The organism is Pseudomonas sp. W2Jun17, from assembly GCF_023127795.1.
Taxonomy (GTDB): domain Bacteria; phylum Pseudomonadota; class Gammaproteobacteria; order Pseudomonadales; family Pseudomonadaceae; genus Aquipseudomonas; species Aquipseudomonas synxantha_A.
Map to the genome: position 1 here is coordinate 18,293 of NZ_SPKO01000040.1, position 113,080 is coordinate 131,372.

Genomic DNA, 113,080 nt, shown 5'->3' on the forward strand with positions numbered 1-113,080 from the left:
TGCGGATGCGGATGCCGACGCCGATGCTGACGCCGATGCCGATGCCGATGCCGATGCTGATGCTGATGCCGACGCTGATGCTGACGCCGATGCGGACGCCGACGCCGATGCGGATGCCGATGCTGATGCCGACGCCGACGCCGACGCCGACGCCGACGCTGATGCCGATGCCGATGCCGATGCCGATGCTGACGCTGACGCTGACGCTGACGCCGATGCCGACGCCGACCTAGAAGCCTTCGACGACCTCGCCACAAGCGAAGTGACCATCAAACCTGTTACATCCAACACCAACCTGGCGGATATGCGTGTCTTCACCCTGCTGGGTGTTGGCGGGATCATCCTGGGCGATCACACCAAGGCGCAGGAGTTCACGGTTGCCGAAGGTTCCAGCGGCACGCTGAACCTGCAGTTTGCCCAGGCGGATCTGGTTTCGCTGCTGGGAGGCGGTTTCACTGCGGTCCTGGAGGTGAGCGACGGCGCGGGTGGCTGGTTGCCGGTTCAACAGGGCAGTAACGGTTCGGGCTTGCTGGATCTGTTGGGCCTGTTCGGTCAAAGCACCACTGCCGAGATCGAAGGGCTGCAGGCCGGGCAATACCGCTTCACCCTCCAGCTGGACCCAAACCTGGTCAGCATCGGTGCGGGGGCGACGGCGGTATTGAGCGTCACCAACAACAGCCTGACTGATTTCACTGGCGAAGCCGGTCCCGAAGTCTCCGGCAACGTCATCACCGACCCGGGTGTGGGAGGCACTCCGGATGTGCCGGGCAACGGCGGGCCCGTCAAGGTGCAGGTCGAGGTCGGCGGTGAATTCGTCGATGCGGACGCCACTACCGGCACGGTGCTGCAAGGCCAATATGGTCAACTGACTATTTTTGCCAATGGTGACTACAAGTACACCCCGAACGGCGATGTCGCCAACATCGGCAAAGTGGATGCGTTCGAATACCACTTGGTCAATGGTGCGGGTGGTTCTGCCGCCGCCACCTTGTATGTGCGCATCGACAGCCCAAGTGTCGACGTGACCTGGAACGCAACAGACCCATCGGCTCCAGGCACGGTCAGCCCGGTAGCGAACGATGACCTGGGCTCGGCGCAGATAGCGATCGTCAACCTGGTGACAGAAGCCAACGCGCCGGCCTTGAGCTACAACCTGCCGGCGATCGGCACGGGCTCGGGTACGGGCGAAGTCATCGTCGTGGCTGCCGACTCTACGGCTGTATTGAAGGTCGATGTCAGCGCTTCCGGCTTGACCCTGTTGCCGTCCACCACCGTCAATCTGCAAAAACTGATTGCAGGCCAATGGGAAACGCAACAGACCACCACCCAGTCGTCGCATACGTTCACCGGGCTGGACGCCGGTTCGTATCGGGTCACCGCATCCACAGGCTCGGTGCTGTCATTGTCGACCATCACGGTGGCTCAGACCTTGACTACCACCTTCACCACGCAATTTGTGGCCGGTGAAATGACCAACGCCACCGGCGACTTGTTGGCTGGCAGCCTGGCCGGACCGGATGTGCTCGGTTCGCCATTGACGGTGTTGAGCGTGCTGGTAGCCGGGGCCTATGTGGTGCCTGGGCAGACGGGGGCGCAAGTCGTCGGTGAGCACGGCACGTTGACCGTCTTTGCCGATGGCAAATACGTCTACACGCCGAATGCCGGCCTGACGCTGGATGAGATTGGCCAGGTGGATAAATTCACCTACAAACTCACCACGCCGACGGGTCAGGAAGAGACCGCAGACGTGTACATCCGCATCGACTCGCCAGACCGTGACCTTGTCTGGGACGACGCCAACCCGGGCGCGCCTGCCACTGAGGGTGTCGGCTTTGCCGCAGCCCTGGGGGCGGTGGATCAGGCCGCGGATGACGCCGCCAGCGTTGATGCTCAGCACCACGATGCGGTGGTGGTTGATGACACCGACTTCACCCACGTCGATGCGGGCGCGGGTGCAAACGGGTTGCTGTGGGAAGGGGGGGATGCTGCCATCAACCTCACCGACCTGATCGGCAAAGTCAGCGATGTGCAGAGTATCGACCTGAACGATATCAGCGCAGTGGACCTGACGTTGAGCCTGGAAGACCTGGTGTCCATCACCGGGCCTGAGTCGGATCGCTTGATGATTCAGGGCGACGATCAGGACAGCGTGCACCTGACCGGCGACTGGACTGGCGGTGTGACGCAAGTAGAGAACGGTCTGGAGTACGTGGTCTACACCAGTGCGGAAGATCAGGCCCATCAGCTTTGGGTACAAAGCGGCATCAACGTGGTGTAACGCCACTTCCCGATAACCGGGCCGCAATGCCCGGTTTTCCTTACCAACAAGCTTGCAGCGATGGGCCGTGACTGATGCCAGTCACGGTTCGTTGTTGTCCCCCTCCGGTTTGACAACAGTCAGGTGACTTGCAGTGAGGCATAAGAGTTTGGCCAACCAACTGTCTGCCACGGTTCTGGCAGTCGCAATGATCGCGCCAGGGATTGAGCCGGTCATGGCCACGTCGCTTTTCGACGATGAAGAACCCGTCAACATCATCAGCCCCAGCAACCTGGGCACGAATTTACCGGGAGGGCCAGCGGGCGTCAGCGCACCGGTGGCACCCCAGCGCAACATACCGAGCAACCTCGACCTCATGCGCGCCATTCAGTTGGCCGTAGAGTGGCACCCGGCGATTGCCGAGGCGATCGGCCAGCTGTACCAACAAAACGAGAACGTGAACATCGCCCGGTCCGGGTATTACCCGCAAGTCAGCGGTGGCTTCAATTCGGGCTATGACAGCGGCTTGAGTGGCAATGGCCAAAGCCGAGCGTTTTCGTTGTCGGCGTCGCAGATGCTTTATGACTTCGGCAAGGTTTCCAGCTCAGTGGACAGCGCACTGGCGCGGGTCAGCGGCAGCCAGGCGGCGATCTTGTTGTCGATTGACCAAGTGGCCCGCGACACCTCGTTTGCAATGATCGAACTGCAACGCTCGCAACGTTTGGTGACTGTGGCCCGCGAGCAGATCGAGGGGATTTCGGCGATTGCCGAACTGGCCAAAAAACGCAGCGACATGGGCGCCAGCACCCGTTCCGATTTGATCCAGGCCCGTTCGCGGGTCGAGGCGTCAATGGCCACCCAAATGCAGTTCACCGCGCAATTCAACCGCTGGCGCAGCGCCTTGAGCAGTTTGCTGGGGGCCCAGTCGCCGGTGAACGTGGCCAGCGGCTTTCCTGCCAGCCTGGAACAGTCCTGCGTGGGCGTGGTGCCCGATGCCGCCGTCACCCCGACGTTGCTGATCGCCCAGGCCCAGCGGGTCGATGCCTTGGCACTGATTGCACAGGCGCGTGCCGAAGCCTTGCCCACGGTGTCGCTGGACCCGTCCATCACGCACTACCTGGACAACAACGATGAAAGCAACCTGCCCGGCGGCCGCGATCGCACCCGCTACGGCGTGTTTCTCAACGTGAAGATGCCGCTGTACCAGGGCGGCGCAATCACCGCGCGCAAAACCGCGGCGCAGCAGGCGCTGCGCTCGGCCGAGGCGGCCAACGACGCCGCACGGCTTGCGGTTCGCCAGGGTTTGCTCGAAGCCCGCGACCAGATATCAAGCTTGTCGCAACGTCTGTCGACCCTGGATTTTCGTGAGCGCAGCATCTCCGAAACCCGTGACCTTTATCGCCAGCAATACCTTGAGCTGGGCACGCGTCCGTTACTCGACTTGCTCAATGCCGAGCAGGAAATCCACCAGGCGCGCATGGATCGGGAAAACACGGCGGCAGACCTGCGTCGCCTGAATATCGATTGCCTCTACAACACGGGCGGGCTTCGCACGGCGTTCCATTTGGACAACAGCACCCTGCAGGGTGTGGAGATTCGGCCATGAATGAAGCCGTGAAACTGGATGACGACTTGAGTGCAGCGCCCCTACAGCACACACCGCCGCCGACCTTTGATTACGAGGTATGGCTGGAAGCAATTCTTGGGGTGGCCCGCCATTACCGCCTGGAGTGTTCAGCGCAAAGCGTGCGCCTGGCAGCCCAATGGACCGACAGCGCGTCGGTGGAAGACGTGGTGCGGCGTATGGCGCGTCAGGCCGGGTTGAATTGCGTGATCGGCGACTTTAGCGCCTCGACCCTGATGCAACGCCAGTTGCCGCTGGTGGTGCAGTTTGCGGATGGGCAGGTCGGTGTGCTGGAGCTCATCGGTGAGGATGACAGCATCGGCATCGCCTACAGCGGTGATGGCGGTTTGCAAAGCCGTCTGGGTCGCCGCGAATTGCTTGAGCAGGCACGCAAGACGGTGATTCTGCGGCCAATGCGCGCGGTGCGCGACACTCGCGTCGATGATTACATCAAGCCGTACCAAAAGAACTGGTTCAGTGCCATCGTGCTGCGCGACCTGCGGCCGTATGGCTACGTGATGCTGGCGTCCCTGGTCACCAGCGTACTCGGCCTCGCCGGGGTGCTCTTTTCGATGCAGGTGTACGACCGCGTTATTCCCGCCGAGTCCATGCCCACCCTGTATGTGCTGTTCGGCGGCGTGATGTTGGCGCTGGTCTTTGATTTCATCATGCGCATCACCCGCGTGCGCATCACTGACATGCTCGGCAAACGCGCCGACCTGCGCGTCTCGGACCTGGTGTTCGGGCACGCCATCCGCCTGCGCAACAGCGCCCGACCCAAGTCCACCGGTTCGTTCATTTCCCAACTCAAGGAATTGGAACAACTGCGTGAACTGATCACCTCAAGCACGGCGACCGCGCTGGCAGACCTGCCGTTTTTCCTGCTGTTTCTGGTGATCTATTGGTTGATCGCCGGTCCGTTGGTCGCTGTGCCCCTGGTGGCCGTGCTGTTTCTGGTGGTGCCGGGCCTGCTGGCGCAGAAAAAACTCGCGGCGTTGGCCACTGAGTCGATGCGCGAAGGCGCGTTGCGCAGCGCGATGCTGGTTGAAACCGTACAAGGCCTCGACGACATCAAGGCCCTGCAAGCCGAGCAGCGTTTTTCGCAGCAATGGAACCATTACAACGCCACTTGTGGCGATGCCAGCCTGCGCCTGCGCCTGCTCACCAATAAGTTGGTGGCATGGAGCAACAACGTCCAGGGCTCGGTGTTTGCCGTGGTCGTCGTATTCGGGGCGCCCATGGTCATGGCCAGCGATATGACCACCGGCAGCCTGGTGGCCGCCTCGATCCTGGCCTCGCGCATGATGGCGCCGATGTCGCAGATCACTCAGGTACTCACGCGCTGGCAGCAGGCCAAGGTGGCATTGCAGAGTTTGAACCGCATCATGGAATTGCCGGTGGACCACGCTGAAGGCAGCAAGCGCGTGCATTTACCGCTGGTGCGCGGTCACTATGTGCTCAAACAGGCGGCCTTCCAGTATTGCGACGAAGCGCCGGTGCCGGCGTTATTGGTGGCGGATCTGCAGATCCAGCCGGGCGAGCGCATCGCCATTCTCGGCCGTAACGGCGCGGGCAAATCGACCTTGCTGCAGGCCCTGGCCGGGATGCTCAACCTCAAGAGCGGCAACATCAGCCTCGACGGGGTTGCCCTGGGCCACCTCGACCCGGCAGACGTGCGCCGGGATGTGGGGTTGATGACGCAAAACTCGCGTCTGTTCCACGGCACCCTGCGTGACAACCTGATCATGGGGGCGCCGCATGCATCGGATGAGGAAATCCTCCAGGCCCTGGCGGTAACCGGCGCCGCCGACTTCATCGGCAAATTCGCCGACGGCATGGACCACCTGATCCTCGAAGGCGGGCTAGGCCTCTCTGGCGGCCAGCGCCAATCGTTGCTCTTGTCACGCTTGATCATTCGCCAACCGCATATTGTCTTGCTCGACGAGCCCACCGCGTCCCTGGATGAAGCTACCGAGCGCCAATTGATTCAGAACCTGGATCGCTGGGCGGCCCATCGCACGCTGATCATCGCCACCCACCGCATGAGTGTATTGAGCCTGGTCAACCGCATCATTGTGGTCGACAACGGCCAGGTCATCGTCGATGACAGCAAGGACAACGCCATTGCACGGCTATCCAGACCCAAGGGGAAAAACCAGTGAAAACCCATGCGCTGAAAACAATCCCCCTGCTTGCCAGTGAAGACGAACACATCGGCCGCCCCCACGCGGGCGTGGATGACAGTACGGTGCTGCGCGCTACACGGGTGGTGGCGTGGGTGGCCGTCATGCTTGTCGCGTTTGGCGCCTGGGCCTACGTGTTTGAAGTGGACGAGGTGTCCACCGGCAGCGGCAAGGTCATTCCCACCTCCCGCGAGCAGATCATTCAGTCCCTGGAAGGCGGGATCGTCACGGAGCTGAATGTGGGGGAGGGCGATATCGTCAAACAGGGGCAGGTCCTGGCCAGGCTTGATCCGACCAAGACCGAATCCAACTTCGATGAAAGCGCTTCCAAGTACCGTGCGTCCCTGGCCAGCGTGGCGCGGTTGCAGGCGGAAGTGAACGGCAAGCCGTTGGCATTCCCGGCGGAGCTGTCACGTTACCCGGCGCTGATCAGCGCTGAAACCGATCTGTTCAACACCCGACGCAAAGGTCTTGAGGAATCCCTGGCCGGTGTGCGCTCTTCCCTGGGGCTGGTGCGCAGTGAGCTGGAGATTACCGAGAACCTGGCCAAGGTCGGGGCCGCCAGCAATGTCGAGGTGTTGCGCCTCAAACGCCAGAAGGCCGAGCTGGAATTGAAACTCAGCCAGGCGCGCTCCGATTACCTGGTGCGCGCCGGTGAGGACCTGGCCAAGGTCAACGCGGATGTGCAGACGCTGTCGTCGGTGATGCGCGGGCGTTCGGATTCGGTAACCCGCCTGACCTTGCGCTCGCCGGTGCGCGGTATCGTCAAGGATATCGAGGTCACGACCATCGGCGGCGTCATCCCTCCCAATGGGCGGCTGATGCAGATTGTGCCGCTGGATGAACAGCTGCTGATCGAGGCGCGAGTCTCGCCCAGGGACATTGCCTTCATCCATCCCGACCAGATGGCCAAGGTCAAGATCACGGCCTATGACTATGCCATTTACGGCGGCATGGACGGTAAGGTAGTGACCATTTCGCCGGACACCATTCAGGACGAAGTCAAACCGGAAGTTTTTTACTATCGGGTGTTTATCCGCACCGATGCCGACACCTTGAAAAACAAGGCCGGCAAGACGTTCTCGATCGTGCCCGGCATGATCGCCTCGGTAGACATCAAGACCGGTCAGAAAACCGTGCTCGACTACCTGATCAAGCCGATGAACCGGGCACGCGAAGCGTTGCGAGAACGCTAAGGAGGCAGGATGGGTAGAACGTTCGGCATCGGTGTGCTGTTGGGCCTGACGATGGCCTGTACGTCCTGGGCGCAGGCGTTCGATGAGGCGACGACCCCGCTGCGCTGGAATGCGCCCGCCGACCGCGGCACCTGCACTGAGCCGGGTTCGGCGCTGTGGGTCGAAATTGCCCGAGGCGATGCGTGCATTCGTTACTTCGCTGGCGGCGCCCTGGAGCGTGCGCCCGTGGTGATTGTGATGTTCCACGGTGATCGCACGAGCGAGATGCATCGTGCGCCGCAGGCGATTGCCGGCAACACCCTGGCCGCCAAAGTCAGCCAGGCCACGATGCTGACCAAGCGCGCGGGTGTGCCCCTGGTGATTGTAGCGCGCCCCGGCACCTACGGTTCCAGCGGCAACCACGGGCAACGGCGTCAGGCGCAGGAGTTCATTGCGCTCAATGGGGCGCTGGATCAGTTGCGCGAGCGCTATGGCATTGGGCAGTTCGTGTTGCTCGGGCACAGTGGCGGCGCTACGGTTGCCGCTGCACTGTTGACGCTGGGCCGTACCGACGTGAAATGCGCGGTGATGACCTCCGGTGCTTTCTCGCTGGTGCAGCGGGCGCAGATGATCCGCCAGAGCAAGGGCCTGCCTTCAAGGCCTGGGCGTGACACCAATGGGTTGCTGCACCCTTATGATCCGGCCCGGCACATCGATGGCATTGCCGTCGCACCCGCACGGCAGTTGTATGTGATTGGCAGCCCGGACGATCAAGTCGCACCGTTCGCCCTGCAGGAAGCTTTCTTCCAGGCACTGATGCGGGCCGGGCACCAGGCGCATTTGATCAAGGCGCTGGGCGTGCCCACGGCCTTTCACCAGTTGCGCCATGACATCGGGCTGAAGACGGCGGTGCAGTGCGCGGGCTAGACCGGCACCGCCTGTTCGCGTGAGGTCAACCAATCACACAGCTGCGACAGCCCCGTCCCGCCCGAGCTCTTGACCATGACCCAATCGCCAGGCTGAAACCACGGTTGCGGGTCGTTCGCCAGTGCCTGGTTCAGCGCCTTGGCATTCTCAAACCATTGCACTGGCAGCTCGTCACGCAACGACAGGTACAGCGCGTGCATCAACGGGCCGCACAGCACCACATGCCGTGGCGCCACCGCCCGCAAAGGCTCGGCCATCTCCAGGTGATAACGTTGGGCGTCGGGCCCGAGTTCGAGCATATCCCCCAGCACCAGCACACGGTGCTGCGGTGGGGCAGGCAGATCGGTCATTGAGCGCAGCGCGGCACTCATCGAGCCAGGGTTGGCGTTGTAGGCATCGTTGATCAGTTGGAAATGGCCGCCTGTGCAGGTAATTGACAGGGTATTGCCGCGGCCTTCGACGGGCATGAACGCGCCCAGGGTTTCCAGCGCCTGCTCGACCGCAAGCCCGCGTGCAGACAGGGCCGCCAGTACTCCCAACGCGTTGATTACCATATGCCTGCCGCGCGCCTTCAGACTGAAATTCAAGGGTTGCCCGGCAAGGAGTGCGTTGACGTTTACTTGATGGACTTCACTGTTCCAATCCAGCAAGCGCAGGTCCGCTTCGGGGTGTTCGCCGAAGCTGATCACGTGCAACTGGGCCACCTCGGCGGCTTCGGCGAACAGCTCGTAGTAAGGCATGTCGCGACAGAGTACCGCGTGACCGCCCGGGGCCATGGAGGCGAATATTGCGCTTTTTTTGCGCGCCAGGTTTTCCAGGGTTCCGTGATACTCCAAGTGCGCCGGTGCGATGCCGGTGACGACGGCGATCTGCGGGCGAACCAGCGCCGAGTTGATCGGCATACGCCCAACGGCCATTTCCAGCACCCAGAATTCTGCCGGCTCAGTCATGCTCGCCAGGTTCCAGGCAATGCCATGGGGCAGGTTGGCGTTGGCTTCGGTCTGGCCCACGTTGCCCCAGGGTTTCAACGCCTGGGCAAGCATTGCCACCACAGTGGTCTTGCCGAAACTGCCGGTCACGCCAAACACTGTTCCACTGAAGTGCTGCCGGGCGTGACGGCCCATCTGCAACATGGCCTCGCTGGTGTCGGCAACCTGCAATACCGGCAGCCCACTGCTCAGGTAGGGGGTGGGGTCTACACACAGGAAGGCTGACGGTCGACGTTCGGGTTTGGCCTGGGCCCAGCGTTGCGCCGATTGCGCTTCATTGGGGCCGACCCGGCTGGGATGGCGACTGAGGATCCGCTGCGGCTTGAAGAACTGCATGGAGGGCGTCAGCCCCGTTGCGCGCCAGCCGGGCGGCGGTGGGGTTGCCCACGTGCCCTGGGTGACTTGCGCCAGGGTATCTGCGTTCCAGGCTCGATCCACGCCGGTTGCGGCCTGGACCCAACTGACCTGAGGGGCACCATCAAGCAGATAACGGTGGTAAGCGATCAGCCCGGAAAGATAGTGTTCTACATCGTCGATCCGTACCCGGAACGCGTGATGACGAATAAAGAAGGCCCCGGCGATGCGCGCCGGGTTGGCAAAATACATCGCCAGTTCCGGCCAGAAATAGCCATTGAGCAGGTAGCGCGCGCGATGATGCAGCGCGCGGTAGAACGCGTGCAGATCAATCTCTTCAAGCAGGTGGCGCAGTGATGGTTGCTGGGCGATGCGTGTCAGCATCTGCTGCGCTGCCATCATCAACTCCAGCAACGTCGGAAAGGTGGTGATGCGTTGCTGGACGAACCCCAGATAGCCGGCGACGTTGTTCAGGCCAAAGCGAAAATATTTTTCGTCAGGTCGGTAGCGGGTCAGTTCGTTCACGCAGTAGCTGAGCCAATGGTCATGCTCGCGCCAGTGCTCTTTCTCGATGAAATAGTCGAAGGCTTTTTCCACCACGGCCAGCCAGCGCTCGTTGCGGGTCAGCCCATAGAGACGGATCAACCCGAAAGCGGCCTCGCCATCGTAGTAGATAATCCTGAAGGGCTCTTTGACACTCAGGTCATGGGCATGCAAAACGTGCGCAAACGCCCCGCTGACAGGATCCTGCATCCAGGCCATGCCGTTGGCGAGGGCTTCAAGAAGCGGCAGGTAACGGCGAGTGCCGGTGACTTCGCTGTACTTGACCAGTGCCAGCAGGCACACCGCATTGCCGCCCAGCTTGATCTCGTTGTCGGTGTCGATGAGAAACGCCGCCACGCTGCCATTGGGCAGCAAGGAGGGCCTGATCAGTACCTCGGCGAGGTGAGTCAGCGAGCGCTCGATCGCTGCCTTGAGCTGTTCATCGCCGGTCAGTGCCCAGGCCTCGATCATCGAGTAAGTGGTGCTTGCGTGGCGTAGCGTGTTGTAGTTTTTGATGGTTCGGTCAAAGCAGGGGAAGTAGCCGTAGATAAACTGCCCGCTGTCTTGCACCTGCGTGCTCAGGTAGCTGGATGCGCTGTTTATACACGCCCGAACATCATCAGGTGCGAGCGCTCCCAGGGCACGCCAGCCGGTTTGCGGCCCGCTGCTGTTAAGGGGGTGGGCGACGCCATCTTCGGCGCAGAACACACCGGTGGTGTTGAAGGTGAACACGCGGGTTTCGGGGGCAAGCGCTGCCACGATGGCTGCGGCCTGTGAGCCGCTGAACCGCCGCTTGGCATAGGTGACGAAGTTATTGGTGTTGAAGGTCGCGTGGGCAATGTCGCTGCCGCCGTACAGGATGGCATTGGCATTCAATTCCTGTTCGGTGATTGCCAGCTGCATATCGGCATCGAATGCAAGGCCGTGCCTGAAGTAATTGCGCTTGTGGCGCCTGAGGCGTTCACTGAACTTTTCCCAGGTTATTGGCGTCACGTTGAACGCACGTTCGACGCGGATCCATGAACGATCGGTTTTATCAGTCCCTTGGCGTGCAGCGTGGGAGCAGAGACGTTCGAATTCAAGCTCACCCAATTGCCAGGCAGTTTCGAAGTTGTCAGCGGTAATATGAAAAACCACCGCACGGTAGGTACTATCACTTATTGAAAAAAATAAAGTGCAGGTGTGCGGGGCGTCTGTTGAGACAGTCAGCTCGTTAGCGTGTTTGCTCAAAAGAGTGTAGCAAGCGAGCAGTTGCTGTTTCACAGGCGAAACTCTCCATGCATCATAACTTGCCGACGGTTATTATTAATTGACGCTGGGTACGTCAAGAAATGCAAACTTTCTCGCAGCAGAAGTTATTGTCCGTACGTAGGCTGATGTTCGAATTTATATATCAGGAATACATCGAAGAGTCTTCCTTTGCAGGCTCTCGGACAGGTGAAGCCACGAGGTTTTCGTGCTGTTGGAGGTGATCGCGAATCAGTTTGCGAATGACCTGAGAGATAGTAAGGTCAACGTCGTTGGACAAGGACTCCAGCCGTTGTTTGGTCGGCGCGTCGATGAGGATGGTCAGGCGCGTAGTTTTATCAGGCATTTTTCTAGTCCTTTTACATACAAAAGCGCGGTCTCAACTGCCGCGGGCAGCACGTGATACGAGAAGTGTTGAAGGCTTAGAGCCGTGCAGTCAATACGCCGGGATTCTAATTCAACTCTCCTGGCATTTTCTACAGAAGGTGATTGAAAGTTCAGATAATGTGAGCTTCTGCACCTTTTACCTATATCCCTATTATCATGCGATTGTAATCCAATGAGCCTGAATACTAACAAGGCTGCAATGAAATTATACGAAGCAGGCGCAGCTGTCAAAATTAATACTATCTATAACTAAAGTAGTGTATGGGCGCGCTGATAATGTAGGCAGGCGACTTTTTTTCATTATGCCGGTTTTTTTTGGAGTGTTTCGCCGAAAAATACAACTCGAAAAAACGGCTGTTGTTTGTTTTTACTTTTTGTGGTTTGGGGGGGCAGCGGGGCAGTTGGCACGACGCCGGGGCGTTGAAGCAAAAAGGGCCAGGGTGACCCTTTTTCAGGTGGCGGGATCAAGCAAAAACGAAGTACTTGCGCACGGTCTCCACTACTTCCCAGGTACCTTTCATGCCTGGCTCCACCACGAAGATATCCCCAGCGCGCAGATGGATCGGCGCCATCCCTTCAGGCGTGATCACGCAGTAGCCTTCCTGGAAATGGCAGTATTCCCACTTCACGTATTCCACGTACCACTTGCCCGGTGTGCAGATCCAGGTGCCCATGATCTTGCTGCCGTCTTCGCTGGTGTAAGCGTTGAGGTTGACGGTGTGCGGGTCGCCTTCAAGCTTTTCCCATTTGCAGGCATCCAGGACCGGCAGTGGGTGGGTGTCGCGCAGTACGGTGATGGGCTTGGACATGATGACTCCGAGGCAGGGAAGGGAAAGCTCAACCCTAAGGCCTTGGGCGCTGCGCCAGTGGTCTGAACTCGACATCGGGATGTCCAGAAGCGCAGGCCATGTGATGAACTGGAAATCACCCCCATCCCTGTGGGAGCCGGGCTTGCCCGCGATAGCGGAGTGTCAGGCAATGAAGAGGCTGGCTGCGCCATCGTCATCGCGGGCAAGCCCGGCTCCCACAAGGGGCATGTCTAAACGAAAGATTTGTGCAGTAACTGACCATTTTCTCGCAGTAAGTGCGAAACATTTCCCATCTCACGCCAGAATTCGCAAGAAAATTCAGAGCTGGCCCTCGTATCATTCACCCCAGTACCCAGTGAGAGCCTTGCAATGAACCCAATAAAAACGTGGTGGGATATCAGCCCGCCCTTGAGCACGGCGACCCCGACCTGGCCGGGCGATACGCCGTTCCAGGAAGAGCGCGTGTGGCAGTTCGGCCCGGAGTGTCCGGTAAATGTGGGGCGCGTAACCCTGTCGCCGCACACCGGCGCCCATGTGGATGCACCGCTGCATTACAGCGCCGATGGCGCGCCGATTGGCGAGGTATCGCTGGATGTATATATGGGCCCGTGCCGGGTATTGCATTGCCTGGGCAGCGGCGCGTTGGTGCAGCCGCATCAGTTGCAAGGGCGTGTGGATAACCTGCCGGAGCGCGTGCTATTGCGTACTTATCCACAAGCGCCACTGACTGAATGGGATTCGAATTTCACTGCCATCGCCCCGCAAACCATTGAGCTGCTCGCCGGCCTGGGTGTGCGCCTGATCGGTATCGATACGCCGTCCCTGGACCCGCAACAATCCAAGACCATGGATTCCCACAACGCCGTGGCGCGCCATGGCATGGCGATCCTCGAAGGCATCGTGCTCGATGAAGTGCCGGAGGGCGACTATGAACTGATCGCGCTGCCGCTACGTTTTGCCCATCTCGATGCCAGCCCGGTCCGCGCCATTCTCCGCCCGCTCAAGGAGCCCACGCGATGAGCCAATGTCCTTTCTCAGCTGATTACCAACCGCCGGAAGAATGGCATAACGCCGAACTGAATTTTTCCGAGTCCATGAGCTATGGCGATTACCTGGACCTGGGCAAAGTCCTCAGCGCCCAGCACCCGCTGTCGCCAGACCACAACGAAATGCTCTTCATCATCCAGCACCAGACCTCGGAGCTGTGGATGAAGCTGATGCTTCACGAACTCAAGGCTGCCCGCGAACATGTGCGCCTGGGTGAGCTGCCACCGGCGTTCAAGATGCTGGCGCGGGTGTCGCGGATCTTCGATCAACTGGTGCACGCCTGGGCCGTGCTGGCGACCATGACGCCGTCGGAGTACAAGGCGATTCGCCCGTTCCTGGGGCAGTCGTCGGGGTTCCAGTCGTTCCAGTACCGCGAGATCGAATTCATCCTCGGTAACAAAAGCCCGGCGCTGCTGCGGCCCCATGCTCATCGCCCGCAATTGCTGCAGCAATTGCAGGTAGCGATTGCCACGCCGTCGCTGTATGACGAGGCGGTCAACCTGATGGTCAAGGCCGGACTGGCGATTGACCCTCAGCGCGCCGAGCGCGACCCGACGGCGGCCACAGTGCATGACGCCTCCGTGGAGGCGGCGTGGCGCGAGGTGTATCGCGACCCGAATCGGTATTGGGACTTGTATCAATTGGCCGAGAAGTTTATCGACCTGGAAGATTCGTTCCGCCAATGGCGCTTCCGACATGTCACCACGGTGGAGCGCATCATCGGCTTTCAGCCGGGTACCGGCGGCACCGAAGGCGTGGGTTACCTGCGCAAGATGCTCGACACGGTACTGTTTCCCGAACTCTGGCGAGTACGTTCCACGCTCTAAACAAAAAAGCCCCGCATCTGCGGGGCTTTTCATTTGGAATGCAGCTAAAAATTTGGGAGGGGGCTTGCTCCCACAGAGGTTACTGGGTTACTGCAACTTTCCCGTTTCTGATCCGAAACCGGTAGGCAACATAGATAATCCCCACCCACACCGGCATCGCATACACCGACTCGCGAATCCCCGGAATCGCCAGCATCACGCCAATGATCATCACCATGAACGCCAGGCACAGGTAGTTGCTGAACGGGAACCAGAAGGTCTTGAACGACGGTGTCACGCCTTGCTCGCCCATGGCCTTGCGGAACTTGATGTGGGTCAGGCTGATCAGCGCCCAGTTGATCATCAACGAAGCAACCACCAGCGCGAACAGCAACTCCAGCGCACTGTGCGGCGCGACGTAGTTGACCACCACGCACAGCATCGTCACCAACGCCGAAATCGCCAGGGCCCGCAGCGGAACGCCTTGTTTGTTGAGCTTCATCAGCGCCTTGGGCGCGTCACCCTGCTCGGCCAGGCCGAACAACATGCGGCTGTTGCAGTACACGCCGCTGTTGTACACCGACAACGCCGCGGTCAGCACCACGAAGTTGAGGATGTGGGCGGCGGTGTCGTTGCCGATCAACGAGAAGATCTGCACAAACGGGCTGCCGCTGTAGGCATCGCCCGACGCGCCGAGGGTTTGCAGCAATTGATCCCACGGGTACAGCGACAACAGCACGGTCAGCGCGCCGACGTAGAAAATCAGGATGCGGTACACCACCTGATTGATCGCTTTGGGGATGACCTTGCGCGGTTCGCTGGCTTCGGCGGCGGTGATGCCGACCAGTTCCAGGCCACCGAACGAGAACATGATGAAGGCCATGGACATCAGCAGCCCCATGCCGCCGTTGGGGAAGAAACCGCCGTGGCTCCACAGGTTGCTGACCGACGCTTGCGGGCCGCCAGTGCCGCTGAACAGCAGGTAGCAGCCGAGCACGATCATGCCGACAATCGCCACCACCTTGATGATCGCAAACCAGAACTCGGCTTCACCGAAGAACTTCACGTTCAGGGTGTTGATCAGGTTCACCGCAACAAAGAACACCAACGCGCTGACCCAGGTTGGAATCTCCGGCCACCAGAACTGGATGTACTTGCCCACCGCGGTTAACTCGGCCATGCCCACCAGCACGTAGAGCACCCAGTAGTTCCAGCCGGCCAGAAAACCCGCGTAGCCGCCCCAGTATTTGTGCGCAAAGTGGCTGAAGGAGCCGGCCACCGGCTCTTCGACGATCATCTCGCCGAGCTGGCGCATGATCAGGAACGCGATAAAGCCGGCCACCGCATAGCCCAGGATCATCGACGGCCCCGCCGACTTGAGTACCCCGGCCGAGCCGAGGAACAAGCCTGTACCAATCGCGCCTCCCAAGGCGATCAGCTGAATGTGCCGGTTCTTCAGGCCACGCTTGAGGCCCACCGGGTTAACCATGTCATCCGCCATTAACATTCCCTTCTACTTGTTTTTCTCAAGGGTGATTGCACGCCGCATCGGCCCCTCAGAACTGCTGAGGGTCAGATATTACTCTGCGTAAACTTTTCGTAATACAGCTGAACGCCATCAAGTGCCTGATCCACCAGCCATTGTTGAATGGATTCGACCATTGGAGGGGGGCCGCACACGTACATATCCGCCGATCTGTCCCGCAATTCGGCCAGGTCAAAATGTTCGGTGAGGTAGCCGCGCTTGCCGGGCCATTCGGATGAAGCATCGCTGAGTACTTCGGTGTAGCGAAAGCCCGGGATTTTCCTCGCGTAGTCCTGGATACGCGCCGCTTCGCATAAATCCTCGGCACCGCGCACGCCGTAGTAGAGGTGCACCGGTTGCGAGCAGCCGTTGGCCGCCAGTTCATCGAGCATACCCAGCAACGCCGACAACCCGGTACCACCCGCCACCAGCACCAGCGGCCGGGTGACATGCCGGAGGTAGAACGCCCCCAATGGCGCCTCCAGCAGCATCGCGTCGCCCGCCTGGCAGCGTTCGCGCAGGTAGTTGCTCATCACCCCATCCGGCAGCAGGCGCACCAGGAACTGCAGTTGGTTACCCGGCCGATTGGCGAAGGAGTAGGAGCGCCAACTGTCGGTGCCGGGCACCGCGACACGAGCGTACTGGCCGGGCAGGAAATCCAGTGGCTGGTCCAGTTGCACCTGCAAGATCGCCGTACTGGTGGAGACCTGCTGCACGTCGCTCACCGTACCGCGTACCTGCACTGGCCCGGATGCATTGCACAGGCTTGAATCGAAGTCGAAGTAGAAGGTGGCGTCGGACTGCACCCGAGTCTGGCAACTGAGCATCTTGCGTTGCTGCAGGTCGAGGCTGGAGAGCGCTTCTTCGTCGACATAGTCCTGGGTGTACTCGCCGGATTCGCAACGCCCCTGGCAAGTGCCGCACACGCCTTCGCGGCAATCGAGCGGGATCTTGATACCGTTGCGCAGGGCTGCATCCAACAGGATTTCATTGGCGCCCACCGGGAAGAACAAGGTCTTGCCATCGGCAAAGCTGAAGGCCACTTTGTGATTCATTGGAAAAACTCCCGGTGCCTATAGGTGATAGAAATCCAGCACCGAGTTGATGGTGTCGTTGAGCAGCAAGGCGTGCTTGCGCATGATCAGCCAGCTGTCGCCCGCAGGCTTCAGGTGGTACGTGGCATGCCCGTAGAACTGCTCGGACGTGGCCAGGCGATAGAACAACGTGTGCCAGTTCAAGCGCACCTCCAACGTGCCGTCAGCCTGCTCCGAAATGCGCAGGTTATTGATCAGGTGCAGGGTGCGCGGCATTGGCGTCGCCGAGGCTGCCTTGCCGGTGCGCAGGCGGAACACGCGGTCTTCCAGGCCCGAACGGTTGGCGTAGTAGATCAACGACATCTCACGTTTTGGGTCTTTGGTGTAGACGTGTTCCGAGTCCCATTGCGGCAAATGGAATTCGCTCTGGGGGTCGAACAACTGCACGTAGGCGTCCCAGTCCTGGGCGTCGCACAGTTCGGATTTACGGTAAAAAAACTGCTCGACCCGGTACTGCAATTGCGCATTCATCACTTCACCTCCCGCAGGCTCAGGGCCCGCTGGTCCAAACCCTTGAGCAGAAACTGTTGCCAATTGCGGTGCTGGTTGACGTACAAGCCTTCGTGGGTGAATTCAGTGCCGGTCATGGCCGGTTGAATGCCGATGGCTTCACTGTTAGGCGTGGGTCCGGTCTCCCAGCGGTGGCTGCCCCGTGATATATCGCTCCAGCGTTCCAGGCGGCCCTGGAAACCGCGCTGGGCTTCGCGAAACTCCACCAGGTCGTCCGGCGTGCCCATGCCCGAGACGTTGAAGAAATCTTCGAACTGGCGAATGCGGTTTTCGCGATCCGCGTCGGACTCACCCTTGACCCCCAGGCATTGGCTGATGATCTCGGTCTTGTTCCAGGCCACTGGGCGGATGATGCGCAGCTGCGAACTGATCTGGTCGAGAAAGAACAGGCTAGGGTAGATGTTCAGGTTGCGCAGGCGGTGCATCATCCATTCGGCCTTTTGCTGGCCATGTTCGGCCACCAGGCGCGGCATGATGGTGGCGTAGCCGGAACGTACGCTGGGGTTGGGCATGTCGCTGAACAACACACTGTGGCCGTTATTGAAGGCGAACCAGCCGTCATCGGTATTCGCGTCGCCGGCGCCGAGCTTGCTGTAGTCCAGCGTTGTGCTTGCGCCTGCGCCGTTCTCGGTATTGACCTGCTGGCGATGCTGCACCGTGGCCACGTAGTTGTAGTGCACGGTGCTGACGTGATAACCGTCCAGCCCGTTTTCGTTTTGCAGCTTCCAGTTGCCGTCGTAGGTGTAGGCCGACTTGCCCGGCAGCACTTCCAGCTCACCGGTCGCCGATTGCGCGACCATCATGTCGAAGAACACTTTGGCGTCGCCGAGGAAATCTTCCAGGCTGTTGGTGCCGTTTACGTCGAGGCTGATAAAGACAAAGCCTTTGTAGCTGTCGATGCGCGCCTTTTTCAGGCCGCGGGTGGCTTTATCAAACCCTTCCGGGTATTCCCCCGGCGCCTTGACCTTGACCAGCCGGCCATCGCTTTTGTAGCACCAGGCGTGGAACGGGCAGGTAAAGGTGGACTGGTTGCCCTTGCCCACCCGGGTGAGGGTGGTGCCGCGGTGCTGGCAGGCATTGATCAACGCGTTGAGCCGGCCTTCGCCGTCGCGGGTGATGATCATCGGCTGGCGCCCGGCGCGCATCGTCACGAAGTCGTGGTTATTGGCCAGTTCGCTTTCGTGACAGGCATAGATCCAGTTTTTCTCGAAGATCAGTTCCATCTCCAGGTCGAACAACTCGGGTTCGGTGAACATGTCGCGGGCGATGCGGAACACTTCATCTGCCGGGCGAAAGTCCAGGCAGCTTTCGATAAAGGTTTTCCACTGCTCGACGGTTCTTGCACCACTCATGGGAGGCACCTTTTGATAATGGCTAAAACGGGTGAGCCATTAAGGCGCTGCAGAAGGGCGGTGGGCTATCCGCTTAATGGGGGAAGATGGGCCGCAAAGTTGGGCAGCAAATACTCAACACGGTGCGGCGCGGTGACGCAATGGGCTACTGTCATTGCAGGTGACGGTCGCAGAAAACCTGAATTTATCCACATAGTCGACGGTTGCTATCCACGTGGTTGCAACGGCGCCGACGTGGCTTGGAACTTGCTGTCGATGTTCAACGATGCGCCGCCAGAGCGCGCAAACGCCTAACCGCCGTGGGTGCAGCCCGATGAGTAGCCAGACACACGATATTCATATTCAACGCTTTGACCTCGAAGGTGCCCGCAGCTGGATGTCCGGCATCTGCGGGCCCCATCGCCTGGCGACGGCTACCCCCGAGCGCCTGCGATTTCATCACAGCGCCAACGTGTTCAAGTCCCGCGCCACCACCCTGGGTGTGATTGAGTACGGCACCGACGTGACTATCGACATCGAAGACGCCGAGCATTTCAGCAGCTACAGCCTGAGCCTGCCGTTGGTGGGCGAACAGGAGCTGAGCAAGAACGGTGAACGCCTCAGTTCCAACCGCGACCAGGGCGTGATCATTTCACCCAACGAGCACCAGGTGCTGGCGATTTCCGGTGACTGTCGCAAGTTGCAGGTGGTGATCACCCGTACGGCGATGAGCGAGTCGCTGGAAGGTTTGCTGCAACGGCCCATTGATGCGCCGCTGCGCTTTGAACCGGTGATGGATGCCGTGGACGGCGCCCCGGCTTCGTGGTGGCGCATGGCGCGATACTTCATCGCCGAACTGGAATGCAGCAGCGAGTTGTACGAGCAGGCAGCATTTACCCGGGACCTGGAAAGCTCGCTGATCAAAGGGCTGATCCTGGCCCAGCCGAATAACTATTCTGAAGAATTGCGCGAGGTGTTGGGGGTAAAACTGCCGCACTACCTGATTCGTGCGCGCCAGTACATCCACGACAACGCCCGTGAAGCGCTGCACCTGGAAGACCTGGAAGCGGCGGCCGGGGTGTCGCGGTTCAAGCTGTTCGATGCGTTTCGCAAGTACTTCGCCTTGTCGCCCATGGCGTATCTGAAGAAGCATCGGTTGGGGGCGGTGCGTCAGGAGATTCTTGAACAGGGCTCGGTGCGTACTATCTCTGAAATTGCGTTGGGTTGGGGCTTTACTCACCTGGGGCGGTTTTCGGCGGAGTACCGCAAGTTGTTTGATGAGTCGCCCAGTCAGACACAGCAGCGCAAGCGCATGCGCATTACTTGAACCTGATGAAGATCAAAATGTGGGAGGGGGCTTGCTCCCGATAGCGGTGTGTCAGGCACTGGAAAAGTTGACTGAACCACAGCTATCGGGAGCACGCCCCCTCCCACATTGGATTTGTGGTGCATATGGAATCTCAGATCAACTCTTCCACCAGTTGCAGGCAATGAGTCAGCCCCGGCGACTGGTCATTCACCCGTCGGCTCAGAATGATCGGCGAGGTCGCAGTCGCCTCCACCACCGGCGTATAGCCAATATCCGCCCGATGCAGCACCTGCACCGACGCCGGTACCAGCGTTACACCCATACCGGCGCCTACCAGGCCGATGGCGGTCTGCAACTCGTTGGTCCACTGCGCCACCTTCAGGCTCAAACCGTGGGCGTCGAACAGCGCGATCACATGGTCGGCATAACTGGGGCGCGGGTTGCCTGGGTAGAGCACAAAGGGCTCGGTGGCCAACTGGGCGAGGGTGGCAGGGGCACCCAGCAAGGGGTGACCGCTGGGCAGCACGGCCACCAGGCGATCCTCCACCAATACGCGCTGGACGATGGCCGGGTCGTCGATGCGAATGCGCCCGAAACCCACATCGATGCGCCCGGCCTTGAGCGCTTCGACCTGTTGCAGCGTAGTCATCTCCGACAAGCCCAACTCCAGCTCCAGGGCCTCGTGATTGCGCAGCCTGCGAATCAGTTCCGGCAGCACGCCGTACAAGGTCGAGGGTGCAAAGCCGATGCCCAGCCACGTCTTTTCCCCCAGGCCAATGCGCCGTGTGTTGTCGCAAACCGTGCCCAACTGTTCGAGCAGCACATTGGCGTGTTCATAGAAAAACCGCCCGGCTTCGGTCAGGCGCAACGGTCGGCTACGCTCCAGCAGCAGCACCCCCAGTTCATCCTCCAGCTGCTGGATTTGCCGGCTCAAGGGCGGCTGGGCGATGTGCAGGCGTTCGGCAGCCCGGGTGAAATTGAGGGTCTCGCCCAGCACCTGGAAATAGCGCAAGTGACGCAGTTCCATATCGACTCCTTTCATACCTTGAGGGTATCGCATAAGACCAATTCTATATTGGAAGCCCGAAAAAATGCGGAACAGAATCGACGCAAATCTATAAAGAACCCAACGGGTATTGCCATGCCGATTTGCACCATCGAGTCGATCGACACCCTCATCGTCGATCTCCCCACCATTCGCCCGCACAAGCTGGCGATGCACACCATGCAAAACCAGACCCTGGTGATTATCCGTCTGCGGTGCACGGACGGCATTGAAGGCATCGGCGAAGCTACCACCATCGGTGGCCTCAGCTATGGCAATGAAAGCCCCGACAGCATCAAGGTCAACATCGACCGCCATTTCGCGCCGCTGTTGATCGGCCAGGATGCGAACAACATCAACGCCGCCATGTTGCGCCTGGAGCGCAGTATTCGCGGCAACACCTTTGCCAAATCCGGCATCGAAAGCGCCTTGCTCGACGCCCTCGGCAAACGCCTGGGCCTACCGGTCAGCGAACTGCTGGGCGGGCGCGTGCGTGACGCGTTGCCGGTGGCCTGGACCCTGGCCAGCGGCAATACCGAACAGGACATCAGCGAGGCCGAGAAAATGCTCGACCTGCGCCGTCACCGCATCTTCAAATTGAAGATCGGCGCCGGTGAAGTCAGCCGCGACCTGGCCCATGTGATCGCGATAAAAAAAGCCCTGGGCGAGCGCGCCAGTGTGCGTGTCGACGTCAACCAGGCCTGGGATGAGGCCGTGGCGCTGCGGGCGTGCAAGGTGCTCGGCGACAACGGTATCGACCTTATCGAGCAACCCATCTCACGCAACAACCGTGGCGGTATGGCCCGGCTCAACCTGTCGAGCCCGGTGCCGATCATGGCCGATGAGTCTATCGAGTGTGTCGAAGATGCGTTCAACCTGGCGCGTGAAGGCGCGGCCTCGGTGTTTGCCCTCAAGATCGCCAAGAACGGCGGCCCCCGCGCCGTGCTGCGTACGGCGGCGATCGGCGAGGCGGCAGGCATCGGCCTGTACGGCGGCACCATGCTCGAAGGCGGTATCGGCACCCTGGCGTCGGCCCATGCCTTCCTCACGCTGAACACACTGGCGTGGGGCACCGAGCTGTTCGGCCCGTTGTTGCTCACCGAAGACATCCTTGCCGAGCCACCGGTGTACCGCGATTTCCAGCTGCATGTTTCCACCGCACCGGGCCTGGGCCTGGCGCTCGATGAAGAGCGTCTGGCGTTCTTTAGCCGTGACAAATACTAAGAGGCGCCTGCCATGTTGTTCCACGTAAAAATGACTGTGAACCTGCCCCTCGACATGCCCCCTGAGCGTGCCGACAGCCTCAAGGCCGAAGAGAAAGCCCTGGCGCAACGCCTGCAACAAGAGGGCAAGTGGCGCCACCTGTGGCGCATCGCCGGGCACTACGCCAACTACAGCGTGTTCGATGTCGACAGCGTGCAGGACCTGCATGACCTGCTGATGCAACTGCCATTGTTTCCTTACATGGCTATCGAAGTGAATGCGCTGTGCCGGCACCCGTCGTCCATCCATGCGGACGACCGCTAAGCCGGTTTCAACCTGATAATTACAAGATGAGGAGTGCACCATGTCCATCCGCCTGTCCCAGACTGCCCACGCCCAACGCTTTCTCGAAGAAGCCAGCGGCAACCTCAATGACGCCGGCAACCCGCGCGCCAAGGCGCTGATCTACCGGATCCTGCGCGACACTGTGAACATCATCGAAGACCTGGAAGTGACCCCCGAGGAGTTCTGGAAGGCGGTCAACTACCTCAATGATCTGGGTAAAAACCAGGAAGCCGGCCTGCTCGCCGCTGGCCTGGGCCTGGAGCATTACCTGGACCTGTTGATGGACGCCGCCGATGAGCAGGCGGGCAAGTCCGGCGGTACACCGCGCACCATCGAAGGCCCGCTGTACGTGGCCGGCGCGCCGCTGTCCAAATACGAGGCACGGCTGGATGATGGCAAGGACGACGCGGTGCCGTTGTTCATGCGCGGGCAAGTGCGCGATACCGAGGGCAAGCCATTGGCGGGGGCGATTGTCGATGTGTGGCAGGCCAATACGGGCGGTACTTATTCGTGGTTCGACCCGAACCAGTCTGAATTCAACCTGCGCCGACGTATCGAGACGGATGCCCAGGGCCACTACCGTTTTCGCAGCATCGTACCCTCGGGCTACGGCTGCCCGCCGACCGGGCCGACGCAGCAGTTGCTCGATCAATTGGGGCGCCACGGGCAACGGCCAGCGCATATCCACTTTTTCATCTCGGCGCCCGGGCATCGGCACCTGACCACCCAGATCAACCTCTCGGATGACCCGTACCTGCATGATGACTTTGCCTATGCCACCCGCGATGAACTGATTGCCGAGATCCGCTTCAGCGACGATCCGCAACTGGCGCGGGAATTTGGCGTGGAAGGGCGGTTTGCGCAGATTGATTTTGACTTTGAGTTGCAGGTGGCTGATGCGCCGGTGGAGCAAAAGCGCATGCAACGCACACGGGCTCTCGAGGACTGAGCGCGGGCAGAATGTGGGAGGGGGCTTGCCCCCGATAGCAGTGTGTCAGTCACTTATTTACTAACTGATCCTCCGCTATCGGGAGCAAGCCCCCTCCCACATTTAGTTCACATTTGATCTGTAGTGATGGGTTACTTGCGCAGGACCAGATCCAGCACCTCATCCCGATCCTTGATCTTCTGCAGCACAATTTCAGAGCGAATATCCATCACCCCCGCCGTGCGGTTCAGGTGGTTCACGATAAAGTCCGAAAAGTGCTTGAGGTTGCGTGCCTGCACCCGCAGCACATAGTTGCTGGCACCGGTGATCACATAGGCGCTCGCCACCTCTGGCCAGCCTTGCACCTTCTTGATAAAGGTCTCATGCCAGTCCTCGATATCCTGGCGCAGCGACAGGTGCACGATGGCTTCGAGTTCGATCCCCAACTGTTCGGCATTCAATACCGCGCGATAGCCGCTGATGATTCCTTCGCTCTCCAACAAACGCAAACGGCGCAGGCAGGCAGAGGGTGACAGCGCGACTTTTTCCGCCAGTTCCTGGTTGCTGATACGGCCATCCTGTTGCAGAAAATGCAGGAGGCGCAGGTCGGTGGCGTCGAGAATCATGCTTGGAAGATATCCGCGTATTTTGAGATTAAATTCGAATTTCCTACAGCTTAAATAGCCGTTTGCCCACCACTTTGCACGAAAATTCTCTAAAAGTTCGTTCATTATTTGGTCCATCCTCACTTATAAAAACCAGGACGACCCATGACCACTCGAAGCCATTGCCAAGCCCTCGACACCCAGGACCCTTTGGCACCCCTGCGTGCCCAATTCGCCCTGCCCGAGGGCGTGATCTACCTCGACGGCAACTCCCTCGGCGCGCGCCCGGTGGCAGCGCTGGAGCGGGCACAGCAGGTGATCGCCCAAGAGTGGGGCAATGGCTTGATTCGCAGCTGGAACAGCGCAGGCTGGGCGGATTTGTCCCAGCGCCTGGGCAATCGCCTCGCACCGTTGATCGGTGCGCGTGAGGGCGAAGTGGTGGTCACCGATACCACTTCGATCAACCTGTTCAAGGTGCTGAGCGCGGCGTTGAGTGTGCAGCGTCAACGCTCCCCGGCGCGCAAGGTGATCGTCAGCGAAGCGAATAACTTTCCCACCGATTTGTATATCGCCGAGGGCCTGGCCGAACTGCTGCAACAAGGCTATTCCCTGCGCCTGGTCAACAGCCCGGCCGAACTGCCCCAGGCCATCGACGCAGACGTGGCGGTGGTGATGCTCACCCACGTCAACTACAAGACTGGCTACATGTACGACATGGCGGCGCTGACTGCGCTGAGCCACGAGTGTGGCGCGCTGAGCCTTTGGGACCTGGCGCACTCAGCGGGCGCGGTGCCTGTGGACCTGCACCAGGCCGGCGCTGATTATGCCATTGGCTGCACCTACAAATACCTCAATGGCGGCCCGGGCTCCCAGGCATTTGTGTGGGTCAACCCGGCGTTGGTGGATGTGGTGCGCCAGCCGTTGTCAGGCTGGTTCGGGCATACCCGCCAATTCGCCATGGAGTCGAGCTACGCCCCCAGCGCCGGCATCGCGCGCTACCTGTGCGGTACCCAACCGATCACTTCGTTGGCCATGGTGGAATGCGGCCTGGACATTTTCGCCCAGACCGACATGACCAGCCTGCGCAGCAAATCCCTGGCATTGACCGACCTGTTTATCGCGTTGGTCGAAAGCCGCTGCGCCGCCCATGGCCTGGAACTGATCACACCGCGTGAGCACGCCCGGCGCGGCAGCCATGTGAGCTTCGAACACCCCGAAGGTTACGCGGTGATCCAGGCCCTGATCGCCCGAGGCGTGATCGGCGATTACCGTGAGCCGCGGATCATGCGCTTTGGTTTCACGCCGCTGTACACAAGCTTTACCGAGGTGTGGGACGCGGTGGAAATCCTTGGTGAAATTCTCGACAACCGCACCTGGGACCAGCCGCAATTCAAAGTCCGAAACAGCGTTACTTAATAGCACCACACACCCAATGTGGGAGGGGGCTTGCTCCCGATAGCGGTGTGTCAGTTGACATATCAGTGACTGACACACTGCTATCGGGAGCAAGCCCCCTCCCACAGGATTCACCGCCAGCAGCAACCATCACAATAATAAAGGGGCACTCCAGTGACCACGCCAGACAACGGCTTTGCAGAAATCACCCACCGCGAACTGGGCCTCAGGCGCCAGCTCACTTCCGGCCAGATGAGCATGATCGCTATCGGTGGCGCCATCGGCACCGGGCTGTTCATGGGCAGCGCCTACGCCATCGGCTATGCCGGGCCCAGCGTGCTGGTGAGCTATGCCATCGGCGCCTTGATCACCTTGCTGCTGATGGGCTGCCTGGCGGAGATGACGGTGGCCCATTCCACCTCCGGCTCCTTTGGCGCCTATGCCGAGTTCTACATCAGCCCGCTGGCCGGGTTCCTGGTGCGGTATGCCTATTGGGCGGCGATTGTGCTGGCGGTGGGGGCCGAGGTCACAGCGGTGGCGATGTACATGAAGTACTGGTTCGCCAATGTGCCGGAATGGGTATGGATCGTATCGTTTTCCAGTGTATTGATTGTGCTCAATGCGATCAGCGTGAAGACCTTCGGCAACTTCGAATACTGGTTCTCGACCATCAAGATCAGCGCCATTGTCGGCTTCATCATCCTGGCGGTGTATGTGGTGTTCGGTTCCGGCAACCCGCAGTACGGTGTGCAGAACTACACGGCCCACGAGGGCTTTTTTCCCCATGGCTTGAGTGGCATGTGGATCGCGGTGATCGTGTCGATCTTCAGTTACTTAAGCGTCGAGATGATCGCCGTGGCCGCCGGTGAAGCCGCCGACCCGGAGCAGGCGGTGAAGAAAGCCTTCCGCGCTACCATCGTGCGGCTGGTGGTGTTCTACCTGCTGACCCTGGCGCTGATGCTCGCCATCGTGCCGTGGAACCAGGCCGGCCAGGCCCAGAGCCCGTTTGTCACGGTGATGCAGACCATCGGCATTCCCGGCGCCACCGGGGTGATGAATTTCGTGATCCTGATCGCGGCGCTGTCGGCCATGAACAGCCAGCTCTATATCACCACGCGCATGATGTTCAGCCTGTCTCGCGCAGGCTTTGCGCCCAAGTCCATGGGCGCCTTGAGCAAGAATGGCATCCCGCTGAACGCCCTGTTGCTGTCCAGCTCGGGCATTGCCCTGGCGACTCTTTTGAATGTGGTGTACCCGGAAAGCTCATTCACCCTGATGATGGCGATCTCGATGTTTGGCGCGATCTTCACCTGGTTCATGATCTTCCTTACGCACCTGTTCTTTCGCCGCTATCGCAAGCGCCATGGCGGGGCGAAGTTGTCGTTCCAGTTGCGCCTGTTTCCCTACAGTACGCTGCTGGGGTTGGTGCTGATGGGGGCGGTAATGATCACCACCTATTTCACCGAAGCGTTCAAGATGACCTTGGTATTCGGCGTGCCGTTCCTGTTGATTCTGTCGGCGGTGTATTACGGGTTCTTCCGCAAGGGCAGGGCCAAGGCGTCGAACAAAGCCCTGGCGTAACCCGGCAGTTGCTCGAACGAGCGTGCGCATAACAGCAACGAGCGACAGGCCCACTCCTCTTGCAGGGGGTGGGCCTTGAAACGGCGTTCTGACGGCCAGCGCTCCAAGGCTGCCTGCGGCACGATGCCCAGACCCGCGCCGCCGGCGACCATGCGAATCAACCCATTAAAACCGTCGGCGCGAATGCGTGTCTGCAAGCGAAAGCCTGTGTGCAGTGCCTGCTCTTCCAGATAAACCGCCAGCGCGCTGTTGGCCGCCAGGCCCACGTAGTCGTATTGCAAGCTGTCGATAAAACTCGGGCGGGTCAACGGGTGGTCCAGGGGCATGATCAGCACCAGCGGATCATCGCGAAACGCCAGGGTCTGCAAGCCGTGGGTGTCCACGGCATCGGAAATAATCCCCAGGTCGGCAGTGCCCTGGCGCAAGGCGTGGGTGATGCGCAGGCTGGGCAATTCTTGCAAGTCGATATCGAGGTTGGGGTGCTCGCGCAAAAAGTGTGCGAGCAATTCAGGCAGGTACTCGCTAAGGGCAGTGGTATTGCACAGCAAGCGTACCTGGCCTTTGACGCCATTGGCGTATTCGGCCAGGTCCTGTTGCAGGTGTTCGGCCTGTTGCAACAGCAGGCGAGCGTGCCGAGCCAGGGCTTTGCCCGCCGGCGTTGTGGTGACGCCACGGCGGCCACGCTCAAGAAACGCGATGCCCAGTGAAGACTCCATTGCCCGGATGCGTGCGCTGGCGGCCGCCAGGGATAAATGACTACGGGCTGCACCGGCAGTGATATTGCCGCTGTCGAGGATGTGCAGATAGAGGCGCAGGTCGATCAGGTCAAAGTGCATGGCTGCAGGTTTCCGGTGACTGGGCGGGCGTCATCGCAGGCAAGCCAGCTCCCACACTTGGATGTATTCACAGTTCAAAATGTGGGAGCTGGCTTGCCTGCGATGACGGCATCAGCCTCACAAAAAACAAGAGGCTGCCTCAGTATATGGCGAATTTTCAGCCTCTCTCCAGCCCTGCACAATCGGTGCATGAATACCTTCCTAGCGTTCTACCAAAACCTCGGTCCAGCCCTGACAGCGTTGGTCATCACTACCTTCCTGCTGGCCGGTACGGTCAAAGGCATCATCGGCCTTGGCCTGCCCACTGTAGCCATGGGCATGCTCGGCCTGGCTATGTTACCGGCGCAGGCTGCGGCGTTGCTGATCATTCCTTCGACTATCACCAACCTCTGGCAGCTAACGTTTGGCGGTCATTTGAGTGCCTTGCTCAAACGCCTGTGGCCGATGCTGTTGCTTATTTTCTGCGGCACCGGGCTAGGCTCCGTGTGGCTGGGCATGGACGGTGGGCCGTGGGTGGTCCGCGCGTTGGGTGCGGCGTTGCTGGTATATGCGTTGAGCGGCTTGTTCCTGCCGACCTTCAAGGTCGCGCCCCGGACCGAGCGCTGGCTGGGGCCCTTGTGTGGGCTGATCACCGGCATCATCACCTCGGCCACCGGTGTTTTCGTGATCCCTGCGGTGCCGTATCTGCAAGCGCTGGGCTTGAGCCGTGATCAGTTGGTGCAGGCGCTGGGGCTGTCGTTCACGGTGTCGACACTGGCGCTGGCCGCCGGGCTGGCCTGGCGCGGAGCGCTGGGCGGTGGTGAAATCGGTGCGTCAGTGTTGGCGCTGGTGCCGGCATTGCTGGGGATGTGGCTGGGCCAAGTGGTTCGCCGACGCATCAGTGCGCTGTGGTTCAAGCGTGGGTTTTTCACGGGCATGGCGTTGTTGGGAGGCCATTTGTTGCTGGCTGGTTAATAATGACCGTGCCTGTGTCAGCCGATAAATGAAGGACCGCCCGTGAAAGCCCGTTCCGATGAGCTACAGATCTTCGTCAGCGTGATTGAATGCGGCTCGATTTCTGCCGCCGCCGAAAAGGTCGGGCAAACGCCGTCTGCGGTCAGCCGCACGCTGTCGCGCCTGGAAGCCAAGCTCGACACCACGCTGATCAACCGCACCACGCGACGCATGGACCTGACTGAAGAGGGCAAGTACTTCTTCGAGCAGGCCAAGGTGATCCTGGCGCAGATGGACGAGCTGGAAGAGCGCCTGTCGTCGCGCCAGAAAAAACCGGCCGGCCGCCTGCGTATCAATGCCGCAGTACCGTTCATGCTGCACGGGATCGTGCCGTACATCGCCGAGTTTCGCCGCTTGTACCCGGATATCCAGTTGGAGCTCAACAGCGACGACTTGATCATCGACCTGCTTGAGCAAAGTACCGACATCGCCATTCGCATTGGCACCCTGGCCGACTCGACCCTTCATGCGCGCTCCCTGGGCAGCACGCCGCTGCATATCCTGGCCAGCCCCGACTACCTCAAGCAATACGGCACGCCGACGACCGTTGCCGAGTTGGCCGATCACACCTTGCTGGGCTTCACTCACACCGAGACCCTCAACCACTGGCCGCTGCGTCATGGCGAAGGTGACCGCTGGCTGATCCAGCCCAGTGTCAGCGCATCCAGTGGCGAAACTGTGCGCCAGTTGGCGCTGCAGGGGCAGGGTATTTGTTGCCTGTCGAATTTCATGACGGTCGACGATATCGATGCCGGCCGCCTGGTGCCCATGCTGGAGGCGTCCAACAGCGGTTATCGCCAGCCGATCCACGCGGTGTTCTATCGCAACTCGCAATTGGCGCTGCGCATTCAGTGCTTCCTGGACTTCATTCAGGCCAAGCTGGCGCGGTATGCGCGCTGATTCGTGACTTGCACGCAAGAGTGAATTGGGCCGTACGGGCTTATTCGACAGCAGTGGGGGCTGGATACTGGGTGCATCACTTACCCAGTCAGGAGCAACCTCCATGAATGTATTCGTTACCGGTGCAGCAGGGTTTATCGGCGGTTCCATCGCCACCGGCCTGGTCAACGCTGGCCATGACGTCACCGGCCTGGTGCGCAGCGCCGAACAAGCCGCCGAAATGACCGCCCTGGGCATTACGCCGGTGATCGGCACCCTCGACGACGCAGCCGTATTGACCGAGCAGGCACAGAAGGCCGATGCGGTGATCAACGCTGCCAGCAGCGACCATCGCGCCGCCGTGGAAACCTTGCTGGCCGCCTTGAAAGGCTCGAACAAGCCGTTCCTGCATACCAGCGGGTCGAGCATTGTCGGTGATGCGTCGGGCGGCAAGGCCAGTGAAGTCATCTACTTCGAAGGCAACCTGCCTGAGCCGACCGTCGACAAAGCCGCGCGGGTGGCGATCGACAACCTGATCCTCGCGGCGGCCAGTGACGGTGTGAATTCGGCGGTGATCTGCAACACCCTGATCTACGGCCACAGCCTGGGCGTGAAGCGTGACAGCGTGCAATTGCCACGCTTGCTCAAGCAGGCACGCAAGAGCGGTGTAGTGCGCCATGTGGGCAGCGGGCAGAACATCTGGTCCAACGTGCACATTGAGGATGTGGTCGCCCTGTATCTGCTGGCACTGACCAAAAACGTCCCGGGTACTTTCTACTTTGTGGAAAGCAGCGAAGCGGCGTTTATCGACATGACTACGGCGATTGCCCAGACGCTGAACCTGGGCGAACCGCAGGATTGGCCGTTGGCCGAGGCTGAAGCCGAGTGGGGCTATGAAATGGCCAACTACGGGTTGGGCTCCAACAGTCGCGTACGCGGCAAGCACGCTCGCGAACTGCTGGGCTGGGTGCCCAAGCGTACGTCGGTGGTGGAGTGGATTCGCAACGAGATGGTCTGATGTTGGCTTGAGACCTGGGTGTAGCTATCGGGAGCAAGCCCCCTCCCACATTTGACCGAATTCCAACTTTGGAATGCATTCAAGTGTGGGAGGGGGCTTGCTCCCGATTGGGGCCACTCAGTTCTGGAGGCTAGCCCCACTCGCCGCAATTCCGTACCATTCCTCGCCTCATCCCTCGCAATTCCCCGGTACTCCATGAACCTCACCCGTCTGCGCGCCGACGCCCTGGCCGGCCTCACCACGTCTTTTGCGCTGCTGCCCGAATGCATCGCCTTTGCCCTGGTGGCCCACCTCAACCCGCTGATGGGGCTCTACGGCGCCTTTATCATCTGCACCCTCACAGCCTTGTTCGGTGGCCGCCCGGGCATGGTCTCGGGCGCAGCCGGCTCGATGGCGGTGGTGATTGTTGCGCTGGTGGTGCAACACGGTGTGGAGTATTTGCTGGCGACAGTACTGTTGGGCGGGTTGATCATGGTCGCCTTCGGCCTGCTGCGCCTGGGCAAGCTGGTGCGCATGGTGCCGCACTCGGTGATGCTCGGTTTCGTCAACGGCCTGGCGATCATCATTGCGCTGGCGCAACTGGAACATTTCAAGAGCGGCCAACGCTGGCTAAGCGGCACGCCCTTATATGTGATGGCGGGCCTGGTTGTGGTGACCATGGCGATTGTCTACCTGCTGCCACGCCTGACCCGAGTTGTGCCGCCCGCGTTGGTGGCGATCCTTGGCGTTGGTCTGGCGGTGTACCTGCTTGGTCTGCCGACCCGTACGCTGGGCGATATGGCGCATATCGCCGGTGGCTTGCCGACCTTCGCCCTGCCGCAAATCCCCTGGACCTTCGACACTCTCGGCATCATCGCGCCCTACGCGTTCCTGATGGCGATGGTCGGCCTGCTGGAAACCCTGCTGACCCTCAACCTCACCGACGAAATCACCGAAACCCGAGGCTACCCCGACCGCGAAAGCGTGGCGCTGGGCGCAGCTAATATGGTCTCGGGCCTGTTTGGCGGCATGGGCGGTTGCGCGATGATCGGGCAAACCGTGATCAACCTCAGCTCCGGCGGGCGCGGGCGTTTCTCAGGGGTGTTTGCCGGTGTGATGATCCTGCTGTTCATTCTGTTTCTGTCACCGCTGATTGAGCGTATTCCGCTGGCGGCGCTGGTGGGCGTGATGTTTGTAGTGTCGCAGCAGACCTTCGCCTGGGCCTCGTTGCGGGTGATCAACAAGGTGCCGCTCAATGATGTGCTGGTGATCATGGCGGTGACGATCATCACCGTGTTCACGGATCTGGCCACCGCGGTGCTGTGCGGTATCGTCATCGCCGCGTTGAATTTTGCCTGGCAGCAGGCGCGAGAGCTGTACGCCGATGAACATCTGGAGGCCGACGGCAGCAAGCTTTACCGGGTGCATGGCACCTTGTTCTTCGCCTCGACCACGCCGTTCTTGAACCAATTCGACCCGGCCAATGACCCGGCCCAGGTGACGCTGGATTGCCGCCACCTGAGTGTTGTCGACTATTCGGCGATCGCTGCGCTGATGACGTTGCGCGAGCGCTATGCCAAGGCCGGTAAGCATCTGCGGGTGCTGCATTTATCCGAGCGCTGCAAGAAGCTGCTCAAGCGCGCCAGGGTTCACCATGACTGAGCAAGCTCCCTCGCCACAATAGACCGGCTCCAGCAGTCAGGGGCCTACCAGGTCTTCAAGCTCCTGGGCGCGGGTCTGGGTCATGTCCAGCACGCAGCCGGAGCCGTTGACCTGATCAATGGTGCCGCCAGTGGCGCTGCCGGCGAAGGCGCAGTTGGCATCGCGGTATTTGATCCACAGGCGCTGCACGTCTTGCAGTTGCTGCTTGTGCGCGCCGTCCTGGGCGGCGAGGGCGGTCTTGTAGGCGCGGTTCAAGCGCTCGTCCTGCACCTTGGCTTGTTTGGCGTTGCAATTGACCATGTCTGCCGTGGTATTGGCGCTGTCCATGCATTTTTTCAACGCGGCATTGTCGGCGGCATACGCTGTGCCGCCCAAGCAGAGAAGCAGGGCGCTGGCGGCGAGTGTGGTGCGAATCATGGGCGGTTTCCTGAGCATGAGTGGATGCGCATTCTATGACTCAAGGGCGGCGCTTGAGTTTCCGGCATTCCTGATCTTCATGTAAGAACATCCCCCGTATTTTCATGGGCTGGCGCTGGACATATCTCCATGCGACAACGCTTGTCCGTGGGCGAAAATTACTTTCATGAAAATTGAAAATACTCCTCGGTAATGATTTATGAGTTTCACAACCAATTCGACGTGACCCTTTCCGAGGAGTACCGCATGGCCGCATTACCGGGCTTCGGGCTACTGGCATACGCTGCCATTGCCATCATTGCATTGATCGTTCTGATTGCACGTTACCGACTCAACCCGTTTATCGTCATTACGCTGGTGTCCATCGGCCTCGCGCTGATGGCCGGAATGCCGGCGGACACGATCATGGGGTCGTATGAGGCGGGCGTCGGTAAAACCCTGGGGCATATCGCCCTGGTGGTGGCGCTGGGCACCATGCTCGGCAAGATGATGGCCGAGTCGGGTGGCGCCGAGCAGGTGGCGCGTACGCTGATCAACCGCTTCGGTGAACGCAACGCCCACTGGGCGATGGTGTGCATTGCGTTCCTGGTGGGGCTGCCGCTGTTTTTCGAGGTCGGCTTTGTGCTGCTGGTGCCGATTGCCTTTACCGTGGCGCGGCGCGTGGGCGTATCGATCCTGATGGTCGGCCTGCCGATGGTCGCCGGCTTGTCGGTGGTGCACGCGCTGGTGCCACCGCATCCGGCGGCGATGATGGCGGTGCTGGCCTACAACGCCTCGGTCGGACAGACGGTGCTGTATGCGATTTTGATCGGTATCCCCACGGCGATCATCGCCGGCCCCGTCTACGCCAAGTTCATCGTGCCGCATATTCACCTGCCGGCCGAGAACCCGCTGGAGCGCGAGTTTATCGAGCGCGAACCGCGTACTCGCCTGCCCAGTTTTGCACTGACCATGGGCACCATCCTGTTGCCGGTGGTACTGATGATGATCGGCGGCTGGGCCAATGTGATTTCCACCCCGGGCAGTGGTTTCAATCAGTTCCTGCTGTTTATCGGCAATTCGGTGATCGCCCTGCTGGTGGCGACCCTGGTGAGTTTCTGGACCCTGGGCCTGGCCCAGGGCTTCAACCGGGAGTCGATTCTCAAGTTCACCAACGAATGCCTGGCGCCGACCGCCAGTATCACCTTGCTGGTGGGCGCGGGCGGTGGTTTGAATCGCATTCTGGTGGACGCCGGTGTGACCAATGAAATCCTCGGCCTGGCCCACGCGTTCCACTTGTCGCCGCTGGTGATGGGCTGGCTGTTCGCTGCGTTGATGCGCATCGCCACGGGCTCGGCCACCGTTGCCATGACCACTGCATCCGGGGTGGTCGCGCCCGTTGCTTTGGGCCTGGGTTATCCACACCCCGAATTGCTGGTGCTGGCGACCGGCGCGGGCTCGGTGATTTTTTCTCACGTTAACGACGGCGGCTTCTGGCTGATCAAGGAATACTTCAATATGACGGTGATCCAGACCTTCAAGACCTGGACCGTACTGGAGACCCTGATTTCGCTGGTCGCCTTCGGTCTGACCTACGGCCTGTCACTGGTTTTATGAGCCTGACCCTCTAACCGGAGCCTCCATGGACATCCTCTACCAGATCCGCGCCCGCCAGGACTCGTTCAGCGCCGGCGAAGGGCGTATCGCCAAGTTGATGCTTGAGGATGTGGGCTTTGCCGCCTCGGCCAGCCTGGAGGCGTTGTCTCAGCGGGCCGAGGTCAGCACCGCGACCTTGTCGCGTTTTGCCCGCAGCGTCGGCTGCCGTGACTTGCGCGATTTGCGCCTGCAACTGGCCCAGGCCAGTGGCGTGGGCAGTCGCTTCCTGGACCCGGCGGGGCTGCCGGAACAGTCGGCCTTTCATCGGCAAATCCTGGGCGATATCGAAGCGACGTTGCGCCAGCATTTGTCAGGTTTCAACCAGCACAGCTTTGCCGACGCGGTCACTTTGCTGAGCAAGGCGCGGATGATTCACGCGTTCGGCATGGGCGGCCCCTCCAGCCTGTGCAGTGATGAACTGCAAGTGCGCCTGGTGCGTCTGGGCTACCCGATTGCCGCCTGCCATGACCCGGTGATGATGCGCGTCACGGCCGCGACCCTGGGCCCGCAACATGCCTTGCTTGTCTGTTCCCTCACCGGCCGTACGCCCGAATTACTGGATGTGGTGAAGCTGGCGCGCAACTACGACGCGCGGATTATTGCCCTCACCCTCGCGGACTCACCCCTGGCCGAACTGGCGGATGTGTTGCTGCCGCTGCAACCGGCGGAGACCAGCTTTATCTACAAACCCACCGCCGCCCGATACGGCATGTTACTGGCCATCGACCTGCTTGCCACCGAGCTGGCGCTGGCCTTGCCGGACGACAATCAGGAACGCCTGCGCCGGATCAAGCTGGCCCTGGATGATTACCGCGGCGGCCCTGACAGCCTGCCGCTTGGAGACTGATATGAAATACGACACGCTGATTCGCCAGGCGCTGGTCATTGATGGCAGCAACACCGAAGGGTTTGTCGCCGATGTGGGCGTGCGCGGTGGGCGCATCCAGGCGATGGGTGACCTGTCCGCCGACGAGGCCGCGCATGTCATCGATGCGCATGGCCGGGTATTGGCGCCGGGCTTTATCGATGTGCACACCCACGATGACACGGTGGTGATCCGCCAGCCGCAGATGCTGCCCAAGCTCAGCCAGGGCGTGACCACGGTGATTGTCGGCAACTGTGGCATCAGCGCTTCGCCGGTGAGTTTGCGCAGTGACCCGCCAGACCCAATGAACTTGTTGGGCAGCCGTGAGCAGTTCTGTTATCCGCGGTTCAGCGATTATCGCAACGCAGTGCAAGGCGCCCATCCGGCAGTGAACGTTGCGGCATTGATCGGCCACACCGCGCTGCGCAGCAACCATATGGATGACCTGCATCGCACCGCCACACCGTATGAAATCGCGGCCATGCGCGTGCAGTTGCAAGAGAGCCTGGAGGCCGGTGCCCTGGGGTTATCCACAGGCCTGGCCTACGCCAGCGCATTCAACGCCGAGACCGATGAAGTGTTGCAACTCGTTGAGGAACTGACGGCCTATGGTGCGGTGTACACCACGCATTTACGCAGCGAGTTCGAGCCGGTGCTGGAGGCAATGGATGAGGCGTTTCTGATCGGCCGACATGCCAGGGTGCCGGTGATTATTTCCCACCTTAAATGCGCTGGTGCCGGTAACTGGGGGCGTAGTCCGCAGTTGTTGGCGGCCCTGGAAGCTGCGGCAAAAAACCATCCGGTGGGCTGTGATTGCTATCCCTATGCCGCCAGCTCCTCGACCCTGGATCTCAAGCAGGTGACCGACGCGTTTCGCATCACCATCACCTGGTCGACGCCGCACCCCGAAATGGGTGGGCGGGATCTGCAGGCTATCGCTGCCGAGTGGGGCGTTTCGCTAATGGACGCTGCCCGTCGCCTGCAACCGGCGGGAGCGGTGTACTACGGGATGGACGAAGACGATGTGCGGCGCATCCTCGCCCATCCGTTGTCGATGGTGGGCTCCGATGGTTTGCCCGAAGATCCGTTTCCCCACCCGCGCTTGTGGGGGGCGTTCCCGCGGGTGCTGGGGCACTTCAGCCGCGATGTCGGCTTGTTCCCGTTGCACACGGCGGTGCACAAGATGACTGGTCTGTCGGCAGCGCGCTTTGGCTTATCCGAGCGTGGCGAAATCCGCGAAGGGTACTGGGCCGACCTGGTGTTGTTCGACCCGTTGCGGGTGCGTGATGTGGCAGATTTCAACACACCGCAACGTGCAGCGGAAGGGATCGACGGTGTGTGGGTTAACGGCGTACTGAGCTACAGCAATGGGCAGGCCAACGGCCAGCGGCCAGGGCGATTCCTGGCGCGCAGTGGGGATTTGCGTGGCGGCTTTTCGTCTTTATAGTGGGCGTTCTCATACACGGAGCGGTCGCCATGCACTTAGGAAAAGTCACCCCCATCCTGCGGATTTTCGACGAGACCAAAGCGTTGGAATTCTACGTCGACTTCCTGGGGTTCAAGGTCGATTGGCAGCATCGGTTCGAGGCGAATTTCCCGTTGTACCTGCAAGTGTCGCTGGGTGAGTGCGTGTTGCATTTGTCCGAGCACCATGGCGATGCTTCGCCGGGCGCGGCGGTGCGGATCCAGGCGCAAAGGGTGGATGCGTACCAGCAGCAATTGCTCGGCAAGGATTACCGCTATGCCAAGCCTGGGGTCGAGGAAACGCCTTGGGGATCGCGGGAAATGAGCATCCGGGATCCGTTCGGGAATCGCTTGGTGTTTGTCGAGGACAGCGAGGGCTAAGTGGCAAATGGCAGGCAATAAAAAACCGCCTTGATAGGGCGGTTTTTTTTGCAAACCCAGTTAGTGGCTGGGGTTGCGGCTTCACAGGAGCACTGGCGTGGTCACAATACTACTGCTGCTTTAGGGCGTTATGCAACACCAGACGAACAAGAGTTTTTCACGGCAGCATTGATCTTTTGTGTTGTTTAACTTTGCAAAAAACAGCAACAGATTTTAAGGCTAGCTGGCCGTTGTTCGTTACACCTTGGAGCAGAGTGCTGAGCTAGTATCGCCCTCGTTCTGTGTTCGTCGTGAAGTAGGTTGGCTGGGTTCGCGCGCAAATTTTGGACCGCCCGCCACGGGCTAGTAATCCGTGCCGGATTCACGCGGGAGGACCATAAACCCCGCCGCCTCACAGGAGCACTGGTGTGCATCCAAAGGCCCACATGTTCCGGTAAGTGCGCTGGAGGTAAGGCCCAACTCACGGAGGGCCGAGTATGTCTAAGTTTGCACGACGTACATGGAACCTCGTAGTGAACTGCCTGCGTGCGTATCACGTATGGAAGTTCCTGCGGGACAGCTTCGATGACCGTTAAGGTCTGAGAGGTGGAGCCGCCTCGGTCTAGATCGAGGCGGCTTTTTGGTGTCTACACCCGGAAATGACTGACCATCTGCTGCAACTGGCTACCCAATCGAGCCAGTTCCACACTCGACTTGGCCGTCTCATCACTGGCAGTCGCGGTCTGCTCGGACACGTCCCGCACATTCACGATACTGCGGCTGATCTCTTCCGCTACGGCGCTCTGCTGCTCGGCGGCCGCGGCAATCTGCTGGTTCATCGACTGGATATTCGACACCGTACGGGTGATGTTTTCCAGGGATACCCCGGCCTTGCGCGTCAGTTCGACGCTGCTGTCGGTGAGGCTGCGGCTGTTGTTCATCACGCTGGCGACTTGTTGGGTGCCGTTCTGCAAGCCGGCCACCAGGCCTTCGATTTCCTCGGTGGATTTCTGTGTACGCTGGGCCAGGCCGCGTACTTCGTCGGCGACCACGGCAAAGCCACGGCCGGCTTCACCGGCACGCGCGGCTTCAATGGCGGCGTTGAGGGCCAGCAGGTTGGTCTGTTCGGCCACGGCCTTGATCACGTCCATCACGCTGCCGATCTTGTTGCTCTCTTGTTGCAGGTGCGTCATGGCGTCGGTGGAGCGGGCGACTTCGGCCGCCAGGCGTTCGATCTGGGCGATAGCTTCGGCCACCACCTTGTCGCCTTCGCGGGCCTGGCCGTCGGCGTCGGAGGCGGCTTGGGACGCCTGCTCGGCATTGCGCGCAACTTCCTGCACGGTAGCGGTCATTTCATGCATGGCGGTGGCCACCTGATCGGTCTCGATCTTCTGGCTGTTCACACCGGCGCTGGTTTGCTCGGTCACGGCTGATAGCTCCTCAGCGGCGCTGGCGATCTGGGTCACGCCATCGCGGATGCCGCTGATCAACTCGCGCAGGGTCGTGCCCATGCGCTGGATGCCTTGTTGCAATACGCCCAGCTCATCACGACGGGTCACCTGGATGTTGTGGCTCAAGTCGCCTGAAGCGATGCGCTCCACCACCGCCAGGGTGTCCTGGATCGGGCGGGTGATCTGACGGGTGATGACCCAGGCGGCAATCACGCCGACCAGCAGTGCCAACAAGGTGCTGATCAATTGCAGGCTGCGGGCCTGGGTGCTTTCAGCGTCGCGACGTTCCAGTTGGATGTCGTACAGCTTGTCGCTGATCGTCACGATATCGGCGCCCTGGGTGGTCATTTCGGCGCGGGCGGTGACGATGTTGGCGTTGGCTGCCTTGTAGCTCTGCACGGCGCTGCGATAGGCACCGAGGGCGGCTTCCAGTGCGGACAATGCGTTTTGCTGGCCGGTACCGAACGCCGCGCTAAGGCCCTTCAAACCGCCGACGGCTTTTTCCAGTTGCGCAGCAGCGCGGGCTTCGGTTTCTGCGTTGGGGCTATTGGTATAGCCGCGCACTTCGTAGCGAGCTTGCTGGAACTCATTCTTGGCTTGGGTCACGGCCAGAAATTGCGTGAAGCGCTCCGGGCTATCGGGCGCCTGCTGCACACTGGTTTCCAGTGCATTGATTTGTGCGTTGGCGACATCGGCTTTGGCGCCCATGACGTCGCGCGCAGCGTTGCCATTGCGGTAGGCCTCGCGCATTTTGTTCAGGGACTGGCGGTAAGCAGTGATGACGGCTTTCTGGTCATTGAGCAGTTTGAGGTTTTCCGGGCTCTTGAAGCTGTCCAGCAATTTCTGTTGTTGAGCTGCGAAGGCATCCAGGCTGGTCTGCACATTCTGCGCCACGGCTTCGTCGCCATTGGCCAGCATGTATTGCAGGCGTACGATCCGCAGCTTGGTCAGCGAGGCGTTGAGCTGGGTGATGTCGCTCATCCAGTTGCTGCGGTCGATCAGGCCGCCCAGGCTGGTCCAGCCGGTGAGCGCCAGGATCGAGGTGAGGACCAGCACCAGGCCAAAGCCCAGGCCGAGTTTGAGATTGACGCTGATGTTACCGAACCAGCTGTTCATCGAAAGCTCCTTGAAGAGTGATGTCTGTCTGCTGGACGGTGTGTTGTTGTTTGAGCCAGCCAAGATGTGTAGGGCTGTATCGGCGGCAAAGGATGATTCTGAAGTACTTTTCTTGCGGGGTGACGAAGGGTCGCCATTACCGTGCAGCAATGGCGATCCGATGCGCTCAGGACTCCGCCGTGTTGGGCACCACGGTAAGCCTGAGGCAGGAGGCGGCGGCGTGGCTCAGGTGCACATTATTGTGGGCAACCCGAGGGTGGCTGGCCTGGCCTGAAGGCTCGCCGCTGTTGGGGTTGACGTCAAAGCGCGGGAAATTGCTGCTGGCGATGTCCAGGCGCAACCGATGGCCGCGCTTGAACAGGTTGCAGGTGGCGAAAGGCTCGATCAGCACTTTCACTCGCTCACCCGGCGTCAGGGCCGTCGGTTGTTCCCATGAGTCGCGATAACGGCAGCGACGGATGCCGTCGGTGATGTTCATCGCAAAGCCCTCGGGGTAGTCGGCGCTGGGCGGGTACACGTCCACCAGTTTGGCGGTGAAGTCGGTGTCGGGTGCATCGCTGTCGATCCACAGCTCGATCTGCACGTCACCGGCGACGATCAGGTCGTCGTCGAGCGGCTCGGTCTGGAACACCAGCACGTCATCGCGCTGGGCCAGGGGACGGTTGTCCCCTTGGGTGCCGAAAAAATCGAGGCGCTCCCGTTGATCGAAGGCTCCGCCGACAAACACGGGGGCACCGGAGGTTAGCGCGCCGCCGATGGTCGGGACCGGGTGGGCCGGGTCGGCGCGGTAACTCAAGTGGGCGTCAGCCTCGACAGGTGCCGTGTGGCTCAACTGCCTGTGTGCATTCAGATAGAGGGTCAGTGTTTGGCTGCCGGGCAGCGGCCATTGCGTGGTGTGCAGCCAGCGGCCGCCATGGTGCAGGCGTCCGTTTTCGTCGCGGTTACCGCTGCCGCCCCCCATCAGAAACACCTGTACGCTGGCCGTTGTGGTTCGCGGCGACGGCTTGAGGGATTGCTCGAACCAGGCCAGTCGGCAACTGAGCCAATCCTGATCGACCTGGCCGTCAAAGGCGGCTTGCGGGCCGAATTCCACATCGCCGCTGTGGCTGATATTACGGTCGCCGTGCAGCCACGGGCCCATCACCAGTCGTTGGCTGGCCGTACCTTGGAGTGTGAAGGCGCGGTAATTGGCCAGGGTCGAACTGACGTAGGCGTCGTACCAACTGGACATGAACAGCACCGGGATATCGGGCAGTTGTGCGTAGTGACCTTCGGCATAGAGGCCAGACTTTTGCCAATACTCACCGAAGGTGCCCTGAGCCCATTGCTCCAACACATAGGCTTCGTATTCCGGCACATGGCGCAGGGGCGATTGCCCGGGTTGCCATGGCATACGCGTGAACCACTGATAAATATCTTCCTGTTCCAGCGCTTCACGAACCAACGGGTCGGCCAGGGCAGCAGGGCTTTCCTTGGCCTGGCGAAAGGCCCAGGTGGCCTGCTTGAGTTCGAAGGCGCCGCCCTGGCGAATCCCGCAATGGTAGGCGTTGGCGAAGCCGCCGCTGTCGAGCACCATGCTGCTCAGGCCCGGCGGGGGCAGGCAAGCCATCGCCAGTTGTGTGTGGGCAGCATAAGACAAGCCCATACTGCCGATCTTGCCGTTGCACCAGGGCTGTTGGATGATCCAGGCCAGGGTGTCGAAACCGTCTTCGCCCTCGGCGGTGTATTTGGTGAATGTGCCTTCGGAGGCGTACCGTCCACGGCAGTCCTGGAAAATTGCGACAAAGCCTTGCTCGGTAAACCGTGCGGCCATTTGCTCACGGGAGATGTGTTGGCCGTCGAGCTGTTTTTCCGAGCGGGAAGGTTTGCTCTTGTCGTAGGGCGTGCGCTCGATCACCACCGGAAACGGCCCATTGCTGTCCTCCGGCACATAGATGTCAGTGGCCAGGTGGATGCCGTCACGCATCCGGATCATTTGGTTGTGCAGAATATGCATGGGGAGAACACTCATCGATTCAGTACCCGCTCGTTACCGCAATGGCCAGCAACACCATCGCCAGCACGGCGTAGATCAGGAACAGCGGCAGGATGTAGCGCGCCCATTGGCCCCAACCGACATTGGCGGTGGCCAACAGCACCAGCAGGCCGCTGGACGTGGGGGTGATCATGTTGGTCAGGCCATTGCCCATCAGAAATGCGAACACCGTGGTCTGCGGGCTGACGCCGGACAACTGACCCAAGGGCCCGAAGATCGGCATGGTTACCGCCGCCTGGCCGGAGGTGGATGGGATCAGCACATCCAGCCCCAGTTGTGCGAAGAACATGCCGTAGGCCGACACGATCGGACCATGGTCGCCCACCAGGTTGGCCAGGCTGTTGACGATGGTGTCCAGGACCTGGCCGGTACTGAGGATGATCTCCACGGCGGTAGCCAGACCGATCAGCACGCCGGCGATCAGCACCTTCTTCATTCCATCGACAAAGGCACTGGCGGCAACGCTGGCGCCGAGCCCGGCGATCACGCTGAAGGCCAGCGTCAGCAGCAGGTAGAACGCCGACAGCTCGTGGTATTTCCAGCCCCAGCGGTTGGAGGCGTAGACCAGGAAAGCGATGCCCGTCAGCAGTACGATCAGGTTGATCAGATGGCGCAGGGGCAACGGCGTACTTTCGAAAGTGATCTGCGCCGTGGCATCGTAACCGTGCTTGCGAATACTCCACAGCACGAAGGCAATGCCCACCAGCAGGAAGCTGCAGTAGGCGAGCACACGCATGCTCAGGCCACTGAAGATCGGCAGCCCGACCATCGGCTGGGCCACGGACAGCGCCACTGGATTGGATATCGAGGCCAGGTAGCCGATCTTGACTGAGATCGTGACGATGGCCAGCCCGATCAGGTTCGACAGCCCCAGCCGATTAGCCATGGCAACCATCAACGGCACGATGAGAATAAATTCCTTGGCCAGCCCCATGAAGGTACTGCCGGCGGAAAACACCAGCATCAGGCACGGCACCAGCACATAGATATTGCCCCGTGTCAGACCCAGCATGCGCTCCAGCCCGGCGTCGATCACCCCGGCCTTGTTCAGCACACCGAACATGCCACCGATGAACAGCACCATGAAAATCAGTGCCGCACGCTTCTCGATGCCCTGGGGAATCGCCATGAAGCCTTCCACCAGGGACACCGGGCGCGCCACGGTGTCGCCGGCTTTGCGTGGTTCCAGTGCGAACAGTTGGCTCAGGGAGTCGTGTTTTTCCAGCACCTGGTAAGAGCCCGGGATCACCAGGCCATTCTGGCGCTGGAACGTGCCCGAGTTCACGGCGTAGGTAAACGCCACTGCGAGCAGGACGATACTCAGCAGGATGATGGCGGGATTGATCTGCTTGCGTTGCGTGGTATTTCCCACCGCTGCTTGGGTGGGGATGCTCTGGGATTCGCTCATGCTAGTGGCCCCGGCTTGCGCCGTTATTGTTATAGGGGTGACACGTGTGGGGCGGACACTAGGGCAAAGTTTTCGCGGCGACAACGTTATGCGTGGGTTGGGTTGGGTTGGGCTATGCGTTTTGTGCGGCCAGACGCTGCTTGAGATGCTCGGCAAACGCGTTCACCAGCTGCGACCTGGGCTCATTGGCGCGAAACGCCAGGCCGAATGCGTAGGGCAGCGCCGGGCGAAACGGGCGGGTGACGATGGGCAAGTGCCGGAAGTGGCTGGCCAGCAGACCATTGACGATCGACACCCCCAGCCCCTCGGCAACGAAGCTGCACGCAGCCCCGACCGAGTGCACCTCGACCCGCACCTGCGGCGTGAGGTTGGCGGCACGAAACACCTGGTTCAGCTCGGCCCGCAATGCCCGTTGCCGGCCGAGCATCACCAACGGCACATCGCGCAGATGCTGCACTTCGATGCAGGCGTGACGGGTCAGCGGATGGTCGGCGGGCATCACGCAGACGCCTTCGGTTTGCAGCACCGGCTCGACATCGAAGTCAGGTATTTCCGTGGGCAGGCGTACAAAGCCCAGGTCGGCGGAACGGTCCAGCACCGCACGCTCGATCGTGTCGTAAGAACCGGTCAGCAGTTCCACGACAATGTCGTCATGCTCCTTGAGAAACTGCGCCACGATGCGCGGCAACAGCTCCTGGGTCATGCTGGTGGGCACCCCGACCTTGAGCAGGCTCTTGCGTGAGCGGCCCACGCGCATTTCGTCGGCCAGGCGCTGGATTCGTTGCATGCCATCCACCAGTCCGGCGACTTCGGCGAGCAGTTCCTCGGCTTCGGGCGTCGCCATCAGGCGGCCCTTCTTGCGCAGGAACAAGGCAAAACCCAAGTGCTCTTCCAACTGGCTCAGCAGGCGGCTGACCGCCGATTGCGACAGGCCCATGCGCGTTGCTGCGCCGATGGTCGAGCCGGTGGCCATGATCGCTTTGAAGGCTTCGAGTTGCTTGAGGTTCACCGTGTTTTTCCTGTCGGTTGGGAAGGGCGGCCGGTACTTCACGCATAGCCTGATGCGCTTCTCGCATAACGTTGTGGGGCTGTCGACGAGCCGTTAGTGTCCGCTCCAACGCGACATGCCGTCCAGCCTGCCGCGCGGTGCAACTGCCCATAAAAAACACAACACGGCATTGAGGAATGGTTTATGCGTGAGTTTTTCACGAAAGGGGGAATGGTCTCGGCGGGGCTGCTGGCGAGCCTGTCACCGACATTGATGGCCCAGGGTTTCTGGGAGGATTCCCACGGCCGATTGACCTTGCGCAACTTCTACTTCAACGACGGTTACCGCGACGGTGGTGAAGACCGCAAGGAATGGGCTCAGGGTTTTCTGCTTAATCTTCAGTCTGGTTATACCGAGGGCACCGTGGGTTTTGGCCTGGATGCCCTGGGGCTGGCGGGCCTGCGTCTCGACTCCAGCCCGACGCACGCCGGGACGGGCTTGTTACCTGTGCACGACGATGGTCATGCGGCCAGTGAGTTTTCCAGCCTGGGCGTCACGGCCAAGATGCGCTGGGGCGATGCAGTGGTGAAAACCGGCACGTTGCTGCCGAAAATCCCGGTGCTGGTGCACAACGATGGCCGCTTGTTACCGCAGACCTTCCAGGGCACACAAGTGGAATACAGTGGTATTCGTGACCTGTACCTGCACGCTGGGCACCTGGACAAATTCAAGTTGCGTAACTCCACTGACAGTGTGGATATTTATCCCCAGGGCTACAGCGGAAAAAAGGGTAGTGATTTCGATTTTGCCGGCGCTAGCTACGCGTTTACGCCGAAGCTCAGCGGCACCTGGTACTACGGTGAAATGCGCCAATTCTATCGCCAGCAATTCTTTGGCCTGGTGCATAAGCAGCCGTTGGGCAGCGGCACACTGACCAGCGACTTGCGCTACTTCATTAGTAACGAAGCGGGTGAGGCGCGTAACGGCGAGGTCGACAGTGACATGTTCAGCGGTCTGTTCACTTACCAGCTGGGCCCGCAGGCGCTGGGTGTTGGTTATCAGAAAGTCAGCGGCGACACAGCGTTGCCGTATGCCAGCGTGTCGACGGTGTATTCCTTCAGTAACGCCGGTGTTGGCAAGTTCATCCAGGCTGGTGAGCAGACATGGATGCTGCGCTACGACTATGACTTGACGGCGGTACTGCCGGGCTTGAGTTTCATGACCCGCTACTACAAAGGGCAAAACGGCGAGTTCAAAGGGCGCGAGGCGCGTGAGTGGGAGTCCGACACGAATCTGCGCTATGTGGTCCAGGACAGCACGTTCAAAGGACTGGGCGTGGAGTTGCGCAAGGCCACTTACCGCTCGACTTATGCCAGTGATCGGGACAACTACCGGGTGTACCTGACCTACGACCTGGCGCTCTGGTAGCCGGGGAGGGGGCTGATCATGGGCTGCTCTTGTGTGCTAGTCTGCGGGCCCTTTTAGTTCTGGGCAGCGCGGGAAACCCTGTTGTCCTACAGCGGAGCCTCTTCATGTCCGAAGTTAATCTGTCCACCGACGAAACCCGCGTCAGCTACGGTATCGGCCGTCAGTTGGGCGACCAACTGCGCGACAACCCGCCGCCGGGCGTGAGCCTGGACGCAATCCTGGCCGGCCTGACCGACGCATTTGCAGGCCAGCCGAGCCGTGTTGACCAGGAGCAAATGGCTGCCAGCTTCAAAGTGATCCGCGAGATCATGCAAGCCGAAGCCGCTGCCAAGGCTGAAGCCGCCGCGGGTGCCGGCCTGGCTTTCCTGGCTGAAAACGCCAAGCGTGATGGCATCACCACCCTGGCTTCCGGCCTGCAATTTGAAGTGCTGACTGCCGGCACCGGCGCCAAGCCGACCCGTGAAGATCAAGTGCGTACCCACTACCACGGCACCTTGATCGACGGCACTGTGTTCGACAGCTCCTACGAGCGCGGCCAGCCTGCAGAATTCCCGGTTGGCGGCGTGATCGCCGGCTGGACCGAGGCCCTGCAACTGATGAATGCCGGCAGCAAATGGCGTCTGTACGTGCCGAGCGAACTGGCTTACGGCGCTCAAGGCGTTGGCAGCATCCCGCCGCACAGCGTTCTGGTATTCGACGTCGAGCTGCTCGACGTTCTGTAAGACCTGCTGGTTACCTGTTGGGACGAACGCGTTCGCCCCAACAGGCATTTGCCAGTTTCTTCATGGATGGAACTTGCCATTCAAGTCGGTCGCCGGGCGCAATGCTCGGGCATAGCAGAACAGAAACAAATTCCTCACCACTTCTTTCAGTACTCCAGGCTCACTGGAACTCAGGCCATTGACGTCCAGGTCACCCTGGTCCTGTAGTTCGTTCAGCGCTTCTTCCTCAAGCACCGCACAGACTTCGCCGGTTTCCCGATGCAGGATTCGCAGGTAAGGGTGGGGGCGATCCAGCCAGGCATCTATCAAATAAGTCATGGTCGTTCTCCTTGATGAGTTTCAATGAGAATAATTCTTATTCGTAGAATAGCAAGTATCTATTGGCGGTTTCCGGGTTTTTTTGTGTGGATATTGTTTTCGATCAATCAGGAGGGCGAAACGCCATCCCGCGGCGGGCGCGGGATGGATGCAGCAGCTTCAGACCTTGCGCACGAACTCGGACTTGAGTTTCATCGGGCCGATACCGTCGATCTTGCAGTCGATATCGTGGTCTCCGTCGCACAGGCGGATGTTCTTGACCTTGGTGCCGACCTTGACCACCAGTGAGGTGCCCTTGACCTTGAGGTCCTTGATCACGGTGATGGTGTCGCCGTCCTGCAGGACGTTGCCCACAGAGTCTTTCTTCACGGTCTCATCGCCGGCCACTTCGGCCTCGCCATTGGCGGACCACTCATGGGCGCATTCCGGGCAGACCAGTTGGGTGCCGTCTTCGTAGGTGTATTCGGAATTGCATTTCGGGCAGGGTGGCAACGTGCTCACTAAAGCTCCTTGAGATTCAGGGATGACTAAAAGTCGCACATTATATAGGGTTTTGCGGCGGGAGCGGGGAGGTCAGTGGTGAATGCGATCTAAATGTGGGAGCTGGCTTGCCTGCGATAGCGATGGTGAGTTCACTACCGTCATCGCAGGCAAGCCAGCTCCCACATTAATCAACGCGGAATCAGTGAGTACGGGCCACAGCGAACTCACTCAGTTCCACCAATGCATCCCGGTATTCACTGGCCGGCAAGGCTTCCAGGCACTGGATCGCCCGCGCCACGTAGTCACGCGCCAGTTGCGCGGTGTACTCCAGGGAACCGGAGGCTTCGACGGCGGCACGGATGGCCTCCAGGTCTTCGATCCCGCCTTTCTGGATGGCCTTGCGCACCAGGGCGGCCTGTTCCGGCGTGCCTTCGCGCATGGTGTAGATCAGCGGCAAGGTTGGCTTGCCCTCGGCCAGGTCGTCACCGACGTTCTTGCCCAGGGTTTCGGCGTCGCCCTTGTAGTCGAGCAGGTCATCCACCAGTTGGAACGCCACGCCCAGGTGATCGCCAAAGGTACGCAGGGCTTCGGCCTGTTCGGCGGTGGCGCCACACAGCGCGGCAGCGCTGTGGGTGGACGCTTCGAAGAGCATCGCGGTTTTGCCGCGAATCACTTCCATATAGGTTTCTTCGGTGGTGCTGGCGTCGCGGACCTTGGACAGCTGCAACACTTCGCCTTCGGCGATGATGCGCGTGGCCTGTGAAAGAATCTTCATCACCGGCATCGAGCCCAGTTCGACCATCATTTCGAACGAGCGCGAGTACAGGAAGTCGCCCACCAACACGCTGGGTGCGTTGCCCCACATGGCATTGGCGGTCTCGCGGCCACGCCGCATACCGGACATGTCGACCACGTCGTCATGCAGCAGGGTGGCGGTGTGCAGGAACTCGATGGTCGCGGCCAGCAAGCGCAGGTCATCGCCTTCGCGGCCCAGCGCCTTGCCACACAGCAGTACTAATAAAGGACGCAGGCGTTTACCGCCCGCCGACGTAATATAGTCGCCAATTTTGGAGACCAGCGGCACTTTAGACGTCAGCTGCTGCTTGATGATGCCGTCGACGGCGCTAAAATCGTCCGCGACCGCGCGGTAGAAAGCTTGGGGTTGCATCAGCGACAGTCGCTCCAGAAGGGTTGCGCGGCATGCTAGGACCCTGACCCCGCAGTGTCAAGGCGCGATAGACGGCCCCTTGCAAGCCTCCCATAGCTTGCGTACAATCGCGCACCCTGAACTTCCTGGGCAGCACCTGCCTTACGCAATTGCATTCGGGACGTCCATCCCATGCAGCCATGCCAGCCAATACCTCTTCTTATAAAGCGCTGGGTGAGCAGGATTATCGGAGAAATACCATGTCGTACGCAGTAATTGTTACTGGTGGCAAGCAATACAAAGTCGCCCCAGGTGAATACCTGAAGATCGAAAAACTGGAAATCGCTACTGGCGAATCTGTTACTTTTGATCGCGTTCTGTTGGTCGCCAATGGCGATGACGTGAACATCGGCGCTCCAGTTGTTGCTGGCGCTACCGTTGTGGCTGAAGTGATCTCCCAAGGTCGTCACGATAAAGTCCGCATCATCAAGTTCCGTCGTCGTAAGCACCACATGAAGCGTATGGGCCACCGCCAGTGGTACACCGAGATCAAAATCACCGGTATTCAGGCTTAATTTCAGCCTAATTCCTCACTAGGAGAATTGACTCATGGCACACAAAAAAGCTGGTGGTAGTACCCGTAACGGTCGCGACTCAGAAGCCAAACGCCTTGGCGTGAAGATGTATGGCGGCCAGAAAATCATTCCGGGCAACATCATCGTGCGTCAGCGCGGCACCCAATTCCACGCCGGTTACGGTGTTGGCATGGGTAAAGATCACACCCTCTTCGCTAAAATCGAAGGCGTGATCAAGTTCGAAGTAAAGGGCGCGTTCAACCGCCGTTACGTGAGCGTTGTCGCAGCTTAATTGCGAGATCGCTGGAAAAGCCCTGTCTTGCGACGGGGCTTTTTCGTTTGTGGAGTGAGTCTCTTGCAAAGCTGTTTGTGATGAGCTCAGGCGCAAGTTTGCGGTCGCTGATTGAGGTCGCTGCGCTCATTTTTGCAAGAGTCTTATGTCTTGGTTTCTTAAGCTCGTCCATGCGGCGAGAGGCGTTTTGTTATGAAGTTCGTTGATGAAGTTTCCATCCGAGTAAAAGCAGGCGACGGCGGTAACGGTTGCATGAGTTTCCGTCGCGAAAAATTCATCGAAAACGGTGGTCCGAACGGCGGTGACGGCGGTGACGGTGGCTCCATCTACATGATGGCCGACGAAAACCTCAACACCCTGGTCGACTACCGTTACACCCGGCACTTCGATGCCGAGCGTGGCTCCAACGGCGGCAGCACCGACTGCACCGGCAAAAAAGGTGAAGACCTGATACTGCGCGTACCGGTCGGCACCACGATCATCGATTCCGCGACACAGGAAGTGATTGGCGACCTGACCAAGGCCGGCCAGAAACTGATGGTTGTGCAGGGCGGCTGGCACGGCCTGGGTAACACCCGATTCAAGTCCAGTACCAACCGTGCGCCGCGCCAGACCACGCCGGGCAAGCCGGGCGAACAGCGTGACCTGAAGCTGGAAATGAAAGTACTCGCCGACGTGGGCCTGTTGGGCCTGCCGAACGCCGGCAAAAGTACCTTCATCCGCTCGGTATCGGCCGCCAAGCCGAAGGTCGCCGACTACCCGTTCACCACCCTGGTGCCAAACCTGGGCGTGGTCAGCGTCGACCGCTGGAAGAGCTTCGTGGTTGCCGACATTCCTGGCCTGATCGAAGGGGCTTCCGACGGTGCTGGTCTGGGCATTCGCTTCCTCAAGCACTTGTCCCGCACCCGTTTGCTGCTGCACCTCGTCGACATGGCGCCGCTGGATGACACCAGCGCTGCGGATGCCGCCGAAGTGATCGTCAGCGAGCTGACCAAGTTCAGCCCGGCCCTGGCCGAGCGTGATCGCTGGCTGGTCCTGAACAAGTGCGACCAGATCCTTGAGGAAGAGCACGAAGAGCGCGTCAAGGAAATCGTCGATCGCCTGGAATGGGAAGGCCCGGTCTATGTGATCTCGGCCATTGCCAAAGAAGGCACCGAACGCCTGACCCGCGACATCATGCGTTACCTGGAAGACCGAGCCGACCGCCTGGCGGCCGACCCGGTATTCAAGGCCGAGCTTGCCGAGCTTGACCAGCAGATCGAAGACGAAGCCCGTGCCCAGTTGCAGGCCCTGGACGACCAGCGTGCCCTGCGCCGCAGCGGCGTGAAGTCGGTCCATGACATCGGCGACGATGATTGGGACGAAGAAGACGTGGATGATGAAGACGGTCCGGAAATCATTTACGTGCGCGATTGATTCGTTGCGATAAACTTGAACGCCGCTCCCTGGAGCGGCGTTTTGGTATCCGGGTATAACGTTATGGGCGGCGCTGGGTCGCGCGGCCCTCACTCTAAGGTTGAAGATGATGCGGAGCAAAGTGACAGGTGCGCAGCGCTGGGTCGTGAAGATCGGCAGTGCGTTGCTGACGGCCGATGGCAAGGGGCTGGATCGCGCAGCCATGAGCGTCTGGGTCGAGCAGATGGTGGCCTTGCATGAGGCCGGTGTCGAGTTGGTGCTGGTGTCGTCCGGGGCGGTTGCCGCCGGGATGAGCCGCCTCGGCTGGACCGCGCGACCCAGCGCGATGCACGAACTGCAAGCCGCCGCGGCCATCGGCCAGATGGGCCTGGTGCAAGCCTGGGAGTCCAGCTTTGCCGAGCACGGCCGCCACACGGCGCAGATCCTGCTGACCCACGACGACCTGTCCGACCGCAAGCGCTACCTCAATGCCCGCAGCACCTTGCGCGCCTTGGTGGAGCTCAAGGTCATCCCGGTCATCAATGAAAACGACACCGTGGTCACAGACGAAATCCGTTTCGGCGACAACGACACCCTGGCTGCGCTGGTGGCCAACCTGGTGGAAGCCGACCTGTTGGTGATCCTCACCGACCGCGACGGCATGTTCGACGCCGACCCGCGCAACAACCCCGATGCCCAGTTGATCTACGAAGCCCGCGCCGATGACCCGGCACTGGATGCGGTCGCCGGCAGTGTCGGCGGTGCTCTGGGCCGTGGCGGTATGCAGACCAAACTGCGCGCCGCTCGCCTAGCTGCGCGTTCCGGTGCCCATACCATCATCGTTGGTGGGCGCCTGGAGCGTGTGCTGGATCGCCTCAAGGCCGGTGAGCGCATCGGTACGCTGCTATCACCGGAACGCGGCATGCTGGCAGCGCGCAAGCAGTGGTTGGCCGGGCATCTGCAAACCCGTGGCACCCTGGTGCTGGACGAGGGCGCGGTGTCGGCGTTGTCCCAAGGCAACAAGAGCTTGCTGCCGGTGGGCGTCAAGCTGGTGCAGGGCAGCTTCCGCCGTGGCGAAATGGTGGTGTGCGTCGCGCCGGACGGTCGTGAGATTGCCCGTGGCCTGGCCAACTACAGCGCCCTTGAAGCACAGAAGATAATTGGACAATCGTCTGACGCGATTGTCGGACTCTTGGGTTACATGGCGGAACCGGAACTGGTGCACCGCGATAACCTCATCCTGGTTTAAACGAAAGGAATACCCGATGCGTGTAATGAAGGGATTACTCGGCCTGTTATTGCTCATGCCACTGCTGGCCTCGGCCGAAGAAATCGCCCAGGTCTCGACGGTGTTCAAGTTTGTCGGCCCTAACGACCGGATTGTGGTCGAGGCGTTTGACGACCCCAAGGTTGACGGCGTGACCTGCTACCTGTCGCGTGCCAAGACCGGCGGCGTCAAAGGCGGCCTGGGCCTGGCCGAAGACCGCGCTGAGGCCTCGATTGCCTGCCGCCAGGTTGGCCCGATCCATTTCAAGGGCGAACTCAAGGACGGGGACGAAGTCTTCAAGGAACGCACCTCCCTGGTGTTCAAGACCATGCAGGTGGTGCGTTTCCTCGACAAGAAGCGCAATACCCTGGTGTATCTGGTCTACAGCGACCGCCTGATCGAAGGCAGCCCGCAGAACGCGGTGACGGCGATTCCGATTCTGCCCTGGCCGACCGCTCAGTAACCTGCAGGCGAGTTTTGTCACCGGCGTCTATGATTGAAGACTCGCCGGTTGTAAGCTCCGAGAGCTGCAATGCAAAGAATATGGGATATCTGGAGTTCGTCATGAGTGCTTTCCACGATCTGAAACTCAAAGCCCTGGACGGACAAGAGCTACCGCTGGCGCCCTTCAAGGGCCAGGTTGTGCTGGTGGTCAATGTGGCGTCCAAATGTGGTTTGACCCCGCAATACGCGGCGTTGGAAAACCTCTACCAGCAATACAGGGACCAGGGATTCACGGTGCTCGGCTTGCCGTGCAATCAGTTTGCAGGCCAGGAACCGGGGACCGAACAAGAGATCCGCGAGTTCTGCAGCCTGAACTACGGGGTGAGTTTTCCCCTGGGCAGCAAGCTCGAGGTCAACGGCCCGGATCGTCATCAGCTGTACCGCTTGCTGGCAGGTGAGGGCGCCGAGTTTCCAGGGGACATCACCTGGAACTTCGAGAAATTCCTGTTGGGTAAAGATGGCCGGGTACTCGCGCGCTTCTCGCCGCGTACGTCCCCGGACGACCCGACTATCATGCAGGCCATCGAAAAAGCCCTGAGCTGAAACACACCCACTGTAGGAGCGAGCTTGCTCGCGAAGATCGCCAACGATAACGCGTTGATCCTGACTTAACGCGTGTTCCCGGATTCTTCGCGAACAAGCTCGCTCCTACAGGTATTCGGCTACTTCTACCCCTTTAATCACCCAGATCAATAGTGCTACTAAGCGCTGCACACTCGCCATATTATCCGCGTCATAAATCCCGTCCTGGTGGAGTGCTCCATGCCTGTCCAAGCCTTGTTCAAACCCTTCCAACTCGGTGGACTGCAACTGTCGACCCGCGTGGTCATGGCGCCCATGACCCGTTCGTTCTCTCCGGGTGGTGTACCCAACTCCAAGGTCATCGAGTACTACCGTCGTCGTGCGGCGGCCGGTGTGGGCCTGATCATCACTGAAGGCACCGTGGTCGATCACCGGGCGTCCAACGGCTACCCCAACGTCCCGCATTTCTACGGTGAGGCCGCGCTGGCCGGCTGGAAGAAAGTGGTCGACGCGGTACACGCCGAAGGCGGCAAGATTGTCCCGCAGTTGTGGCATGTGGGTAGCGTGCGCCGTATTGGCACCGAGCCTGATGCCAGCGTGCCTGCTTATGGCCCGATGGAAAAGCTCAAGGACGGCAACGTGGTTGTGCACGGTATGACGCAACAGGACATCAGGGACGTGATCAACGCCTTCGCCCAAGCTGCCAGTGACGCCCAGGCGATCGGCATGGACGGTGTAGAAATCCATGGCGCCCACGGTTACCTGGTGGATCAATTCTTCTGGGAGGGCAGCAACCAGCGCACCGACGAATACGGTGGCAGCCTGGCCAACCGTTCGCGCTTTGCCATTGAGCTGATCGAGGCCACCCGTGCTGCTGTAGGGCCGAATTTTCCGATCATCCTGCGTTTCTCGCAGTGGAAGCAGCAGGACTACACCGCACGCCTGGTGCAAACCCCTGAGGCGCTGGGTGAGTTCCTCAAGCCATTGGCTGAGGCCGGCGTAGATATTTTCCACTGCTCCACTCGCCGTTTCTGGGAGCCGGAGTTTGAAGGCTCCGACCTCAACCTGGCTGGCTGGACGCGTCAGCTCACGGGTAAGCCGACTATCACCGTGGGCAGTGTTGGCCTGGATGGCGAGTTCCTGCAATTTATGGTCAACACCGACAAGGTCGCGCAACCTGCCAGCCTCGAAAAGCTGCTGGAGCGCCTGAATAACGATGAGTTCGACCTGGTGGCCGTAGGGCGTGCGCTGCTGGTGGATCCTGATTGGGCCGTGAAGGTGCGCGAAGGGCGTGAAGGGGACATCTTGCCCTTCAGTCGCGACGCGTTGACCACTCTGGTGTAAAAGGCTGGACTCCCTGTGAGCGTCACAGGGAGTTTCTTCTCTTTAGCGATTAATACTCTGGTCGCTTATTCAACTCTTTACTGTGATCAGTCTTGAGCGTGTCTTTATGGCCAGGCTGGCCGTAGATTGGCGGTTCAGCACGGGCTTGATCCAGCCATTGTTGCTGCTGGGTCCATTGCGCGGTTGGCATGTTGACACCATTGCGTACACCCATTCCATAAATTGACATGTTCCGTATCTCCTGGGGTTGGCTGATCAATAGGGGCGTACTGGCTGCGTCAGGGTTTGGTCGTATGTCGGTTGCTGTGGACGATGCGAGCCGTAGTCGGGGCGTGTGGGCTGATGTGGACGATGCCAGCCGTAATCGGGTTGTGAGGGTTGCTGCGGACGATGCCAGCCATAATCGGGTTGTGTGGGTTGCTGCGGACGATGCCAGCCATAGTCGGGTTGTGTGGGTTGCTGCGGACGATGCCAGCCATAGTCGGGACGTGTAGGTTGCTGCGGGCGATGCGAGCCGTAGTCGGGACGTGTAGGTTGCTGCGGGCGATGCGAGCCGTAGTCGGGACGTGTAGGTTGCTGCGGGCGATGCCAGCCGTAGTCGGGACGTGGGGGTTGCTGCGGGCGGTACCAGCCATTGTCGGGCCCCGTAGGCCTCTGGCTGAAGATATCGGTAGTCGGGTACCGTGGAACCATGGATTCGTTTATCAGTGTCGACATAGTTATCTCTTAAGTTTCCATCATGAATGCCTGCCTCTTGGGTGCGATCTGTAAAAGACACCCCTGGTAAGACAGGTGTCATGTGGGTGGTGATAAATCCTGCAGCGTTCCAGAAATATCCTGTGTGGGGGCGCTTATTCAGGCGCTCTGGCGCGAAAAAGCCTAACGCCTGGGCCATTACTCGGGGGCTCGTCTGTCAGGCAGGTGAAGTGACTTACAGTCATTGCTGAGTCTTCAGCCTGCGTGCGGCTGTGTTGGGACGATAAAATGTTCCCCACACACACCTCGTAACTGCTGCTCGAACTGTTCGACAATCGCTGGCCAGCCCTGGCGGCTCGCGTGTTGACGCGCATTGAGGCGCATACGGCGTAAACTTTCCGCGTCCTCCAGCAGCCAATTGGCGGCGTCGCAAAACGCATTTTCGTCACCCGGCATCGCCAGCACCCCGTTGTAGCCGTGACGAATATGCTGTGTGGCGGCAGCCTGGTCGTAGGCCACCACCCCCAACCCTGACGCCATGGCCTCCAGTACCACATTGCCAAAGGTTTCGGTCAGGCTGGGGAACAGGAACACATCGCCGGACGCGTAATGACGAGCCAGTTCTTCACCGCGCAAGGCACCGCAGAAAATTGCTTCGGGAAGGTCCTTTTCCAGCATTGCTCGTTGTGGTCCATCACCGACGATGATCAGTTTCATCTGACGCAAGGGGTATCTGTTCTGCAAGGTCTCGAAACAGCGCTTGAGCAGGCCCAGGTTCTTTTCCTGGGCCAGCCGCCCTACATGCAGCACTGCGATTTGCTCATTATTCAATGCCCAGCTTTCCCGCAGAGCGCTGTCGCGTTTGGCGGGGTGGAACAATTGGCTGTCGACGCCTCTGGCCAACATCCCCAGGCGCTCAAAATGCCGACGCTCCAGTTCCAGGCGCTGACTGGCGCTTGGTACCAGGGTCAGGCTCGATCGGTTGTGAAACCAGCGCAGGTAATGGGTGACCATGCGACTGAGCAGGCTCAAGCCGTACTGGTTCGAATACTGCTGGAAGTTGGTATGAAAGCCGCTGACAACACTGATTCCCAAACGCCGCGCCGCACGCAGAGCGGATAAACCCAACGGCCCTTCGGTGGCGATATACAACACGTCCGGGCGCTGGCGGCTCCAGCGTCTGAGCAGTTTGCGCATCGACGATTGGCCCCATTGCAGCCCTGGGTAACCGGGTAATGGCCAGCCGCGGCACAGCAGCAGTTGATTGTCACTCGGTCGGCTCTGATCAGCGCCCTGGCGTGGACGCACCAGTTCGACCTGATGACCACGCGAGCGCAAACCCTCGCACAGGCGGCCAAGGGTATTGGCCACGCCGTTGATTTCCGGCGGGAAGGTTTCGGTAATGAGGGTGATGTGAAGCGAGGCTGTCGTCATGACCCACAGTGTCACCGCGGGCCATGTCGCCATTGTGTCTGAGTGATGATGGATTTATGACGGGGTCACGGCCTGCTGCGTCATCGCCTCGGCACCTTGCTCACGCACCCAGAACAACGTCGCCCCGGCGACTGCCGCCGGCATCATCAGCAGGTTGACCACCGGCACCAGCAGCACCAGATAGACAACACCGCCGAAGCTCATGCTCTGCCAGCGCTTCTGGCGCAGCCAGGCGAGCATCTCGTTCCAGCCCAGTTTGTGGTTGTCGGCCGGGTAGTCGATGTACTGGATTGCCATCATCCATACGCCAAAGAGCAACCACAGCGGCGCAGCGATCAGGTTGACCACTGGAATGAACGACAGGATAAACAGTCCGATAGCTCGTGGCAGGAAGTAGCCCAGCTTGCGCATTTCCCGGGCCAGGGTACGCGGCACCATGGCGATCAACTCACCCCAACTGAACGCCGGAAAGTCATCGGTGCCGCGCACCACCACTTCAACCTTCTCCGAGAGAAAGCCGTTGAACGGCGCTGCGATGATATTGGCGAGCATGGTGAAGGTGAAAAACACCATCAGCACCACCAACACCACAAACAATGGCCACAACAGGTAATTCAGAAAACTCAGCCAACTGGGCAGCGTCGGCATCAGATGGTCGACCCACAGGCTGAACTGATGGCCGGCGAAATAGATCAAGCCGACGAACAGCACCAGGTTGATCGCCAGCGGCAGCAGCACAAACAAGCGCAAGCCGGGGCTCAACACCAGTTTGAGGCCTTCACGCAGGTATTGCGGACCGGAAAGAGCGGGGGCGGGCATGGTGAACTCCGAGCAGGATGACGAACGCGCCGACCTTACCGGCTTTGTATCGTGGGCGAAAGCGGCGACATCATCAGTAACATTAGGGGGAGCAATGGCGTCGATTAATCGGGCCGACTGCATAGAGACCACCTATGAGCTGGATTGTTATTCCGTATTTCCTTAATCTTGCCCCCCTCGATACGCTGCACCCATTATTTTCAGGGCCTGCGAGTTCAAGCCTTCCCCAAGTGCTTCGTGGTCCCTTTTTTATTCCAGCCGCCTTGTAGTCCGGGCGGTCGATAGGAGCGAGTCATGTCTGATACCCGCCATTCGCGAGTGATTATTCTCGGTTCCGGCCCTGCCGGTTACAGCGCTGCCGTCTATGCTGCCCGGGCCAACCTCAAGCCGCTGCTGATCACCGGCATGCAGGCGGGCGGTCAGTTGACCACCACCACCGAAGTCGACAACTGGCCGGGCGATGTCCACGGACTGACCGGCCCGGTGCTGATGGAGCGTATGAAAGAGCACGCCGAGCGCTTTGAAACCGAGATCGTGTTTGATCACATCAACAAGGTCGACTTCTCCAAGAAGCCTTACAGCCTGACCGGCGACAGTGGCGTCTACACTTGTGACGCCCTGATCATCGCCACCGGTGCCAGTGCTCGTTACCTGGGCCTGCCATCGGAAGAAGCGTTCATGGGCAAGGGGGTTTCGGCCTGCGCTACCTGCGACGGTTTCTTCTACCGCAACAAGCCGGTCGCTGTGGTCGGTGGTGGTAACACCGCTGTGGAGGAGGCGCTGTACCTGGCCAACATCGCCAGCACTGTGACCCTGGTTCACCGTCGCGAGACCTTCCGCGCCGAGAAGATCCTGATCGACAAGCTGCATGCCCGTGTGGCAGAAGGCAAGATCATCCTCAAGCTCAACGCCACCCTGGATGAAGTCCTGGGCGACAACATGGGCGTGACCGGTGCGCGCCTGAAGAACAACGATGGCAGCTTCGACGAATTGAAAGTCGACGGTGTATTCATCGCCATCGGCCACACCCCGAACACCTCGCTGTTCGAAGGCGTGCTGGAAGCCAAAGATGGCTACCTGGTGGTGCAGGGCGGCCGCGAAGGCAATGCTACCGCGACCAACATCGAAGGCATTTTCGCTGCCGGCGACGTGGCTGACCACGTCTACCGCCAGGCCATCACCTCGGCCGGCGCCGGTTGCATGGCGGCCCTGGATGCCGAGCGCTACCTCGATGGTTTGAAGGACGCTTCGTTCTAAACAACGCTGCAAAAAAATGTGGGAGGGGGCTTGCTCCCGATAGCGGTGTGTCAGCCAACTAATACTTGGCTGAAACCTGCTATCGGGAGCAAGCCCCCTCCCACATTTGGATATGTATTTGACTCAGGATTTGCGAGCCAGGGGCTGCGCGGCAAATTTTACCCCATCCAACCCATGGGCAATCAACGCCCGAATATTGCCATGGTCACTGCCCTCAGGCGTCGCCACCACCGACCGGTAATGCTCGCCAAACGCCAGCAACGCTTCCTGATCGCTCAAGCCTTCCAGCAACGCCAAACCCAGGGTCTTGCACGAACCTTCGTTCTGCCCAGCAGCGTTTTCCACATCGCCATTGGTGAACGCTTGTGGCTGGTAGTCGTAACCGTCGGCGATAAAGGCCAGGGTGTCGGCAAAGACGTGTTCGCCACTGTTGAGGCTGGCGCGCAGAGTGTTCAGATCAGTCATGGGGCTTTCCTTTGGCGAACGCGGCCTGTTGGTCGGCGTTGGCTTCTTGCTGGTATTGGGCTTTCCACTCGGCGTACGGCATGCCGTACACCACTTCACGGGCGTCATCGAGGCTGACCTGGATCTGGCGCTCATCGGCCTCGGCCTTGTACCACTTGGACAGGCAGTTGCGGCAAAAGCCGGCCAGGTTCATCAGGTCGATATTCTGCACATCCTTGCGGCTGTCCAGATGGGCCACCAATCGGCGAAAGGCGGCGGCTTCAAGTTCGAGGCGTTGTTGGTCGTTCATAGGGCTCACTTAGTATCAGCGGCTGGCGGCTAGAGTGATCGAAACCGACTCGGCAAAGCGCAGCGCGTGGGGCTTGTCGACTTCCACCTCGGCGTACAACACCGATTCGTTGCTCATCACCAGGTCCAGCAATTCCTGGGTCAGGCGCTCCAGCAGGGCGAAGCGGTTGCCTTCCACATGGGCGATGATCGCCTTGGTGATGGTGCGGTAGTTCAAGGCGTGGTCGATATCGTTGTCGCGCACGGCGTCCTGGGCGGCATACAGGATGGTCAGGTTGATCAGCACATCCTGCTTGTTGAGGATTTCGTCCTCGTTGATGCCAATAAAAGTGCGCAGGCACAGGTCTTTGACCCGGATGCGCGCCATGCCTGGTTGAAGTTGTGGCATTGCTACTTGCTCCGTCCAATCAATTGCAGGAACTCCATGCGCGTGGTGTTCGATTCGCGGAAGGCGCCGAGCATCACTGAGGTGTTCATGGTTGAATTCTGTTTCTCCACGCCGCGCATCATCATGCACATGTGCTTGGCTTCGATCACCACCGCCACGCCGGCAGCCTGGGTCACGTCCTGGATGGCGTCGGCGATTTGCCGCGTAAGGTTTTCCTGGATCTGCAGGCGCCGGGCAAACATGTCGACGATGCGCGCCAGTTTAGACAGGCCCAGCACCTTGCCGGTCGGAATATAGGCCACGTGCGCCTTGCCGATAAAAGGCAGCAGGTGATGCTCGCACAACGAGTACAACTCGATGTCCTTGAGGATCACCATCTCGTCATTGTCGGAGGCGAACAGCGCGCCGTTGACGATTTCTTCCAGGTTCTGCGCGTAGCCATGACACAGGTACTGCATGGCCTTGGCGGCACGCTTGGGCGTGTCGAGCAGGCCCTCGCGCTCTGGGTCTTCGCCCAGGCCCTTGAGGATTTCGCGGTAGTGGTGGGGCAGGGAAAGGGTCATACAACATCCTCGCAAACGGCTTACTTGATATGCCGCCCGCCGTTGACGGTCAGGGTGGTACCGGTGACATAGGGGTTGTCCAGCAGGTAACGCACGCTCTGGTAGATCACCTCAGGCCCGGGCTCGATGCCCAGGGCCGACTTGGCCAGGACCTTGGCGCGATAGGCCGCGTCGTCGCCTTCGTTGAACATCACCATGGCCGGCGCGATACCGTTGACCTTGATCAGCGGCGCGAACTGCGCGGCAAACGATAGCGTGAGGCTGTCGAGGCCGGCCTTGGTGGCGCAATAGGCGATGTGCTGACGGCTGCCCTTGCGCACCACGTCATCGCTGATGTGCACGATATCGGCAGGTGTCGAGCGTTGCAGCAAGGGTGAACAATGCAGGTTGATCAGGTACGGCGCAAGCATGTGTACGCTGAACATATCGATAAACGCGCGGCTTTCGTCGCCCGGTGTTTCTGCGACCCAGGCCGAAGCATTGTGGATGATCGCACGCAGGCTTTGGGTATGGGTTTGCAGCTGCGCGATGAAGGCAAGAATCCCGGCTTCGCTGGAAAAGTCGGCAAATACGCCGATGGCCCCTCGTTCACGTAGCGCCTGCACACCTGGGCGTTCGCTGCGGTAACTGAAAATCACCGAGTAGCCATCATCCAACAGGCGCTCAGCACAATGCAGGCCGACGCGCTGGCCGGCACCGGTGATCAGGATCGGTGCGTGGGTTGCAATCATGGGAGGCTCAAGTCGCTGGCAGACGCAAACTATACCAGCGACCCGGCCCCTGTGCTCATACGGCGGCTTCGGTGACTTTGCGCGGTGGCGAGGGGTGCAGCCAGTTCGCCAACAGATGCGTCGAGAGCGGAATAAAGAGGTAAACCATCAGCGGCGTCAGGGCGGCGGTGCTGACCAGTACACGGCTGAACAGGTCCAACTCGCCAAGCAGCGGGCCGAGACCGAAGTTGAACAACAATGACACCGGGAAGAACGCCAGCCAAATCGCGACCGCCTGTTTCCAGCGCGGCGGGCGTGCCCCTACGGCACCAAACCAGCCATCGATACCGCTGACACGACGCTCGCAAGGGTTGGCAAACAGCTCGCTTCCGCGACTCAGCCAGGCGCTGCGCGAGGCGGAAAATTCCCAGGCGTGCAGGGTTTTCTCATCGGCGAAGCGGAAGATGATCTGGAACTCATCATCATGGGGTGGCGGGGCGAGTACGCCGGAACCCAGGTAACCCGGGAAGTCAGTGGCCAATTGCTCGCCTTCGCGCAGCCAAGCCATCAATTCTTCGTAGCGACCTTTGGCGACGCGGCGCGCAACCATCAACGTGACGGGTGAGGTAGACATGGTGTATCTCCAGGTATCGAGTGCGCTGGGCCGGGTAAGCGGCGCACGAACGAGGCTGCGGGGTGCTGCAGCGACGTAAAAAACAGGCAAGGATTATTCCTGTTTTGCCGAAATACGCCAGAAACTTCGGATGGATCGCCGTAGATCTTGAATCATGGGCATCAATGGGCGTTAAATAAGATACAAATCCATATGGATATTGCTGACAGCTGATGCCCCAAATCATTGCTCCGTCTCTTGAAGCATCACCTGATAGTCACGCTGACCCCGAAGTGCTGTTTCCAATTCGTGAAGTGGCAAGACTTACAGGCGTTAACCCGGTGACTTTACGTGCCTGGGAGCGTCGCTATGGCTTGATTCAGCCCGTTCGCACCGAAAGTGGGCATCGGCTGTACTCAAGCACCGATATCGACACGGTTCATCGCATTCTTGACTGGATCGAACGCGGCGTAGCGGTGAGCAAAGTGGGCAAGATCCTGGCGCGTGATCAACGGCCCGGCGAGCTGGCCACGGCGTCACGCAGCGATATCGAACTGGAATGGCAGCAGTGGCAGGCGCAACTGCGGGTGGCCATCAGCGCTTTTGATGATCGTGAACTGGGGCAGTTGTACGGACAAATCTTCAGCGCTTATTCAACCACCGTCGTATTTCAGGACATCATGATGCCCCTCTGGCAGCAACTGCTGCGTCACCAGGGGCGTTTTGGCCAAGCCAGCGAATGGCTGTTTTTCGACAACTTCCTGCGTTCGCGCACCGCTCAACGGCTGCAATTGGCGTGTGCTTCACCGGCACCGAGGGTGTTGCTGGCCGCCATTGCCGGCGAGTGTCGTGAGCTGGAACTATTGGTCGCGGGTTTATTGATATCCAGCGACAAGCTCGCGGTAAAAGTCCTGGGTGTTGGCCAACCGCTCGATGAGTTGACGCTGGTCTGCGAGAGAACTCGGCCACAAGCCCTGGTGCTGTTTTCCAACCATTCTCCCGGTGCAGAACTGCCTTCGCGGCTCAGTCGCCTGGCATTGACGCTCAATTGCCCGTTGCTGTTGGCTGGCGATGCCTCGGACCTCGCCGAGCACAGCCTGGCAGGCTCATCGATAGGTTGCCTGGGCAATGACGGACGTTTGATGCAGCGCCGCTTGCAGCAGTTTCTCAGTGGTCACCTGGATACCTGAACTCAGGCGTGCACGTGGGGATGAACCAGGCGGTGCTGGTGCAGAATGAACTGGCGCAGGCGCTCGGTCTCATCTGCATCACTCTGGCTCAGGCGGTAAGCGAACAGGCCTCGGGCAGTTTCCCGCTCCAGCGTGCCGCGAAGCGCGATACGTTCGTAGCCGGAAGGGCTGAACCACAGGGAAAAGGTCTTGGGCGGTTTCGCCCGGCCGCGCACTTCTACCAGTACACCCTTGAATGATACTTCGTGCACCCACAATGCACTGGGGTAGCCCTTGACGTTTTCCAACGCCACGGGCGCTTCAAGGGCCAGGCGCCACGGGCGGATCATCGGCCCGTCTTCGAAAATGCTCGGCACGCCCAGGCGCAGATGCACCGCATGAAACTCATCTTCCACCAAGCGCAGGGGGAAGGTGAGCTGCTGGTTGTCGAACTGGGCCTGGATGGTGACTTGGTCGTGAGCGGCCAGCCGCGTGAGCAAATCACGAATCTGCGCGCCGCCATTAACCGTCAGGCTCGACCACGCATCCCGCAGATTGAGCTGCGGGTTGTGCTGCATGTCCTGGATAAAGTCCAGTTCGTCCTGCGTCAAAAGCGTGTCGCGGTGCATTGATCTAGCTCAAGGCTGAGGCATTAAAAAGCCATTATCGCTCTAAAGACTGGGTTTTTTACAGTTTGTTAATTCCACTCGTCGCCTTGAGCGCCGCGAGCTCGTTTTTAAGCTCGGCCAACTGCGTTTCCAACTGGGCGACGCGTTGCTGCGCCTTGACTTGAGTGGTGACGTCTTTTTGCACACCGACGAAATACGTTTGCCTGTCCGCCTCGTTGTACACCGTCGAAAGTGACAGCTCATTCCAGAAGTGAGTGCCGTCCTTGCGGTAGTTACGCAGGATCTCGCGACATGCGCCGCCGTTGTCGAGGGCTTCACGAATGGCCATCAGTGCCGGCTGGTCACGGTCACCGGACTGGAGGAAGCGGCAGTCCTGATAAAGGATCTCGTCCAGGGTGTAGCCGGTCAGGCGTTCGAACGCAGGGTTGACGTAGATCAGCGGTTTGTCCTTGCCCTCACGCTCGGCAACGACGATCCCATCGTTTGAGGCATTGACGACCATTTGCAGCAGCTTGGCGTTAATCATTGAGCGGTCCATGGCTTGTGTTTGACGGTGCAAGTTTAAGGCAAGTCTTGATTCTTGCACGCTGCGCGCTGAATTATCGGCACAGACTGCTAATATCCCAGGCTTTGACTCAACTACAGGATCAGATTGATGAAAGTCGCCATCCTTTCCGGCTCGGTCTACGGTACGGCTGAAGAAGTCGCTCGCCATGCGGAAAAAATCCTCAAGGACGCCGGTTTTGAAGCCTGGCACAACCCTCGCGCCAGCCTGGGCGAGGTGCAGGCGTTTGCTCCCGATGCGTTCCTTGCGGTGACCTCGACCACCGGCATGGGCGAGTTGCCCGATAATCTGCAACTGCTGTACTCAAGCATTCGCGACCAACTCCCCGCCGCCTGGCGCGGGCTGCCGGGCGCGGTCATCGGCCTGGGTGACGCCAGCTATGGCGATACGTTCTGCGGTGGCGGCGAGCAAATGCGCGAACTGTTCGGCGAGTTGGGCGTGCGTGAAGTGCTGCCGATGCTGCGCCTGGACGCCAGCGAAAGCGTGACCCCGGAAGCCGACGCCGAGCCTTGGCTGGCTGAACTGGTCGTCGCGCTGCGCGGTTGAGCGAAGGGGCGGCCGTTGTACTATTCTCTTGGCTGACTCGCTCAGTCATCAAGCTGGCTGCGAAGGCAACTCCTTGTGCCACGGCGTCTGACTAGACTGGCTCTCACTTAGACACAATAACAAGTGCGCCAAGGAGGACGTTGCCGTGAGCCTAGCCCCTGCATCATCGCCAGAAAACATCAAAGCCCAGGTCAGTGCTGCCGAATGGCAAACCCGCGTTGACCTGGCGGCCTGTTATCGCCTGGTGGCGATGCATGGTTGGGATGATCTGATCTTCACGCATATTTCGGCCAAGGTGCCGGGCACGGAAGATTTCCTGATCAACCCTTATGGGCTGATGTTCCACGAAATCACGGCCTCAAGCCTGGTCAAGGTTGACCAGGCCGGCAACAAGCAAATGGACAGCCCCTACGAGATCAACCCCGCGGGCTATACCATCCACAGCGCCATCCACGAAGTGCGTCATGACGTGACCTGCGTGTTGCATACCCACACCGCTGCCGGTGTGGCGGTTTGCGCACAAAAGCAAGGCGTATTGCCCATCAGTCAGCAGTCGCTGTTTGTGCTGTCCAGCCTCGGCTATCACGCCTACGAAGGCGTAGCGCTGAACCATGAGGAAAAAGCCCGTTTGCAGGCGGACCTTGGGCAAAACAATTTCCTCATGCTGCATAACCACGGCTTGCTGACCTGTGCTGGCACCATCGCCGATACCTTCCTGATGATGTTCACCTTCCAGCGCGCCTGCGAGATCCAGGTGCTGGCGCAAAACGGCGCAGCGCAGCTGATTGCCATCGAGCCGCAAATCCTGGCTGGCGCCAAGGCGATGGTGGCGGCTGTCACAAAAAGCGCCCAAGGTATGGGAGGTGCGCTGGCCTGGCCGGCGCTGCTGCGCAAATTGGACCACCAGAACCCCGGGTATAAAAGCTGATGCCACTCGCCGAGATACCGCTCAGAGCCTGGCGCAAACGCGGCCAGGACTTCGTCTTTCGTGGCCGTACCCTGCGTTACTGGGTGGCCGGGCAGGGCACGCCTCTGCTGCTTATTCATGGCTTCCCCACCGCCAGTTGGGATTGGCATTACCTGTGGCAGCCCCTGGCCCAGCGCAATCTGGTGATTGCCTGCGACATGCTCGGTTTTGGTGACTCGGCCAAGCCCCTGAACCACGACTATTGCCTGTTGGAGCAAGCCGACTTGCAACAGGCGTTGCTTGAACACCTGGGAGTGGAGCAGCCGGTGCATGTATTGGCCCATGACTACGGCGACAGCGTCGCCCAGGAGTTACTTGCCCGGCATTACGAAGGCCGGTTCCAGATGGCCAGTTGCGTCTTTCTCAACGGCGGGCTGTTCCCGGAAACCCACCGTCCCACCCTGGTGCAAAAGTTATTGCTCAGCCCGTTGGGCTGGATGATCGGCCGGGCTTACGGGCGCAATGCCCTGGCCAGCAGTTTCAGCCAGATATTCGGCCCGCGAACGCGGCCCAGTGAAAGCGCTCTGGATGATTTCTGGAGTTTGATCAGTTGCAATGACGGGCCGCGTATCCTGCACAAACTGATCGCCTACATTCCCCAGCGTCGACGCCTGCGTGATCGCTGGGTGGCCGCCATGCAGCACGGCAGCGTGCCGATGCGGGTGATCGACGGCGAGGTGGACCCGATTTCCGGCGGCCATATGGTCGAGCGCTTTGAGCAACTGGTGCCCCACGCCGACACGGTATTGCTGGCCGATATCGGCCATTACCCGCAGATCGAGGCGCCGGTGCAGGTGCTCAGGCATTACCAGGCCTTTCGTGATCGCATCGGCCAGCCTTCGCCGCAAGCGGTCTATTCCTGAGCCTGGCTTCTCCAGCGGGTATCATCCTGCTGCCTTATCGAGCACCATTCAGCCTCGGCCGTCTTTATTGTGACCAAAGGCGCTGTGCGTGACACTCTGCCTATTCCCATTGTCGCCAGCGGAGTTCGGTATGAGTGAATCAGTGCAGTTCCAGGATAAGGTCGTGATCGTCACCGGTGCCGGCGGTGGCCTGGGCCGTGCTCATGCACTGCTGTTCGCCAGGCACGGAGCCAAAGTGCTGGTCAATGACCTGGGTGGCTCCACCCAGGGCGAGGGCGCCAACGCCTCGGCGGCCGACCGGGTGGTAGCAGAGATTCGCGCGGCAGGCGGCATTGCCGAGGCCAACCATGATTCGGTCACCGACGGTGACAAGATCGTACAGAACGCTCTGGATGTCTTCGGCCGGATCGACGTGGTAGTCAACAACGCCGGGATCCTGCGCGACAAGACTTTCCACAAGATGGACGACAGCGACTGGGATCTGGTTTACCGGGTGCATGTCGAAGGCGCCTACAAGGTTACGCGTGCCGCCTGGCCCCATCTGCGCGAGCAAGGTTATGGCCGGGTGATCTTCACCGCCTCCACGTCAGGCATCTACGGCAACTTCGGCCAGTCCAATTACGGCATGGCCAAGTTGGGCCTGTATGGGTTGACCCGCACCCTGGCGCTGGAAGGGCGCAAGAACAATATCCTGGTCAACGCCATCGCCCCTACCGGCGGTACGCGCATGACCGAAGGGCTGATCCCGCCCCAGGTATTCGAGCGGCTCAAGCCGGAACTGGTCAGCCCGTTGGTGGTGTATTTGGGCAGTGAAGCCTGCCAGGAAACTTCAGGGTTGTTCGAAGTGGGTGGCGGCTGGATCGGCAAGACCCGTTGGGAGCGCAGCCTGGGGGTGGGGTTTGATCCCGAAGCGGGCTTCTCGCCGGACGAAGTGGCGGCGCATTGGCAGCAGATCTGTGATTTCGAAGGGGCTGCACATCCCAAGGACAACATTGAGGCATTGAAGGAGATGATGGCCAACTTGCAGAAGTTCAGCCTCTGATCATTGCCGGAACATCATTGAATCTCGCGGGGCGTCGATGACGCCCCGTTTTATTTCAGGCATAAAAAAGGCCGCTGCATAAGCAGCGGCCGAAGTAAGACGTTGGATCAAGGAGCGACAAATCAACGTCAGTGAACACCGGTAACAGACTGAATACGGGATCAATCCGTTGTAAATCTGCTGTTCTCCCCAAGCAGGGAGCGGGCCATTTGCCCTGAAAGCGAGGTAAGAATAGTCGCTTGTAACAAAATGAGTAATAGCAGTTCAGGACAAGGACTGTTACCAATTACGCAACAGTTGTGCTGCGTTCATCGACTCTTCTGATAACCCTCTATCCACCCCATTCATGCGCCATCTTCACGCCACAGGCGGTGGCCAAGGCGACGACGCTGGGCTTGATGGCCTAGGCGCGTAATGCCTGGCGGTATTCGCCCGGGGTGGCCCCCAAGGCTTGGCGAAAGCGCTGGTTGAAATGGCTGGCGCTGGAAAAACCGCACCTCAAAGCCACCTCACCCAGGGGCAGCGTGCTGCTGCGCAGCAGGGTCTTCGCCCGCGCCAGACGGCGTGCCAGCAGGTATTGATGGGGCGGCACGCCGAAACTCTGACGGAACATCCGGGCGAAATGGTATTCCGACAGCGCGCACATCGATGCCAACTGGCCGAGGCTGATGGGGTCTTCGACATGGTGGTCGATGTACTCCACCAGACGCCGCCGTTGGTGCGCCGCCAGCCCGCCTTTGAGGCGCAGGCCCTCGCGTACGCCGACCTGGTTGAGCAGGGTGTGGCTGAGCAACTCATGGGCCAGGCTGCTGGTCAGCAAGCGCTCTGCGGGTTCGAGCCAGTTGAGGCTAATCAGCTGGTGAAAGCGCCGGGCCTGGCGGGCGTCTTCAAGGAAGGTCGTCTCACGCAACTGCAATTCCCGCGGCTCGCGGTCCAGCAGGGTGACGCAGCCGAGGGCAAATTGCTCCGGGCTGAAATACACGTGGGCCAGGCGAATCTCGCCATTGATCACCCACGCCGACTGGTGCTCGGCCGGCAGAATGCACAATTTGTCGGGGCCGCCCTTGGTACCCGGTCGGTCGCGACGAAAGGTGCCAGTGCCGCCGCCGATATAGCAGGACAAGGTGTGATGGCTGGGCGCCTGATAGTCCTGGGCATCGTGGTGGTTGCTCCACACGGCCGCAGACAAACCGTCACCGAGCTCGGCGCAGGCTTCCAGGCGTGCGTGGGGCGAGCGGTTGAGGGATTGAAAGACGTGCAGCGATTCCAGCTCTGGCATGGTGTGTTCTCCGACGCCTTGCATCCTACTCCCGGCGGCGAGCGCTGTGAGCCCGTCACCCGACAAAAGCGCAAGAATGTGCAAGAACCTCAGGGCGATTAACCGCAACACTGTGGCTCAATCGTCGGAGCCTGCTATGAACCTCTTCTTGTACTTACTCACGGTGCTGATTTGGGGTACCACCTGGATCGCGCTCAAATGGCAACTGGGCGTGGTGGCGATTCCCGTGTCGATTGTCTATCGCTTCGGCCTGGCGGCGCTGGTGCTGTTCGCGCTGTTGCTGCTCAGCCGCAAATTGCAGGTGATGAACCGCCGCGGGCACCTGATTTGCCTGGCCCAAGGGCTGTGCCTTTTCTGCGTCAACTTCATGTGCTTTCTCACCGCCAGCCAGTGGATCCCCAGTGGCCTGGTCGCCGTGGTGTTTTCCACGGCGACCTTGTGGAATGCCCTGAATGCCCGGGTGTTTTTCGGCCAGCGGGTTGCTCGTAACGTATTGACGGGCGGCGCGCTGGGGCTGCTGGGCCTGGGCTTTCTGTTCTGGCCGGAACTGGCCGGGCATACCGCCAGCCCGCAGACCTTACTCGGGCTGGGCCTGGCGCTGCTGGGAACGCTGTGTTTTTCGGCGGGCAATATGCTGTCGAGCCTGCAACAGAAGGCCGGGCTCAAACCGTTGACCACCAATGCCTGGGGCATGGCCTATGGGGCAGCCATGTTGGCGACCTATTGCGCAGTGCGTGGCATTCCCTTCGAGATGGACTGGAGCGCACGGTATATCGGTGCGCTGTGGTACCTGGTGATCCCGGGCTCGGTGATTGGGTTTACCGCCTACCTCACCCTGGTCGGCCGCATGGGGCCGGAAAAAGCGGCATATTGCACCGTGCTGTTTCCGGTGGTGGCGTTGAATGTGTCCGCATTCGCCGAGGGCTACCAGTGGACGGCGCCGGCGTTGGTGGGGCTGGTGCTGGTGATGTTGGGGAATGTATTGGTGTTTCGTAAACCCAAACCGGTAAACCCGGTTTTCCAAGCGAAACACATTTAACCGAGTTGCCTGGTCTATTTCAGGCCCAGGCGCTTGGCCATGCGCCCAAGGTTGGCGCGGTCCAGGCCCAGTTCGCGGGCGGCGCCGGCCCAGTTGTGCTGATGACGTTCCAGACAGGCGCTGATGATCTGGCGCTGATAGTGCTCGGTGGCCTGGCGCAGGTCGCCAGTGGCGATGGGCGCGGCTTGCACTGGTACATCAATCACCGCTGCACTGATGTCAGGCAAGTCCAGGTCCTGGGCGCTCAGGCTGAGAATCTTCGGGCGTTCGCGACAGTTGCCCAAGGCTTTGAGCGCGCTACGTCCGATCAGGTGTTCCAGTTCGCGCACATTGCCCGGCCAGTTGTAAGCCAGCAGCGCCGCCTGGGCGTCACTGGTCAGGCGCAAGCTACCCAGGCCCATGCGCGACCGGTTCTGTTCGAGGAAAAAGCCTGCCAATAGCAGCACATCCCGTCCGCGCTCACGCAGCGCCGGCACTTGCAGCGGGTACACGCTCAGGCGATGGTAGAAATCGGCGCGGTAGCGGCCATTGCGCACCTCTTCGGCAAGGTCGCGGTTGGTGGCGGCAATCAGGCGCACGTCCACCTGGTGTTCCTTGTCCGAGCCCAGGCGCTGCAACTGGCCGCTTTGCAATACGCGCAGCAGCTTGGCCTGCACGCTCAATGACAGTTCACCCACTTCGTCCAGAAACAACGTGCCGCCGTTGGCCAGTTCGAATTTGCCCCGTCGCTCATTCAACGCGCCGGTGAAAGCACCGCGCACATGGCCGAACAGCTCGCTCTCTACCAGGGTTTCCGGTAGCGCGGCGCAATTGAGGCTGATCATCGGCTTGTCGGCACGCGATGACGCGGCATGGATCGCCTGGGCCACCAGTTCCTTGCCGACCCCGGTTTCGCCGGTGATCAGCACGGTCAGGTCGCTGCCGCCCACCAGCTTGATTTCCTCGACCAGCCGTTTGTGCGCTTTGCTCTGGCCGATCATTTCCTTGTGCTGCTGACCGCTGGCCTGGCGATAGATTTCGGCGCGCTGGTGCTCGTCCTCGGCCCGTAGCGCCAGGCGCTCAATGCGTTCAGCCACATTGACCGTGGCCGCGGCCAGGCTGGCGAAGGCTTGCAGCGCGTCCAGTTCGACCCGTTCAAAGCGTTCGTTGTCGAGGGCGTCAAGGGTCAGCAGGCCCCATGGCTGGTCGTCGATAAACAGCGGGCAGCCCATGCAGTCGTGGACTTCAAGGTGGCCGTGCAAACCGGCGACCAAGCCGTCATAGGGGTCGGGCAATTGGCTGTCGCTGTCGAAGCGGGTAGGGCCGGGGCTGCTGAGCAATATTTCAAAGCGCGGGTGTTCGCTGATCTTGAAACGGCGGCCCAGGGTATCGGCGCTCAAGCCATCCACCGCCAGCGGCACCAGCCATTCGCCATCCAGGCGCAGCAGCGCGGCGGCATCACACGGCAGCAGGGCGCGCATGGCTTGCAGCAGGCGGCGGTAGCGCTCGCCTTCGGGCAATTCGCGGGACACGTCGGCGACTAGCGGCAGCAGGGCGGTGAGCAGCGATTTTGCAGTCATAATGACTCCTTGTAGTCGATATGACTATAAAGCGTAAGAAGTCATATTGACTACAAAATATCTAAGCTGTTGAAAATTAAGAATTTATTAGTTGGCACGAATACTGACTACCTAAAGGTAATGAGTAAAAAGACCCAGGAGTCTGCCATGCTAAGTGCCCAAGACCGTGCCATCGTCAAATCCACTGTGCCCCTGCTGGAAAGCGGCGGCGAAGCACTGATTACCCACTTCTACCGCATGATGCTGTCCGAGTATCCCGAAGTCCGCCCGCTGTTCAACCAGGCCCACCAGGCCAGCGGCGACCAGCCCCGGGCCTTGGCCAATGGCGTGCTGATGTATGCGCGGCATATCGACCAGTTGGACCAGTTGGGTGACCTGGTGGCCAAGATCATCAACAAGCACGTGGCCTTGCAGATCCTGCCGGAGCATTACCCGATTGTGGGTGCCTGCTTGCTGCGGGCTATTTCCGAAGTGCTGGGCAGCGAGATTGCCACCCCTGAGGTGATGAGTGCCTGGGGCGCGGCCTACGGCCAGTTGGCGGACATTTTGATCGGTGCCGAAGCGGCCATCTACGACGAAAAAGCCCAGGCGCCCGGCGGCTGGCGGGGGGCGCGACCATTCCTGTTGGTCAAGCGCGTGGAGGAGAGTGACGAGATCATCTCCTTCTATTTCGCCCCAGTGGACAATGGCCCGATCCTGGCTGCCGAGCCCGGCCAGTACATCGGCCTGAAGTTGGTCCTCGACGGCGAAGAGGTGCGTCGCAACTATTCCCTGTCGGCCCTCACCGATACCGGCATGTACCGCATCAGCGTCAAGCGCGAAGCCGGCGGGCGAGTGTCCAACTACCTGCATGACCAGATGCACGTTGGCGCGACGGTTGACCTGTTTCCACCGTCGGGCGAGTTCACCCTGGCTGCCAGCGATAAGCCGCTGGTGCTGATCAGCGGCGGGGTGGGCATTACGCCAACCCTGCCGATGCTCGAAGCAGCCCTGGCGAGCGAGCGGCCGGTGCACTTTATTCACTGTGCGCGTAATGGCGGGGTGCATGCGTTCCGTGACTGGGTGGACACCCTGGCGGCCAAGCACCCGCAGCTCAAGCGCTTCTACTGCTACGCCGAGGATGACGGTATCAGCCCGGCGGCGGACAAGATCGGGATGCTCAATCAGGAGCAACTGGCGGCCTGGTTGCCCGAAGACCGTGATATCGATGCGTACTTCCTGGGGCCCAAGGGCTTCATGGCGGCGATCAAGCGTCACCTCAAGGCCCTGGGTGTGCCGGATAAGCAGGCTCGCTATGAGTTCTTCGGCCCGGCGGCGGCGCTTGAATAGATTTTAGCCCATTGACCGTATCGGCATCATCCCGGGCAAGCCCGGCTCCCACATTGGAATGCGTTCTCTGTGGGAGCCGGGCTTGCCCGCGGTGGCGTCCGCATAATCACTACATTTACCATGATTAATCCGCTGTTAACCCCTCTCTGTTTTAACCACTGCCTGTGTGTAAACTTGTTGCCATCAGGCACAACCATAATCAGAGAAAGGGAAAGACGGGGATGATTGACGACATGCGTTTGGGCAGGGAGCGGCGCTTTCTGGTGTTGCTGGGCATTATCTGCCTGGCGCTGATTGGCGGCGCGCTGTACATGCAAGTGGTGCTGGGCGAAGCGCCGTGCCCGCTGTGTATCCTGCAACGCTATGCCTTGCTGCTGATTGCGGTCTTCGCGTTTATCGGTGCCGCCATGCGCACCAAAGGCGCGGTGACCTTCTTTGAAGGGTTGGTGGTGCTCAGCGCCTTGGGCGGCGTGGCCGCCGCCGGCCACCATGTGTACACCCAGTTCTTTCCTCAGGTCAGCTGCGGCATCGATGTGTTGCAACCGATCGTCGATGATCTGCCCCTGGCCAAAGTGTTTCCCCTGGGGTTCCAGGTCGATGGTTTCTGCAGCACCCCTTACCCGCCGATCCTCGGCCTGTCCCTGGCCCAATGGGCGCTGGTGGCGTTCGTGCTGACAGTGGTCCTGGTACCCCTGTGTATCTACCGCAACCGTCATCCCAAAGCCTGACCCCTCGCAGCGACAAAACGCTCCGGCCTTCTTGAGTAGGCCGGAGCGTTTTGGTTTGTAGGGATTTGTGAAAGCGCTGTGACGAGGGGCAACTTAAGGTGCGCGCAGCGTGCGACATGTTGTCACACGGACGCTGTCGCAGGACGTTTCTGACCCGCCGAATCGACCCTTAAATTTGCACCCGGCGCACAAATTGTGCTGTCAGTTCGTGGGCCTGGCCGTGCCGTGACGGGCGCGAGTCTGGAGAGCTTGATGGATCTGCGAATCCCTTGGTTTATGGGCACTTGCATCCATTGGTCATGCCCTTACAGGCTGTAAGGGAAGTGGCAATCTGCCCAATAACACGGCAATTTTTGTGGTTTTTGTTGAGAATCGAACGCGATAAGATCGCGAATCTTTGCAACTTTGGTGAAGGATTGTTGCTGGAATCGATAAAAATTATTTCTTTATAAGACATGGTTTATACATCGCTAGCTAACTACAATCGCCCGCACTGAATGTCCGGTGCTGTTCAATATTTGAGCATTGGAGCGGTCGAGGAGCAGATGGAAGGCTCTGTGCGACCCCAGGTTCCGGCAGCCTTTCAACTATCCGCACCAAATGGAATTGGTCTGTAACAAGGCCTTTAGCCACGAAATCGAATAAGAACTCACTGCAGGTCCGTGAAACGTACAGTTATGACGTGTCGGGCAGGCTCTTATTCAATCGAAGAGAAATGCCAACCCTTGGCAGGGTGAAGTGTTGGCGATCAAAACCCAACTGCATTGCGCAAGCTGCTTTAGAGGTCGTGAGATGAGTAAAAACAGGTACCCCCGATTACTAGGCTTTTTGCCGCTGCTTGGCATGTTTTTAATGCTGGGAGGCTGCAAGTGGACCTTGCTCGACCCAAAAGGACAGGTCGGTCTGGATGAACGAAACCTGATCATCACCGCTACCCTGCTGATGTTGCTGGTTGTGGTTCCTGTGATCGTGATGACCTTCGCCTTCGCCTGGAAATACCGCGCGTCCAACACCAGCGCCACCTACGCGCCGAAGTGGTCGCACTCCACCAAGATCGAAATCGCGGTGTGGCTGGTCCCGATCCTCATCATTATCGCCCTGGGTTACATCACCTATAAGTCGACCCACGCTCTGGACCCGTACCGTCCACTGGAATCCGACGTGAAGCCTGTGAACATCCAAGTGGTCGCGCTGGATTGGAAGTGGCTGTTCATCTACCCGGACCTGGGTATCGCCACCGTCAACGAGATCCGCTTCCCGGAGCACACCCCGCTTAACTTCCGGATCACCTCCGACGCCGTGATGAACTCGTTCTTCATCCCTGCACTGGGTGGCCAGATTTACGCGATGGCAGGCATGCAGACCCGCCTGCACCTGATCGCCAACCAGAAAGCTGAAATGGAAGGCATCTCCGCCAACTACAGCGGCGCTGGCTTCACCGGCATGAAATTCAAAGCGATCTCGACAAGCCAGGAAGATTTCGACGCCTGGGTAGCTGCAGTCAAGGCCGCACCTAAACAGCTTGATCAAGCTGAATACGACGCCCTGACCAAACCAAGCCAGAACAACCCTGTCGCCTTGTACTCCGCGTATGAGCCGGACCTGTTTCAGAAAATCGTCGACAAGTACGAAGGTATGAAGCCAGGCAAGCCGGTCAAGCACGAGAAGAAAGAAGTGGCCGCGGTTGAAGGTTCTGATACAGGCGCGCATTCAACTGCTGGGGCAGAGGAGTAAACGATGTTTGGTAAATTAAGTTGGGACGCGGTCCCATTCCACGAGCCGATCGTGATGGTGACCATCGCCATGATCGCGCTGGGTGGTCTGGCACTGGTTGCGGGTATTACGTACTTCAAGAAGTGGTCCTACCTGTGGACCGAGTGGCTGACCTCGGTCGACCACAAGAAAATCGGCGTCATGTACGTCATCGTTGCCATGGTCATGCTGCTGCGTGGTTTTGCCGACGCCATCATGATGCGTACCCAGTTGGCCATGGCCACCGAGGGTTCGCCTGGCTACCTGCCACCTGAACACTATGACCAGATCTTCACCGCCCACGGTGTGATCATGATCATCTTCATGGCGATGCCATTCTTCACCGGCTTGATGAACCTTGCCTTGCCGCTGCAGATTGGTGCGCGTGACGTTGCCTACCCGTTCCTGAACTCCCTGAGCTTCTGGCTGCTGGTTTCCGGCGTGGTGCTGATCAACGTTTCCCTGGGCGTCGGCGAATTTGCCAAGACCGGTTGGGTTGCGTATCCGCCATTGTCGGGCTTGCAATACAGTCCGGGCGTGGGTGTGGACTACTACATCTGGGCCCTACAGTTATCAGGACTCGGGACGACATTGACGGGGGTCAACTTCCTGGCCACCGTCCTGAAAATGCGCGCCCCTGGCATGAAACTGATGGACATGCCGATCTTCACCTGGACCTGCACCTGGGCAAACGTGCTGATCGTGGCTTCGTTCCCGATCCTTGCCGCTACCATGGCGCTGCTGTCGCTTGACCGTTACCTGGATTTCCACATTTTCACCAATGAGCTTGGTGGCAATCCAATGATGTACGTGAACCTGTTCTGGGCATGGGGTCACCCTGAGGTGTACATCCTGATCCTGCCAGCGTTCGGTATCTTCTCCGAAGTGATCTCGACCTTTACCGGCAAGCGCCTGTTCGGTCACCACTCGATGGTCTACGCATCGGGCGCGATCTCCGTACTGGGCTTCATGGTGTGGCTGCACCACTTCTTCACCATGGGCTCGGGGGCCAGCGTCAACGCCTTCTTCGGCCTGGCGACGATGCTGATTTCCATCCCGACGGGGGTGAAGCTATTCAACTGGCTGTTCACCATCTACCACGGTCGTCTGCGCATGACCAGCCAGGTCCTGTGGACCCTGGGCTTCATGGTGACCTTCGCCATTGGCGGCATGACCGGCGTACTGCTGGCCATCCCGGGTGCTGACTTCGTGCTGCACAACAGCCTGTTCGTGATCGCGCACTTCCACAACGTGATCATCGGTGGTGCGGTATTTGGCTACATCGCTGGTTTCAGCTTCTACTTCCCGAAAGCGTTCGGCTTCAAGCTGCACGAAGGCTGGGGCAAGGCTGCATTCTGGTTCTGGATCTCGGGCTTCTTCGTCGCGTTCATGCCGCTCTATGCACTGGGCTTCATGGGCATGACCCGTCGTCTGAACGCCACCACCAACCCTGAGTGGGTACCGTACCTGTACGTTGCCATGTTCGGTGCGGTGATGATCGCTGTGGGCATCGCCTGCCAGTTGATCCAGCTGTACGTCAGTGTGCGTGATCGCAAGAAGAACATGTGCGAGTCCGGCGACCCATGGAACGGCCACACCCTGGAATGGTCGACCTCGTCGCCACCACCGTTCTACAACTTCGCTGTGATCCCGACTGCGAACACCATTGATGCCTTCACCGAAGCCAAGGAAGACGGTACTGCGTACCAGAAGCCCAAGCACTACGAGCCGATCCACATGCCAAACAACACCGCCACTGGCGTGGTGATGGGTGCGCTGTTGACCGTGTTCGGTTTCGCGATGATCTGGCACATCTGGTGGCTGGCAATCGCGAGCCTGGTGGGCACTATCGGTTACTTCATCATTCACGCTGCCCGTGATGATCAAGGCTACATGGTGCCGGTCGAAACGATCGAACGCATCGAAGCCGAGCAGCACGCTCGCCTGGTAGCCGAGAAGAAGATTCCGGCCAACCGTGTAGAAACCTCGTTGGAACAGGCTTAAACCATGTCGAACTTAGTGACCAATGCTGGACACGCCCATGTCGATGACCATGGGCACGATGACCATCACCACGACTCGGGGCCAATAACCGTCTACGGTTTCTGGCTCTACCTGATGACCGACTGCATCTTGTTTGCGTCGATCTTCGCGGTGTACGCGGTACTGGTAAACAACGTAGCGGGTGGCCCGTCGGGCCACGACATCTTCGAACTGCCTTACGTGCTCGGCGAAACCGCCTTGCTGTTGTTCAGTTCGATCACCTACGGCTTCGCCATGTTGGCCTTCTACAAAGGCAACAAGAAGGGCGTGATGACCTGGCTGGGCCTGACCTTCCTGTTCGGCCTGGGCTTTATCGGCATGGAGATCAACGAGTTCCACCTGCTGATCTCCGAAGGCTACGGTCCTAGCCGTTCCGGTTTCCTGTCGGCGTTCTTCACGCTGGTCGGCACCCACGGTCTGCACGTAACCGCAGGTTTGCTGTGGATGGCGGTGATGATCTATCAGGTCAACAAGCACGGCCTGACCAACACCAACAAGACCCGCCTGAGCTGCCTGAGCCTGTTCTGGCACTTCCTGGACGTGGTCTGGATCTGCGTATTCACCGTCGTTTACTTGATGGGGACTCTGTAATGGCTAATGCACACTCCCATGACAGCCACGATTCGAGCCACGGCAGCGTAAAGTCTTACGCCATCGGCTTCATCCTGTCGGTCATCCTGACCCTGATCCCGTTCGGCCTGGTGATGTACCCAACCTTGCCGAAGTCGATCACCTTGATGATCGTCCTGGCGTTCGCGGTGATTCAGGTCCTGGTGCACCTGGTGTACTTCCTGCACCTGGATCGCTCCAAAGAGCAGCGCGAGAATGTGATCGCGTTTGTGTTCGCAGGCCTGGTGATCGTTCTGCTGGTTGGTCTGTCGCTGTGGATCATGTTCAGCATCCACACCTACATGATGGCGAAGTGAGGTAAGACCCGATGTCGCTTAAGCACTTTATCCAAATCACCAAACCGGGGATCATTTTCGGTAACGTGCTTTCTGTGGCGGGCGGTTTCTTCCTGGCCTCCAAGGGACATGTCGATCTGGCCATCTTCCTGGCTGCGATGATCGGTACGTCCCTGGTGGTTGCTTCCGGATGCGTGTTCAACAACTGCATCGACCGTGACATCGACATCAAGATGGAACGCACCAAGAATCGAGTGCTGGTCCAGGGGCTTATTTCCCTGAAGCTGGCGCTGATCTTCGCGACCATCCTGGGTGTTGCGGGCGTAGTGTTGTTGTACAAGGTGGCCAACCCGTTGGCGGCGCTGTTTGCCGTGATCGGTTTTGTCATCTATGTCGGCCTCTACAGCCTGTACCTCAAGCGCAAGTCGGTTCACGGCACGCTGGTGGGCAGCCTGTCGGGGGCGATGCCGCCGGTGATTGGTTATGTGGCTGTAACCAATAGCTTCGACATGGCCGCGCTGGTGCTGCTGGTGATGTTCAGCCTGTGGCAGATGCCGCATTCCTACGCCATCGCGATTTTCCGCTTCAATGACTACCTGGCTGCGTCGATTCCGGTTCTGCCGGTCAAGCGTGGCATTCAGGTGGCCAAGAAACACATCCTGCTCTACATCCTGGCGTTCCTCGTGGCGACCTTGATGTTGACCTTCAGTGGCTACGCCGGCATGAGCTACCTCGCCGTAGCCGCCGCCATGGGCATGTACTGGTTGTACATGGCCTGGACCGGTTACAAGGCGGTGGACGACACCGTCTGGGCGCGCAAGCTCTTCGTGTTCTCGATCTTCACCATCACCGCGCTCAGCGTGATGATGTCCCTGGATTTCCAGGTACCGAAAGAGCTGTTGCTGACCTACGCGCACTGAGTGGTCTTGCAGTAAAAAAGCCCCGCCTTCGAAAGACGCGCGGGGTTTTTTATTGAGCGCTGCGCTAAACCGGATACGCTGCGTTATCGTTGACGTTTTTCGTGAGCAAGGGCTAGCCGCCCGCCTCGCTCCTACACCCCAATTCTACAAATGCAGGAAGCAATGCAATGAGTAAAAAAGCCGTGATGGTCTTCAGTGGCGGGCAGGACTCGACCACCTGCCTGATCCAGGCATTGAAGCAGTATGACGAAGTGCACTGCATCACCTTCGATTATGGTCAGCGCCATGTGGCGGAAATCGAAGTGGCCCGCAAGTTGGCCAAGCAATTGGGCGCCACCGTGCACAAAGTGATGGATGTGTCGCTGCTCAATGAGCTGGCGATCAGCAGCCTCACCCGTGACAACATTCCGGTACCGACCGTTAACAGCTCAGGCGAAAGCCTGCCGAGCACTTTCGTGCCGGGCCGCAATATCCTGTTCTTGACCCTGGCTGCGATCTACGCCTACCAGGTCAAGGCCGAGGCCGTGATTACCGGTGTGTGCGAAACCGACTTCTCGGGCTACCCCGATTGCCGTGACGAGTTCGTCAAGGCATTGAACCAGGCCCTCAAGCTGGGCATGGAATACGACGTGAGCCTCGACACCCCGTTGATGTGGCTGAACAAGGCCGAAACCTGGGCCCTGGCCGATTACCACAACCAACTGGAACTGGTGCGCGAGCAGACGCTGACCTGCTACAACGGCGTCATTGGCTCCGGCTGCGGCAACTGCGATGCGTGCAACCTGCGTGCCCGGGGCTTGAATGACTACCTGCAAAACAAGGCGGATGTCATGCAGAGCCTGAAGCACAAGTTGCAACTGAAGTAACCGCATCCAAGGCCCGCCAGGCTCTACCTGATGTATGAAGTCCAAATGTGGGAGGGGGCTTGCTCCCGATAGCGGTGTCGAGGCAAATACATTCTTAGCTGACCCACCACCATCGGGAGCAAGCCCCCTCCCACATAGGTTTCATGTGTTGGCAGTGGTCAGGTAGCGCTTGAACAACGAGCGCGCCCCATAGGCAGGCAGGATGTTGAAGAACGCAAAACCGACTTTGATCGCAATCTGCACATAGATCATGCTCAGGATATCGCTGGTCTGCATGGCGCCGTAGAAGGCAATAAAGCAGAACAGAAAACTGTCGATGATCACCGCAAAGAAGGTGCTGAAGAAAATCCGCAGGTACAGGTACCTGGAGTTGGTCAGTTCTTTGATCTTGCACAGCAGGTAGGAGTTTATATTCTCCGAGACCAGGAACGACACCGAAGAGGCCACCAGCACCGACGACACTTGCAGGATCACGTCGTTATACGGCCCATCGAGTTTCCAGCCCGGCAGCCCCGGCAGGAACGTTGAGCCATACAACAGGATGATGATCATCGCATTGCTGGCAAACGCAAACATAATGGCTCGCCGGGCCAGGCGCAGGCCGAAGTTCTCGTTCAGCAGATCCACAATCAAGAAGGTCAGCGGGTACAAAAAAGTGCCCGGCGTCACAATGATGCCCATGGATTCCAGGTAGATCGGTTTGGTCGCGGCGATGCTGGTGAAGATGTAAAACGTGAACAGCAACAGGTTCAGGATGATGTAGATCATCCACGAGTTTTCATTGCGGTCGTTAATGTCGTAGGCGGTGAGTGCTCCTGCTTGTGAATAGAACTTCTTGTAGAGGTTCTTGATTTCCAGCTTGTTGAAGTTGTCCATCATTTCGCTGTTGAGCACCTCACTGAGCTTGATTTTGACGACCTTGCCCGTGGCGATCACCATGATCACTGCCAGGCGCTTGTCATTTTCAAAGCCCAGCAACTTGTATTTGCTGTTTTCCACGGCGCCTTCAAAGGTTGTCATTGAAGCGCTCCTCAAGAATATCGCCGATGACGCACAAGCGGTCTGAGTTGCCGCAGGGTTCAAGGGTGATGAACAGCTTCTTGGTGGCGCGGTCGTACACCAGCTTTTCTTTATCGTCGCTCGATGCGCCTTTCTGCACGATCAGCAAGTCCCCCGGCTCATTGATGCCGGGAATCGCATGCTCCAGGCGAACGCCGATCAAGTTGCAGGAGTTGCCGAAGTAGTAAGTCAGTGGGTAAAGCGTGGCCAGTTCGCCGATGCGCTTGCCCAGGTTCTGCATCAGCAGGCTTTCCTTGAGCACAGGCACTGCCGCCGGGTTCTTGTTGCCCAGGGGGGAAACATTGCTTTCGATGACTTCCTTGGCTTCAAAGTTGACGGTCTCGATTTCTTCGTACGAAACGCCGAAGAAATCAGAGATCTTGCGAATGGTCGACTGTTGCACTTTGATGACCTTGCCTTCCAGGATGTTGTAGATGGTCGTCCTGGTCACGCCGGCGGCATTGCTTAACGAAAGCTGGGTTTCGCCACGACTTTTGATCAAGTACTTGATATTGCTCTTCAAGTGCTCGGTTTTTTCTCGTCTGTGTATCAAGTGCTCACCACTTCCATTTAGTCATCAGTCCATACCCGGCAGAACGTCTAGTTCCAGGCCCGCGGCAGCGCAAGTGTTGCATGGGCTCGCGTTGACAATAAAGTACTGAGTGCAGGGATACGTCCCGCCGCTAAATCAGGCAACTGCTTTCTCGTCATACCGTTATATCCGACCTGTGCGAATCCCTCGCACTTCGACAAGGAGTAGTCACCATGGTCAGCTTCAGCCGTAGGTCCCTTCTCGCGCTTGGGGCGGCGTTACCTGTACTTGGCCAGCTGGATTGAGCGGTTGCCAGCCCGGTGCCGGCTCAATCCGACAAGGTACGGCTCAACTACAACGAAAGCCCCTACGGCCCTTCAGACGCCGCCCGTGAGGCGATGCAGCGAGCGATTGCAGCGTCTGGGCGCTATCCCTACCCGGACATGTACGCCTTGGCCGCGCAGTTTGCCCACCAGCAGGGGGTTGCCGAAGAAAACGTCGCGGTGTTTGCCGGCTCGATGGCGGCCCTGCGTTTTGCGGTGCTGGCGTTTACCAACCAAACCCGTGGCCTGGTCATGGCGACACCGTCCTATGAACTTGTGCGTCAGGCGGCCGAGTCGATCAAGGCACCGGTGCATGAAGTGAACCTCGACGCCGGTCATGCCCATGATGTACCGGCCATGCTCGCGGCAGACCCACAGGCCGGCATGTTGTACCTGTGCAACCCCAACAACCCCACCGGCACCCTGACCCCTACCGAGGCCATCCGCCAAGCCCTGGCGAACAAACCCAAAGGCAGCGTGCTGGTGGTGGACGAGGCGTATATCGACTTCTGCGATGCACCCAGCTGTGTGAGTTGGGTCAAAGACCACGACGATCTGTTGGTGCTGCGCACGTTCTCGAAAATCTACGGCATGGCCGGAGCGCGTCTGGGGCTGGCAATCGGTCATCCGGCGCTGCTGGAGCGGCTGGCGGTGTTCGGCGGTGACAACGTCCCGGCCGCTGCCAGCCTATTGGGCGCACGTGCCAGCCTGGAGGACACCACGTTGGTGGGCCAACGCAAAGCGCTCAATGCCAGGTTGCGTGATGAGACAGTCGCCTGGCTCAAAGGCCGGGGCTTTAGCTGCACGGCTTCCCAGAGCAATTGCTTCATGATCGATGTAAAGCAACCAGCTGAGCTGGTGGTTGAGCGGCTGGCCGCACAGAATGTGCTGGTGGGGCGCGTATGGCAGAACTGGCCGCAATGGGTGCGGGTGACAGTGGGCAACCAGCAGGAGATGGAACGCTTTCGCGAGGTGTTTGCCGCGCAGATCGCGCCTGTTGGCTGAAACATTACCTGCAGCCAGCCATGACTGTGGCGAGGGAGCAAGCTCCCTCGCCACAGTGTGCTATCTCTTGAAAGTGATGTTTAGTCCAGCGGTGTTGCCGCGTTACTGCTGGGCAATGCTGTAGCCGGCAAACGCTGTCTGCTGCTGCAGCGCAGTAATCACACTTTTGCGGCTCAACGGCTGTTCATTACCGGCGTTATCCACAAAGCTTTCCACTTCCAGTTCGGCCTCGTCGCCTTCACCTACGAAGTTGAACCCCAGGAACTCGAATGCTTCGCGGTCCACGCTGAGCCTGGAGCGCGGTGTGCGCAGCGGCAGGGTGACGCTGATGCCATCCTTGCTGATCACGAACACCTCGGCTTCTTTCTTGGCACGTGCTGCCTTGCCCTTGCCGGCACTTGGGTTGCTGATGGCCTGGTGCGACTGGTTCAGCACCTTGAGGGCCAGGCCATAGACCAGTTCCTGAAACTGGGGATCGTCCTTGAAGCTGGACAGGATGCGGCTGATCGAGAACTTGCTGCTCAGGTCTTCGAGGGCGGCGTTATCGGCGGCTTCGGCGTCCTTCAATTGTTTGAGCTGGCCCATCAGGTCGTAGGCTTTGTCATCGTCGAAGGCGTCATGGGCCTGGCGGATGGCGATGCGCAGCTCGCGGATCTGGTCGCTTTCCTTGGAGGTATGAAACGCGTCCAGCACCATCTCGCTGATGATCTTGGCCGCTGGCACATGCTGTGAAAGATTGATGGCGTTTTCGTATTCGGCTTTGGCATGCAAGGCGGTTACGGATTCTTCGGCGGATTCTGCGGTGTAGGAATCAGGCATTAAAATTTCACTGCGTAGTAAACGGGGAGACAAAAACGTCGGGCATTTTCGGCGGGGTGGGGGATCAGGTCAAGACAGGTTCGGGCAGGTGACGTTATTGGTCCAGTTGCGCGAAGCACGCCTGGAGAATATCCAGGCCCTCCTCCAGCACCCAAGGCTCGATGGTCAACGGTGCCAGCAAGCGCACAATGTGCCGCGACTTGCCGCTGGGCATCAACAGCAAGCCGGCGTCTCGCGCCAGGCCCAGCAACTGAGTGAGTTGCCTGGAGGCCGGAGTGCCATCGACATTCACCAGTTCAATACCACGCATGGCGCCGACGCCGGTGAGGCGGCCCAGGTAGGGCGACAGTTGTTGTGAGCGCCAGCTTTCATGGCGGCTGACAATGGCCGCCTCCTGCTGTGCCCCCCAAGCTTGCAGATGTTCATCGGTCATCGCCTCAAGGGTAGCCAGTGCCGCCGCGCAGGCGATGGGGTTGCCGGAGTAGGTGCCGCCGAGGCCGCCCTTGGGCAGGTTGTCCATCAGCGCCTTGCGCCCCACCACAGCACCCAACGGCACGCCGCCAGCGATGCTTTTGCCGAGCAGCAACAGATCCGGTTCGATGCCCAGGCGCGAAAAGGCAAAGCGCTGCCCCGTGCGACCAAAGCCGGACTGGATCTCATCGACAATCAGCAGAATGTTGTGCTCGTCGCAAAAGCGCCGCAGGGCTTGGGCAAACTCGATATCGAGAGCGAGGAAACCGGCTTCGCCCTGCACCGGCTCGATGATGAAACAGGCCACATCGTTTACGTCGACTTCCACGCTGAACAGACGGTCCATCGCCTTCAACGCTTCGGCGCAGGTCACGCCGTTATCGACACTGGGGTACGGCAGGTGATACACCGGGCCAGGCAGTACGCCGACCTTCTGCTTGTAGGGCGCCACCTTGCCATTGAGGTTGAGGGTCGCCAGGGTTCGGCCGTGGAAGGCTCCATCAAAGGCGATCACCGCCGATCGCCCGGTGGCGCCGCGGACGATCTTCAACGCATTTTCCGCCGCTTCCGCGCCACTGTTGGTGAGCATGCCACTGACCGGGTAGTGCACCGGGATAAACGCCGTCAGGCGTTGCATCAACTCGATGTAGGGCGTATGCGGTGCGGCGTTGAATGCGTAGTGGGTAAGCCTGGTTGCTTGCTCGCGAATCGCCGCCACTACGCCCGGATGGCAATGGCCCAGGTTGAGCACGCCGATACCGCCGACAAAATCGATGTAGCGTTTGCCCGCGGTGTCCCACACCTCAGCGTTTTTACCGTGGCTGAGGCTGATGGGATGGACGATGGAAATCGATTGGCTGATGCTGGCGTGGCTCATGAATCGCGTACTCGACAAGGCTGGGCGTGGTTTATCTAAGCCGCGCACCGGGCCTTGCCGCAAACGAAATAAAGTCGCCGGGTCATTCCAAATCGGAAGGAGCGCTTGTCTGCATTAATCCGACACCCCATCTTTGCCAGCCGCCTTGGACCGATATAGCGCTCGGTCAGCCCTTGCCACCAGCGCGGCGGGAGACTCACCCATGCGCCGCTCTACAATCCCCAGGCTCAGGGTGACGTTGAGGTCGTTGACGATAGGCGACTGTTTGATTGCACGGCGAATCCTTTCGGCCAATTCCTTCGCCGTGTCCAGGTTGCTTGCAGGCAGCACCACCATGAACTCATCGCCGCCCCAGCGAGCCAGCAGGTCAGTTGTGCGTACGCAGCTTTCCAGACGTTCCGCCACCCCTATCAGCGTCTGATCACCGACGCCGTGACCGTATCGGTCATTGACCGGCTTGAAGTCATCGATGTCCATCGCCACCAGCGCCAGGGGCACACGAAAGCGTTCGGCGCGGTCGCATTCTTCCAGCAGGCATTTTTCCAGGCGATAACGGTTGGCGATGCGTGTCAGCGCGTCGCGCTCGGCCAGGGAGCGGTTTTCGTCCAGCTGTATCTGCAATTGTTGATTGACCCGCGATAGCTCAAGGGTACGTTCTGCCACCAGTGCTTCAAGGGATTGGTTGCGCTTTTGCAAGCGTTCAATGGAGCATTTACGCGTATGAATGTCGCGGTGCGCGCCCACCATGCGCGCCACTGAGCCGTCGGGGTTGCGTGCAATGATGTAGCCACGATCCTCGATCCACAGGTAAGTGCCGTCTTCTTTCCGGCAGCGGTATTCGGCGCGGTAAAGGGGCGAACGTTGACTGATGTAGTCATCAAACAACGCCATCACGCGCGGGTAATCCTCGCTATGGATCACGCTTTCCCAGGTGAACACGTTGTTTTCCAGCGAGTCTCGGGAGTAACCGAGCATTTCGTACCAGCCGGGGTTGCGGTAGACGTAGCCAGTCGTGGCGTTCCAGTCCCAGATCCCGTCACTGACCAGTTCCATGATGGCGTGCAGCAGGTCGGCGTTGAGTTCGGAAAAGTCATTGCGTAGTGGCTCGTTGCCGGGTGTATCGTCCATCAGCGCGCTCCCTGCAAGGGCTGGCTTCTAGGGGGCGTTCTCAATTAGTTTCCCCGTCGCGCCGGGTCTGCTGTTGTGCAGGGCAAGGCGCGAGAAGCGTGGTTTGGTCATTCCAAATAAGCTTCGAGCAACGCAGCCCTGCACAACAGCAGGCCCGGCCCTTCGGGTTGTGCCTTAAAGCGGGCCAGCCTGCGTTGCAGGCCTTGGAAAGGGAACAACCATTCCCTGCGGCCTGCGCCTTGCCTGGCCCGCTTTAAGGCGACAACGCGGCGGGGAAACTAATTGAGAACGCCCCCTAGGGGCCAGTTATTATTGGTGACGCCGATACTCCGTGGCTGGCGCTACTCTACCTCGCTGCTTGCACGGTTTGAATAGGGCGGATGTGCTGCTTTCGGATAGTGGCGTTTGGCTATGGTTCGGGCGCCAGCATCTTTGTTCGAGGCTTTCCATCCGCGTTGTGTTGGTAAATCTCATCCGGCTGGCCCTGTTCATTGAAAAACACCTGGCCAATTCCCGCGCTATTCCACAGCCGCTCACCCGCCTCGGCATGGTCCGGAATATACGGGACTACCTGCATGGTACGGCGGCGGGTAAACCAGTTGAGCGGCGAGCGTGGGGAATACAGCCAGCGGTTGAGACGGTCGAACCATTCCAGCAGGCGCGGCGGGAACTCATTCTTGATGCCGCTGCTGGTGATTTGCCAGATCCTCGGGCCGCCGTTGCGGTGACGGATCAGCACCTGGTAGACAAACGAGTAATGCACATCGCCGGAGAGGATCACGTAGTTACCGGGCGTGCGCGAGTGGCGGAAGATGTTCAGGATCACTTGGGCGGCGCCGCGATGAGCCATCCAGTTTTCGGCGTCCACCAGCAGTGGGAAGCCGCACCAACTGAAGACCTTTTGCACCGTTTCGATCAGCTTGACGCCAAAGATCGGCGCAGGCGAGACGATAATGGCCGACGGATGGTCGAGCAGCTCCTGTTGCAGTTCGCTCAAGGCTTCCCAGTCCAGCAGGCCGGAAGGTTGCTTGAGGGTAAATTCGCTGCGCCAGCGCCGAGTACGGGTATCGAGTACCACCAGGGCAGGGGTGGTGGGCAAAACGTAATGCCATTGCTGGAATTTCAGCAGCACCTCCAGCAGGTCATCCTGGGCAGCAGCGTCCAGATGATTGCCCTGCGCCTGGCCAGTCAGTGCCTGGGTCTGGGTCAGCAGTTCGCCGAACACCTGGGGTTGGTTGCCCCAGCCCTGGCATAACAGGTACGCCAGCAAGGCATTGCCGATGATGCGTTTGGAGAAGGGATGGCCGTAGGCAGTTTGCTCCCACTGAGCGCTGAGGTTCCAATCGTCGGTGATGTCGTGATCATCGAAGATCATCAGCGTCGACAGGTGGGCGAACACTCGGGCCACCCCCGGCAGGCCGGTGCGCAATTGATCGATCTGCACTTGTTCGCGGGCATAACGCAGTTGTTCTGGCGCGCTCAGTTGCGGCGGTTGTGGTGTGATCAGCGTCCACGGGGTGGGCGACCAGACCAGCAGGTACATCGCGATGACTTCGGCGAACGTCACCAGGTGATTGTCAGCGGTGCTGCTGGTGAAGATCGGCTTCTTCACGCCGCCGAAAAATCGTTCGCGCAGGGTCTCGTTACTGTCCAGCGCCGGAAGCAGGTCGGCGCGGTGGTAATAGCTGGCGCGATGCCCATAGAGGCTGACGCTGTCGTCTACCACGGCGCCCTCCAGGAACTCGTCGAACAGGCCCAGGTGCGCGATCAGCGCATGGATGGCCCGCAGCATGGGCCCGGCGACATCGTCGGCGTAGACCTGGTCGCCGCTCATCATCAGCAAGGCGGGGCGTTCGAGCGGGGTGCGGGCCTGCGCCAACAGGCGGTCGACGCACAACAAACCTTCATCTGCACGGTGATGGGGTTTACGGCAGGAGCCATGTACCAAGTGGTTGATGCGGCTATGCAGCACGAAGCTCGGCGTTGTGGCGTCGGCATACAGCAAGTGCGGCGCCCATTGTGCAATGCCAATGCCGTCGACGATCAGGTCGTAACCGATGACCTCGTCCTGGGGCAGAGCGTCGCTCAGCGCTACGTCGATCAAGTGGATAACGGCATGGCGCCCGACGGGCACGACTTGGCAGTGCGTTGCATCGAGCGGGATATTCAGCGTCTCGCCCTGGGGTAATTGCAGCCTCAAGCACAGTGGCAGGGCGCGACTGCCCACCAACCAGATAACCAGGCGCTGCGGTTCAAGGCGCCTTAGCAGGGGACCTGCGATGACGGCAGGCAGGATGTCGGGTTGACGCATGAAAAATGCAGCTCATACCAAGTGGGACTGGAGAGGATAACGCAGAGGATGTCAGTGTTTTGTTAACGCAAGTGCAGCGCGGTGCGCTGCACTGCACTTGTTGCCGGTGACCCGTAACGGTTTAAGTCAGTTTGCCTCCTCCGAGAGAGGTCATACCCGAACCTTTGGGTTTTGGTTGCGTGTCCTGCCCCTGTGGGGGGCCGTCAAGCGGCGAAGAAGTTGGTGCGGGATTGGCTGGAGGCTGGTTATCTTTTAAGCCTTGCTGGATGTTATAGCTGAAGCTGTGAAACGAATTGCCGATGAACATGGTAAAACCCCTTACTCAATTGGAGGACTGTTGTCGCATCAATACTCCCTTTGAGTGCGCACTGATTGAGTGAGGCTGGCCGGGTTTTTCGTTCCCGGCCATAGGTAACCATATGTTTGGCTAGTAGGAATTTGGTGTGTCTCAAGCAGGCTTAGGCACCGTAAACCTGAATTCACTGCCGCGCCCCAATTCACTGTCGGCTCCGATCCGACCACCATGGGCCTGGACAATCCCCTGGGTGATATACAGCCCCAGCCCGCTGCCGGTGGGATTGTTCTCGGACTGGGTCCAATAGCGGTCGAACACATGGGGCAAATGATCCGGCGCAATGCCTTCACCGGAATCGCGTACCGAAAACACGATCTCTTCGCCGTTGCTCATGGCGCTGATACCGATGTTGCCCTGGCGGGGGGTGAATTTGATGGCGTTGCCGATCAGGTTCGACAGCACTTGGAACAAGCGCTCCGGGTCGGCGCTGATCTGCAGGCCAGGCTCGGCGTTGAACGACAGGTCGATACCTTTTTCCGAGGCCAGTGGCGACAGCAGCGAATATGCCTCTTCAAATATCTGGCTGACGTCCAGCGCAACCGGCTTGACCACATAGCGTCCGGCTTCGATTTTCGAGGTGTCGAGCAAGTCCTCCAGCAGCACATTCATGCGCCCGGCGGCCTGTTGCATGGTGTCGATGGCCGAGGAAATCCGCCGTGAGGTGTGTGGGCCGTCGGAGCTGAAGGCTTTCTGCATCATGCCGCAGAGCATGGAAATAACTGTCATCGGGTTGCGCAGGTCGTGGGAAACCACTGCGACCAGCTCGTCACGGGCACGCACCGCTTGTTGTTCGCGCAGCACCTGGCGGGCCAAGTCATTTTCCAGGGCCGAGCGGCGCAGGTCATTGGCGGCAAACAGGTCGCCGTGGCTCCACTTGGTGGAAATGCCGGCCATTTCCACTTTCCAGATTTCAAACGACGTGCGTGGGCGAAGGCGTAGGCCAGTGTCAGAAGTTTCCAGATTTAGCGGCTTGCTCGGGTCACCGCTCCAATTGATGTTCTCTTTGACTTCCGGGCGAAACCACAACACACCGTTATCCACAGGCTTGGGCAGGCTCATGGCGAGCACACCACTGGCCACCGCCTGATACTCGGCGGCCGGTGGGTACACCGAAGCCAGGTTGTGGTTGGAAAATACCGGCTGGCCCAGCGTTTGCAGCCACTTGTGCAGCGCCCGGATTTGCGCTGGTTCCGGGCAGTTGCCGTAACGGTGCAACTGCTTGTCTTCGATGATCGCCACACCGCCCGACAAGGTCAGGTCCATCAGTTTTTTACCGTGGTGGGCCAGGCTGTCGAACACATTGTCGTCGCTGGCTTTCATCGCCCGATCAAGCAACGCCAGGGTTTCGACTTTCTCCTCTCGCTGGCGGCTTAACTCCAAGGCTTCCATGGCACTGATCTGCAACGACAGCACCTGACCGATGGTCTGGCAGGTCATACGCAGATCGTTCGGCACCAGCAGCGGCTCGCGGTTGCCGCAGCTGATCAGGCCCCAGAGTTTGTCGCCCTTCATCAGCGAAATACTCATGGACGACAACACGCCCATGTTCTGCATGTATTGGCAGTGAATCGGCGACACGCTGCGCAGGGTAGCGAAGCTCAGGTCCAGCGGTTGGCCGGTGTCCGGGCGCAATTTTGGCAATAGCGGTACGGGTTCGTAGGACGCATTCGGGATGATCCGAAGCCAGTTGGTGCGATACAGCTCACGGGCTTGTTCGGGGATGTCGGACGCGGGGAAGAACAGGCCGTTGAATAATTCCATGGCCGGCGCCGAGGCTTCAGCGATTACCTGACCATGGCCTTCGTCTTCGAAGCGATAGATCAGCACTCGGTCATAACCGGTCATGGCCTGGATTTCATCCACGCTGATGGCGTACAGCGCTTGCAGTGTCTTGGCCGATTGCAGGCGTTGCAGCATTTTGCTCAGGTTGCTGGTGAGACCATTGCGTACCTGGGGTTTGAAATCCGCGAGCAAGGGTTCGAATTCCAACACCAGCACGTTCTGATGACGATGCAGCAAACCTTCGAACTGAGCACCGTTGAGCGTGACATGCAGGGGTGGGGCGTCGATAAAGGTATTGTGCTCGGCCATCGACTGCACCACCTGAGCGTGTTCACTGCCAATCAACGTGTGCAACGGTTGATTCAACAAGGCCTCGGGCGTGTGGCCGAACAAGGTGCCGACGTTGGCACTGACCTGAATGATGTTCAGCTCAGGCTCCGACAGCGTCAGCAACACGCCATGAGGCTGGATTGCCCCGGGGAAGCGGATGGGCTCGTCGGCACAGTTGGCAAGCAGCTCTTCAAAATCTTCGGGTTTCATAGCAGTACCTCCTGGCGTTCGAGCCATTGCTCAAAGCCGCTGAAAGTGGACCGGGCAGCCATCACTGCGCGCGCTCGAGCGCTCGCATCCAGTGGCTGATGAGCCAGGTAGTCGAGAAAGTCTTTCCAGCGCCGGCCGGTCTCGGCACCGTAGACATCGAGAAACGCACCGCCGTTGTCGGCTTCGATCGCCAGGCGTGACGCCATCTCCCGGCGTAATACCTGGCCGCCGAGCGTTGCACCTTCCAGTACATACAGGGCGCCGAGGCAAGCGGCAGGAGTGTCCAGCGCGGGGAGTTGGGTGCAGCGGGGAAGGGCATCGAGGGTGGGACTATCCAGGCCCAGGGCGCGCAGATCGTTGACCAGCGTCGGCGTTTTCACACGTGATGCAATGTCAATTCCATCTGGAATCAGGCCACCGTCGTACAGCGCCGCCTCCATGGGTTGATAAAAACCGTAGTACGCCTGCAGCAATCGCCGATACCACTGGGCATCCAGGCGTTCGGAAAAAAACGGCAAACGCTTTTCCAACGCGACATGCAACAGGCCGGTACCCGTGCGTAACGTTTCCAGCAAGGATGGCGCACCAACGTCATGGGCCTGTGAGTGCATTCAATGAGCTCGAACTGTGGGCCTGTCGGCCAGGAATGACGCATGAAAATGGGCGACAATTCTACACAACTCGTTGTCGTCAGCTGAGCGCAAGAAGCGAAAAGGCTGACCAGTGGATCAGAAAAGTCGCTCCCTGTATTCCAAATGACCCCACGGCACGCCACGAGTTCGGTCCGGATGATATCGCGACGCTATCAATGCATGGGCGGTCCCTGCTGGGTCAACGCCGTTTGCACGCACTCAAGCAAGTGATCGGTGCTCCATGGTTTAGGCAGAAACCGCACCGAGCTGCCCAATTGAGTGGCGATCTTCGTATTGCCGGAAGTCAGCACCACCTGAACCTCAGGCCAGCGATGAGCCACTACGCGGCTCAAGTCGTAGCCATTGAGCAGGCCGGGCATTTGAATATCACTGACAATCAAGTCCACAGGGTCGTCGCCCCGCTCCAGATAAATCATCCCTTCATCCGCCGAAGGGAATGAAGTCACCACCGCACCGAAATCCTCCAGCACATCCACCATTAACGCCCGAATGATCTCGTCGTCTTCCAATACTAAAATCGATGGCTGAGCCATGATCCTTACTCCACCATCAGGGGTTCAGTAAGGTGGAGTGGGGGTTGGGTATATAGGTTCGATTGGATGTTTTTTAAACGATGGGTGGTCATTCGGCTGGTTCCAGCATGTGGTCTTGCCCCACGCCGTCAGCACGATAATCCGTTAAGGTAAGCGCCACTGCGACGTCCAAGGAATGACATGTTTAAGCGTAATCCCCTCGTGCCAGAACTCATCGTTACCCACCTCGGTGCCAGCCTGGCATTCTGGGTTGACCAGTTGGGTTTCGGCATCGCCTATCAGCGCGCTGAAGAAGGCTTTGCCTACCTCGACCTGCACGGTGCGCAAATCATGCTGGAACAATACGAGCCGCACGCCGGGCAGTGGTTGACCGCGCCCTTGCAGCAGCCTTTCGGGCGTGGCATCAACTTGCAAATCGACGTGCCTGCCATAGCGCCTATCTTGCGGCGCCTGTCGGAGATCGGCCGCCCGTTGTTCCGTAACGTCGAGGATGCCTGGTACCGCGCGGGCGACGTAGAGGCCGGGCAGCGCCAGTTCATCGTGCAAGACCCGGACGGTTATCTGGTGCGCCTGGTGGAACGGCTGGGGGAGCGGCCGTTCAAGCAGGCATAATTGACGGCAATAACCCATAGGGAGACCCTGATGAAGTACGTGTTATTGACTCTCGCCCTCACCGTTGTCGCTGCACCCGCGTTTGCAGCTGGCGACGCCGAAGCGGGCGGCAAACTCTTCACCAAGACCTGCGGCGGCTGCCACAGCATCGGTGAAGGTGCGCGCGGCGGTTTTGGGCCGCAGCTGAACGGCATTATCGGCCGACCTGCCGGTACGACCCCGGACTATCAGTATTCGGATGCGATGAAGAATTCGGGAGTGGTTTGGACGCGGGACAAACTAACGGCCTACATCGAAGACCCGAAATCGGTGGTAAGTGGGACGCGGATGATTTTCTGGGGGATCAGTGATCCGCAGAAGATTGAAAATATCCTGGCGTACTTAGATACATTCCAGCCCAAGTGAGCTGCCCAGGCTGACGGCTACCACCGGGCACAACGCGATCAGAAGGTGGCGGGGCTTGCCGTCATGCCAGTCAGTCAAGCGCAGGCTCCCACATTGAACTGGGTTCGGCTTAAGGTATCGCCGTCGGTTGTCATTAGGCTCAAGCATCAATAGCGAACCCGCGACGCAAGCTCCGGGTAATGGGTCGCAAGCTCAGCCAAGCACTGCCGCAGCATCTTGGCATCGTGGGGTAGGTGCTCTGAAAAAATATCCCAACCAGAAAACTCAAGCGTCTCCGGCATTTCTACCAAGCCGCTGATGGCGTCCCAAAAGGCATCCCAGTTTCGGCCATACCAGTTGGGGAAGTTGAGTGAAGTGCACAGTGTGGCGTGAAGCTCTTTGGGGTTTTGGATGCGGCTCAGGTCTATTTTGATGATGGATGATCGGGTCACTTGTGCACCATTTGCTGATTTACAGGCGCCTTGAATATAACCAGGACAAATGCACCCGTCCTCATGTTTCACAGCACGTGATTTTAGGCCTTTCATTAACATTATGAGCCTTGGCCTGCATCCAAAGCCTACACGCAAGTAGGACCGTTCTGATTTGCGCCTGACCTCAGTATTAGCGGCAAAGCGTTTGCTACGTTCGTGTGAAAAATACGCGATGGAAGCGCTTAATGCTGACGTTCAACTCCCTATGGAAAAACCATCCGGAAATCTTCGGAGACGCCGTCCCTTGTAGAACCAACGGCGCCAAAAATTTCAGTGACCAATGCGCCATTAACCTGGGCGTAGCACTGCGCAGGTCAGGCGCCGACCTGAGCAGGTTGAGAGGTGTGCGCTATTGTTGGCAGCATGCCAAGAGTGAGGGCCATGTGTTGGCAGCTGAGGAGATGGCCAAAGCTCTAAGTGACGCGAATATCCCCGGTTTGCAGCGCCCGAAGAAGATAAAACCTGAGGATTTCGAAGAGGTGTTGGCGGGGCAGCAAGGCATTATCTTTTTCAAAGACTTTTGGCGCCGAGGGAATGAGACGTCTGGCAATCGCAGTGGTGACCACATTGACCTTTGGAATGGGCGGCGGTTGACGAATTGGCTGAGTTATCCGCGTATTCAGTTGGGGCTTTCGATTGAGGGGACGTTCTCGGACTATCACGAGTCCAGGGAGATATGGTTTCGGAAAGTCATATGAAGGTGGTTAAGGGCGTGCTCTTTGTGATCGGGATGGTTGTGGTGGCGCTGACGGTGTTTAACGGATTGGTTGTGGCAGTGTCGGCTTATTTCGGGCCGTTTTATGAGGGGGATGCGCAACAGAATCGAAATTTTGGATTTTGGTTGGTGGGTAATGGGGTTGTGATGCTGGCTACGGTGTTGCTGGGAGTGGGTTGGTATCGCAGATATTTGCGCAGGCGTGGGGTGTGAGTTTTCAAGTGTTCGGCGGATCATGTATTCATGGGAGGGCGCAATCGGGAGCAAGCCCCCTCCCACATTATGATCTGGTACATCTGTTGAATCGTGTAGGCAAAAAAAGGCCTTGGTGCGCCAAGGTCTTTTTTTGCCCAAGGTTCAGGTCAGCAGATGCTTTGAAATCAGCCGCGAGATCTCCACAATCGAGGTTTTCCCAGTGAACTCGAACTTCACCTTCCCCAGCGACGAAAAGTAAATCTCCAGCTCCGAATCCAGATCAAACGTCCCTGACGTTTCCACCGAATACGCCACGATGTTTTTGTAAGGCAGCGAAGTGAAGTCCTTCTTGCTGCCGGTAATCCCCTGCACGTTCACTGCGATGATGCGCTTGGTGGTGAAGACCACGCCGTCGCGCATGGCCTTGTACGCGTCGACCACTTCTTCGCCGTCCAGCAGCAGGGCCGATACGCGTTCGGCGTATTCGTTGTTTTGTTTGAGCTTGAAGAAGCCTTTGTTGTTGAAGTCGATCATGTGCCTGTCCTGGTTGAAGGGTGCCGCTGGTGTATGGCGTTTTGCTCGCGGATCTGTATCTAACGGCTGAGCCTGCAAGGCTCTAGCATGGCGCGTAACACTACAGTGCTGGCGAAGGATTTTACGCCGGCAGCATAAAAATCCAGGAGCTAAACAATGCCCGATATATCCAGCTTGCTTGCCTACGGCCTGATTTCACTCGGCATGGTGCTCACGCCCGGGCCGAATATGATTTACCTGATTTCCCGCTCGATCTGCCAGGGGCGCACCGCAGGGCTGATCTCACTTGGCGGGGTGGCGCTGGGCTTTTTGATCTATATGGTGTGCGCGGCGCTGGGTATCACCGCGCTGGTGATGGCGGTGCCGCTTGCCTACGACGTGCTGCGGTTCGGCGGTGCGCTGTATCTGGTGTACCTGGCGTGGCAGGCGGTCAAGCCGGGCGGGCGTTCACCGTTTCAGGTGCGGGACTTGCCCAAGGACAGCCCGCGCAAGTTGTTCACCATGGGCGTGGTGACCAACCTGCTCAATCCCAAGGTGGCGGTGATGTATCTGTCGCTGCTGCCCCAGTTCATTGAACCGAACGGCCATGGCAGCGTGCTGTTGCAATCGTTGGTGTTGGGCTCTCTGCAGATTTTCATCAGCGTCAGCGTCAATGCGGTGATTGCTTGTATGGCCGGCTCCATCGCGGTGTTCTTCGTGACTCGGCCGGGGTGGCAGGTGGTGCAGCGCTGGGTGATGGGGTCAGTGTTGATGGGGTTGGCAGTACGGATGGCGGTGGAAGGGCGCAAATAAGGCTGCTTTCAGCGTGCCATGACGTTGACAATCACATGCAGGATGAATGCAGGTCCATAGCAGGGGCGCCCGTGTTCATCTTCGATACGCCATATCGAAGTGACCGTGCAGGTCTCTTTCGGCGCTCCAAACTCTACGGTGATATGCACCGGTTGGCCGGGCAGGGTTTCGGCAATCGGTACCTCGTTGTTAAGGCTGCGCAGGTGGCTGTCCATCACCACTTCCAGGGGCTCGCCTGTAGCCGTGCGACGGGCGATGACGTATTCACCGTCCACTCGAACCAATCGTCGACCGCGCCAGGGCCGGGTACCGACGTTCTGGATCTCCCAGGTTTTCTGAAACGTTTCGCCAGGCAGCACGACGGTTTGGTCGGGCGTGGTGACGTCGGCGTTAAACACCACAATGTCGCCAAGATCATGCAGGCCGATGGCTCGGTTGGTGGTTGCCATTGAATGGGTATCGACCGGTGCGCCTGCCAAATCGGCGAAGTAGCGGAACAGCAATAACGGGGACACCTGCAGCGCCTTGGCCAGTTTGATCAGGGTGCGTACCGAGGGATCCTGTGAAATGCCACCCGCTAATCCGTAAAGATAGGTACGCGAAATACCGGCTTCCTTGGCCAGGGTTGTCATGGATTTGCCCAGTTCCCGGCTGCGTCTTACGACCAGTGCTCGGAGTGTGTCGCGGGTTTTGATGCTCATATCCGTACGTTGATCCCCGTCCTTGAAAAATCATCATCTTGTTCGCCAAAAAGGACAACTTGCTCGCCGTTGCGTGTAGTGAGCCCTGCACACTCGCAACCTGCTAGCGCCGTTGTGAAGGACATGGATCGGTCCCTTTCTGTTTGGCTATATCCAGTGTCGCGGTTTCTCGCATGCTTGCGAACCTAGTGTGTGTTGCATTCCTTTACAACTATCTTTGGGTATAGCTATGTCTCGATTAAAAGCATGCTGCGAATCCATAGCCCGATCAGGCTTTGGCATTCTGCAAATTCCTGATGCGATGTTGCAGGACTACAAAAAGATCATCGATGGGTATTCGGCCATTCCCCAGGCCATCAAGGATGAATTTTCCTTTGCCCAGGACACGGATGGGTTTTTCCCTTTTGGCGCCGAGTACTCCCTTGTCGAGGATCACCCTGACCTGTGCGAGCGGTTTTGTTACTGGCCCGCGCACGCTTCAAAAAGAACCGCTTTCGAATTCACCCGAAGTACTTTCGTTGCCGCAGTCGGCAGTTTTGAACGACAGATGAGCGAGTTGGCCCAGGGGGTGATGGATGGCATTTGCGAGGAATTTGGCGTGGCACCCTTGGCCCCCTTTCGCGCGGCATCGTATATCCAGTTGTGTGTCTACGGTCCACAGGCCAAAGACCATTCTCGTAAATTTGCTCAGGATCCTCATGAAGACGGGCATATGCTTTCGTTTATCAAGCCTACCCGCGAAGGGCTGGTCTTGATGAAGGGACGATCGTTGGAACCTGTACGCCTTCTGGAGAACGAGGTCGCGGTGCTGGCCGGCTCCTTGCTGACAGAGCTCTCCGATCATGCCGTGCCTGCCGCCTACCATGCTGTACTTGCGCCCAGCAAACCGGTCGCCAGAAGCTCATTGATTTACTTTGCAAACCCCAATCCGGACCAGTTGCTGACGACCTTTTACCGCCAGAAACCCATTGACCTGGGCAGCACGGTGAATGCTCGTCATACCGGTTTCGGTAATCAGCCGATTCAACTGCGCTAAATAGTCCTGGAGGGCTCGAACAGTTCATGTTTCCTCACTTCAATGCCCTTTACATCGAAGGTTTGCTCTTGGGCATCGGACTGTTCGCCGCCCCAGGCCCGAAAGACACCCTGGTGATCCGCCAAGGTGTCGGTCGCGGGCCGATCTGGGGCGTTGTCGCCATTTGCGTATTGGCCGATATTTTCCTGATTGCTTTCGGGGTCACGGGTTTAGGGTCGTTATTGGGAAGTCGGCCTGAGGTGATGGCGCTATTGCTATTGTCCGGAGCGGCCTATCTGCTTTGGTTTGGTGGCCAGCGTCTGTTGGCTTGTATCCGGGATCAGTCCATGCCGGATGCTCAAGGCGGCAATTCGCAAAGAGGGCTGTTGCGCTCGGCGGTCATACTCGGCTTTGCCAACCCTAATGCATGGCTGGATACCGTGGTGCTGATTGGTTCTATCGGGGCCACGAAACCTGCGGGCCAACAGGCACTGTTCGCGACAGGCGCCATGACGGCATCACTCGTGTGGTTTGTGGTGTTGGCGCTGTGCTGTCAGCGGTTGACAGTATTGTTTCGCAAGCCAGCGGTCTGGCGTTGGCTGGATGCAGGGGTGGCGGTATTGATGGTGTACCTGGCCGTTATGCTGATCACCGATTCATTGCACATCTTTCAGATAGCCCTTTAGAACGGTCAGCGGGCATATCAACTCATCAAGGTGAGAGATGTTTTGCACAGGGGTGGATAGCTTTAGCAATTCACGCCCGAGCACGCTGTCCGCTCCACCCAATGCAATCAACGCCTGGGTGATGCACTCATCGAGCTTCAACTGGATCTCAGCCAGGTTTCCCTGGCGCACCAACAACCCAAACACTTCGCGTTCATAGCCATCCATTGCAGGATCATCGCGCAGCAGCGGGCTGCCGTCCTCGGTTTCATGCGCCAGCTTCAGGGCGAACAGTGCAACCGCTTCAAGCATCAATTCCATGGTCTCACTAACCCCCCACTGCCACGCCCGGCACTTTTTCACAGGCGAAAAAAAAGACCTTGAATTTCAAGGTCTTTCTTTAAGATGGTGCCCCGAGGGAGACTCGAACTCCCACTCCTTTCGAAAACGGATTTTGAATCCGCCGCGTCTACCAATTCCGCCATCAGGGCTCAATGGCGGCGAAGTATAGAGATGAGATTACCGTTGGTCAATCACGTTTCATGGTCTATTTTCACTATTTCCGCTAGACTTCCCGACCCTGCTAGACGAACCCCATCATGCGCGTTGCTGACTTTACTTTTGAGCTCCCTGATTCGCTGATCGCTCGCCACCCTTTGGCCGAGCGTCGCGCCAGTCGACTGCTGACCCTGGACGGGGTCAGCGGTGCCCTCGCACACCGTCAATTCACTGATTTGCTTGAGCATTTGCGCCCGGGCGATTTGATGGTTTTCAACAACACCCGGGTGATTCCGGCGCGGCTGTTCGGCCAGAAAGCTTCCGGCGGCAAGCTGGAAATTCTGGTGGAGCGGGTGCTGGACAGCCATCGTGTGCTGGCCCATGTGCGCTCCAGCAAGTCGCCCAAACCGGGTTCGAGCATCCTCATTGATGGCGGTGGCGAAGCCGAGATGGTTGCGCGCCACGATGCCTTGTTCGAGCTCAAGTTTGCCGAAGAAGTGCTGCCGTTGCTGGATCGCGTCGGCCATATGCCGTTGCCTCCTTATATAGACCGCCCCGACGAAGACGCGGACCGCGAGCGCTATCAGACGGTGTACTCACAGCGCCTCGGCGCTGTAGCGGCGCCGACTGCCGGGCTGCATTTCGACCAGCCGCTGCTGGATGCGATTGCCGCCAAGGGCGTCGAGACGGCCTATGTGACCCTGCACGTGGGGGCCGGTACGTTTCAGCCGGTGCGTGTGGAGAACATCGAAGACCACCACATGCACAGCGAATGGCTGGAGGTCAGCCAGGACGTCGTGGACGCGGTCAATGCGTGCAAGGCGCGCGGCGGGCGAGTGGTGGCCGTGGGCACCACCAGCGTACGATCACTTGAAAGTGCGGCGCGTGATGGTGTGCTCAAGCCGTTCAGTGGTGACACCGATATCTTTATTTTCCCGGGCCGGCCATTCCATGTGGTCGATTGCCTGGTCACCAATTTCCATTTGCCCGAATCCACGCTCTTGATGCTGGTGTCGGCATTTGCCGGTTACCCGCAAACCATGGCTGCTTACCAGACCGCCATTGCCAACGAGTACCGTTTTTTCAGCTACGGTGATGCGATGTTTATCACCCGTAACCCGGCGCCACGCGGCCCAGAGGAACAACTATGAGTCGTATGTCGTTTGAATTGTTGGCCACCGACGGTAAGGCCCGTCGCGGTCGCCTGACCTTCCCGCGCGGCACCGTGGAGACCCCGGCGTTCATGCCGGTCGGCACCTACGGCACCGTCAAGGGCATGTTGCCGCGCGACATTGTCGCTACCGGTGCCGAGATTATCCTCGGCAACACCTTCCACCTGTGGCTGCGCCCGGGCACGGAAGTGATCAAAAAGCACGGCGATCTGCATGACTTCATGAAATGGCAAGGCCCGATCCTCACCGACTCCGGTGGTTTCCAGGTATTCAGCCTGGGCGCCATGCGCAAGATCAAGGAAGAGGGCGTGACCTTCGCCTCGCCGGTGGACGGTGCCAAGGTGTTCATGGGGCCGGAAGAGTCGATGCAGGTCCAGCGCGACCTGGGTTCCGACATCGTGATGATTTTCGACGAGTGCACGCCTTACCCGGCTGACGAAGATGTAGCGCGCATCTCCATGGAGCTGTCCCTGCGTTGGGCCCAGCGCTCGAAGAACGCCCATGGTGACAACACCGCGGCGCTGTTCGGGATTGTCCAGGGCGGGATGCACGAAAGCCTGCGTAAACGCTCGCTGGAAGGCCTCGACAAGATCGGCTTCGACGGCCTGGCCATCGGCGGTTTGTCGGTGGGCGAGCCCAAGCACGAAATGATCAAGGTGCTCGACTACCTGCCGGGCCTGATGCCCGCTGACAAACCTCGTTACCTTATGGGCGTTGGCAAACCGGAAGATCTCGTAGAGGGTGTGCGCCGCGGTGTGGACATGTTCGATTGCGTGATGCCAACCCGTAATGCCCGCAATGGGCATCTGTTCATCGATACAGGCGTGCTCAAGATCCGTAACGCGTTCCATCGCCATGATGATTCGCCGCTGGATCCCACCTGTGACTGCTACACCTGCCAGAACTTCTCCCGTGCCTATCTGCATCATCTGGACAAGTGCGGGGAAATGCTGGGTAGCATGTTGAATACCATCCACAATTTGCGTCACTACCAAGTCCTGATGGCTGGTTTGCGCGAGGCTATTCAACAGGGTACATTGGCCGCCTTCGTCGATGCCTTCTATGCCAAGCGCGGGCTCCCTGTGCCGCCCTTGGACTGAGTTTTCCGACCCTAAGATTCACTATTTGCAACTGGAGTGCTAAATGAGCTTTTTTATCTCTAACGCCATGGCTGACGCCGCTGCGCCTGCTGCTGCCGGCCCTATGGGCGGTGGTTTCGAGTGGATTTTCCTGGTCGGCTTCCTGGTCATCTTCTACCTGATGATCTGGCGTCCACAGGCCAAGCGCGCCAAAGAGCAGAAAAACCTGCTGGGCAGCCTGCAAAAAGGCGACGAAGTCGTGACCACTGGCGGCATCGCCGGCAAGATCACCAAGGTTTCCGATGCTTTCGTGGTACTGGAAGTCTCCGACACCGTAGAAATGAAGTTCCAGAAGGGCGCCATCGCCGCCACGCTGCCTAAGGGCACGCTCAAAGCGATCTAAGTAACAACCTTTACCAATCGACGGGGCGCGCAAGGCGCCCCGCGTTATAAGCGGGCGGCGTGATGCTGAACAAATACCCTCTGTGGAAATACGTACTGATCCTGGCGGTGCTGGCGATCGGTTTTATTTATTCCGCTCCCAATCTCTATCCTGATGACCCGGCGATCCAGATCTCTGGCGCCAGCACTTCGCTGCAGGTCAATCAGGCTGATCTGGAACGCGCTAGCAAAGCGCTGACTGACGCGGGCATCCAGGTTAAAGCGGCAACCTTGGCAGCTGGTTCCAAAGGCGGCTTGTTGCGCCTGACCAAGCAAGAAGACCAATTGCCGGCCAAGGACGTTGTACGCAAGGTCATGGGTGACGACTACGTCGTTGCATTGAACCTGGCACAGACCACGCCTCAATGGCTGCGCAGCATTGGCGCGCACCCGATGAAGCTGGGCCTGGACTTGTCCGGTGGCGTGCACTTCCTGCTGGAAGTCGACATGGACAAGGCCCTCGACGCGCGTCTGAAAGTCTATGAAGGCGACGTGAAGAGCCTGCTGCGCAAAGAGAAACTGCGTTATCGCAGCTTGCCGCAGCTCAACGGTGCCATCCAGCTGGGTTTTGCTGACGAAGCTTCCCGCGAGCAGGCCCGTGCGCTGATCCGCAAGAATTTCAATGACTTCGACATCGTGCCGGCCGACTTGAATGGTCAGGCTGTGTTGCGCCTGGCGATGAGCCCGGCCAAGATCGCCGAGATCCGCGAGTACTCCATCAAGCAGAACTTGACCACGGTACGTAACCGCGTCAACGAGCTGGGTGTGGCCGAGCCGATCGTGCAGCGCCAGGGCGCCAACCGTATCGTGGTTGAGTTGCCGGGTGTACAGGACACTGCTGAAGCCAAGCGTATCCTTGGTAAAACCGCCAACCTGGAATTCCGCCTTGCAGCTGAGCCGGGTGCCACTCGTGCGACCTCCGAAGAGTTCGAGTTCCGCGAGGGCAATCGTCCTCCTGCGTTGATCGAGCGTGGCTTGATCATCACTGGTGACCAGGTGACCGATGCCAAGGCCGGTTTCGACTCGCAGCACGGTACGCCCGAAGTGAACATCCGCCTGGATGGCCACGGTGGCGAACTGATGAGCCGCGCCACGCGCAGCAACGTCGGTCGCAGCATGGCGGTGATCTTCATCGAGCAGCGCCCCGTTACCACCTATACCAAGCAGATGGTCAACGGCGTCGAGAAAGACGTGCCGGTGCAGACCTTCAAGGAAGAGAAAAAGATCATCAGCCTGGCGACCATCCAGTCGCCGCTGGGTGCGCAGTTCCGCATCACTGGCCTGAACGGCCAGGGTGAGTCCTCCGAGCTGGCGCTGCTGCTGCGTGCTGGTGGCCTGGCGGCGCCGATGTACTTCGCTGAAGAACGTACCATCGGCCCGAGCCTGGGTGCCGACAACATCACCAAGGGTGTGGATGCGGCGCTGTGGGGCATGTTGTTCGTGTCGCTGTTCATCATCGCCATCTACCGCTTCTTCGGCGTTATCGCCACCGTCGCACTGGCGGGCAACATGGTGATGCTGCTGGCGCTGATGTCGCTGCTGGGCGCGACGCTGACCTTGCCGGGTATCGCCGGTATCGTGCTGACCATGGGTATGGCGGTTGACGCCAACGTGCTGATCTTCTCGCGTATCCGTGAAGAGATCGCCGCCGGCATGACCGTGCAGCGTGCTATCAACGAAGGCTTCGGCCGGGCATTTACCGCGATTCTCGACTCCAACTTGACCACTTTGCTGGTCGGCGGGATTCTCTTTGCCATGGGCACCGGCCCCGTCAAAGGTTTTGCGGTGACCATGTCCCTGGGTATCTTTACCTCGATGTTCACGGCCATCATGGTGACCCGCGCAATGGTCAACCTGATCTTTGGCGGGCGTGACTTCAAGAAGTTGTGGATTTAAGGGGCTGCCATGTTACGTACAATCAACTTCATGGGCGTTCGCAACGTTGCGTTCGGCGTCACCGTGCTCCTTACCGTTCTGGCGTTGTTCAGCTGGTTCCATAAGGGCCTGAACTACGGGCTGGACTTCACCGGCGGTACGCTCATCGAGCTGACCTACGAGAAGCCGGCCGATGTCACCCTGGTGCGCAATGAGCTGGTCAAGGCCGGCTATCACGAGGCGGTGGTGCAGAGCTTCGGCGCCACTACTGACCTGCTGGTGCGTATGCCTGGCGAAGACCCGCAACTGGGTCACCAGGTAGCGGAGGCCTTGCAGAAGGTCGGCGGCGACAACCCGGCATCGGTCAAGCGCGTCGAGTTCGTCGGCCCGCAGGTCGGTGAAGAGCTGCGCGACCAGGGCGGCCTCGGCATGCTGATGGCGCTGGTCGGCATCATGATCTACCTGGCCTTCCGCTTTCAGTGGAAGTTCGGTGTCGGCGCCATTGTGTCGCTGATCCACGACGTGATCGTGACCGTGGGGATCCTGGCCTACTTCCAGATCACCTTCGACCTGACCGTATTGGCGGCTGTGCTGGCGATCATTGGTTACTCGCTCAACGACACCATCGTGGTATTCGACCGGGTTCGTGAGAACTTCCGGGTGCTGCGCAAGGCGACGTTGATCGAGAATATCAACATCTCCACCACCCAGACGCTGCTGCGGACCATGGCGACGTCGATCTCCACCTTGCTGGCGATCGCCGCGCTGATGATCTTCGGGGGCGACAACCTGTGGGGCTTCTCGCTGGCGCTGTTCATCGGTGTTCTGGCGGGTACCTACTCGTCGATCTACATTGCCAACGTGGTGCTGATCTGGCTCAACCTCAACAGCGAAGACTTGATCCCTCCTGCTGCTACTGGCAAGGAGGTCGACGACCGCCCTTGATGGGCGTTAGTTGATCGGCTGTTACAAGAAGGGCGCGAGTATTGAACTCGCGCCTTTTTTTTTGCTCCAAGGCTGGGTATAGCGCGGATCTTTCGATCCGTTTGTGATGGTCAGGAGGTTCAACGTGAACAAGTCGTTGCTGGTTGGTGCGGTATTGGGTGCTGTCGGTGTGACTGCCGGGGGTGCTGTTGCCACCTACAGCCTGGTAAAAAGCGGCCCTGAGTATGCGCAAGTACTGGCGGTACAGCCGGTTAAAACCCAGATCAAAACCCCGCGTGAGGTCTGCAAGGACGTCACTGTGACCCGGCAACGTCCGGTGCAGGATCAACATCAAATCGCCGGTACCGTGGTCGGCGCCCTTGCAGGTGGCCTGTTGGGCAACCAGATCGGTGGCGGTAATGGTAAGAAGCTGGCCACCGTGGCCGGTGCGGTTGGTGGCGGTTACGCCGGTAACAAGGTTCAGGAAGGCATGCAGAACCGTGATACCTACACCACCACGCAAACCCGCTGTAACACTGTTAACGACATCAGCGACAAGGTTGTCGGTTATGACGTGCGTTACAACCTGGATGGCAAGGAAGGGACTGTGCGTATGGAGCGTGATCCAGGCGGCCAGATTCCAGTCGACAAAGAAGGTCGTCTGATCCTGGGTCAGAACCAGCAGTAATCCCCAGGCCTGGCTTCGATCCAAATGTGGGAGCTGGCTTGCCTGCGATAGCGGTGGGTGAGCAACTAATCAGTTGGTTGGCAGCCCGTCATCGCAGGCAAGCCAGCTCCCACATTGGATTGTATTGAGCAGTTGGAATTGGTTTTTTGCTAAATCCCACGCATAAAAAAAGCACCCCTAGGGGTGCTTTTTTGTGCTCGCTCGCTTAACGCTTCAGCGAAGCCGGCAGGTGCGGCTGGATCGCCGTCAGTACGGCCTTGAAGCATTTGGTGTTGCCGGCAACCACGTGGCCTTTCTCCAGGAAGTCGTGACCGCCGGTGAAATCGCTCACCAGGCCGCCTGCTTCCTGGATCAGCAGAGCGCCTGCTGCCATGTCCCACTCGGACAGGCCCGATTCCCAGAATGCATCAAAACGACCGGCGGCGACATAGGCCAGGTCCAGGCTGGCTGCACCGGCGCGGCGGATACCGGCGGTCTGGCCAACCAGGGCGCGGAACATGCCCAGGTAGTTTTCCAGGTTGTCCATCTGGTCGTCACGGAACGGGAAGCCGGTGCCCAGCAGGGCGCCTTCCAGGCTGGTGCGACCGCTGACGCGCAAGCGACGACCATTGAGCTGGGCGCCACGGCCACGGCTGGCGGTGAACTCTTCCTGGCGCACCGGATCCAGCACAACAGCGTGTTCCAGGCGGCCACGGTATTTGCAGGCGATGCTCACGGCAAAGTGCGGGATGCCGCGCAGGAAGTTGGTGGTGCCATCCAGTGGGTCGATGATCCACAGGTAGTCTTCGCCTTCGCCGCTACCTTTGTGCAGGCCGGTTTCTTCGCCGAGGATGCCGTGGGTAGGGTAGGCCTTGCGCAGGGCGTCGATGATCTTCTGTTCGGCGGCGCGATCCACCTCGGATACATAATCCTTGGCGTCTTTTTCGTCGACCTTGATGGTATCCAGGCGCTCGATGGAGCGGAAGATCAATTCACTGGCGCTGCGGGCGGCGCGCAGCGCGATATTCAGCATGGGCTGCATGGATGTGTCACCTAAGGTTGTTAAAGAAAGCCGGGCATTCTAGCAGAAACTTTCCTCAGGTGAAGGACGACGTTAGCTTTCATGGCATAACCTTAGGCTGTTCTGTAAGATTTGCTCCCCTTTCCCGTGTCCGAGAGCGCCTCCCTTGCTGCAAAACATTCGTGTCGTCTTGGTCAATACCAGTCATCCCGGCAATATCGGCGGGGTGGCGCGAGCCATGAAAAACATGGGGCTGACGCGCCTGGTGCTGGTCGAACCGCGGGTGTTCCCGCACCACGAGGCCGATGCCCGTGCATCCGGCGCCAATGACCTGCTGGCAAACGCCCAGATCGTCGCCACCCTGGAAGAGGCTCTGGTCGGCTGCAACCTGGTGCTCGGCACCAGCGCTCGCGATCGGCGTATCCCCTGGCCGCTGCTGGATCCGCGTGAGTGCGGCACCAAAGTGGTGGAAGAGGCCATCGGCGGTGCCGAAATTGCCTTGGTATTTGGCCGTGAAGATTCCGGCCTCACCAACGAAGAGCTGCAGCGATGTCATTATCACGTGCATATCCCCTCAGACCCTGAGTTCAGCTCGCTGAACCTCGGGGCGGCGGTGCAAGTGTTGACGTACGAAGTGCGCATGGCCTGGCTAGCTGCTGCCGGCCAGCCGAGCAAAGTGGAAAAGGACGAAGTGGCGTCGACCAAAAGTGGTGAGCTGGCCACCATGGACGAGCTGGAGCGGTTCTATGAGCACCTGGAGCAAACCCTGGTGGCCATCGAATTCCTCGATCCTGAAAAGCCACGGCACTTGATGGCGCGCCTGCGTCGTTTGTACGGTCGCAGCTCGGTGAGCCGGGCGGAGATGAATATATTGCGTGGCATCCTCACGGAAACCCAGAAAGCGGCCCGTGGTGAGCTTCTTAAGCGGAAGGATTAAAAATGTTCGAGCGTTTGCGAGAAGATATCCAGAGTGTTTTCCATCGTGACCCGGCGGCGCGCAACGCCTTTGAAGTGCTGACCTGCTATCCGGGCCTGCACGCGATCTGGATTCACCGTCTGTCCGGCGCCTTGTGGGGCATGGGCTGGAAATGGCTGGCCCGGCTGGTGTCGAACTTCGGTCGCTGGTTGACCGGCATCGAGATTCATCCGGGCGCCAAGGTGGGCCGTCGCTTCTTTATCGACCATGGCATGGGTATTGTCATAGGCGAGACCGCCGAGATCGGTGATGACGTGACGCTTTACCAAGGTGTGACCCTGGGCGGTACTACATGGAATAAAGGCAAGCGTCACCCGACCCTGGAAAATGGTGTGGTGGTGGGGGCGGGCGCCAAGGTGCTGGGGCCCTTTACCGTGGGTGCCGGTGCCAAGGTAGGTTCCAACGCCGTGGTGACCAAGGCTGTACCTGCTGGCGCCACCGTGGTGGGTATTCCGGGTCGCATCATCGTCAAACCAGAGGTCGGCGACGAGCAGGAGGCCAAGCGCAAGGCCATGGCCGAGAAGATCGGTTTTGACGCCTATGGCGTCAGCGAAGACATGCCCGATCCGGTGGCTCGCGCCATTGGTCAGCTGCTTGATCATCTGCAAGCAGTGGACGGCAAGCTGGACGGTATGTGTGGTGCGCTGAAGGATCTGGGCAGCCCATACTGTGCGAAGGATCTGCCTGAGTTGCGCGAAGAGGACTTCGCCGAGATCAAGGACGAGGCCGCCACCAAGGCAAGCTGAAGTCCCAAGGCCGCCAGAGATCCCTGTGGGAGGGGGCTTGCTCCCGATAACGGTGGGTCAGCTAACTGATAAGTGACTGACATTCAGTCATCGGGAGCAAGCCCCCCCTCCCACATTTTGATCTCCATTGGTCTCGAGATCTCTGCCAGGCCCTGTTCCCGCTGGTCCATCCCACCCCATCCTGCTATGATTCGCGCGCCCTTTTTACGGGTATTCCTGACTAAAGTACTAGGTCTTATAGTTGACTTAAATACTCGGGAATCGCATACTTGCTCCCATTCTGAAACACCTTGGTACTTGTCCATGAGACTGACTACAAAAGGCCGATACGCGGTGACCGCCATGCTTGACCTGGCCCTGCACGCGCAAACTGGGCCGGTGTCCCTGGCCGATATCTCCGAGCGCCAAGGCATTTCCCTGTCCTATCTCGAGCAGCTGTTCGCCAAATTGCGCCGCAGCAATCTGGTTTCCAGCGTTCGTGGTCCAGGTGGTGGCTATCAATTGTCCCGCGACATGCAGGGCATTCAGGTGGCCCAGGTGATCGACGCGGTCAACGAATCCGTCGATGCCACCAAATGCCAGGGTTTGGGTGATTGCCACGCCGGCGACACCTGCCTGACACACCACTTGTGGTGTGACTTGAGCCTGCAGATCCATGAGTTTTTGAGTGGTATCAGCTTGGCTGATCTTGTGACTCGCCGTGAGGTGCAAGAAGTAGCCCAGCGTCAGGACCAGCGCCGTTGCAATACCAAGGCGCCGCGTCTGGACAAGATCGAAGCGTCCGCCGTCGAGTGACAGCCGAAGAGCTAACGGCGTGCCAGCCAGCCTGATTTAGGAGAAAGTCCATGAAATTGCCGATTTACCTTGATTACTCAGCGACCACCCCGGTTGATCCGCGTGTTGCGCAAAAAATGAGCGAATGCCTGCTGGTTGACGGAAACTTCGGCAACCCGGCCTCCCGTTCCCACGTATTCGGCTGGAAGGCCGAGGAAGCGGTCGAGAACGCGCGTCGCCAGGTCGCCGATCTGGTCAACGCCGACCCGCGTGAAATCGTCTGGACGTCCGGTGCTACCGAGTCCGACAACCTGGCTATCAAGGGTGCGGCGCATTTCTACGCAACCAAGGGCAAGCACCTGATCACCACCAAGATTGAGCACAAGGCTGTCCTCGACACCATGCGCCAACTGGAGCGTGAAGGTTTCGAGGTGACTTACCTTGAGCCCACCACCGACGGTATCGTCACCCCTGCGATGATCGAAGCCGCGATGCGTGAAGACACCATCCTGGTTTCCGTGATCCACGTGAACAACGAAATCGGTACCATCAACGACATCGCCGCCATCGGCGAGCTGACGCGCTCCAAGGGTGTGTTGCTACACGTCGACGCTGCTCAGTCTACCGGCAAGGTCGATATCGACCTGTCCAAGCTGAAAGTCGACCTGATGTCGTTCTCGGCCCACAAGACTTACGGCCCTAAAGGCATCGGCGCTCTCTACGTCAGCCGCAAGCCACGCGTGCGCATCGAAGCGACCATGCACGGTGGCGGCCACGAACGCGGCATGCGTTCGGGCACCCTGGCGACCCACCAGATCGTCGGCATGGGTGAAGCCTTCCGCGTAGCCAAGGAAGACATGGCTGCCGAAAACGTACGTATCAAGGCCCTGAGTGATCGCTTCTACAAGCAGGTCGAGAACCTTGAAGAGCTGTACATCAACGGCAGCATGACTGCCCGTGTACCGCACAACCTGAATTTGAGCTTCAACTATGTCGAAGGCGAGTCGCTGATCATGGCGCTCAAGGACCTGGCGGTCTCGTCCGGTTCGGCCTGTACCTCGGCATCCCTTGAGCCTTCGTATGTATTGCGCGCCCTGGGCCGCAACGACGAACTGGCACACAGCTCGATCCGCTTTACGTTCGGCCGCTTCACCACTGAAGAGCAAGTCGACTATGCCGCGCAGAAGGTCTGCGAAGCCGTCAACAAGCTGCGCGTTCTGTCGCCGCTGTGGGACATGTACAAAGACGGTGTCGATATTTCCAAGATCGAGTGGGCGGCACACTAAATATAGAAGCCGCCACCCAAGCTCTGTAGGAACGTGGCGGTAAACGCAGGCGTTTCTACAGGGTTCCAGAGCGGCCCTGATGAGTGAGGATTCAGTACCATGGCTTACAGCGAAAAGGTCATCGACCACTACGAAAACCCGCGCAACGTCGGCAAGATGAACGCGGAAGATCCTGATGTCGGCACCGGCATGGTCGGCGCTCCGGCGTGCGGCGATGTGATGCGCCTGCAGATCAAGGTCAACGAACAGGGCATTATCGAAGATGCCAAGTTCAAGACCTATGGCTGCGGTTCGGCCATCGCCTCCAGTTCCCTTGCGACCGAGTGGATGAAAGGCAAGTCCCTGGATGAGGCTGTCACCATCAGCAACACCCAGCTGGCCGAAGAACTGGCCCTGCCGCCAGTGAAAATCCACTGCTCCGTACTCGCTGAAGACGCCATCAAGGCGGCGGTTCGCGACTACAAGCAGAAGAAAGGCTTGATCTAAGCATTTGGCGACGAGTAAGGAGTCAACGATGGCTATCAGCATGACAGAAGCGGCTGCGCAGCACATTCGCCGCTCCCTGAATGGGCGCGGTAAAGGTGAGGGGATTCGTCTGGGTGTACGCACCACGGGCTGTTCCGGCCTTGCCTACGTGCTGGAGTTTGTCGACGAGGTGGTTGAAGAGGACCAGGTGTTCGAAAGTCACGGCGAGAAAGTGATCATCGACCCCAAGAGCCTGACCTACCTGGACGGCACCGAGCTCGATTTCGTCAAGGAAGGGTTGAACGAAGGCTTCAAGTTCAACAACCCCAACGTGCGCGGTGAATGTGGCTGCGGCGAAAGCTTCAACATCTGAGGCTACTCGTGGGTACTCCTTGTCATTTCGCTTTATTCGAGCTGCAGCCGAGCTTTCGGCTGGACCTCGAGCAGCTTGCCACGCGCTATCGAGAACTGGCGCGTGGGGTGCATCCGGACCGCTTTGCCGACGCTTCCGAGCGTGAGCAACGCCTGGCCCTGGAGCAATCGGCCAGCCTCAACGAAGCCTATCAGACGCTCAAAAGCCCCCCCAAACGCGCGCGCTATTTGCTGGCGATGAAGGGCGGTGAGTTGCCGATGGAAGTCACCGTGCATGACCCGGACTTCCTGATGCAGCAGATGCAATGGCGTGAAGAGCTCGAAGATCTGCAGGACGAAGCCGATGTGGCGGGTGTCGCGGTCTTCAAACGTCGTCTGAAAACTGCCCAGGACGAGCTCAACGAAAGCTTTGCGGCCTGTTGGGATGATGCTGCGCAACGTGAACAGGCCGAGCGCCTGATGCGGCGTATGCAGTTCCTCGACAAGCTCACCTACGAAGTGCGCCAGCTAGAAGAGCGCCTCGACGATTAACCCAGTGCTGCCCGTGATGCACGCCTGATAGACAGATAAGACCTGATTACCATGGCCCTACTGCAAATCGCCGAACCCGGCCAAAGCCCTCAACCGCACCAGCGTCGCCTGGCGGTCGGGATTGACCTGGGCACCACCAATTCCCTGGTTGCTGCCTTGCGCAGTGGCCTGTCCGAGCCTCTGCCCGATGCCGATGGGCAGGTGATCCTGCCGTCCGCCGTGCGTTACCACCCTGATCGTACCGAAGTGGGTGAGTCGGCCAAGTTGGCCGCGTCCTCGGACCCCCTGAACACTGTGCTGTCGGTCAAGCGCTTGATGGGTCGTGGGCTGTCCGACGTCAAGCAGTTGGGCGACCAGTTGCCGTACCGCTTTGTCGGCGGTGAGTCCCATATGCCGTTTATCGACACCGTCCAGGGCCCGAAAAGCCCGGTCGAAGTGTCGGCTGATATCCTCAAGGTGCTGCGCCAGCGTGCGGAAAAAACCTTGGGCGGCGAGCTGGTCGGGGCGGTGATCACCGTTCCGGCGTATTTCGATGACGCCCAGCGCCAAGCCACCAAGGACGCGGCGAAACTGGCGGGCCTGAATGTACTGCGCCTGCTCAACGAGCCGACCGCTGCGGCTGTGGCCTACGGCCTCGATCAGCACGCTGAAGGCCTGGTTGCCATTTATGATCTGGGCGGCGGCACCTTCGATATTTCGATCCTGCGCCTGACCGGCGGTGTTTTCGAAGTGCTGGCCACCGGTGGCGACAGTGCCCTGGGCGGCGATGACTTCGACCACGCCATCGCCGGCTGGATCATCACCAGCGCCGGTTTGTCTGCCGACCTGGACCCGGGCGCGCAGCGTAATTTGCTGCAAACTGCCTGTGCGGCCAAAGAAGCACTGACGGACGCCAACTCTGTAGAGGTTTGCTACGGCTCATGGTCGGCTCAACTGACCCGTGAGGCCTTCGATGCGCTGATCGAGCCGATGGTCGCTCGCAGCCTCAGGGCTTGCCGCCGTGCCGTACGTGACTCCGGTGTTGAACTGGAAGATGTGGCGGCCGTGGTCATGGTTGGCGGTTCGACCCGTGTGCCGCGCGTGCGCGAAGCCGTCGCCGAAGCCTTTGGTCGCCAGCCGCTGACTGAAATCGACCCGGATCAAGTGGTCGCCATCGGTGCTGCGATCCAGGCCGACACCCTGGCCGGCAACAAGCGCGACGGTGGCGAACTGCTGCTGCTCGACGTGATTCCTTTGTCCCTGGGCCTGGAAACCATGGGCGGCCTGATGGAGAAGGTGATTCCACGCAACACCACCATCCCCGTCGCGCGCGCCCAGGATTTCACCACCTACAAAGACGGCCAGACGGCCATGATGATTCATGTGCTGCAAGGCGAGCGCGAGCTGATCAGCGACTGCCGCTCCCTGGCGCGCTTTGAACTGCGCGGCATCCCGGCGATGGTGGCTGGTGCAGCGAAGATTCGCGTCACCTATCAGGTCGACGCCGATGGCCTGCTCAGCGTGGCTGCGCGTGAACTGGCCTCGGGCGTTGAGGCCAGCATCCAGGTCAAACCGTCCTACGGCCTGACCGACGGCGAAATCGCCAAGATGCTCAAGGACTCGTTCCAGTATGCCGGTGACGACAAGGTTGCCCGCGTACTGCGTGAGCAGCAAGTGGATGCCCAGCGCCTGCTCGAAGCGGTGCAGGGCGCCCTTGAAGCCGACGGCGAGCGCCTGCTGGATGCCGAAGAGCGCATGGTCATCGACCTGCAGATGCAGGAATTGGCCGAACTGATGAAAGGCAACGATGGTTACGCCATCGAGCAACAGACCAAGCGCCTGTCGCAAGTGACTGATGCCTTTGCCGCCCGTCGTATGGATCAGACGGTGAAAGCCGCACTGGCGGGCCGCAACCTGAATGAAATCGAGGAATAACTGATGCCGCAGGTCACTTTTCTACCGCACGCCGAACACTGCCCGGATGGCATGGTCGTGGAGGCAGAGACCGGCAAGTCCCTGCTT

General features: G+C 59.5%; 114 protein-coding genes, 1 tRNA gene and 1 pseudogene (1 of these 116 only partly in view). 68 read left to right on the forward strand and 48 right to left on the reverse strand.

Annotated elements, in window-relative coordinates; genetic code table 11:
- The 5 genes from E4O98_RS26180 to E4O98_RS26200 all read left to right on the forward strand — a co-directional run.
- A partial coding sequence (locus E4O98_RS26180; RefSeq protein ID WP_248136675.1) for a BapA/Bap/LapF family large adhesin occupies positions 1–2,278 on the forward strand: 2,278 nt, incomplete at its 5' end.
- Between the two features lie 187 nt (positions 2,279–2,465).
- Positions 2,466–3,863 (forward strand): TolC family outer membrane protein, encoded by a 1,398-nt coding sequence (locus E4O98_RS26185; RefSeq protein ID WP_050549390.1) that lies wholly within the window; start codon positions 2,466–2,468, stop codon positions 3,861–3,863.
- Positions 3,860–6,043, forward strand: coding sequence for a type I secretion system permease/ATPase (locus E4O98_RS26190; RefSeq protein WP_248136677.1), 2,184 nt, complete (start codon positions 3,860–3,862; stop codon positions 6,041–6,043). The genes E4O98_RS26185 and E4O98_RS26190 overlap by 4 nt, the downstream gene beginning before the upstream one ends.
- A gap of 50 nt (positions 6,044–6,093) precedes the next feature.
- Positions 6,094–7,260, forward strand: coding sequence for an HlyD family efflux transporter periplasmic adaptor subunit (locus E4O98_RS26195; protein WP_032803970.1), 1,167 nt, complete (start codon positions 6,094–6,096; stop codon positions 7,258–7,260).
- Between the two features lie 9 nt (positions 7,261–7,269).
- Positions 7,270–8,166, forward strand: coding sequence for an alpha/beta fold hydrolase (locus tag E4O98_RS26200; protein ID WP_248136679.1), 897 nt, complete (start codon positions 7,270–7,272; stop codon positions 8,164–8,166).
- Here the strand turns inward: E4O98_RS26200 and E4O98_RS26205 are convergent.
- The 3 genes from E4O98_RS26205 to E4O98_RS26215 all read right to left on the reverse strand — a co-directional run bounded on the left by E4O98_RS26205 (position 8,163) and on the right by E4O98_RS26215 (position 12,496).
- A complete protein-coding gene (locus tag E4O98_RS26205) occupies positions 8,163–11,045 on the reverse strand; it encodes a UDP-N-acetylmuramoyl-tripeptide--D-alanyl-D-alanine ligase (protein ID WP_248136681.1) in 2,883 nt (960 codons plus the stop codon). The genes E4O98_RS26200 and E4O98_RS26205 overlap by 4 nt on opposite strands.
- Before the next feature lie 400 nt (positions 11,046–11,445).
- Entirely contained in the window at positions 11,446–11,646 is a 201-nt protein-coding gene (locus tag E4O98_RS26210; protein ID WP_005791371.1) for a hypothetical protein, read from the reverse strand.
- A gap of 505 nt (positions 11,647–12,151) precedes the next feature.
- Positions 12,152–12,496 (reverse strand): cupin domain-containing protein, encoded by a 345-nt coding sequence (locus E4O98_RS26215; protein WP_003194115.1) that lies wholly within the window; start codon positions 12,494–12,496, stop codon positions 12,152–12,154.
- Positions 12,497–12,865: 369 nt separating this feature from the next.
- On the opposite strand from E4O98_RS26215, the gene kynB reads away from it, so the two are divergent.
- Both kynB and kynA read left to right on the forward strand, forming a co-directional pair.
- Positions 12,866–13,516, forward strand: coding sequence for an arylformamidase (gene kynB / locus E4O98_RS26220; RefSeq protein ID WP_005791369.1), 651 nt, complete (start codon positions 12,866–12,868; stop codon positions 13,514–13,516).
- On the forward strand, positions 13,513–14,370 hold the full coding sequence (kynA, locus tag E4O98_RS26225) for a tryptophan 2,3-dioxygenase (RefSeq protein WP_248092492.1): 858 nt from the start codon (positions 13,513–13,515) through the stop codon (positions 14,368–14,370). Before kynB ends, kynA begins: the two co-directional genes overlap by 4 nt.
- Before the next feature lie 79 nt (positions 14,371–14,449).
- On the opposite strand, the gene E4O98_RS26230 is transcribed toward kynA, so the two are convergent.
- The 4 genes from E4O98_RS26230 to antA form a co-directional block, all read right to left on the reverse strand.
- Positions 14,450–15,850 (reverse strand): amino acid permease, encoded by a 1,401-nt coding sequence (locus E4O98_RS26230; protein WP_248092494.1) that lies wholly within the window; start codon positions 15,848–15,850, stop codon positions 14,450–14,452.
- A 71-nt stretch (positions 15,851–15,921) separates the two neighbouring features.
- Complete coding sequence (antC, locus tag E4O98_RS26235) at positions 15,922–16,929, reverse strand: anthranilate 1,2-dioxygenase electron transfer component AntC (RefSeq protein WP_248136683.1); 1,008 nt, start codon at positions 16,927–16,929, stop codon at positions 15,922–15,924.
- A gap of 18 nt (positions 16,930–16,947) precedes the next feature.
- Positions 16,948–17,439, reverse strand: coding sequence for an anthranilate 1,2-dioxygenase small subunit (antB, locus tag E4O98_RS26240; protein ID WP_005791362.1), 492 nt, complete (start codon positions 17,437–17,439; stop codon positions 16,948–16,950).
- Positions 17,439–18,830, reverse strand: a complete 1,392-nt coding sequence (gene antA, locus E4O98_RS26245) for an anthranilate 1,2-dioxygenase large subunit (RefSeq protein WP_032879492.1) — start codon at positions 18,828–18,830, stop codon at positions 17,439–17,441. Before antA ends, antB begins: the two co-directional genes overlap by 1 nt.
- Before the next feature lie 313 nt (positions 18,831–19,143).
- Between antA and E4O98_RS26250 the strand changes: the two genes are divergently transcribed.
- Positions 19,144–20,136 carry an AraC family transcriptional regulator gene (locus tag E4O98_RS26250; RefSeq protein ID WP_032879494.1) on the forward strand — a complete coding sequence of 331 codons (993 nt, stop codon included), beginning with the start codon at positions 19,144–19,146 and terminating at the stop codon, positions 20,134–20,136.
- 133 nt (positions 20,137–20,269) lie between these two features.
- Here E4O98_RS26250 and E4O98_RS26255 read toward each other — a convergent pair whose 3' ends face one another.
- Entirely contained in the window at positions 20,270–21,145 is an 876-nt protein-coding gene (locus E4O98_RS26255) for a LysR family transcriptional regulator (RefSeq protein ID WP_032879497.1), read from the reverse strand.
- A 114-nt stretch (positions 21,146–21,259) separates the two neighbouring features.
- Between E4O98_RS26255 and E4O98_RS26260 the strand changes: the two genes are divergently transcribed.
- From E4O98_RS26260 to catA, 3 genes are read left to right on the forward strand one after another with little or no spacing between them, the layout of a single operon-like run.
- On the forward strand, positions 21,260–22,387 hold the full coding sequence (locus E4O98_RS26260; protein ID WP_248136685.1) for a muconate cycloisomerase family protein: 1,128 nt from the start codon (positions 21,260–21,262) through the stop codon (positions 22,385–22,387).
- Positions 22,388–22,399: 12 nt separating this feature from the next.
- Complete coding sequence (catC, locus tag E4O98_RS26265) at positions 22,400–22,690, forward strand: muconolactone Delta-isomerase (RefSeq protein WP_056845956.1); 291 nt, start codon at positions 22,400–22,402, stop codon at positions 22,688–22,690.
- 40 nt (positions 22,691–22,730) lie between these two features.
- Positions 22,731–23,660, forward strand: coding sequence for a catechol 1,2-dioxygenase (gene catA, locus E4O98_RS26270; protein WP_032879505.1), 930 nt, complete (start codon positions 22,731–22,733; stop codon positions 23,658–23,660).
- A gap of 131 nt (positions 23,661–23,791) precedes the next feature.
- On the opposite strand, the gene E4O98_RS26275 is transcribed toward catA, so the two are convergent.
- Entirely contained in the window at positions 23,792–24,265 is a 474-nt protein-coding gene (locus tag E4O98_RS26275; protein ID WP_032879507.1) for an Lrp/AsnC family transcriptional regulator, read from the reverse strand.
- 144 nt (positions 24,266–24,409) lie between these two features.
- On the opposite strand from E4O98_RS26275, the gene kynU reads away from it, so the two are divergent.
- Together kynU and E4O98_RS26285 are read left to right on the forward strand one after the other, a co-directional pair.
- Positions 24,410–25,660: a kynureninase gene (kynU, locus tag E4O98_RS26280; protein WP_248136687.1), complete on the forward strand. Its 1,251-nt coding sequence runs from the start codon at positions 24,410–24,412 to the stop codon at positions 25,658–25,660.
- Between the two features lie 153 nt (positions 25,661–25,813).
- Positions 25,814–27,220, forward strand: coding sequence for an amino acid permease (locus E4O98_RS26285; protein ID WP_248136689.1), 1,407 nt, complete (start codon positions 25,814–25,816; stop codon positions 27,218–27,220).
- On the opposite strand, the gene E4O98_RS26290 is transcribed toward E4O98_RS26285, so the two are convergent.
- Positions 27,166–28,056, reverse strand: a complete 891-nt coding sequence (locus tag E4O98_RS26290) for a LysR substrate-binding domain-containing protein (protein WP_248136691.1) — start codon at positions 28,054–28,056, stop codon at positions 27,166–27,168. The two genes, E4O98_RS26285 and E4O98_RS26290, sit on opposite strands and share 55 nt — an antisense overlap.
- Before the next feature lie 189 nt (positions 28,057–28,245).
- On the opposite strand from E4O98_RS26290, the gene E4O98_RS26295 reads away from it, so the two are divergent.
- From E4O98_RS26295 to E4O98_RS26310, 4 genes are all read left to right on the forward strand, one after another.
- Positions 28,246–29,010 (forward strand): sulfite exporter TauE/SafE family protein, encoded by a 765-nt coding sequence (locus tag E4O98_RS26295; RefSeq protein ID WP_078822290.1) that lies wholly within the window; start codon positions 28,246–28,248, stop codon positions 29,008–29,010.
- A 42-nt stretch (positions 29,011–29,052) separates the two neighbouring features.
- Positions 29,053–29,949 carry a LysR family transcriptional regulator gene (locus tag E4O98_RS26300; protein WP_223017926.1) on the forward strand — a complete coding sequence of 299 codons (897 nt, stop codon included), beginning with the start codon at positions 29,053–29,055 and terminating at the stop codon, positions 29,947–29,949.
- A 103-nt stretch (positions 29,950–30,052) separates the two neighbouring features.
- Positions 30,053–30,946, forward strand: coding sequence for an NAD-dependent epimerase/dehydratase family protein (locus tag E4O98_RS26305; protein WP_032879516.1), 894 nt, complete (start codon positions 30,053–30,055; stop codon positions 30,944–30,946).
- Between the two features lie 195 nt (positions 30,947–31,141).
- Positions 31,142–32,587, forward strand: a complete 1,446-nt coding sequence (locus E4O98_RS26310; protein WP_248136693.1) for a SulP family inorganic anion transporter — start codon at positions 31,142–31,144, stop codon at positions 32,585–32,587.
- Between the two features lie 36 nt (positions 32,588–32,623).
- Here E4O98_RS26310 and E4O98_RS26315 read toward each other — a convergent pair whose 3' ends face one another.
- Positions 32,624–33,004: a lysozyme inhibitor LprI family protein gene (locus E4O98_RS26315; protein ID WP_032803711.1), complete on the reverse strand. Its 381-nt coding sequence runs from the start codon at positions 33,002–33,004 to the stop codon at positions 32,624–32,626.
- Between the two features lie 246 nt (positions 33,005–33,250).
- On the opposite strand from E4O98_RS26315, the gene E4O98_RS26320 reads away from it, so the two are divergent.
- From E4O98_RS26320 to E4O98_RS26335, 4 genes are read left to right on the forward strand one after another with little or no spacing between them, the layout of a single operon-like run.
- Positions 33,251–34,600, forward strand: a complete 1,350-nt coding sequence (locus E4O98_RS26320) for a gluconate:H+ symporter (RefSeq protein ID WP_248136694.1) — start codon at positions 33,251–33,253, stop codon at positions 34,598–34,600.
- 25 nt (positions 34,601–34,625) lie between these two features.
- Complete coding sequence (locus E4O98_RS26325; RefSeq protein ID WP_248136696.1) at positions 34,626–35,486, forward strand: MurR/RpiR family transcriptional regulator; 861 nt, start codon at positions 34,626–34,628, stop codon at positions 35,484–35,486.
- 1 nt (position 35,487) lies between these two features.
- Positions 35,488–36,951: a D-aminoacylase gene (locus E4O98_RS26330; RefSeq protein WP_248136698.1), complete on the forward strand. Its 1,464-nt coding sequence runs from the start codon at positions 35,488–35,490 to the stop codon at positions 36,949–36,951.
- A 29-nt stretch (positions 36,952–36,980) separates the two neighbouring features.
- The gene (locus tag E4O98_RS26335; protein ID WP_032879523.1) at positions 36,981–37,349 is read left to right on the forward strand and encodes a glyoxalase superfamily protein; all 369 of its coding nucleotides are present in this window, start codon (positions 36,981–36,983) and stop codon (positions 37,347–37,349) included.
- Between the two features lie 626 nt (positions 37,350–37,975).
- Here the strand turns inward: E4O98_RS26335 and E4O98_RS26340 are convergent.
- The 4 genes from E4O98_RS26340 to E4O98_RS26355 all read right to left on the reverse strand — a co-directional run bounded on the left by E4O98_RS26340 (position 37,976) and on the right by E4O98_RS26355 (position 44,347).
- The gene (locus E4O98_RS26340) at positions 37,976–39,895 is read right to left on the reverse strand and encodes a methyl-accepting chemotaxis protein (protein WP_032879524.1); all 1,920 of its coding nucleotides are present in this window, start codon (positions 39,893–39,895) and stop codon (positions 37,976–37,978) included.
- A gap of 166 nt (positions 39,896–40,061) precedes the next feature.
- Positions 40,062–41,891: a CocE/NonD family hydrolase gene (locus E4O98_RS26345; RefSeq protein ID WP_248136700.1), complete on the reverse strand. Its 1,830-nt coding sequence runs from the start codon at positions 41,889–41,891 to the stop codon at positions 40,062–40,064.
- Positions 41,892–41,910: 19 nt separating this feature from the next.
- Complete coding sequence (locus E4O98_RS26350) at positions 41,911–43,338, reverse strand: AbgT family transporter (protein WP_032879527.1); 1,428 nt, start codon at positions 43,336–43,338, stop codon at positions 41,911–41,913.
- A 112-nt stretch (positions 43,339–43,450) separates the two neighbouring features.
- Entirely contained in the window at positions 43,451–44,347 is an 897-nt protein-coding gene (locus E4O98_RS26355) for a LysR family transcriptional regulator (RefSeq protein ID WP_148852678.1), read from the reverse strand.
- Between the two features lie 210 nt (positions 44,348–44,557).
- Here E4O98_RS26355 and E4O98_RS26360 point away from each other — a divergent pair, with 210 nt between their 5' ends.
- Both E4O98_RS26360 and E4O98_RS26365 read left to right on the forward strand, forming a co-directional pair.
- On the forward strand, positions 44,558–45,754 hold the full coding sequence (locus E4O98_RS26360; RefSeq protein WP_248092691.1) for an OprD family porin: 1,197 nt from the start codon (positions 44,558–44,560) through the stop codon (positions 45,752–45,754).
- A 104-nt stretch (positions 45,755–45,858) separates the two neighbouring features.
- Complete coding sequence (locus E4O98_RS26365; RefSeq protein WP_014719893.1) at positions 45,859–46,476, forward strand: FKBP-type peptidyl-prolyl cis-trans isomerase; 618 nt, start codon at positions 45,859–45,861, stop codon at positions 46,474–46,476.
- Between the two features lie 60 nt (positions 46,477–46,536).
- Here E4O98_RS26365 and E4O98_RS26370 read toward each other — a convergent pair whose 3' ends face one another.
- The 3 genes from E4O98_RS26370 to E4O98_RS26380 all read right to left on the reverse strand — a co-directional run bounded on the left by E4O98_RS26370 (position 46,537) and on the right by E4O98_RS26380 (position 48,445).
- The gene (locus E4O98_RS26370) at positions 46,537–46,794 is read right to left on the reverse strand and encodes a hypothetical protein (protein ID WP_005791321.1); all 258 of its coding nucleotides are present in this window, start codon (positions 46,792–46,794) and stop codon (positions 46,537–46,539) included.
- 159 nt (positions 46,795–46,953) lie between these two features.
- The gene (locus E4O98_RS26375; protein ID WP_005791320.1) at positions 46,954–47,295 is read right to left on the reverse strand and encodes a zinc ribbon domain-containing protein YjdM; all 342 of its coding nucleotides are present in this window, start codon (positions 47,293–47,295) and stop codon (positions 46,954–46,956) included.
- Between the two features lie 181 nt (positions 47,296–47,476).
- Entirely contained in the window at positions 47,477–48,445 is a 969-nt protein-coding gene (locus tag E4O98_RS26380; protein WP_005791318.1) for a polyprenyl synthetase family protein, read from the reverse strand.
- A gap of 239 nt (positions 48,446–48,684) precedes the next feature.
- On the opposite strand from E4O98_RS26380, the gene rplU reads away from it, so the two are divergent.
- The 7 genes from rplU to E4O98_RS26415 all read left to right on the forward strand — a co-directional run bounded on the left by rplU (position 48,685) and on the right by E4O98_RS26415 (position 54,323).
- Positions 48,685–48,999 (forward strand): 50S ribosomal protein L21, encoded by a 315-nt coding sequence (gene rplU / locus E4O98_RS26385; RefSeq protein WP_003176051.1) that lies wholly within the window; start codon positions 48,685–48,687, stop codon positions 48,997–48,999.
- Between the two features lie 34 nt (positions 49,000–49,033).
- Positions 49,034–49,291, forward strand: a complete 258-nt coding sequence (gene rpmA, locus E4O98_RS26390) for a 50S ribosomal protein L27 (RefSeq protein WP_003176049.1) — start codon at positions 49,034–49,036, stop codon at positions 49,289–49,291.
- A gap of 192 nt (positions 49,292–49,483) precedes the next feature.
- Positions 49,484–50,707 carry an Obg family GTPase CgtA gene (gene cgtA / locus E4O98_RS26395; RefSeq protein ID WP_032879532.1) on the forward strand — a complete coding sequence of 408 codons (1,224 nt, stop codon included), beginning with the start codon at positions 49,484–49,486 and terminating at the stop codon, positions 50,705–50,707.
- A gap of 109 nt (positions 50,708–50,816) precedes the next feature.
- Positions 50,817–51,935 (forward strand): glutamate 5-kinase, encoded by a 1,119-nt coding sequence (gene proB, locus E4O98_RS26400; protein WP_005791305.1) that lies wholly within the window; start codon positions 50,817–50,819, stop codon positions 51,933–51,935.
- A gap of 16 nt (positions 51,936–51,951) precedes the next feature.
- Positions 51,952–52,416, forward strand: a complete 465-nt coding sequence (locus E4O98_RS26405; protein WP_032879534.1) for a CreA family protein — start codon at positions 51,952–51,954, stop codon at positions 52,414–52,416.
- A 101-nt stretch (positions 52,417–52,517) separates the two neighbouring features.
- Positions 52,518–53,000 carry a glutathione peroxidase gene (locus E4O98_RS26410; RefSeq protein ID WP_032879536.1) on the forward strand — a complete coding sequence of 161 codons (483 nt, stop codon included), beginning with the start codon at positions 52,518–52,520 and terminating at the stop codon, positions 52,998–53,000.
- Between the two features lie 219 nt (positions 53,001–53,219).
- Complete coding sequence (locus E4O98_RS26415) at positions 53,220–54,323, forward strand: NADH:flavin oxidoreductase (RefSeq protein ID WP_032879538.1); 1,104 nt, start codon at positions 53,220–53,222, stop codon at positions 54,321–54,323.
- A 49-nt stretch (positions 54,324–54,372) separates the two neighbouring features.
- On the opposite strand, the gene E4O98_RS26420 is transcribed toward E4O98_RS26415, so the two are convergent.
- The 4 genes from E4O98_RS26420 to cysZ form a co-directional block, all read right to left on the reverse strand.
- The gene (locus E4O98_RS26420; protein ID WP_032879540.1) at positions 54,373–54,552 is read right to left on the reverse strand and encodes a hypothetical protein; all 180 of its coding nucleotides are present in this window, start codon (positions 54,550–54,552) and stop codon (positions 54,373–54,375) included.
- A gap of 26 nt (positions 54,553–54,578) precedes the next feature.
- Positions 54,579–55,040 carry a hypothetical protein gene (locus tag E4O98_RS26425; RefSeq protein ID WP_248136702.1) on the reverse strand — a complete coding sequence of 154 codons (462 nt, stop codon included), beginning with the start codon at positions 55,038–55,040 and terminating at the stop codon, positions 54,579–54,581.
- Positions 55,041–55,274: 234 nt separating this feature from the next.
- A complete protein-coding gene (locus tag E4O98_RS26430; RefSeq protein WP_248136705.1) occupies positions 55,275–56,453 on the reverse strand; it encodes a glycosyltransferase family 1 protein in 1,179 nt (392 codons plus the stop codon).
- Positions 56,454–56,507: 54 nt separating this feature from the next.
- Positions 56,508–57,272: a sulfate transporter CysZ gene (cysZ, locus tag E4O98_RS26435; RefSeq protein ID WP_078822280.1), complete on the reverse strand. Its 765-nt coding sequence runs from the start codon at positions 57,270–57,272 to the stop codon at positions 56,508–56,510.
- 294 nt (positions 57,273–57,566) lie between these two features.
- Here cysZ and trxB point away from each other — a divergent pair, with 294 nt between their 5' ends.
- Positions 57,567–58,529: a thioredoxin-disulfide reductase gene (trxB, locus tag E4O98_RS26440; protein WP_003194076.1), complete on the forward strand. Its 963-nt coding sequence runs from the start codon at positions 57,567–57,569 to the stop codon at positions 58,527–58,529.
- 123 nt (positions 58,530–58,652) lie between these two features.
- Here the strand turns inward: trxB and E4O98_RS26445 are convergent, their stop codons facing one another.
- The 6 genes from E4O98_RS26445 to E4O98_RS26470 are packed head-to-tail and all read right to left on the reverse strand — an operon-like array spanning position 58,653 to position 61,577.
- Positions 58,653–58,994 (reverse strand): HopJ type III effector protein, encoded by a 342-nt coding sequence (locus E4O98_RS26445; protein WP_148852675.1) that lies wholly within the window; start codon positions 58,992–58,994, stop codon positions 58,653–58,655.
- Positions 58,987–59,283: a DUF1244 domain-containing protein gene (locus E4O98_RS26450; RefSeq protein ID WP_148852674.1), complete on the reverse strand. Its 297-nt coding sequence runs from the start codon at positions 59,281–59,283 to the stop codon at positions 58,987–58,989. Before E4O98_RS26450 ends, E4O98_RS26445 begins: the two co-directional genes overlap by 8 nt.
- Positions 59,284–59,298: 15 nt before the next feature.
- Positions 59,299–59,670, reverse strand: a complete 372-nt coding sequence (gene folX / locus E4O98_RS26455) for a dihydroneopterin triphosphate 2'-epimerase (protein WP_032857710.1) — start codon at positions 59,668–59,670, stop codon at positions 59,299–59,301.
- A gap of 2 nt (positions 59,671–59,672) precedes the next feature.
- The gene (gene folE, locus E4O98_RS26460; protein WP_005791285.1) at positions 59,673–60,233 is read right to left on the reverse strand and encodes a GTP cyclohydrolase I FolE; all 561 of its coding nucleotides are present in this window, start codon (positions 60,231–60,233) and stop codon (positions 59,673–59,675) included.
- A 20-nt stretch (positions 60,234–60,253) separates the two neighbouring features.
- Positions 60,254–60,961 (reverse strand): dihydromonapterin reductase, encoded by a 708-nt coding sequence (gene folM, locus E4O98_RS26465; RefSeq protein ID WP_164699563.1) that lies wholly within the window; start codon positions 60,959–60,961, stop codon positions 60,254–60,256.
- A gap of 58 nt (positions 60,962–61,019) precedes the next feature.
- Complete coding sequence (locus E4O98_RS26470) at positions 61,020–61,577, reverse strand: antibiotic biosynthesis monooxygenase (RefSeq protein WP_032879547.1); 558 nt, start codon at positions 61,575–61,577, stop codon at positions 61,020–61,022.
- A gap of 212 nt (positions 61,578–61,789) precedes the next feature.
- On the opposite strand from E4O98_RS26470, the gene E4O98_RS26475 reads away from it, so the two are divergent.
- The gene (locus tag E4O98_RS26475; RefSeq protein WP_032879548.1) at positions 61,790–62,746 is read left to right on the forward strand and encodes a MerR family transcriptional regulator; all 957 of its coding nucleotides are present in this window, start codon (positions 61,790–61,792) and stop codon (positions 62,744–62,746) included.
- Between the two features lie 2 nt (positions 62,747–62,748).
- On the opposite strand, the gene E4O98_RS26480 is transcribed toward E4O98_RS26475, so the two are convergent.
- Positions 62,749–63,354: a hypothetical protein gene (locus E4O98_RS26480; RefSeq protein WP_032879549.1), complete on the reverse strand. Its 606-nt coding sequence runs from the start codon at positions 63,352–63,354 to the stop codon at positions 62,749–62,751.
- Positions 63,355–63,412: 58 nt separating this feature from the next.
- Positions 63,413–63,880, reverse strand: coding sequence for a PAS domain-containing protein (locus E4O98_RS26485; protein ID WP_032879550.1), 468 nt, complete (start codon positions 63,878–63,880; stop codon positions 63,413–63,415).
- A gap of 129 nt (positions 63,881–64,009) precedes the next feature.
- Between E4O98_RS26485 and E4O98_RS26490 the strand changes: the two genes are divergently transcribed.
- From E4O98_RS26490 to E4O98_RS26505, 4 genes are all read left to right on the forward strand, one after another.
- Positions 64,010–64,465, forward strand: coding sequence for a flavodoxin (locus tag E4O98_RS26490; RefSeq protein WP_032879551.1), 456 nt, complete (start codon positions 64,010–64,012; stop codon positions 64,463–64,465).
- Between the two features lie 145 nt (positions 64,466–64,610).
- Positions 64,611–65,393: a class II aldolase/adducin family protein gene (locus E4O98_RS26495; RefSeq protein WP_005791271.1), complete on the forward strand. Its 783-nt coding sequence runs from the start codon at positions 64,611–64,613 to the stop codon at positions 65,391–65,393.
- Positions 65,393–66,295 carry an alpha/beta hydrolase gene (locus E4O98_RS26500; RefSeq protein WP_032879552.1) on the forward strand — a complete coding sequence of 301 codons (903 nt, stop codon included), beginning with the start codon at positions 65,393–65,395 and terminating at the stop codon, positions 66,293–66,295. The genes E4O98_RS26495 and E4O98_RS26500 overlap by 1 nt, the downstream gene beginning before the upstream one ends.
- A 130-nt stretch (positions 66,296–66,425) precedes the next feature.
- On the forward strand, positions 66,426–67,337 hold the full coding sequence (locus E4O98_RS26505) for an SDR family oxidoreductase (RefSeq protein WP_032879553.1): 912 nt from the start codon (positions 66,426–66,428) through the stop codon (positions 67,335–67,337).
- A 403-nt stretch (positions 67,338–67,740) separates the two neighbouring features.
- Here the strand turns inward: E4O98_RS26505 and E4O98_RS26510 are convergent, their stop codons facing one another.
- Complete coding sequence (locus E4O98_RS26510) at positions 67,741–68,616, reverse strand: AraC family transcriptional regulator (protein ID WP_223017920.1); 876 nt, start codon at positions 68,614–68,616, stop codon at positions 67,741–67,743.
- Between the two features lie 136 nt (positions 68,617–68,752).
- Here E4O98_RS26510 and E4O98_RS26515 point away from each other — a divergent pair, with 136 nt between their 5' ends.
- The gene (locus E4O98_RS26515; protein ID WP_032879555.1) at positions 68,753–69,655 is read left to right on the forward strand and encodes a DMT family transporter; all 903 of its coding nucleotides are present in this window, start codon (positions 68,753–68,755) and stop codon (positions 69,653–69,655) included.
- Between the two features lie 14 nt (positions 69,656–69,669).
- On the opposite strand, the gene norR is transcribed toward E4O98_RS26515, so the two are convergent.
- Positions 69,670–71,214 (reverse strand): nitric oxide reductase transcriptional regulator NorR, encoded by a 1,545-nt coding sequence (gene norR, locus E4O98_RS26520; protein ID WP_248136706.1) that lies wholly within the window; start codon positions 71,212–71,214, stop codon positions 69,670–69,672.
- Positions 71,215–71,361: 147 nt separating this feature from the next.
- Here norR and hmpA point away from each other — a divergent pair, with 147 nt between their 5' ends.
- The 8 genes from hmpA to queC all read left to right on the forward strand — a co-directional run bounded on the left by hmpA (position 71,362) and on the right by queC (position 79,757).
- Positions 71,362–72,543: an NO-inducible flavohemoprotein gene (hmpA, locus tag E4O98_RS26525; RefSeq protein WP_032879559.1), complete on the forward strand. Its 1,182-nt coding sequence runs from the start codon at positions 71,362–71,364 to the stop codon at positions 72,541–72,543.
- A 221-nt stretch (positions 72,544–72,764) separates the two neighbouring features.
- A complete protein-coding gene (locus E4O98_RS26530) occupies positions 72,765–73,271 on the forward strand; it encodes a disulfide bond formation protein B (protein WP_032879561.1) in 507 nt (168 codons plus the stop codon).
- 792 nt (positions 73,272–74,063) lie between these two features.
- Positions 74,064–75,005, forward strand: coding sequence for a ubiquinol oxidase subunit II (gene cyoA / locus E4O98_RS26535; RefSeq protein ID WP_005791256.1), 942 nt, complete (start codon positions 74,064–74,066; stop codon positions 75,003–75,005).
- Between the two features lie 3 nt (positions 75,006–75,008).
- Positions 75,009–77,027 (forward strand): cytochrome o ubiquinol oxidase subunit I, encoded by a 2,019-nt coding sequence (gene cyoB / locus E4O98_RS26540; protein WP_005791254.1) that lies wholly within the window; start codon positions 75,009–75,011, stop codon positions 77,025–77,027.
- Between the two features lie 3 nt (positions 77,028–77,030).
- Positions 77,031–77,657: a cytochrome o ubiquinol oxidase subunit III gene (locus tag E4O98_RS26545; RefSeq protein ID WP_248136709.1), complete on the forward strand. Its 627-nt coding sequence runs from the start codon at positions 77,031–77,033 to the stop codon at positions 77,655–77,657.
- Entirely contained in the window at positions 77,657–77,992 is a 336-nt protein-coding gene (gene cyoD / locus E4O98_RS26550) for a cytochrome o ubiquinol oxidase subunit IV (RefSeq protein ID WP_003194051.1), read from the forward strand. The genes E4O98_RS26545 and cyoD overlap by 1 nt, the downstream gene beginning before the upstream one ends.
- Positions 77,993–78,003: 11 nt before the next feature.
- Positions 78,004–78,891 carry a heme o synthase gene (gene cyoE, locus E4O98_RS26555; protein ID WP_005791249.1) on the forward strand — a complete coding sequence of 296 codons (888 nt, stop codon included), beginning with the start codon at positions 78,004–78,006 and terminating at the stop codon, positions 78,889–78,891.
- Between the two features lie 167 nt (positions 78,892–79,058).
- Positions 79,059–79,757, forward strand: a complete 699-nt coding sequence (gene queC / locus E4O98_RS26560) for a 7-cyano-7-deazaguanine synthase QueC (protein ID WP_032879562.1) — start codon at positions 79,059–79,061, stop codon at positions 79,755–79,757.
- 141 nt (positions 79,758–79,898) lie between these two features.
- Here queC and E4O98_RS26565 read toward each other — a convergent pair whose 3' ends face one another.
- Together E4O98_RS26565 and E4O98_RS26570 are read right to left on the reverse strand one after the other, a co-directional pair.
- Positions 79,899–80,777, reverse strand: a complete 879-nt coding sequence (locus tag E4O98_RS26565) for a queuosine precursor transporter (RefSeq protein ID WP_032879563.1) — start codon at positions 80,775–80,777, stop codon at positions 79,899–79,901.
- Positions 80,764–81,369 (reverse strand): helix-turn-helix transcriptional regulator, encoded by a 606-nt coding sequence (locus E4O98_RS26570; protein WP_248092520.1) that lies wholly within the window; start codon positions 81,367–81,369, stop codon positions 80,764–80,766. The genes E4O98_RS26565 and E4O98_RS26570 overlap by 14 nt, the downstream gene beginning before the upstream one ends.
- A 212-nt stretch (positions 81,370–81,581) precedes the next feature.
- Between E4O98_RS26570 and E4O98_RS26575 the strand changes: the two are divergent.
- Positions 81,582–82,676: pseudogene (locus tag E4O98_RS26575) on the forward strand (pyridoxal phosphate-dependent aminotransferase).
- A gap of 102 nt (positions 82,677–82,778) precedes the next feature.
- Here E4O98_RS26575 and E4O98_RS26580 read toward each other — a convergent pair.
- The 8 genes from E4O98_RS26580 to E4O98_RS26615 form a co-directional block, all read right to left on the reverse strand.
- Complete coding sequence (locus tag E4O98_RS26580; RefSeq protein ID WP_032879566.1) at positions 82,779–83,495, reverse strand: hypothetical protein; 717 nt, start codon at positions 83,493–83,495, stop codon at positions 82,779–82,781.
- Positions 83,496–83,589: 94 nt separating this feature from the next.
- A complete protein-coding gene (locus E4O98_RS26585) occupies positions 83,590–84,843 on the reverse strand; it encodes an aspartate aminotransferase family protein (RefSeq protein WP_148852670.1) in 1,254 nt (417 codons plus the stop codon).
- Positions 84,844–84,957: 114 nt separating this feature from the next.
- A complete protein-coding gene (locus E4O98_RS26590) occupies positions 84,958–85,971 on the reverse strand; it encodes a diguanylate cyclase (RefSeq protein ID WP_032879571.1) in 1,014 nt (337 codons plus the stop codon).
- A gap of 409 nt (positions 85,972–86,380) precedes the next feature.
- On the reverse strand, positions 86,381–88,282 hold the full coding sequence (locus E4O98_RS26595; protein ID WP_148852668.1) for an alkaline phosphatase D family protein: 1,902 nt from the start codon (positions 88,280–88,282) through the stop codon (positions 86,381–86,383).
- A 121-nt stretch (positions 88,283–88,403) separates the two neighbouring features.
- A complete protein-coding gene (locus E4O98_RS26600) occupies positions 88,404–88,589 on the reverse strand; it encodes a hypothetical protein (RefSeq protein WP_146097887.1) in 186 nt (61 codons plus the stop codon).
- Positions 88,590–88,730: 141 nt separating this feature from the next.
- On the reverse strand, positions 88,731–90,959 hold the full coding sequence (locus E4O98_RS26605) for an ATP-binding protein (RefSeq protein ID WP_248136711.1): 2,229 nt from the start codon (positions 90,957–90,959) through the stop codon (positions 88,731–88,733).
- A complete protein-coding gene (locus E4O98_RS26610; protein ID WP_032879575.1) occupies positions 90,956–91,570 on the reverse strand; it encodes a biliverdin-producing heme oxygenase in 615 nt (204 codons plus the stop codon). The genes E4O98_RS26605 and E4O98_RS26610 overlap by 4 nt, the downstream gene beginning before the upstream one ends.
- 194 nt (positions 91,571–91,764) lie before the next feature.
- The gene (locus tag E4O98_RS26615; protein ID WP_032879577.1) at positions 91,765–92,145 is read right to left on the reverse strand and encodes a response regulator; all 381 of its coding nucleotides are present in this window, start codon (positions 92,143–92,145) and stop codon (positions 91,765–91,767) included.
- Between the two features lie 180 nt (positions 92,146–92,325).
- Here E4O98_RS26615 and E4O98_RS26620 point away from each other — a divergent pair, with 180 nt between their 5' ends.
- Both E4O98_RS26620 and E4O98_RS26625 read left to right on the forward strand, forming a co-directional pair.
- Entirely contained in the window at positions 92,326–92,757 is a 432-nt protein-coding gene (locus tag E4O98_RS26620) for a VOC family protein (protein WP_228308944.1), read from the forward strand.
- Between the two features lie 30 nt (positions 92,758–92,787).
- Complete coding sequence (locus E4O98_RS26625) at positions 92,788–93,162, forward strand: cytochrome c family protein (RefSeq protein WP_078822265.1); 375 nt, start codon at positions 92,788–92,790, stop codon at positions 93,160–93,162.
- A 146-nt stretch (positions 93,163–93,308) separates the two neighbouring features.
- On the opposite strand, the gene E4O98_RS26630 is transcribed toward E4O98_RS26625, so the two are convergent.
- Positions 93,309–93,593, reverse strand: a complete 285-nt coding sequence (locus E4O98_RS26630; protein ID WP_078822264.1) for a barstar family protein — start codon at positions 93,591–93,593, stop codon at positions 93,309–93,311.
- A gap of 227 nt (positions 93,594–93,820) precedes the next feature.
- Here E4O98_RS26630 and E4O98_RS26635 point away from each other — a divergent pair, with 227 nt between their 5' ends.
- On the forward strand, positions 93,821–94,333 hold the full coding sequence (locus E4O98_RS26635) for a type VI secretion system amidase effector protein Tae4 (protein WP_248136712.1): 513 nt from the start codon (positions 93,821–93,823) through the stop codon (positions 94,331–94,333).
- Positions 94,330–94,563, forward strand: coding sequence for a hypothetical protein (locus E4O98_RS26640; RefSeq protein WP_032879588.1), 234 nt, complete (start codon positions 94,330–94,332; stop codon positions 94,561–94,563). The genes E4O98_RS26635 and E4O98_RS26640 overlap by 4 nt, the downstream gene beginning before the upstream one ends.
- A gap of 144 nt (positions 94,564–94,707) precedes the next feature.
- On the opposite strand, the gene E4O98_RS26645 is transcribed toward E4O98_RS26640, so the two are convergent.
- Positions 94,708–95,079: a PH domain-containing protein gene (locus E4O98_RS26645; protein WP_015885780.1), complete on the reverse strand. Its 372-nt coding sequence runs from the start codon at positions 95,077–95,079 to the stop codon at positions 94,708–94,710.
- A 156-nt stretch (positions 95,080–95,235) separates the two neighbouring features.
- Here E4O98_RS26645 and E4O98_RS26650 point away from each other — a divergent pair, with 156 nt between their 5' ends.
- Complete coding sequence (locus tag E4O98_RS26650; protein ID WP_032879592.1) at positions 95,236–95,871, forward strand: LysE family translocator; 636 nt, start codon at positions 95,236–95,238, stop codon at positions 95,869–95,871.
- An 8-nt stretch (positions 95,872–95,879) separates the two neighbouring features.
- Here E4O98_RS26650 and E4O98_RS26655 read toward each other — a convergent pair whose 3' ends face one another.
- Positions 95,880–96,572, reverse strand: a complete 693-nt coding sequence (locus E4O98_RS26655; RefSeq protein ID WP_005791214.1) for an NBR1-Ig-like domain-containing protein — start codon at positions 96,570–96,572, stop codon at positions 95,880–95,882.
- Between the two features lie 229 nt (positions 96,573–96,801).
- On the opposite strand from E4O98_RS26655, the gene E4O98_RS26660 reads away from it, so the two are divergent.
- Positions 96,802–97,608: a 2OG-Fe(II) oxygenase family protein gene (locus E4O98_RS26660; RefSeq protein WP_032879594.1), complete on the forward strand. Its 807-nt coding sequence runs from the start codon at positions 96,802–96,804 to the stop codon at positions 97,606–97,608.
- A gap of 26 nt (positions 97,609–97,634) precedes the next feature.
- The gene (locus E4O98_RS26665; protein ID WP_248136713.1) at positions 97,635–98,273 is read left to right on the forward strand and encodes a LysE family transporter; all 639 of its coding nucleotides are present in this window, start codon (positions 97,635–97,637) and stop codon (positions 98,271–98,273) included.
- Here E4O98_RS26665 and E4O98_RS26670 read toward each other — a convergent pair.
- Together E4O98_RS26670 and E4O98_RS26675 are read right to left on the reverse strand one after the other, a co-directional pair.
- On the reverse strand, positions 98,244–98,573 hold the full coding sequence (locus tag E4O98_RS26670; RefSeq protein WP_032879596.1) for a hypothetical protein: 330 nt from the start codon (positions 98,571–98,573) through the stop codon (positions 98,244–98,246). The genes E4O98_RS26665 and E4O98_RS26670 overlap by 30 nt on opposite strands.
- An 85-nt stretch (positions 98,574–98,658) precedes the next feature.
- A tRNA-Leu gene (locus tag E4O98_RS26675) sits at positions 98,659–98,743 on the reverse strand.
- 108 nt (positions 98,744–98,851) lie between these two features.
- Between E4O98_RS26675 and queA the strand changes: the two genes are divergently transcribed.
- From queA to E4O98_RS26705, 6 genes are all read left to right on the forward strand, one after another.
- On the forward strand, positions 98,852–99,901 hold the full coding sequence (queA, locus tag E4O98_RS26680; protein ID WP_248136715.1) for a tRNA preQ1(34) S-adenosylmethionine ribosyltransferase-isomerase QueA: 1,050 nt from the start codon (positions 98,852–98,854) through the stop codon (positions 99,899–99,901).
- Positions 99,902–99,906: 5 nt separating this feature from the next.
- Complete coding sequence (gene tgt, locus E4O98_RS26685) at positions 99,907–101,022, forward strand: tRNA guanosine(34) transglycosylase Tgt (protein ID WP_032803964.1); 1,116 nt, start codon at positions 99,907–99,909, stop codon at positions 101,020–101,022.
- Positions 101,023–101,065: 43 nt separating this feature from the next.
- The gene (yajC, locus tag E4O98_RS26690; RefSeq protein ID WP_003175975.1) at positions 101,066–101,404 is read left to right on the forward strand and encodes a preprotein translocase subunit YajC; all 339 of its coding nucleotides are present in this window, start codon (positions 101,066–101,068) and stop codon (positions 101,402–101,404) included.
- A gap of 62 nt (positions 101,405–101,466) precedes the next feature.
- The gene (secD, locus tag E4O98_RS26695) at positions 101,467–103,338 is read left to right on the forward strand and encodes a protein translocase subunit SecD (protein ID WP_032879599.1); all 1,872 of its coding nucleotides are present in this window, start codon (positions 101,467–101,469) and stop codon (positions 103,336–103,338) included.
- Between the two features lie 9 nt (positions 103,339–103,347).
- A complete protein-coding gene (gene secF / locus E4O98_RS26700) occupies positions 103,348–104,262 on the forward strand; it encodes a protein translocase subunit SecF (protein ID WP_032879600.1) in 915 nt (304 codons plus the stop codon).
- Positions 104,263–104,386: 124 nt separating this feature from the next.
- Positions 104,387–104,929, forward strand: a complete 543-nt coding sequence (locus E4O98_RS26705) for a glycine zipper 2TM domain-containing protein (protein WP_005791197.1) — start codon at positions 104,387–104,389, stop codon at positions 104,927–104,929.
- A gap of 205 nt (positions 104,930–105,134) precedes the next feature.
- Here the strand turns inward: E4O98_RS26705 and suhB are convergent, their stop codons facing one another.
- A complete protein-coding gene (gene suhB, locus E4O98_RS26710) occupies positions 105,135–105,950 on the reverse strand; it encodes an inositol-phosphate phosphatase (protein WP_005791195.1) in 816 nt (271 codons plus the stop codon).
- A gap of 145 nt (positions 105,951–106,095) precedes the next feature.
- On the opposite strand from suhB, the gene trmJ reads away from it, so the two are divergent.
- The 9 genes from trmJ to fdx all read left to right on the forward strand — a co-directional run.
- On the forward strand, positions 106,096–106,866 hold the full coding sequence (gene trmJ / locus E4O98_RS26715; RefSeq protein WP_032879601.1) for a tRNA (cytosine(32)/uridine(32)-2'-O)-methyltransferase TrmJ: 771 nt from the start codon (positions 106,096–106,098) through the stop codon (positions 106,864–106,866).
- Positions 106,867–106,868: 2 nt separating this feature from the next.
- Positions 106,869–107,651 (forward strand): serine O-acetyltransferase, encoded by a 783-nt coding sequence (gene cysE / locus E4O98_RS26720; RefSeq protein WP_032879602.1) that lies wholly within the window; start codon positions 106,869–106,871, stop codon positions 107,649–107,651.
- A 303-nt stretch (positions 107,652–107,954) separates the two neighbouring features.
- A complete protein-coding gene (iscR, locus tag E4O98_RS26725) occupies positions 107,955–108,446 on the forward strand; it encodes a Fe-S cluster assembly transcriptional regulator IscR (RefSeq protein WP_003194020.1) in 492 nt (163 codons plus the stop codon).
- A 50-nt stretch (positions 108,447–108,496) separates the two neighbouring features.
- Positions 108,497–109,711, forward strand: coding sequence for an IscS subfamily cysteine desulfurase (locus E4O98_RS26730; RefSeq protein WP_003194019.1), 1,215 nt, complete (start codon positions 108,497–108,499; stop codon positions 109,709–109,711).
- Positions 109,712–109,810: 99 nt separating this feature from the next.
- Positions 109,811–110,197, forward strand: a complete 387-nt coding sequence (iscU, locus tag E4O98_RS26735; RefSeq protein WP_032879603.1) for a Fe-S cluster assembly scaffold IscU — start codon at positions 109,811–109,813, stop codon at positions 110,195–110,197.
- Positions 110,198–110,225: 28 nt separating this feature from the next.
- Entirely contained in the window at positions 110,226–110,549 is a 324-nt protein-coding gene (gene iscA / locus E4O98_RS26740; protein WP_003209680.1) for an iron-sulfur cluster assembly protein IscA, read from the forward strand.
- A gap of 8 nt (positions 110,550–110,557) precedes the next feature.
- The gene (gene hscB, locus E4O98_RS26745; RefSeq protein ID WP_005791186.1) at positions 110,558–111,079 is read left to right on the forward strand and encodes a co-chaperone HscB; all 522 of its coding nucleotides are present in this window, start codon (positions 110,558–110,560) and stop codon (positions 111,077–111,079) included.
- 51 nt (positions 111,080–111,130) lie between these two features.
- On the forward strand, positions 111,131–112,993 hold the full coding sequence (gene hscA / locus E4O98_RS26750) for a Fe-S protein assembly chaperone HscA (RefSeq protein WP_078822258.1): 1,863 nt from the start codon (positions 111,131–111,133) through the stop codon (positions 112,991–112,993).
- A gap of 3 nt (positions 112,994–112,996) precedes the next feature.
- Positions 112,997–113,080 carry the 5' portion of an ISC system 2Fe-2S type ferredoxin gene (fdx, locus tag E4O98_RS26755; protein ID WP_005791182.1) on the forward strand. The gene runs 258 nt beyond the window's last position, so 84 of the gene's 342 nt are visible here — the first part of the coding sequence; it begins with the start codon at positions 112,997–112,999; its stop codon lies off the right edge, out of view.

Coding starts and splice junctions, on each gene's coding strand:
- E4O98_RS26480 (WP_032879549.1), bottom strand. CDS start 63,354: ATGCACCGCGACACGCTTTTGACGCAGGACGAACTGGACTTTATCCAG.
- catA (WP_032879505.1), top strand. CDS start 22,731: ATGTCCATCCGCCTGTCCCAGACTGCCCACGCCCAACGCTTTCTCGAA.
- E4O98_RS26545 (WP_248136709.1), top strand. CDS start 77,031: ATGTCGAACTTAGTGACCAATGCTGGACACGCCCATGTCGATGACCAT.
- proB (WP_005791305.1), top strand. CDS start 50,817: ATGCGGAGCAAAGTGACAGGTGCGCAGCGCTGGGTCGTGAAGATCGGC.
- cgtA (WP_032879532.1), top strand. CDS start 49,484: ATGAAGTTCGTTGATGAAGTTTCCATCCGAGTAAAAGCAGGCGACGGC.
- E4O98_RS26730 (WP_003194019.1), top strand. CDS start 108,497: ATGAAATTGCCGATTTACCTTGATTACTCAGCGACCACCCCGGTTGAT.
- E4O98_RS26380 (WP_005791318.1), bottom strand. CDS start 48,445: ATGCAACCCCAAGCTTTCTACCGCGCGGTCGCGGACGATTTTAGCGCC.
- cyoE (WP_005791249.1), top strand. CDS start 78,004: ATGTCGCTTAAGCACTTTATCCAAATCACCAAACCGGGGATCATTTTC.
- E4O98_RS26295 (WP_078822290.1), top strand. CDS start 28,246: ATGAATACCTTCCTAGCGTTCTACCAAAACCTCGGTCCAGCCCTGACA.
- E4O98_RS26420 (WP_032879540.1), bottom strand. CDS start 54,552: ATGTCAATTTATGGAATGGGTGTACGCAATGGTGTCAACATGCCAACC.
- E4O98_RS26190 (WP_248136677.1), top strand. CDS start 3,860: ATGAATGAAGCCGTGAAACTGGATGACGACTTGAGTGCAGCGCCCCTA.
- E4O98_RS26580 (WP_032879566.1), bottom strand. CDS start 83,495: ATGCCTGATTCCTACACCGCAGAATCCGCCGAAGAATCCGTAACCGCC.
- E4O98_RS26670 (WP_032879596.1), bottom strand. CDS start 98,573: ATGGAATTGATGCTTGAAGCGGTTGCACTGTTCGCCCTGAAGCTGGCG.
- E4O98_RS26605 (WP_248136711.1), bottom strand. CDS start 90,959: ATGAAACCCGAAGATTTTGAAGAGCTGCTTGCCAACTGTGCCGACGAG.
- E4O98_RS26650 (WP_032879592.1), top strand. CDS start 95,236: ATGCCCGATATATCCAGCTTGCTTGCCTACGGCCTGATTTCACTCGGC.
- E4O98_RS26430 (WP_248136705.1), bottom strand. CDS start 56,453: ATGACGACAGCCTCGCTTCACATCACCCTCATTACCGAAACCTTCCCG.
- norR (WP_248136706.1), bottom strand. CDS start 71,214: ATGACTGCAAAATCGCTGCTCACCGCCCTGCTGCCGCTAGTCGCCGAC.
- E4O98_RS26215 (WP_003194115.1), bottom strand. CDS start 12,496: ATGTCCAAGCCCATCACCGTACTGCGCGACACCCACCCACTGCCGGTC.
- E4O98_RS26505 (WP_032879553.1), top strand. CDS start 66,426: ATGAGTGAATCAGTGCAGTTCCAGGATAAGGTCGTGATCGTCACCGGT.
- tgt (WP_032803964.1), top strand. CDS start 99,907: ATGTCGTTTGAATTGTTGGCCACCGACGGTAAGGCCCGTCGCGGTCGC.
- E4O98_RS26305 (WP_032879516.1), top strand. CDS start 30,053: ATGAATGTATTCGTTACCGGTGCAGCAGGGTTTATCGGCGGTTCCATC.
- E4O98_RS26655 (WP_005791214.1), bottom strand. CDS start 96,572: ATGAGCATCAAAACCCGCGACACACTCCGAGCACTGGTCGTAAGACGC.
- hscA (WP_078822258.1), top strand. CDS start 111,131: ATGGCCCTACTGCAAATCGCCGAACCCGGCCAAAGCCCTCAACCGCAC.
- E4O98_RS26275 (WP_032879507.1), bottom strand. CDS start 24,265: ATGATTCTCGACGCCACCGACCTGCGCCTCCTGCATTTTCTGCAACAG.
- E4O98_RS26595 (WP_148852668.1), bottom strand. CDS start 88,282: ATGCGTCAACCCGACATCCTGCCTGCCGTCATCGCAGGTCCCCTGCTA.
- E4O98_RS26415 (WP_032879538.1), top strand. CDS start 53,220: ATGCCTGTCCAAGCCTTGTTCAAACCCTTCCAACTCGGTGGACTGCAA.
- folE (WP_005791285.1), bottom strand. CDS start 60,233: ATGACCCTTTCCCTGCCCCACCACTACCGCGAAATCCTCAAGGGCCTG.
- antC (WP_248136683.1), bottom strand. CDS start 16,929: ATGAATCACAAAGTGGCCTTCAGCTTTGCCGATGGCAAGACCTTGTTC.
- E4O98_RS26340 (WP_032879524.1), bottom strand. CDS start 39,895: ATGAACAGCTGGTTCGGTAACATCAGCGTCAATCTCAAACTCGGCCTG.
- E4O98_RS26470 (WP_032879547.1), bottom strand. CDS start 61,577: ATGTCTACCTCACCCGTCACGTTGATGGTTGCGCGCCGCGTCGCCAAA.
- E4O98_RS26640 (WP_032879588.1), top strand. CDS start 94,330: ATGAAGGTGGTTAAGGGCGTGCTCTTTGTGATCGGGATGGTTGTGGTG.
- secD (WP_032879599.1), top strand. CDS start 101,467: ATGCTGAACAAATACCCTCTGTGGAAATACGTACTGATCCTGGCGGTG.
- rplU (WP_003176051.1), top strand. CDS start 48,685: ATGTCGTACGCAGTAATTGTTACTGGTGGCAAGCAATACAAAGTCGCC.
- E4O98_RS26185 (WP_050549390.1), top strand. CDS start 2,466: ATGATCGCGCCAGGGATTGAGCCGGTCATGGCCACGTCGCTTTTCGAC.
- E4O98_RS26445 (WP_148852675.1), bottom strand. CDS start 58,994: ATGACTGATCTGAACACTCTGCGCGCCAGCCTCAACAGTGGCGAACAC.
- E4O98_RS26260 (WP_248136685.1), top strand. CDS start 21,260: ATGCCGATTTGCACCATCGAGTCGATCGACACCCTCATCGTCGATCTC.
- E4O98_RS26360 (WP_248092691.1), top strand. CDS start 44,558: ATGGTCTCGGCGGGGCTGCTGGCGAGCCTGTCACCGACATTGATGGCC.
- cyoD (WP_003194051.1), top strand. CDS start 77,657: ATGGCTAATGCACACTCCCATGACAGCCACGATTCGAGCCACGGCAGC.
- kynB (WP_005791369.1), top strand. CDS start 12,866: ATGAACCCAATAAAAACGTGGTGGGATATCAGCCCGCCCTTGAGCACG.
- rpmA (WP_003176049.1), top strand. CDS start 49,034: ATGGCACACAAAAAAGCTGGTGGTAGTACCCGTAACGGTCGCGACTCA.
- E4O98_RS26610 (WP_032879575.1), bottom strand. CDS start 91,570: ATGCACTCACAGGCCCATGACGTTGGTGCGCCATCCTTGCTGGAAACG.
- iscU (WP_032879603.1), top strand. CDS start 109,811: ATGGCTTACAGCGAAAAGGTCATCGACCACTACGAAAACCCGCGCAAC.
- iscA (WP_003209680.1), top strand. CDS start 110,226: ATGGCTATCAGCATGACAGAAGCGGCTGCGCAGCACATTCGCCGCTCC.
- E4O98_RS26350 (WP_032879527.1), bottom strand. CDS start 43,338: ATGAGCGAATCCCAGAGCATCCCCACCCAAGCAGCGGTGGGAAATACC.
- E4O98_RS26485 (WP_032879550.1), bottom strand. CDS start 63,880: ATGATTAACGCCAAGCTGCTGCAAATGGTCGTCAATGCCTCAAACGAT.
- queC (WP_032879562.1), top strand. CDS start 79,059: ATGAGTAAAAAAGCCGTGATGGTCTTCAGTGGCGGGCAGGACTCGACC.
- E4O98_RS26425 (WP_248136702.1), bottom strand. CDS start 55,040: ATGTCGACACTGATAAACGAATCCATGGTTCCACGGTACCCGACTACC.
- cyoA (WP_005791256.1), top strand. CDS start 74,064: ATGAGTAAAAACAGGTACCCCCGATTACTAGGCTTTTTGCCGCTGCTT.
- E4O98_RS26335 (WP_032879523.1), top strand. CDS start 36,981: ATGCACTTAGGAAAAGTCACCCCCATCCTGCGGATTTTCGACGAGACC.
- antA (WP_032879492.1), bottom strand. CDS start 18,830: ATGAGTGGTGCAAGAACCGTCGAGCAGTGGAAAACCTTTATCGAAAGC.
- catC (WP_056845956.1), top strand. CDS start 22,400: ATGTTGTTCCACGTAAAAATGACTGTGAACCTGCCCCTCGACATGCCC.
- trxB (WP_003194076.1), top strand. CDS start 57,567: ATGTCTGATACCCGCCATTCGCGAGTGATTATTCTCGGTTCCGGCCCT.
- E4O98_RS26255 (WP_032879497.1), bottom strand. CDS start 21,145: ATGGAACTGCGTCACTTGCGCTATTTCCAGGTGCTGGGCGAGACCCTC.
- queA (WP_248136715.1), top strand. CDS start 98,852: ATGCGCGTTGCTGACTTTACTTTTGAGCTCCCTGATTCGCTGATCGCT.
- E4O98_RS26475 (WP_032879548.1), top strand. CDS start 61,790: ATGCCCCAAATCATTGCTCCGTCTCTTGAAGCATCACCTGATAGTCAC.
- E4O98_RS26620 (WP_228308944.1), top strand. CDS start 92,326: ATGTTTAAGCGTAATCCCCTCGTGCCAGAACTCATCGTTACCCACCTC.
- yajC (WP_003175975.1), top strand. CDS start 101,066: ATGAGCTTTTTTATCTCTAACGCCATGGCTGACGCCGCTGCGCCTGCT.
- E4O98_RS26530 (WP_032879561.1), top strand. CDS start 72,765: ATGATTGACGACATGCGTTTGGGCAGGGAGCGGCGCTTTCTGGTGTTG.
- E4O98_RS26615 (WP_032879577.1), bottom strand. CDS start 92,145: ATGGCTCAGCCATCGATTTTAGTATTGGAAGACGACGAGATCATTCGG.
- secF (WP_032879600.1), top strand. CDS start 103,348: ATGTTACGTACAATCAACTTCATGGGCGTTCGCAACGTTGCGTTCGGC.
- E4O98_RS26200 (WP_248136679.1), top strand. CDS start 7,270: ATGGGTAGAACGTTCGGCATCGGTGTGCTGTTGGGCCTGACGATGGCC.
- E4O98_RS26450 (WP_148852674.1), bottom strand. CDS start 59,283: ATGAACGACCAACAACGCCTCGAACTTGAAGCCGCCGCCTTTCGCCGA.
- E4O98_RS26320 (WP_248136694.1), top strand. CDS start 33,251: ATGGCCGCATTACCGGGCTTCGGGCTACTGGCATACGCTGCCATTGCC.
- E4O98_RS26310 (WP_248136693.1), top strand. CDS start 31,142: ATGAACCTCACCCGTCTGCGCGCCGACGCCCTGGCCGGCCTCACCACG.
- hmpA (WP_032879559.1), top strand. CDS start 71,362: ATGCTAAGTGCCCAAGACCGTGCCATCGTCAAATCCACTGTGCCCCTG.
- E4O98_RS26315 (WP_032803711.1), bottom strand. CDS start 33,004: ATGATTCGCACCACACTCGCCGCCAGCGCCCTGCTTCTCTGCTTGGGC.
- E4O98_RS26565 (WP_032879563.1), bottom strand. CDS start 80,777: ATGACAACCTTTGAAGGCGCCGTGGAAAACAGCAAATACAAGTTGCTG.
- E4O98_RS26585 (WP_148852670.1), bottom strand. CDS start 84,843: ATGAGCCACGCCAGCATCAGCCAATCGATTTCCATCGTCCATCCCATC.
- cyoB (WP_005791254.1), top strand. CDS start 75,009: ATGTTTGGTAAATTAAGTTGGGACGCGGTCCCATTCCACGAGCCGATC.
- E4O98_RS26645 (WP_015885780.1), bottom strand. CDS start 95,079: ATGATCGACTTCAACAACAAAGGCTTCTTCAAGCTCAAACAAAACAAC.
- E4O98_RS26625 (WP_078822265.1), top strand. CDS start 92,788: ATGAAGTACGTGTTATTGACTCTCGCCCTCACCGTTGTCGCTGCACCC.
- E4O98_RS26325 (WP_248136696.1), top strand. CDS start 34,626: ATGGACATCCTCTACCAGATCCGCGCCCGCCAGGACTCGTTCAGCGCC.
- E4O98_RS26410 (WP_032879536.1), top strand. CDS start 52,518: ATGAGTGCTTTCCACGATCTGAAACTCAAAGCCCTGGACGGACAAGAG.
- E4O98_RS26365 (WP_014719893.1), top strand. CDS start 45,859: ATGTCCGAAGTTAATCTGTCCACCGACGAAACCCGCGTCAGCTACGGT.
- cysE (WP_032879602.1), top strand. CDS start 106,869: ATGTTCGAGCGTTTGCGAGAAGATATCCAGAGTGTTTTCCATCGTGAC.
- E4O98_RS26330 (WP_248136698.1), top strand. CDS start 35,488: ATGAAATACGACACGCTGATTCGCCAGGCGCTGGTCATTGATGGCAGC.
- E4O98_RS26370 (WP_005791321.1), bottom strand. CDS start 46,794: ATGACTTATTTGATAGATGCCTGGCTGGATCGCCCCCACCCTTACCTG.
- kynU (WP_248136687.1), top strand. CDS start 24,410: ATGACCACTCGAAGCCATTGCCAAGCCCTCGACACCCAGGACCCTTTG.
- E4O98_RS26600 (WP_146097887.1), bottom strand. CDS start 88,589: ATGTTCATCGGCAATTCGTTTCACAGCTTCAGCTATAACATCCAGCAA.
- E4O98_RS26665 (WP_248136713.1), top strand. CDS start 97,635: ATGTTTCCTCACTTCAATGCCCTTTACATCGAAGGTTTGCTCTTGGGC.
- E4O98_RS26230 (WP_248092494.1), bottom strand. CDS start 15,850: ATGGCGGATGACATGGTTAACCCGGTGGGCCTCAAGCGTGGCCTGAAG.
- E4O98_RS26515 (WP_032879555.1), top strand. CDS start 68,753: ATGAACCTCTTCTTGTACTTACTCACGGTGCTGATTTGGGGTACCACC.
- iscR (WP_003194020.1), top strand. CDS start 107,955: ATGAGACTGACTACAAAAGGCCGATACGCGGTGACCGCCATGCTTGAC.
- kynA (WP_248092492.1), top strand. CDS start 13,513: ATGAGCCAATGTCCTTTCTCAGCTGATTACCAACCGCCGGAAGAATGG.
- E4O98_RS26290 (WP_248136691.1), bottom strand. CDS start 28,056: ATGCACTTTGACCTGATCGACCTGCGCCTCTATCTGCACATCCTCGAC.
- E4O98_RS26500 (WP_032879552.1), top strand. CDS start 65,393: ATGCCACTCGCCGAGATACCGCTCAGAGCCTGGCGCAAACGCGGCCAG.
- antB (WP_005791362.1), bottom strand. CDS start 17,439: ATGAATGCGCAATTGCAGTACCGGGTCGAGCAGTTTTTTTACCGTAAA.
- E4O98_RS26490 (WP_032879551.1), top strand. CDS start 64,010: ATGAAAGTCGCCATCCTTTCCGGCTCGGTCTACGGTACGGCTGAAGAA.
- suhB (WP_005791195.1), bottom strand. CDS start 105,950: ATGCAGCCCATGCTGAATATCGCGCTGCGCGCCGCCCGCAGCGCCAGT.
- folX (WP_032857710.1), bottom strand. CDS start 59,670: ATGCCACAACTTCAACCAGGCATGGCGCGCATCCGGGTCAAAGACCTG.
- E4O98_RS26250 (WP_032879494.1), top strand. CDS start 19,144: ATGAGTAGCCAGACACACGATATTCATATTCAACGCTTTGACCTCGAA.
- E4O98_RS26405 (WP_032879534.1), top strand. CDS start 51,952: ATGCGTGTAATGAAGGGATTACTCGGCCTGTTATTGCTCATGCCACTG.
- E4O98_RS26345 (WP_248136700.1), bottom strand. CDS start 41,891: ATGCATATTCTGCACAACCAAATGATCCGGATGCGTGACGGCATCCAC.
- E4O98_RS26590 (WP_032879571.1), bottom strand. CDS start 85,971: ATGGACGATACACCCGGCAACGAGCCACTACGCAATGACTTTTCCGAA.
- cysZ (WP_078822280.1), bottom strand. CDS start 57,272: ATGCCCGCCCCCGCTCTTTCCGGTCCGCAATACCTGCGTGAAGGCCTC.
- E4O98_RS26210 (WP_005791371.1), bottom strand. CDS start 11,646: ATGCCTGATAAAACTACGCGCCTGACCATCCTCATCGACGCGCCGACC.
- E4O98_RS26660 (WP_032879594.1), top strand. CDS start 96,802: ATGTCTCGATTAAAAGCATGCTGCGAATCCATAGCCCGATCAGGCTTT.
- E4O98_RS26510 (WP_223017920.1), bottom strand. CDS start 68,616: ATGCCAGAGCTGGAATCGCTGCACGTCTTTCAATCCCTCAACCGCTCG.
- E4O98_RS26635 (WP_248136712.1), top strand. CDS start 93,821: ATGCTGACGTTCAACTCCCTATGGAAAAACCATCCGGAAATCTTCGGA.